The 115,343-nt window shown below is 71.2% G+C and carries 95 protein-coding genes and 3 pseudogenes (2 of these 98 cut by a window edge); 51 read left to right on the plus strand and 47 right to left on the minus strand.

The genetic code is table 11. The features are described 5' to 3' along the window. A protein-coding gene (locus OHS59_RS08915) for a MarR family winged helix-turn-helix transcriptional regulator (RefSeq protein ID WP_328492839.1) crosses the window boundary here: on the minus strand, positions 1–44 show its start. 433 nt of this gene lie to the left of the window's left edge; 44 of the gene's 477 nt are visible here — the first part of the coding sequence; its start codon is at positions 42–44; its stop codon lies off the left edge, out of view. A 63-nt stretch (positions 45–107) separates the two neighbouring features. On the opposite strand from OHS59_RS08915, the gene OHS59_RS08920 reads away from it, so the two are divergent. The 4 genes from OHS59_RS08920 to OHS59_RS08935 all read left to right on the plus strand — a co-directional run bounded on the left by OHS59_RS08920 (position 108) and on the right by OHS59_RS08935 (position 2,858). Then, entirely contained in the window at positions 108–476 is a 369-nt protein-coding gene (locus OHS59_RS08920) for a VOC family protein (RefSeq protein WP_328492840.1), read from the plus strand. A gap of 176 nt (positions 477–652) precedes the next feature. Continuing rightward, on the plus strand, positions 653–1,717 hold the full coding sequence (locus tag OHS59_RS08925; protein ID WP_328492841.1) for an aromatic ring-hydroxylating dioxygenase subunit alpha: 1,065 nt from the start codon (positions 653–655) through the stop codon (positions 1,715–1,717). Then, a complete protein-coding gene (locus OHS59_RS08930; protein ID WP_328492842.1) occupies positions 1,714–1,899 on the plus strand; it encodes a hypothetical protein in 186 nt (61 codons plus the stop codon). Before OHS59_RS08925 ends, OHS59_RS08930 begins: the two co-directional genes overlap by 4 nt. Then, positions 1,896–2,858, plus strand: a complete 963-nt coding sequence (locus tag OHS59_RS08935; RefSeq protein ID WP_328492843.1) for a PDR/VanB family oxidoreductase — start codon at positions 1,896–1,898, stop codon at positions 2,856–2,858. The genes OHS59_RS08930 and OHS59_RS08935 overlap by 4 nt, the downstream gene beginning before the upstream one ends. Here the strand turns inward: OHS59_RS08935 and OHS59_RS08940 are convergent. Then, positions 2,809–3,624 (minus strand): IclR family transcriptional regulator domain-containing protein, encoded by an 816-nt coding sequence (locus OHS59_RS08940; protein WP_328492844.1) that lies wholly within the window; start codon positions 3,622–3,624, stop codon positions 2,809–2,811. The genes OHS59_RS08935 and OHS59_RS08940 overlap by 50 nt on opposite strands. Before the next feature lie 207 nt (positions 3,625–3,831). Here OHS59_RS08940 and OHS59_RS08945 point away from each other — a divergent pair, with 207 nt between their 5' ends. From OHS59_RS08945 to OHS59_RS08960, 4 genes are read left to right on the plus strand one after another with little or no spacing between them, the layout of a single operon-like run. Beyond that, on the plus strand, positions 3,832–4,803 hold the full coding sequence (locus OHS59_RS08945; protein WP_328492845.1) for an ABC transporter substrate-binding protein: 972 nt from the start codon (positions 3,832–3,834) through the stop codon (positions 4,801–4,803). Continuing rightward, positions 4,800–5,573: an ABC transporter permease gene (locus tag OHS59_RS08950; protein ID WP_328492846.1), complete on the plus strand. Its 774-nt coding sequence runs from the start codon at positions 4,800–4,802 to the stop codon at positions 5,571–5,573. Before OHS59_RS08945 ends, OHS59_RS08950 begins: the two co-directional genes overlap by 4 nt. 44 nt (positions 5,574–5,617) lie before the next feature. After that, positions 5,618–6,397 (plus strand): ABC transporter permease, encoded by a 780-nt coding sequence (locus tag OHS59_RS08955; RefSeq protein WP_328499132.1) that lies wholly within the window; start codon positions 5,618–5,620, stop codon positions 6,395–6,397. A 20-nt stretch (positions 6,398–6,417) separates the two neighbouring features. Then, positions 6,418–7,242: an ABC transporter ATP-binding protein gene (locus OHS59_RS08960; protein ID WP_328492847.1), complete on the plus strand. Its 825-nt coding sequence runs from the start codon at positions 6,418–6,420 to the stop codon at positions 7,240–7,242. 75 nt (positions 7,243–7,317) lie between these two features. Here OHS59_RS08960 and OHS59_RS08965 read toward each other — a convergent pair whose 3' ends face one another. After that, entirely contained in the window at positions 7,318–7,995 is a 678-nt protein-coding gene (locus OHS59_RS08965; RefSeq protein ID WP_328492848.1) for an MmyB family transcriptional regulator, read from the minus strand. A 277-nt stretch (positions 7,996–8,272) separates the two neighbouring features. On the opposite strand from OHS59_RS08965, the gene OHS59_RS08970 reads away from it, so the two are divergent. Genes OHS59_RS08970 through OHS59_RS08980 form a run of 3 tightly spaced genes read left to right on the plus strand, consistent with a single transcriptional unit; the run spans position 8,273 to position 10,671 of the window. Then, complete coding sequence (locus OHS59_RS08970) at positions 8,273–8,932, plus strand: helix-turn-helix domain-containing protein (RefSeq protein ID WP_328492849.1); 660 nt, start codon at positions 8,273–8,275, stop codon at positions 8,930–8,932. A 32-nt stretch (positions 8,933–8,964) separates the two neighbouring features. Beyond that, a complete protein-coding gene (locus OHS59_RS08975; protein WP_328499133.1) occupies positions 8,965–9,495 on the plus strand; it encodes a toxin-antitoxin system, toxin component in 531 nt (176 codons plus the stop codon). Positions 9,496–9,510: 15 nt separating this feature from the next. After that, entirely contained in the window at positions 9,511–10,671 is a 1,161-nt protein-coding gene (locus tag OHS59_RS08980) for an MAB_1171c family putative transporter (protein ID WP_328492850.1), read from the plus strand. A 114-nt stretch (positions 10,672–10,785) separates the two neighbouring features. Here the strand turns inward: OHS59_RS08980 and OHS59_RS08985 are convergent, their stop codons facing one another. Next, a complete protein-coding gene (locus OHS59_RS08985; protein ID WP_328492851.1) occupies positions 10,786–11,829 on the minus strand; it encodes an alpha/beta fold hydrolase in 1,044 nt (347 codons plus the stop codon). A gap of 285 nt (positions 11,830–12,114) precedes the next feature. Here OHS59_RS08985 and OHS59_RS08990 point away from each other — a divergent pair, with 285 nt between their 5' ends. Further along, positions 12,115–12,342: a hypothetical protein gene (locus tag OHS59_RS08990; protein ID WP_328492852.1), complete on the plus strand. Its 228-nt coding sequence runs from the start codon at positions 12,115–12,117 to the stop codon at positions 12,340–12,342. Between the two features lie 39 nt (positions 12,343–12,381). Here the strand turns inward: OHS59_RS08990 and OHS59_RS08995 are convergent, their stop codons facing one another. Together OHS59_RS08995 and OHS59_RS09000 are read right to left on the minus strand one after the other, a co-directional pair. Then, positions 12,382–13,110, minus strand: coding sequence for a 4'-phosphopantetheinyl transferase family protein (locus OHS59_RS08995; protein ID WP_328492853.1), 729 nt, complete (start codon positions 13,108–13,110; stop codon positions 12,382–12,384). Continuing rightward, a complete protein-coding gene (locus OHS59_RS09000) occupies positions 13,058–13,963 on the minus strand; it encodes a metallophosphoesterase family protein (RefSeq protein ID WP_328492854.1) in 906 nt (301 codons plus the stop codon). The genes OHS59_RS08995 and OHS59_RS09000 overlap by 53 nt, the downstream gene beginning before the upstream one ends. Before the next feature lie 609 nt (positions 13,964–14,572). On the opposite strand from OHS59_RS09000, the gene OHS59_RS09005 reads away from it, so the two are divergent. Both OHS59_RS09005 and OHS59_RS09010 read left to right on the plus strand, forming a co-directional pair. Continuing rightward, entirely contained in the window at positions 14,573–15,766 is a 1,194-nt protein-coding gene (locus OHS59_RS09005; protein ID WP_328492855.1) for an ATP-grasp domain-containing protein, read from the plus strand. Between the two features lie 64 nt (positions 15,767–15,830). Beyond that, entirely contained in the window at positions 15,831–17,513 is a 1,683-nt protein-coding gene (locus OHS59_RS09010; protein WP_328492856.1) for a carbohydrate binding domain-containing protein, read from the plus strand. Positions 17,514–17,574: 61 nt separating this feature from the next. Here the strand turns inward: OHS59_RS09010 and OHS59_RS09015 are convergent, their stop codons facing one another. The 4 genes from OHS59_RS09015 to OHS59_RS09030 all read right to left on the minus strand — a co-directional run bounded on the left by OHS59_RS09015 (position 17,575) and on the right by OHS59_RS09030 (position 23,918). Further along, positions 17,575–18,459 (minus strand): sulfotransferase family protein, encoded by an 885-nt coding sequence (locus OHS59_RS09015; RefSeq protein ID WP_328492857.1) that lies wholly within the window; start codon positions 18,457–18,459, stop codon positions 17,575–17,577. A 197-nt stretch (positions 18,460–18,656) separates the two neighbouring features. Then, positions 18,657–21,704, minus strand: a complete 3,048-nt coding sequence (locus OHS59_RS09020) for an alpha-mannosidase (protein WP_328492858.1) — start codon at positions 21,702–21,704, stop codon at positions 18,657–18,659. Between the two features lie 32 nt (positions 21,705–21,736). Further along, positions 21,737–23,074, minus strand: a complete 1,338-nt coding sequence (locus OHS59_RS09025; RefSeq protein ID WP_328492859.1) for a 6-phospho-beta-glucosidase — start codon at positions 23,072–23,074, stop codon at positions 21,737–21,739. Positions 23,075–23,168: 94 nt separating this feature from the next. Then, entirely contained in the window at positions 23,169–23,918 is a 750-nt protein-coding gene (locus OHS59_RS09030; protein WP_328492860.1) for a DeoR/GlpR family DNA-binding transcription regulator, read from the minus strand. Positions 23,919–24,085: 167 nt separating this feature from the next. On the opposite strand from OHS59_RS09030, the gene OHS59_RS09035 reads away from it, so the two are divergent. The 7 genes and pseudogenes from OHS59_RS09035 (at position 24,086) to OHS59_RS09065 (ending at position 33,811) form a co-directional block, all read left to right on the plus strand. Then, the gene (locus OHS59_RS09035; protein ID WP_328492861.1) at positions 24,086–25,159 is read left to right on the plus strand and encodes a carbohydrate kinase family protein; all 1,074 of its coding nucleotides are present in this window, start codon (positions 24,086–24,088) and stop codon (positions 25,157–25,159) included. Between the two features lie 37 nt (positions 25,160–25,196). Then, positions 25,197–26,483 (plus strand): extracellular solute-binding protein, encoded by a 1,287-nt coding sequence (locus OHS59_RS09040; protein WP_328492862.1) that lies wholly within the window; start codon positions 25,197–25,199, stop codon positions 26,481–26,483. Then, the gene (locus tag OHS59_RS09045) at positions 26,483–27,445 is read left to right on the plus strand and encodes a carbohydrate ABC transporter permease (protein ID WP_328492863.1); all 963 of its coding nucleotides are present in this window, start codon (positions 26,483–26,485) and stop codon (positions 27,443–27,445) included. The genes OHS59_RS09040 and OHS59_RS09045 overlap by 1 nt, the downstream gene beginning before the upstream one ends. Before the next feature lie 14 nt (positions 27,446–27,459). Continuing rightward, positions 27,460–28,359: a carbohydrate ABC transporter permease gene (locus tag OHS59_RS09050; RefSeq protein ID WP_328492864.1), complete on the plus strand. Its 900-nt coding sequence runs from the start codon at positions 27,460–27,462 to the stop codon at positions 28,357–28,359. After that, positions 28,359–31,283 (plus strand): glycoside hydrolase family 2 TIM barrel-domain containing protein, encoded by a 2,925-nt coding sequence (locus tag OHS59_RS09055; RefSeq protein ID WP_328492865.1) that lies wholly within the window; start codon positions 28,359–28,361, stop codon positions 31,281–31,283. Before OHS59_RS09050 ends, OHS59_RS09055 begins: the two co-directional genes overlap by 1 nt. Before the next feature lie 78 nt (positions 31,284–31,361). Continuing rightward, positions 31,362–32,719, plus strand: a pseudogene (locus OHS59_RS09060) (histidinol-phosphatase). A gap of 264 nt (positions 32,720–32,983) precedes the next feature. After that, positions 32,984–33,811: a PaaX family transcriptional regulator gene (locus OHS59_RS09065; RefSeq protein WP_328492866.1), complete on the plus strand. Its 828-nt coding sequence runs from the start codon at positions 32,984–32,986 to the stop codon at positions 33,809–33,811. 128 nt (positions 33,812–33,939) lie between these two features. Here OHS59_RS09065 and OHS59_RS09070 read toward each other — a convergent pair whose 3' ends face one another. Genes OHS59_RS09070 through OHS59_RS09085 form a run of 4 tightly spaced genes read right to left on the minus strand, consistent with a single transcriptional unit; the run spans position 33,940 to position 37,786 of the window. After that, on the minus strand, positions 33,940–34,395 hold the full coding sequence (locus OHS59_RS09070) for a MaoC family dehydratase (RefSeq protein WP_328492867.1): 456 nt from the start codon (positions 34,393–34,395) through the stop codon (positions 33,940–33,942). Further along, positions 34,392–35,933 carry an o-succinylbenzoate--CoA ligase gene (menE, locus tag OHS59_RS09075; protein ID WP_328492868.1) on the minus strand — a complete coding sequence of 514 codons (1,542 nt, stop codon included), beginning with the start codon at positions 35,931–35,933 and terminating at the stop codon, positions 34,392–34,394. Before menE ends, OHS59_RS09070 begins: the two co-directional genes overlap by 4 nt. A 48-nt stretch (positions 35,934–35,981) precedes the next feature. Beyond that, positions 35,982–36,857, minus strand: coding sequence for an amidohydrolase family protein (locus OHS59_RS09080; RefSeq protein WP_328499134.1), 876 nt, complete (start codon positions 36,855–36,857; stop codon positions 35,982–35,984). A gap of 11 nt (positions 36,858–36,868) precedes the next feature. Next, positions 36,869–37,786 (minus strand): SDR family oxidoreductase, encoded by a 918-nt coding sequence (locus OHS59_RS09085; protein ID WP_328492869.1) that lies wholly within the window; start codon positions 37,784–37,786, stop codon positions 36,869–36,871. Positions 37,787–38,120: 334 nt separating this feature from the next. On the opposite strand from OHS59_RS09085, the gene OHS59_RS09090 reads away from it, so the two are divergent. From OHS59_RS09090 to OHS59_RS09110, 5 genes are all read left to right on the plus strand, one after another. Continuing rightward, positions 38,121–38,591 carry a MarR family winged helix-turn-helix transcriptional regulator gene (locus OHS59_RS09090; RefSeq protein ID WP_328499135.1) on the plus strand — a complete coding sequence of 157 codons (471 nt, stop codon included), beginning with the start codon at positions 38,121–38,123 and terminating at the stop codon, positions 38,589–38,591. A gap of 13 nt (positions 38,592–38,604) precedes the next feature. Then, positions 38,605–39,372, plus strand: a complete 768-nt coding sequence (locus OHS59_RS09095) for an IclR family transcriptional regulator (RefSeq protein ID WP_328492870.1) — start codon at positions 38,605–38,607, stop codon at positions 39,370–39,372. Positions 39,373–39,519: 147 nt separating this feature from the next. Next, the gene (locus OHS59_RS09100; RefSeq protein WP_328492871.1) at positions 39,520–40,734 is read left to right on the plus strand and encodes a sensor histidine kinase; all 1,215 of its coding nucleotides are present in this window, start codon (positions 39,520–39,522) and stop codon (positions 40,732–40,734) included. Next, complete coding sequence (locus OHS59_RS09105) at positions 40,731–41,402, plus strand: response regulator transcription factor (protein ID WP_328492872.1); 672 nt, start codon at positions 40,731–40,733, stop codon at positions 41,400–41,402. Before OHS59_RS09100 ends, OHS59_RS09105 begins: the two co-directional genes overlap by 4 nt. Positions 41,403–42,006: 604 nt before the next feature. Beyond that, complete coding sequence (locus tag OHS59_RS09110) at positions 42,007–44,112, plus strand: MMPL family transporter (RefSeq protein WP_328492873.1); 2,106 nt, start codon at positions 42,007–42,009, stop codon at positions 44,110–44,112. 11 nt (positions 44,113–44,123) lie between these two features. Here the strand turns inward: OHS59_RS09110 and OHS59_RS09115 are convergent, their stop codons facing one another. Then, entirely contained in the window at positions 44,124–45,242 is a 1,119-nt protein-coding gene (locus tag OHS59_RS09115) for a hypothetical protein (protein ID WP_328492874.1), read from the minus strand. Between the two features lie 214 nt (positions 45,243–45,456). Here OHS59_RS09115 and OHS59_RS09120 point away from each other — a divergent pair, with 214 nt between their 5' ends. Then, positions 45,457–46,680: a L,D-transpeptidase gene (locus OHS59_RS09120; protein ID WP_328492875.1), complete on the plus strand. Its 1,224-nt coding sequence runs from the start codon at positions 45,457–45,459 to the stop codon at positions 46,678–46,680. Positions 46,681–46,886: 206 nt separating this feature from the next. Continuing rightward, a complete protein-coding gene (locus OHS59_RS09125; RefSeq protein ID WP_328492876.1) occupies positions 46,887–48,263 on the plus strand; it encodes a glycoside hydrolase family 16 protein in 1,377 nt (458 codons plus the stop codon). Between the two features lie 118 nt (positions 48,264–48,381). On the opposite strand, the gene OHS59_RS09130 is transcribed toward OHS59_RS09125, so the two are convergent. Continuing rightward, entirely contained in the window at positions 48,382–49,299 is a 918-nt protein-coding gene (locus OHS59_RS09130) for a helix-turn-helix domain-containing protein (protein ID WP_328492877.1), read from the minus strand. 146 nt (positions 49,300–49,445) lie between these two features. Here OHS59_RS09130 and tkt point away from each other — a divergent pair, with 146 nt between their 5' ends. Genes tkt through OHS59_RS09165 form a run of 7 tightly spaced genes read left to right on the plus strand, consistent with a single transcriptional unit; the run spans position 49,446 to position 58,708 of the window. Beyond that, the gene (gene tkt, locus OHS59_RS09135; protein ID WP_328492878.1) at positions 49,446–51,551 is read left to right on the plus strand and encodes a transketolase; all 2,106 of its coding nucleotides are present in this window, start codon (positions 49,446–49,448) and stop codon (positions 51,549–51,551) included. Between the two features lie 19 nt (positions 51,552–51,570). Then, positions 51,571–52,716, plus strand: a complete 1,146-nt coding sequence (gene tal, locus OHS59_RS09140; protein WP_328492879.1) for a transaldolase — start codon at positions 51,571–51,573, stop codon at positions 52,714–52,716. Then, entirely contained in the window at positions 52,713–54,632 is a 1,920-nt protein-coding gene (gene zwf / locus OHS59_RS09145) for a glucose-6-phosphate dehydrogenase (RefSeq protein WP_328492880.1), read from the plus strand. The genes tal and zwf overlap by 4 nt, the downstream gene beginning before the upstream one ends. Then, positions 54,629–55,561, plus strand: a complete 933-nt coding sequence (gene opcA / locus OHS59_RS09150; protein WP_328492881.1) for a glucose-6-phosphate dehydrogenase assembly protein OpcA — start codon at positions 54,629–54,631, stop codon at positions 55,559–55,561. The genes zwf and opcA overlap by 4 nt, the downstream gene beginning before the upstream one ends. Next, positions 55,554–57,212, plus strand: a complete 1,659-nt coding sequence (pgi, locus tag OHS59_RS09155; RefSeq protein ID WP_328492882.1) for a glucose-6-phosphate isomerase — start codon at positions 55,554–55,556, stop codon at positions 57,210–57,212. Before opcA ends, pgi begins: the two co-directional genes overlap by 8 nt. A gap of 15 nt (positions 57,213–57,227) precedes the next feature. Continuing rightward, positions 57,228–58,106, plus strand: coding sequence for a phosphogluconate dehydrogenase (NAD(+)-dependent, decarboxylating) (gene gnd, locus OHS59_RS09160; RefSeq protein WP_328499136.1), 879 nt, complete (start codon positions 57,228–57,230; stop codon positions 58,104–58,106). Positions 58,107–58,120: 14 nt separating this feature from the next. After that, positions 58,121–58,708, plus strand: a complete 588-nt coding sequence (locus OHS59_RS09165) for a histidine phosphatase family protein (RefSeq protein ID WP_328492883.1) — start codon at positions 58,121–58,123, stop codon at positions 58,706–58,708. Positions 58,709–58,745: 37 nt separating this feature from the next. Here OHS59_RS09165 and OHS59_RS09170 read toward each other — a convergent pair whose 3' ends face one another. Next, positions 58,746–60,056 carry a lipase family protein gene (locus tag OHS59_RS09170; protein ID WP_328492884.1) on the minus strand — a complete coding sequence of 437 codons (1,311 nt, stop codon included), beginning with the start codon at positions 60,054–60,056 and terminating at the stop codon, positions 58,746–58,748. A gap of 781 nt (positions 60,057–60,837) precedes the next feature. Between OHS59_RS09170 and OHS59_RS09175 the strand changes: the two genes are divergently transcribed. Together OHS59_RS09175 and OHS59_RS09180 are read left to right on the plus strand one after the other, a co-directional pair. Then, entirely contained in the window at positions 60,838–63,726 is a 2,889-nt protein-coding gene (locus OHS59_RS09175) for a peroxidase family protein (RefSeq protein WP_328492885.1), read from the plus strand. Next, a complete protein-coding gene (locus OHS59_RS09180) occupies positions 63,713–65,092 on the plus strand; it encodes a hypothetical protein (protein WP_328492886.1) in 1,380 nt (459 codons plus the stop codon). The genes OHS59_RS09175 and OHS59_RS09180 overlap by 14 nt, the downstream gene beginning before the upstream one ends. Before the next feature lie 76 nt (positions 65,093–65,168). On the opposite strand, the gene OHS59_RS09185 is transcribed toward OHS59_RS09180, so the two are convergent. From OHS59_RS09185 to OHS59_RS09195, 3 genes are all read right to left on the minus strand, one after another. Then, positions 65,169–66,731: an acetolactate synthase large subunit gene (locus tag OHS59_RS09185; protein WP_328492887.1), complete on the minus strand. Its 1,563-nt coding sequence runs from the start codon at positions 66,729–66,731 to the stop codon at positions 65,169–65,171. 150 nt (positions 66,732–66,881) lie between these two features. Beyond that, entirely contained in the window at positions 66,882–68,750 is a 1,869-nt protein-coding gene (locus OHS59_RS09190) for a bifunctional sugar phosphate isomerase/epimerase/4-hydroxyphenylpyruvate dioxygenase family protein (protein ID WP_328492888.1), read from the minus strand. 83 nt (positions 68,751–68,833) lie between these two features. Beyond that, the gene (locus OHS59_RS09195; RefSeq protein ID WP_328499137.1) at positions 68,834–69,712 is read right to left on the minus strand and encodes a shikimate dehydrogenase; all 879 of its coding nucleotides are present in this window, start codon (positions 69,710–69,712) and stop codon (positions 68,834–68,836) included. A 173-nt stretch (positions 69,713–69,885) separates the two neighbouring features. Between OHS59_RS09195 and OHS59_RS09200 the strand changes: the two genes are divergently transcribed. After that, the gene (locus OHS59_RS09200; RefSeq protein ID WP_328492889.1) at positions 69,886–70,551 is read left to right on the plus strand and encodes a TetR/AcrR family transcriptional regulator; all 666 of its coding nucleotides are present in this window, start codon (positions 69,886–69,888) and stop codon (positions 70,549–70,551) included. 232 nt (positions 70,552–70,783) lie between these two features. After that, a complete protein-coding gene (locus OHS59_RS09205) occupies positions 70,784–72,139 on the plus strand; it encodes an MFS transporter (protein ID WP_328492890.1) in 1,356 nt (451 codons plus the stop codon). 171 nt (positions 72,140–72,310) lie between these two features. Here the strand turns inward: OHS59_RS09205 and OHS59_RS09210 are convergent, their stop codons facing one another. The 5 genes from OHS59_RS09210 to OHS59_RS09230 all read right to left on the minus strand — a co-directional run bounded on the left by OHS59_RS09210 (position 72,311) and on the right by OHS59_RS09230 (position 79,110). Then, on the minus strand, positions 72,311–74,164 hold the full coding sequence (locus tag OHS59_RS09210; RefSeq protein ID WP_328492891.1) for a hypothetical protein: 1,854 nt from the start codon (positions 74,162–74,164) through the stop codon (positions 72,311–72,313). 3 nt (positions 74,165–74,167) lie between these two features. After that, positions 74,168–75,055 carry a carbohydrate ABC transporter permease gene (locus OHS59_RS09215; protein WP_328492892.1) on the minus strand — a complete coding sequence of 296 codons (888 nt, stop codon included), beginning with the start codon at positions 75,053–75,055 and terminating at the stop codon, positions 74,168–74,170. A gap of 54 nt (positions 75,056–75,109) precedes the next feature. Then, entirely contained in the window at positions 75,110–76,087 is a 978-nt protein-coding gene (locus tag OHS59_RS09220) for a carbohydrate ABC transporter permease (RefSeq protein ID WP_328492893.1), read from the minus strand. A 307-nt stretch (positions 76,088–76,394) separates the two neighbouring features. Beyond that, positions 76,395–77,945, minus strand: a complete 1,551-nt coding sequence (locus tag OHS59_RS09225; RefSeq protein ID WP_328492894.1) for an ABC transporter substrate-binding protein — start codon at positions 77,943–77,945, stop codon at positions 76,395–76,397. Between the two features lie 43 nt (positions 77,946–77,988). Further along, a complete protein-coding gene (locus OHS59_RS09230; RefSeq protein WP_328492895.1) occupies positions 77,989–79,110 on the minus strand; it encodes an ROK family protein in 1,122 nt (373 codons plus the stop codon). A gap of 274 nt (positions 79,111–79,384) precedes the next feature. On the opposite strand from OHS59_RS09230, the gene OHS59_RS09235 reads away from it, so the two are divergent. Further along, the gene (locus OHS59_RS09235) at positions 79,385–80,446 is read left to right on the plus strand and encodes an N-acetylglucosamine kinase (protein WP_328492896.1); all 1,062 of its coding nucleotides are present in this window, start codon (positions 79,385–79,387) and stop codon (positions 80,444–80,446) included. Positions 80,447–80,650: 204 nt separating this feature from the next. Continuing rightward, a complete protein-coding gene (locus OHS59_RS09240) occupies positions 80,651–82,606 on the plus strand; it encodes a phosphatase PAP2 family protein (RefSeq protein WP_328492897.1) in 1,956 nt (651 codons plus the stop codon). Between the two features lie 264 nt (positions 82,607–82,870). Here the strand turns inward: OHS59_RS09240 and tgmB are convergent, their stop codons facing one another. Together tgmB and tgmA are read right to left on the minus strand one after the other, a co-directional pair. Continuing rightward, positions 82,871–83,869 (minus strand): ATP-grasp ribosomal peptide maturase, encoded by a 999-nt coding sequence (gene tgmB / locus OHS59_RS09245; protein WP_328492898.1) that lies wholly within the window; start codon positions 83,867–83,869, stop codon positions 82,871–82,873. A gap of 16 nt (positions 83,870–83,885) precedes the next feature. Continuing rightward, a complete protein-coding gene (gene tgmA / locus OHS59_RS09250) occupies positions 83,886–84,077 on the minus strand; it encodes a putative ATP-grasp-modified RiPP (RefSeq protein ID WP_055514111.1) in 192 nt (63 codons plus the stop codon). Between the two features lie 499 nt (positions 84,078–84,576). Between tgmA and OHS59_RS09255 the strand changes: the two genes are divergently transcribed. Beyond that, positions 84,577–85,806 carry a serine hydrolase domain-containing protein gene (locus OHS59_RS09255; protein WP_328492899.1) on the plus strand — a complete coding sequence of 410 codons (1,230 nt, stop codon included), beginning with the start codon at positions 84,577–84,579 and terminating at the stop codon, positions 85,804–85,806. A 15-nt stretch (positions 85,807–85,821) separates the two neighbouring features. Here the strand turns inward: OHS59_RS09255 and OHS59_RS09260 are convergent, their stop codons facing one another. The 4 genes from OHS59_RS09260 to ribA all read right to left on the minus strand — a co-directional run bounded on the left by OHS59_RS09260 (position 85,822) and on the right by ribA (position 90,119). Next, positions 85,822–86,988, minus strand: a complete 1,167-nt coding sequence (locus OHS59_RS09260; RefSeq protein WP_328492900.1) for a saccharopine dehydrogenase family protein — start codon at positions 86,986–86,988, stop codon at positions 85,822–85,824. Further along, positions 86,981–88,099 carry a saccharopine dehydrogenase gene (locus OHS59_RS09265; RefSeq protein ID WP_328492901.1) on the minus strand — a complete coding sequence of 373 codons (1,119 nt, stop codon included), beginning with the start codon at positions 88,097–88,099 and terminating at the stop codon, positions 86,981–86,983. The genes OHS59_RS09260 and OHS59_RS09265 overlap by 8 nt, the downstream gene beginning before the upstream one ends. After that, complete coding sequence (locus OHS59_RS09270) at positions 88,096–89,250, minus strand: NAD(P)/FAD-dependent oxidoreductase (RefSeq protein ID WP_328492902.1); 1,155 nt, start codon at positions 89,248–89,250, stop codon at positions 88,096–88,098. Before OHS59_RS09270 ends, OHS59_RS09265 begins: the two co-directional genes overlap by 4 nt. Positions 89,251–89,450: 200 nt before the next feature. Beyond that, entirely contained in the window at positions 89,451–90,119 is a 669-nt protein-coding gene (ribA, locus tag OHS59_RS09275) for a GTP cyclohydrolase II (RefSeq protein ID WP_328492903.1), read from the minus strand. A gap of 39 nt (positions 90,120–90,158) precedes the next feature. Between ribA and OHS59_RS09280 the strand changes: the two genes are divergently transcribed. Continuing rightward, a complete protein-coding gene (locus tag OHS59_RS09280; protein WP_328492904.1) occupies positions 90,159–91,013 on the plus strand; it encodes a creatininase family protein in 855 nt (284 codons plus the stop codon). Between the two features lie 236 nt (positions 91,014–91,249). Here the strand turns inward: OHS59_RS09280 and OHS59_RS09285 are convergent. The 5 genes and pseudogenes from OHS59_RS09285 to OHS59_RS09305 form a co-directional block, all read right to left on the minus strand. Further along, positions 91,250–92,248, minus strand: a pseudogene (locus OHS59_RS09285) (lysylphosphatidylglycerol synthase transmembrane domain-containing protein); the annotation flags it as partial. Then, on the minus strand, positions 92,248–93,237 hold the full coding sequence (locus OHS59_RS09290; RefSeq protein WP_328492905.1) for a class I SAM-dependent methyltransferase: 990 nt from the start codon (positions 93,235–93,237) through the stop codon (positions 92,248–92,250). The gene OHS59_RS09290 and the pseudogene OHS59_RS09285, both read right to left, overlap by 1 nt. Then, positions 93,234–94,334: a glycosyltransferase family 4 protein gene (locus tag OHS59_RS09295; protein WP_328499138.1), complete on the minus strand. Its 1,101-nt coding sequence runs from the start codon at positions 94,332–94,334 to the stop codon at positions 93,234–93,236. The genes OHS59_RS09290 and OHS59_RS09295 overlap by 4 nt, the downstream gene beginning before the upstream one ends. Positions 94,335–94,357: 23 nt before the next feature. After that, entirely contained in the window at positions 94,358–94,756 is a 399-nt protein-coding gene (locus OHS59_RS09300; protein ID WP_055513514.1) for a 6-pyruvoyl trahydropterin synthase family protein, read from the minus strand. A 226-nt stretch (positions 94,757–94,982) separates the two neighbouring features. Beyond that, positions 94,983–95,975 carry a zinc-dependent alcohol dehydrogenase gene (locus tag OHS59_RS09305; protein ID WP_328492906.1) on the minus strand — a complete coding sequence of 331 codons (993 nt, stop codon included), beginning with the start codon at positions 95,973–95,975 and terminating at the stop codon, positions 94,983–94,985. A gap of 144 nt (positions 95,976–96,119) precedes the next feature. Between OHS59_RS09305 and OHS59_RS09310 the strand changes: the two genes are divergently transcribed. Together OHS59_RS09310 and OHS59_RS09315 are read left to right on the plus strand one after the other, a co-directional pair. Then, a complete protein-coding gene (locus OHS59_RS09310; RefSeq protein WP_328492907.1) occupies positions 96,120–96,902 on the plus strand; it encodes a CDP-alcohol phosphatidyltransferase family protein in 783 nt (260 codons plus the stop codon). Between the two features lie 379 nt (positions 96,903–97,281). Next, positions 97,282–97,565: pseudogene (locus OHS59_RS09315) on the plus strand (Ig-like domain-containing protein); the annotation flags it as partial. Positions 97,566–97,750: 185 nt separating this feature from the next. Here OHS59_RS09315 and OHS59_RS09320 read toward each other — a convergent pair. Further along, positions 97,751–98,626 carry an oxidoreductase gene (locus OHS59_RS09320; protein WP_328492908.1) on the minus strand — a complete coding sequence of 292 codons (876 nt, stop codon included), beginning with the start codon at positions 98,624–98,626 and terminating at the stop codon, positions 97,751–97,753. A gap of 230 nt (positions 98,627–98,856) precedes the next feature. Between OHS59_RS09320 and OHS59_RS09325 the strand changes: the two genes are divergently transcribed. Continuing rightward, positions 98,857–99,762, plus strand: a complete 906-nt coding sequence (locus OHS59_RS09325; protein ID WP_328492909.1) for a helix-turn-helix domain-containing protein — start codon at positions 98,857–98,859, stop codon at positions 99,760–99,762. Between the two features lie 143 nt (positions 99,763–99,905). Here the strand turns inward: OHS59_RS09325 and OHS59_RS09330 are convergent, their stop codons facing one another. Further along, positions 99,906–101,381, minus strand: coding sequence for an MFS transporter (locus tag OHS59_RS09330; RefSeq protein WP_328492910.1), 1,476 nt, complete (start codon positions 101,379–101,381; stop codon positions 99,906–99,908). 361 nt (positions 101,382–101,742) lie between these two features. Between OHS59_RS09330 and OHS59_RS09335 the strand changes: the two genes are divergently transcribed. From OHS59_RS09335 to OHS59_RS09345, 3 genes are all read left to right on the plus strand, one after another. Next, the gene (locus tag OHS59_RS09335) at positions 101,743–102,321 is read left to right on the plus strand and encodes a TetR/AcrR family transcriptional regulator (protein WP_328492911.1); all 579 of its coding nucleotides are present in this window, start codon (positions 101,743–101,745) and stop codon (positions 102,319–102,321) included. Between the two features lie 178 nt (positions 102,322–102,499). Then, entirely contained in the window at positions 102,500–103,960 is a 1,461-nt protein-coding gene (locus tag OHS59_RS09340; RefSeq protein ID WP_328492912.1) for a sensor histidine kinase, read from the plus strand. After that, positions 103,929–104,600: a response regulator transcription factor gene (locus OHS59_RS09345; RefSeq protein WP_328492913.1), complete on the plus strand. Its 672-nt coding sequence runs from the start codon at positions 103,929–103,931 to the stop codon at positions 104,598–104,600. Before OHS59_RS09340 ends, OHS59_RS09345 begins: the two co-directional genes overlap by 32 nt. Positions 104,601–104,630: 30 nt before the next feature. Here OHS59_RS09345 and OHS59_RS09350 read toward each other — a convergent pair whose 3' ends face one another. Further along, complete coding sequence (locus OHS59_RS09350) at positions 104,631–105,680, minus strand: fatty acid desaturase family protein (protein ID WP_443061620.1); 1,050 nt, start codon at positions 105,678–105,680, stop codon at positions 104,631–104,633. Positions 105,681–105,897: 217 nt separating this feature from the next. Next, entirely contained in the window at positions 105,898–106,101 is a 204-nt protein-coding gene (locus OHS59_RS09355) for a cold-shock protein (RefSeq protein WP_328492915.1), read from the minus strand. Positions 106,102–106,627: 526 nt separating this feature from the next. Between OHS59_RS09355 and OHS59_RS09360 the strand changes: the two genes are divergently transcribed. Beyond that, positions 106,628–106,900, plus strand: a complete 273-nt coding sequence (locus tag OHS59_RS09360) for a hypothetical protein (protein WP_328492916.1) — start codon at positions 106,628–106,630, stop codon at positions 106,898–106,900. 103 nt (positions 106,901–107,003) lie between these two features. Further along, on the plus strand, positions 107,004–108,215 hold the full coding sequence (locus tag OHS59_RS09365) for a N(5)-(carboxyethyl)ornithine synthase (protein WP_328492917.1): 1,212 nt from the start codon (positions 107,004–107,006) through the stop codon (positions 108,213–108,215). Between the two features lie 49 nt (positions 108,216–108,264). Here OHS59_RS09365 and OHS59_RS09370 read toward each other — a convergent pair whose 3' ends face one another. From OHS59_RS09370 to OHS59_RS09400, 7 genes are all read right to left on the minus strand, one after another. Continuing rightward, on the minus strand, positions 108,265–109,425 hold the full coding sequence (locus tag OHS59_RS09370) for an LCP family protein (RefSeq protein WP_328492918.1): 1,161 nt from the start codon (positions 109,423–109,425) through the stop codon (positions 108,265–108,267). Between the two features lie 45 nt (positions 109,426–109,470). Further along, positions 109,471–111,477 carry a glycosyltransferase gene (locus OHS59_RS09375; RefSeq protein WP_328499139.1) on the minus strand — a complete coding sequence of 669 codons (2,007 nt, stop codon included), beginning with the start codon at positions 111,475–111,477 and terminating at the stop codon, positions 109,471–109,473. 301 nt (positions 111,478–111,778) lie between these two features. Then, positions 111,779–112,579: an ABC transporter ATP-binding protein gene (locus tag OHS59_RS09380; protein WP_328492919.1), complete on the minus strand. Its 801-nt coding sequence runs from the start codon at positions 112,577–112,579 to the stop codon at positions 111,779–111,781. Further along, positions 112,576–113,391, minus strand: coding sequence for an ABC transporter ATP-binding protein (locus OHS59_RS09385; protein WP_328492920.1), 816 nt, complete (start codon positions 113,389–113,391; stop codon positions 112,576–112,578). The genes OHS59_RS09380 and OHS59_RS09385 overlap by 4 nt, the downstream gene beginning before the upstream one ends. Further along, positions 113,388–114,269 (minus strand): ABC transporter permease, encoded by an 882-nt coding sequence (locus OHS59_RS09390; protein ID WP_328492921.1) that lies wholly within the window; start codon positions 114,267–114,269, stop codon positions 113,388–113,390. Before OHS59_RS09390 ends, OHS59_RS09385 begins: the two co-directional genes overlap by 4 nt. Beyond that, positions 114,266–115,231 carry an ABC transporter permease gene (locus OHS59_RS09395; protein ID WP_328492922.1) on the minus strand — a complete coding sequence of 322 codons (966 nt, stop codon included), beginning with the start codon at positions 115,229–115,231 and terminating at the stop codon, positions 114,266–114,268. Before OHS59_RS09395 ends, OHS59_RS09390 begins: the two co-directional genes overlap by 4 nt. Next, positions 115,231–115,343 carry the 3' end of an ABC transporter substrate-binding protein gene (locus OHS59_RS09400; RefSeq protein WP_328492923.1) on the minus strand. The gene runs 1,414 nt beyond the window's last position, so 113 of the gene's 1,527 nt are visible here — the last part of the coding sequence; its start codon lies off the right edge, out of view — the gene reads right to left on this strand; the stop codon is at positions 115,231–115,233. The genes OHS59_RS09395 and OHS59_RS09400 overlap by 1 nt, the downstream gene beginning before the upstream one ends.

The raw sequence follows: 115,343 nt of genomic DNA on the forward strand, positions 1-115,343 counted from the left end.
CCCAGTGACGTCTCCAGGTCGACGCCGACACCGTCTTGATTCATGTCAGAAGTCTGACATAGATTGACCTGTGTCAGAAAACTGACACGAAGAGAAGGAGCATCACCATGCCCGTCACCGGCCCCGACTTCATCTCGCTCCAGGCACGCGACCTCGACGCCTCGCAGGCGTTCTACGAGCGGTACCTCGGCCTCGTCCGCTCGCAGGCCGGTCCTCCGCACGCCGTCGTCTTCGAGACCCAGCCGATCGCGTTCGCCCTGCGCGACCTCGTTCCCGGCACCGATCTCACATCGGTCGCCCAGCCCGGCATCGGTGCCGCGATCTGGCTCCACGCCACCGACGTCCAGGCCATTCACGACGCGCTCGTCACCGACGGTCACACCATCGTCTCCGCACCGGTCGACGGCCCCTTCGGCCGGACCTTCACCTTCGCCGACCCCGACGGCTACCAGGTCACCCTCCACGACCGCGCCTGACCGGCCGGACGCCACGTGGTTGCGCGTTCCACCGGGGCCGAGCACCGGGACGTATCCGGATCAACCCTCTGAACAGGCCTTCCACAGCGGCCCTTCCGTGAGGCGGAAGCCGTATTGCGTCCCCGTGACGCGCTTCCCGAGGATGTCGGCATCGCAGACAGACGGGAGCCGCAAAGATGCCGCACACCACCGCCTTCGCCAGGCACCAGTGGTACGTCGCCGCCTACGCCCACGAGGTCGGGCGGGAGTTGCTCGGGCGGACGATTCTCGGTGAGCCGCTCGTCTTCTACCGGACCGAGGACGACGGCCGGCCCGTCGCCCTGCACGACCGCTGTGTGCACCGCCGCTATCCGCTCTCCGCCAGCGGGCTCGACGGTGACCGGATCGTCTGCGGTTATCACGGCTTCACGTACGACACGACGGGTGTCTGTGTGTACGTACCGGGTCAGAAACGTGTCCCGCGCACCGCGCGGGTCGCCTCCTACCCGGTGGTGGAGCAGGACGCCCTGATCTGGGTCTGGATCGGCGACCCGTCCCTCGCCGACGCGGGGACGATCCCGCGGGCCGCGCACCTCGACTCCCCCGGCTGGGTCACCGTCAGCGGGATGGAGCCGATCGACGCCGACTACGGCCTCCTCGTCGACAACCTCCTCGACCTGTCCCACGAGACGTATCTGCACGGCGGTTACATAGGCACCCCCGAGGTCGCCGAGACTCCGATCACCACCGAGGTGGACGAGGGCGCGGGCATCGTGCGGGTGAGCCGGCACATGGACGACGCCGAGTGCCCGCCGTTCTACGCCAGGTCGACCGGTATCAAGGGGCGGATCACCCGCTGGCAGGACATCGAGTACCACGCGCCCTGTCTGTATCTGCTGCACAGCCGGATCGCGCCGGTCGGTGTGGTGCCCGAGCCGGACGGCAGCGACCCGAACGGCTTCCACACGGAGATCACGTACGCCATCACCCCGTCCGCCGACGGCGCGGTGTACGACTTCTGGATGGTCTCGCGCGACTGGGCGACCGACGACGCCGAGGTGAGCGAGTTCCTGCGGGCCAACAACCACACCGTGGTGATGCAGGACGTCGACGCGCTCAACCTGCTGCAGCGCACGCTCGGCACGGAGCGCACCGGCTACCAGGAACTGAGCATCAACATCGACACCGGCGGTCTGGCCGCCCGCCGTATCCTCGCCCGGCTGGTCGAGGAGGGCGACAAGCCCGTGGAGAAGGTCCAGTGAGCAGCCCCACGGGCGAGATCTACCGCATCGACTGGCTGCCGGGCACGGACGTGCTCCACGGCACCTGTCACTGCGGAGCCGAGCACACCGCCGAGGACCCGGTCGAGATGTGGGAGTGGATGCTCGGCCACCCCGAAGGACACACGCCTAAAGGACACCTGCCCCGGGGGAACGGCTCATGACCTCGCACACGTACGAAGCCGAACTCCTCGTGGAGCGCCGGGAGTCGGCCGCCGACGGCGTGCTCGCCCTCACCCTGCGTCATCCGCTCGGCGAGGAGCTGCCCGGCTGGGAACCCGGCGCCCACATCGACGTGGTCCTGGCTCCGGGCCTGGAGCGGCAGTACTCCCTGTGCGGCGATCCGGCCGACCGGCGCGCATGGCGCGTCGCGGTGCTGAGGGAACCCGACGGGCGCGGCGGATCCGCCCATGTGCACGGGCAGTTGAGGGCGGGCGGCAAGATCCGTGTGCGCGGCCCGCGCAATCACTTCGCCCTTCTGCCCTCGCCGCGCTACCTCTTCGTCGCGGGCGGCATCGGCATCACCCCGATCCTGCCGATGCTGGCCGCGGCCGAGACGGCGGGCGCGGACTGGACGCTGCTGTACGGCGGGCGGACACGCGACTCCATGGCGTTCACGCGGGAGTTGAGGCGGTACGGGGACAAGGTGCGCGTCGTTCCGCAGGACGAGGGCGGACTGCTCGACCTCGGCGCCGTGCTCGGCACCCCGCGGCCGGACACGCTCGTCTACTGCTGCGGCCCCGGTCCACTGCTGGACGCCGTGGAGGAGCGGTGCGCGCGATGGCCGGGCGGCGCGCTGCACGTCGAGCGTTTCCAGCCGAAGGTCCCAGCCCAGGCTCGGCGGGCGGGCGGGGACACGGAGTTCGAGGTGGTCCTGGAGCGGTCGGGCCGCACGCTCACCGTGCCCGCCGACGTCTCCGTGCTCGACACCGTACGGGCCGCGGGCGTCGAGGTGCTCTTCTCCTGCACCGAGGGCACCTGCGGGACCTGCGAGACGGACGTCCTCGACGGCACACCGGACCACCGGGACTCCGTGCTCACGGACGAGGAGCGGGAGGCCGGGGAGACCATGCTCATCTGCGTGTCCCGGTGCCGCGGGAAGCGCCTCGTGCTCGACCTGTGATCCGCAGGTCCGCCTCGATCCGGGCGACCGTGGCCAGCAGATGGGGCAGCAGGTCACGGCGTACGGACTCGACGGAGTTGCGGCTGGCGTGCACGGGGATGTTGACCGCCGCCACCACCTCGCCGTCCCGGTCGCGCACCGGGACGGCGACCGAGCGCAGCCCCTCCTCCAGTTCCTGGTCGACGATCGCGTACCCCTGACGGCGCACCCGGCGCAGTTCGGTGCGCAGCAGGTCGGCCGAGACGATCGTGCGGGCCGTCAGGGGGCTCAGGTCCGCGCGTGCCAGGCGGGCGTCGATCTCCTCGTCGGGCAGCTGTGCGAGCAACACCCTGCCCACCGAGGTCAGATGGGCCGGGAAGCGGGTGCCGACGGTGATGGTCGCGGTCATGATGCGGTGCGTCGGTACGCGGGCGACGTACACGATGTCGTCGCCGTCGAGGGCGCACAGGGACGACGACTCCCGTACCTGCGTGACGAGTTGCTCCAGGTGCGGCTCGGCGATCTCCGGCAGGGTGAAACTGGACAGGTACGAGTATCCGAGTTCGAGGACGCGCGGGGTGAGCCGGAACATCCGGCCGTCCGTCTCCACGTATCCCAGGTCGAAGAGGGTCAGCAGGAAGCGGCGGGCCGCCGCGCGGGTCAGGTCGCTGACCCGCGCCACCTCGCTGAGCGTGAGTTCCGGGTGATCGGCGTCGAAGGCGCGGATGACCGCGAGTCCGCGCTCGAAGGACTGGACGAAATGCGGTTCGCGGGCTGCAGCAGGCATCGTCGCCTCCACGGGACGCACGGGGGTGCGCTCTGCGCACGCTAGGAGCACACTTCGGCAACTGTCAACGACCTTGCGCGTCAAGGGCATTGACCTCTTCCACGGCCAGGTTCTACGTTCCCGCTGAGCACTTCTGTGCGGTCTGCGCACAGCGGCCTACGCACAGCCTGTCGAAGAACTGTCCCAACAGTTTCAATAGGGGGAGTGATGCGTCGTCTGCTCATCGGCCTCGTGACCGGCGCCGTGTTCGTCGCCGCGACGGCCTGCGGTTCGTCCGACTCCCCCGGGTCGGACGACGAGGACAAGGCTTCCGGCGGTACCACCACGGTCAAGGTCGGCGTCATCCCCATCATCGACGTCGCCCCGATGTACCTGGGCCAGAAGAAGGGCTTCTACAGCGAGCGGGGCATCGAGCTGGCGCTGACCAGCGCGCAGGGCGGGGCGGCGATCGTGCCCGGCGTGGTCTCCGGCCAGTTCGACTTCGGCTTCAGCAACATGACGTCCCTGCTGGTCGCCCAGTCCAAGAACGTGCCGGTCGAGGCCGTGGTGAACGGTGTCGCGTCCACCGGCAAGAAGGGTGCCGACTTCGCGGAACTCGCCGTGAAGAAGGGCAGCCCGCTCAAGTCCGCCAAGGACGTGGAGGGCAAGAAGGTCGCCGCCAACACGCTCAACAACATCTGCGACACCTCGACCAGGGAGTCGGTCCGCAAGGACGGCGGCGACCCGTCCAAGGTCAAGTTCGTGGAGATGCCCTTCGACCAGATGCCGGCCGCGCTCGAAGGCGGTCAGGTGGACGCGGCCTGTGTCGTGGAACCGGCGCTCGCGAGCATCAAGGCACAGGGCGGCACCTCCATCGCCTCGCTCTTCGTCGACGTGTCGCCCGACCTCACCGTGGCGATGTTCTTCTCCTCCCAGAAGTACGTCCAGCAGAACCCGGAGATGGTGAAGAAGTTCCAGGCGGCGACCATCGAGTCCCTGGAGTACGCGGACAGCCACCCGGAGGAGGTCCGCGAGATCATCACCACGTACACGAAGATCCCGAAGGCGCTGGTGGAGTCGCTGATCCTGCCCCGGTGGCCCGCGGAGCCGGACCGCCGCTCCATCGAGAGGCTGGCCGAACTGGGGCAGCAGGACGGCCTGTTCGAGAAGGAGCCGGACCTGAACAAGCTGCTTCCGTGAGGGGTACCAACGCCCTGCTGGGCGCCTGCGGGCTCGCGGCCTTCCTCGCTCTCGGCGAGGTGGTGCCGCGGCTCGGGCTGGTCGACGAGGACTACTTCCCGCCGACCAGCCGTATCGCCGACGCGCTCGCCACCGAGCTCGCCGACGAGGCGTTCTGGACCGCGCTCGGGGACACGCTCACCGGCTGGGCGATCGGCCTGGTCATCGCCGTGAGCGCGGGCATCGTCGCGGGCGTCCTGATCTCGGTCACGCCCTACCTCCGTGAGGCGACGGCCTCGACGATCGAGTTCCTGCGCCCGATCCCGTCGGTGGCGCTGATCCCGCTCGCCGTGCTCCTGTACGGCACCGAACTGCGCTCGGTGCTCCTGCTCGTCGTGTACGCGTCGTTCTGGCAGGTCCTCGTGCAGGTCATGTACGGCGTCCAGGACGTCGACCCGGTCGCCGAGGAGACCGCCCGCTCCTACGGCCTGGGCACCTGGGCACGGGTCCGCCATGTGCTGTGGCCGACGGCACTCCCGTACGTCATGACGGGTGTGCGGCTGGCCGCCGCGGTGGCGCTGATCCTCGTCGTGACCGCCGAACTCGTCATCGGGGCGCCGGGGTTGGGCGCGCGGATCGCCGTCGCGCAGACTTCGCAGGCGGTGCCGGAGATGTACGCGCTGGTGGTGGTCACCGGTCTGCTCGGGCTTCTCATCAACGTGGGCGCGCGGACCGTCGAGCGGCGGGCGCTGGCCTGGCACCAGTCCGTACGCGGGGAGGTGGCGGTGTGAACGGCGGCGCGAGGGTCAGGAAGGGCAGCCGGGTGACCGACGGCATCCAGCGTGTCCTGCTGCGGCTGTTCCTCGTCGTGGCGCTGCCCGTCGTGCTCGTCGTGGCGTGGTGGTTCGCGTCGGACGACAGCACGGACATCTACTGGCCGCCGCTGCGCACCATCCTCACCACGTTCCCGGACGTGTGGACCGGCGATCGGCTGCACGACGACGTACTGCCCAGCGTGCTGCGGCTGAGCGCCGGTTACGCGTGCGCGGCCGTCGCCGGGGTGGCGCTGGGCACGGTGATCGGCTCGTACCGCCGGGTGCGGGCGGTGTGCGAACCGGTCCTTGAGTTCCTGCGGGCGGTGCCGCCGCCCGTGCTCGTCCCGGTGATCATGCTGTTCGCGGGCATCGGCGACACCATGAAGGTCGCGGTGATCGCCAGCGGCTGCGTCTGGCCGATCCTGCTCAACACCGTCGAGGGCGTACGGGCGGTCGACTCGGTGATGTCCGAGACGGCCCGCTCCTACGGCATCACGGGCGCCGCCCGGCTGCGGCACCTGGTGCTGCGCTCGGCGAGCCCGCAGATCTTCGCGGGGCTGCGCCAGTCCCTGTCCATCGGCATCATCCTGATGGTCATCAGTGAGATGTTCGCCGCCAGCAACGGGCTCGGCTTCACCATCGTCCAGTTCCAGCGCGGCTTCGCCATCCCCGACATGTGGACCGGGATCCTGCTGCTCGGTCTGCTCGGGTTCGTCCTGTCGGTCGTCTTCCGGCTCGTCGAGCGGCGCGCGCTCGGCTGGTACCACGGTCTGCGCGACGCCTCCCGGCGGTCGTCGTGAACCTCGCGAAAGGGCGGTCCATGCTCGACGTAAACGGCCTCAAGAAGGTCTACGAGGGATCGGGCCGGCGCGTGGAGGCGGTGCGCGACCTCACCTTCACGGTGGACACCGGCGAACTCGTCTGCCTGGTCGGGCCGTCGGGCTGCGGCAAGACGACCCTGCTGAAGTGTGTGGGCGGGCTGCTCACACCCACGGCCGGCGAGGTGCTGGTCGGGGGCCGCCGGGTGACCGGACCGCCGCCCGACATGGCGGTCGTCTTCCAGGAGTACGGGCGCAGTCTGTTCCCCTGGATGCGGGTACGCGAGAACGTCGAACTACCGCTGAAACAGAAGAAGTTCAGTGGCGCCAGGCGGCGTGAGCTGGTCACCGACGCCCTGGAGTCCGTGGGCCTCACGGACGCCGCGGGCGCGTACCCGTGGCAGCTTTCGGGTGGCATGCAGCAGCGGGTGGCCATCGCCCGCGCCCTGGCGTACGAGCCACAGGTGCTGCTCATGGACGAGCCGTTCGCGGCGGTGGACGCCCAGACCCGGGCCGACCTGGAGGACCTGGTCCGCGGGCTGTGGCGGCAGCGGGGCATCACGATCCTCTTCGTGACGCACGACATCGACGAGGCCGTCTACCTCGGCGAGCGGGTGCTGATCCTGTCCTCCTCCCCGACCGTCGTCCAGGAACAGCTGAAGATCGACCTCCCCGCCGACCGGGACCAGTTGCACACCCGGGTGGCGCCGCGCTTCGCCGAACTGCGCACTCATGTGTACGAGCAGATCCAGGCGGCGAAACGCGGTGCGCCGGTCGCCGACCGGCTGGTGAAGGACCTCACGTCGGACACGCCTCCGCCGCGGTGAGAGCCCGTGCCGGACACCGGCTCCGAGACGCGGCGCCGGGACCGCGCACGTGTCACCAGCGGCCGACGGTGACCCTCACGCCTCGGCCGCGGGCACCACGCTGAGATGGGTCGCCGTGCGCCGGCCGCGTCCGGGCCGGTTCGTACGGCGGGTCGCCGGTGTCGGGCGGCGGGCCTCGCGCAGGACCAGCGTCAGGCGCGTGTACCCCATGTCACGAAGGGTCTTGGGGGTCTCGCCGACGATCCGGCACGTACTCCCCCAGCGCGGGTCCGGGTGCAGCAGCGGCCGTACCGCGCCGTCGTGCTCGACGGCGTGCGCGCCGACCGAGCGGATCCAGTGCGGCAGACCCTGCCGGTAGGCGGCGTCCATGATCGGGTCCTGGGCGATGTCCCGCAGGATCGACTGGAGTCCGTGGTCGTGGCCGTGCCGTTCCACGGCGGCGGCGAAGTGCGCCAGCATCGGCAGGCACCAGCTCGACTCGTGCTCGGCGAGGACCGTGCCCGCGTCCGGGTGGAACAGGACGAACCGGAGGAAGTTGTCGCCCGGCATCGCGGTGGGGTGCGGGCCGACCGCGCGGAAAAGTGTCTCGAACGCGTCGTTGGCGAGGACGACGTCCCAGCGGTGGTCGACGACGACGGACGGAAAGGTGACGGCGTCCAGGAGTGCTGCGTAGTCCTGGAGATACGCCTGGGCCTCAAGACTCTCGGGGACGGGTCGCGGCTGCGGCCGGGGCCCTCCTGCCTGGTATGCCATCGGGAGGTCCACCCCTCTTGCCTATGCGGCCTTCACGCGGCGTCGTGATCCTGCTACCCCGGCCGGAGCGGTGTCAACTATCGTGGCATTTGGCGCCCGTTGACGGCTGAATCCCGCCACAGTTGTGGCGAGACCTGGATGCGAGTTCGACCAAAGGGCTACTCTCCGGTCTTCGGGCAGTTCACGCTGCACAACACGGATCCCCACAGGGACTTCACGTCCGAGGGATCCGGTTCCCCCACAGCGGTCGGTCGATTGAGACGTAGGAGAACTGTCGGTGACGGATGGCTTCGAGGTTCCGGGCGCCACGGCGACGGGTCTGCTGCCGGCCGTCGTGGCCCGGGTCGCCGGTCTCGCGGACCGGCTCGGCGCACCGCACAGCGAGGTGTTCGACGTCCGCCGGCTGTCCGCCGCGTCGGGCGTCCCCGAGGTCGTGGTCCGGTCCCTGCTGAACGGGCGGCCCGCGGGCGAGCCCGACCTCCAGGCCCGCTTCCTGCAGCGCCTCGACCTGCTGCGCCGTACCCGGCTGAAGCCCAACGGCCGCCGCTACACCCAGCAGGAGATCGCCGACGGCGCGGGCATGTCGCGCCAGCAGGCGGGCGCGCTCATCAACGGCGACCGGCGCCCGACGATGGAGCACTGCGACGCCATCCAGCGCTTCTTCCGCGTCCACGCCGGCTTCCTGACCGCCGAGGACCCCGAGGCACTCGCCGGCGCCCTGCAGCGCACCGAGCAGGATCTGCTGCAGCGGCTCGCCGACCGGGAGCGCCAGGCGGACCCGGCGATCGCCGACGACCCGCTGGAGCGGCTGCTGCAGGACCACGGCGTCCGTGGCATCGCCTGGCGGGCCGCGCAACTGCCCACCGATCAGCACCGGGACAAGGTCGCCGAGTGGCTGGACATGCTCCTGGAGAGCGTCAAGCGGCCCGAGTCGTGATCCGGGGGACTGCCGTGGGTGTCGGAAGGGAGATGCGCCGTCTGTGCGGCCAGCTGGTCGACGAGCTGTCGCTGCCGGCGCCGGCGGAGCCCGGGGACCTGTACGCGGCCCTGTGCGGGGCAATGAGCAGACGGCGCGGCCGTCCGGTCCGCTTCCGTACGGCCGCCTTCCCGCCGGGCACCGCCAGCGGGCTCTGGCTCGACATGGCGGAGCAGGACCTCGTGGTCGTCGAGGAGCGCACCGCGCCCGACCACCAGCTGGTGATCCTCGGCCACGAGCTGTGGCACATGAACGCGGGCCACCGCGGCCATCACGTGGAGGGCGCGGCCGTCGCCGCCCGGCTGCTGTCGGACGGCGCCGACCTGCGGGAGACCGTCCTCAGGGTGGCGGCGCGCACCCGGTTCGACCTGGCCGACGAGAAGGACGCCGAGAGCTTCGGCCTGCTGCTGGCGAGCAGGTGCCGTGTGTGGCTGGCCGGTTCGGCGCTGCGCGGTCCCGTACGGCGTGAGGGGCTCGCGGGCCGGATCGAGGCGTCCCTGGGCTATCGCGGCCCGCAGGGCTGAGAGCGCCGACGCACCGTGGACGGCTCCAGTTACTACCTGCCCGCTGTCGCCATGGCGGCCGTGCTCGCCGCCAAGGGGCCCTCGCTGCTGCGCTCCTGGCGTGATCCGCTGCTGCGGTCGGTGTGCTGGCTGATGGCGCTGACGGGGCTGGTGTTCTTCTTCGCGGCGCCGCCGACCATCGCCGAGGTGAACGACGTCCTCGGCGTCCCGAACATCTCCGCGCCGCTCGTCTACTGTCTGCTGAGCGCGTTCAGCGCGGCCTGTCTGGTGCTGATCGTCAACTGGCGTGGCGGCCCGCCGGAGGCGACCCGCCGGATGTCGCGGCGCTGGATCACCGGGTACGGCGTCGTGATCGTGGTGCTGCTCGTGCTGTTCGCCCTCGGTGACACCCCGGTCGAGCGGCTGCGGGACTTCGACACGTACTACGCGGGTGAGCCGTTCGTCCGCGAGATGATCGTGCTCTATCTCGGCGCGCTGGCCGTGGCGGGTGTCGCGATGAACGTGATGTGCGGGCGCTGGGCCCTTCAGGTCCAGGGCCGGCTGCGGGCGGGACTGCTGATCATCGTGGCGGGCTATGTGTGCAACATCGCCTATCTGACGGCCAAGTTCACGGCGGTGGTCGCGCGCTGGAACGGCGGGAACCTCGACCACCTCAGCTCCGACGTGGCCCCGGTGCTCGCCTCGGCCGGGGCGCAGATCAGCGCGGTCGGCTTCTGTCTTCCGCTGGCCTGCCAGCGGGCCGGCGACACCTGGTCGACCTGGTCGACGTACCGCCGCCTGGGGCCGTTGTGGCGGGAACTGGCGCCGGTCTCGCCGCACGCGGGCCGGGCGGCACGGATGTCCTGGTGGTCCCCCGCCGAACTCCAGGTCACCCAGCGGGAGTCGGACATCCACGACGGGATGCTCAGTCTGTATCCCTACTTCGACGCGGGGTTGCGGGCGCGTGCCCATGCCGCGGCGCTGGCGGCGGGCTCCGACCCCGCCCGGGCCCGGGCGGAGGCCGACGCGGCGATGGTCGCGGCGGCGGTCCGGGCCCGGACCGCCGACCCGGAGGGCCGCCTCACCCACTCCACGGACCCGGCCGGGGCCCCCGAGGCCCCGCGCGACCTGGTCCGCGTGTCCCTCGCCCTGCTCCGCTCCCCCGTGGTCGAGGCGGCCCGCAGCACACGCCTCTGAAGTGGGCGCAGTCCTTGAAGTGGGCGCAGCCCTGAAAGGGCGTGGGGAACGGCGCGCCCAGCCCCCACACACCCGCGGACGAGCACCCGCCCTCCCACGGGAACCGCGAACGCGTCAGGTCGCACTCCGCTCACTCGCCGCACGCAGATCCCGCTCCAGCTCACGGTTGCGGACCGTGTCCGGCCGCCCCGCCGCGGTACCGGGCCGGCCGGCCCTGAGCAGCTCGCTCCACCGCTCACGGCTCCAGTCGGCGGGGCTCGTGGTGCCGGTGAACTCCTGGACCAGGGAGAGGAACCGCGCCGGGTCCGCGTGGAACAGGAAGTGCCCGGCACCCTCGAAGATCTCCAGCCGGCTGCCGGGCATCGCCTCGTGCGCCCCGTAGGCGTGCCGCACCGGCACCACGCCGTCCCGGTCGCCCCACATCAGCATCGTGGGCATGCCCTCGGTGAGATAGCAGCGGTCGAGCATGGTCACCACCTGGCCGCGCCAGTCGACCACGGCCCGCAGGGTGCGGATGAACGCGCTGCGCGAGGTCGCGTCGGGCAGCGCGTCCACGAGCGTGAGCAACTCCGGTGCGTCCTGGCCCAGATCGGTGTCGAGCAGCCGCATCAGGTGCGCGAACAGCCGGGCCTGGAATCCCATGCCGGGCAGTTGCAGCGCGGACAGCGCGAGATGGGCGCCGGGCAGCGACACGGCCCGCAGTACGGGGTTCACCTCGCGGCCCACACCGCCGGCGCCGACCAGGATCAGCCGCTCGGTGCGCTCGGGGAACTGGTAGGCGAACTGCATGGCGACCCCGCCGCCGAACGAGTGCCCGACGAGCGTGGCCTGTTCGACGCCGAGGGCGGCGAGCAGATCGCGCAGGCCGTTGGCGTAGGCGGCCACCGAGTAGTCGGCCCGGGGTTTGTCCGAGGCGCCGTGGCCCAGCAGGTCGGGGGCGATCACCGTGTGGGTGCGGGCGAGGTCGGGGATGAGCCCGGCCCAGGTCGCCGAGGAGTCGCCGATGCCGTGGATCAGGACGAGGGCCGGGCCTTCACCGGTCATGCGGTAGGCGCGTCGGTAGCCGTGCACCACGCGGTGGTGCAGCCGCAGTTCCCCGTCGCCCACGGGCCGCAGCCGCATGGCCCTGCGCGGGCGCCGTCGTGGGGTGTCGACCACCGGCTCGTCCCTCTCTCCTGGCTGCTCCTCCGTGCTGCTCCTCCGGCTCCGTTCCGGTCGCTCGCCGGGCCGCCGGGAGTGCGGCCCAAGGCCCTGGTTCCAGCGTAAGCCCCTTGTCCGACAAGGGGTTTCCGTGATGTTTCCCCTCCGCTAACCGGGCGAACGAACACGCACGGAAAGGGCATTGTCAGTGGCGGACGGCAAGCTGGACCCAGCGCCACCGCTGTGCGGCGGCGCGTGCACGACCCAAGAGCGGAAGCCGAGCCGAACCGGGAGAGCCGTCCGATGCCGACAGCCGTACTGACCGATCACGAACGCACCGCCGTACAGGCCTATCTGCGTCTGCTGCAGACCGTACGAGCCTCGCTGGACGCTCCGCCCGGTTCGGGCCGACCCGTCGTCGTGCCGCCCTCCGCCCTCGCGGAGGCGGAGCGCGCACTGGCCGCGGCGGGCCTCGAGGGGAACGAGGAAGCGTTCTTCCGTCTGCTGCACACGTGGTGCCCGGAGGTGTGATGAGCCACCGTCAGTCCCTCGACGGGTGGGGAGCCGCGCTCAGTCCCGCCCGTGCGACACCCCGTGCGGCACGGTCACCGAGGTCGCCACAAGTCCCCGGTCCATCGTCCAGCGTCCCTCGAAGCGGCCGATGCGACGGCCGTCCACCACCGGACCGGGTACGAGGAGTCCGGCGCTCAGGCCGCCGGACGTGGTGTGTCCGGGATCCATGAAGACCTCGATGTCGGCCTCCGAGAAGTCGAGCCACTTCCCGGTGAGGGGGAACCACGCCTTGTAGACCGACTCCTTGGCGCTGAACAGGAGCCGGTCCCAGTGGATCCGCGGATGGTGTCCGGCGAGCACGCCGAGCCGCCGGACCTCGTCGGGCAGCGCCACCGACGACAGCACGTCGTCGGGGAGCGGCCGATGGGGCTCCGCGTCGATCCCGAGCGAGGCCAGGTCGGCGGCGCGGGCCAGTGCGGCGGCGGCGTAGCCCTCGCAGTGCGTCATGCTGCCGATCAGCCCGGCGGGCCACCGCGGGGCTCCCCGGTCACCGGTCAGGACGGCCTGTGGGGGCACGCCGAGCTTCTCCATGGCGCGCCTGGCACACCCGCGCACCACGGTGAACTCCCGGCGCCGCTTCTCGACGGCGCGCGCGATCAGCGCTTCCTCGCCGGGATACAGCTCGGGGTACGGCGTCGGGCCCGCGGTGCTCCCGGTGCCCTCGGTGTGGTCGTCAGCGTGTGCCTCCACGGCCACGACCGACTCCGGGAGCAGTTCCTCGATCACCGGATCCGACCTCCATCGGCAGAATGCGGCGCAGCTTGCCCGGCGGTTCCGAGCGCTTGCGCCACTCGCGGGGGTAACCCACGGACACCTCTTCGAAGCGGACGCCGTCGAGCCAGGTGGTGCGGGGAATGTGCAGGTGACCGTAGACCATGGCGGTCACCCGGTGGGTGCGGTGCCAGTCGGCGGTCAGCCGGGTGCCGCACCACATGGCGAACTCCGGGTACCAGAGGACTTCCGTGGGGTGCCGGTCCAGCGGGTAGTGGTTGACGAGCACCGTGGGCAGACCGTCGGGGATCTCCGCGAGCCTGCGTTCGGTCTCCGCCACCCGGGCCCGGCACCAGGCCTCGCGGCTGGGGTACGGATCGGGGTGCAGCAGGTGCTCGTCGGTGCAGACGATGCCGGTCCCGTGGGCGTACGCGAGTCCCTCTTCCTTGGTCGCGCAGCCCGCGGGCAGGAACGAGTAGTCGTAGAGGAGGAAGAGCGGGGCCACGGCGACGGGTCCGCCGGGGCCCTCCCATACGGGGTAGGGGTCCTCCGGGGTGATCACGCCCAGCTCGCGGCACAGCTCCACGAGATGTTCGTAGCGGGCCACTCCGCGCAGGGTGACGGTGTCCTTGGGGTGGGTCCACAGCTCGTGGTTGCCGGGTGCCCAGATCACCTTGCCGAAGCGGCGGCCGAGCGTTTCGAGGGTCCAGCGGATGTCGGCCACCGTCTCCGCGACGTCACCGGCCACCAGGAGCCAGTCGTCGTCGGTCTCGGGGCGCATCTCCTCGACGAGGGCGCGGTTCTCGGCGTATCCGACGTGGAGGTCGCTGATGGCCAGCAGCCGGCCCTGACGGTCAGCCGTCGTCACCCTCGCTCCCTCCCCGTGCCGGGTCGCCTCTCGGCCGCCCGGATGAGAACACAAGAACACACGCGCGGGGCGGCGTACAAGACCGACTCCGTCCGGGCTTCGCACCCGGACGCCGAGTCGCGCCGACGCCGGGCGAACCGGGCTCCGACGCATGCCGCGGCAGGCCCGAGCGATGCCCGTGATCCGCCCGACGGCCGGGTACGGGCCCGCGCCCACCCGGCGCACACCGCCGAACCGCTCCGTCGCCCCGTCCCCCGTCCCCCGTCCGGCCTATGACGTGCCGGCTCGCCGACGTCCCGGTCCGCCGGCCGGTCGGCGGTGACCCGGAGCACCGGAGCCGGTCCGGGCGGGCCGTGTGCCGACCGCCCGGCAGCGTGGGGGTGCAGGGCCTCTGACCTGCCACGGGAGCGTGCGCGACCCCGTCCCGCAGCCCCCGCGGGCGATTCCGTAACACGCCCGTAGCAGCAGCACTGCTCAAGAACCCCTATGATCGGCCATACACAACCGCCACGAACTCCCGTTTTCGAACGGCGGTTTTGTGTACCCACTCACCTTGTTGCCGAGCACGGCCTGCTTCGCCGTGCCCGCGAACCTTGAAAGGCGGCCTGCATGGTCTCTCGCGTACGCGTCTGGCTCAACCGCACGTACGCGGAGAACGTGTTCTTCATGGATCAGCTGCGGCGAAATCCGTGTGGCCGTGCGGTCGAGATCCACGCCACCCACGGTGACCCCGACTCCCCGATCCTGGCCGCCGCCGACTTCGCCGCGATGGAGCCGCAGGGGCTGTCCCCGGCCGCCTACGTCGAGTACGCGCTCGACCAGTGCGCCCGGTACTCGATCGACGTGTTCGTGCCGGTCCTGCACCAGACGGCGCTGGCCGAGCACCGCGAGGACTTCGCCGCGGTCGGCACGGCGCTGCTCGCACCGCCCGCCGAGGCCGTGCACACCTTCCAGGACAAGGTCGTCGCGTACGAGGCCGTCGAGAAGCTCGGCGTGCCGGTGCCCCCGTGGTCGCGGGTGCGCACCGCGGACGAGCTGATCGCGGCGGTCGACAAACTGGAGGCGGCCGGTCACAAGGCGTGCTTCAAGCCCGCCTCCGGAGCCGGTGGTGTCGGCTTCCGCATCATCACGCGCACCCCCTTCTCGCTGATGCACCTGAGCGGCTTCCCCAGCCCGTACATGCCGCTCGACCTGGTCGTCCAGGCGCTGCGGCAGGCCGACGAGCCCGTGGACTGGCTGGTCATGCCCCTGCTGGGCGAGCCGGAGGTGTCCGTGGACTGCCTCACGGGTCCGGACGGACGGGTCCGGATGGCCGTGGGCCGCACGAAGAACGGGCGGCGGCGCGGTTTCACGCTCGACCCGTCGTTCATCGAGCCGGCGCGGGTCCTCGCGGAGGGCTTCGGGCTGCACTACCTGACGAACATCCAGTTCCGGATGTTCGGTGACGAGCCGGTCCTCATGGACGTCAACACGCGCCCGGCCGGTGGACTGCACCAGCTCTCGCAGTGCGGGATCAACGCGCCGTGGGCGGCCGTGCGCCTCGCGCTGGGCGAGGAGCCCGGCGATCTCGTGCCGCCGTTCCTCGGCTCGGACTACGCGGTGGTCTCCGGTCCGCGCGCGGTCCGTCCCGTGTCGGCGCCCGAGCAGCTCGCGGACCTCCCCGCGCACGTGTCGGCGCCGGACGCCTCCGTCACCGCGCCGGACGCCGTCGCCGAAGCCCAGACCACCCACTCGGCCCATTCGGCCCAGGGAACCCATACGGCCCAGGGTTCACAGACTTCGGACAGGCCCTTGACAGTCTGATTGGTCCATACCAACTTGGTGCACGTGCCACCTCCCGTACCCCCCATACGTTCAGGGAGATCACGTGCGCCTCAGACGTTCAGGACGTTCCCGACACCGCTTCCTCGCCCTGCTGGGTTCGGCCGCCCTGGCCTTCGCCGGGGCGGTCGCCCTTCCCGGCACCGCCCAGGCGGCCAATGTGCTGGCCAACCCCGGCTTCGAGTCGGGCGGCCTCTCCCCCTGGTCCTGCACGGGCAACCTCGGCTCCATCGTGTCGAGCCCCGTGCACGGCGGCACGAAAGCCCTTGCGGGCGCGGCGAGTTCGAGTGACATCGCCAAGTGCGGCCAGACCGTGTCGGTCCAGCCGAACACCGCGTACCGCCTGACGGGCTGGGTGCGCGGCAGCTACGTCTACCTCGGGGTGGACGGCGGCGCCTCGACCTGGACCCAGTCCCCCACCACGTACAGCCAGTTGACCGTGTCGTTCACGACCGGCGCCTCCCAGACGAGCGCGACGGTCTACACGCACGGCTGGTACGCGCAGGGCACCTATCAGGCCGACGACATCAGCCTGGACGGGCCGGGCGGTGGCGGCTCGGACACCCAGGCCCCGACCGCTCCGGCGAGCCTGCGCTCCACCGGGAAGACCTCGTCGAGCGTGTCGCTGGCGTGGAACGCGTCGAGCGACAACGTCGGCGTCACCGCGTACGACATCTACAGCGGCTCGAACCAGGTGCTCAGCGTCTCCGGGACGAGTGCCACGGTCAGCGGGCTCTCGCCGAGCACCGCGTACACGTTCACGGTGCGGGCGCGGGACGCCGCGGGGAACCGCTCGGCGGCCTCCAACTCCGTTGCGGTGACGACCGACGCGGGTGGCGGGGGTACCGGCTTCAAGCAGGCCGCGCCCTATCTCTACCTCGGCTGGGGCGACCCGCCGAGCGCCCCCTCGGTGATGGGCTCGACGGGCGTCAAGTGGTTCACGATGGCGTTCATCCTCTCCTCGGGCGGCTGCAACCCGGCCTGGGACGGGACACGTCCGCTGACCGGCGGCAACGACCAGTCCGTCATCAGCTCCATCCGTTCCGCGGGCGGCGACATCGTCCCGTCCATCGGCGGCTGGAGCGGCAACAAGCTCGGGCCGAACTGCTCGACACCGGAGGCGCTCGCGGGCGCGTACCAGAAGGTGATCGACGCGTACGGGCTGAAGGCCGTCGACGTCGACATCGAGAACTCGGACGAATTCGAGAACGAGGTCGTGCAGGACCGCATCCTCAACGCCCTGAAGATCGTCAAGCAGAACAACCCGGGGCTACGGACGGTCATCACCTTCGGCACCTCGACGACCGGCCCGAACTACTGGGGCAACCGGCTGATCGAGCGGGCCCGGGCGCTCAACGCCGACATCGACGTCTTCACGATCATGCCGTTCGACTTCGGGGGCGGCGCCGACATGTACGGCAACACGGTGAACGCCACCGAGGGCCTGAAGACCAAGCTCAAGTCGGTCTTCGGCTGGGACGACGCCACCGCGTACGCGCACATCGGGATCTCCGGCATGAACGGTCTCAGTGACCAGCAGGAGCTGACCTCGCCGGCGACCTGGACGCAGATCCGCGACTGGGCGAACTCGCGTCACATCGCGCGTCTCGCCTTCTGGTCGGTCAACCGCGACCGGCCGTGCCCCGGCGGCGGCGTGGTCAGCAACTGCTCCGGGATCAGCCAGAGCGACTGGCAGTTCACCTCGATCACGGCCGGCTTCACCGGCTGACCGGTACGAAACAGGGCACGGAGCGGGGCACGGAACAGCGCACGGGACAGGGGGTGCCCGGTCAGTCGACCGGGTACCCCCACGCCCTTGCCAACTCGGCCAGCTGCGGCGGTAGTTGGGCCTTCGGGTCGGCCGTGCGGGCCGGCTGGATGCGGCCCGACCTGATGGTGGGGCTCCAGTCGCCGAGCTGGGGACGGAAGGTGCCGTGGTCCTTCGTCCCGTAGTCGAGCATCCCGCTCTCCCAGGGCACCCCGAGGTACTCGCACAGTCCGCGCGTGCTCCGCTCCGGATCAGCGGTGAGGTCCTCGTACGTCATCACGTGGGCGTCGAGAGCGCGGCGGGCCTCGTCGAGCCGCACGCCGTAGTCGAGCACCTCGGCGCGGATCTGTTCATGATCCGGATCGGTGCGGCGGTCGGTGAGGGAGGCGACCACGGCGCCGGGATGGCGCAGCAGCACGATGTAGCGGGCGTTGGGCCAACATCGGTGCAGGCGCGGCCAGATGAGGGTGTTGGGCGGGGTCTTGTCGACGATGATCCGCTTGCCGCTGCGGGCGAGTTCCAGATGCATCACCCGGTCCCACAGCGTGTGCTCCAGCTCCTCCTTGTCCAGGTCAAGGGCCCGCATGGCGTCGGCGGTGAAGTCACGGGAGAGATGGACGTGCAGGGTGCGCAGATGCATCTCGTGCGGGGCGCGGATGCCGCTGTGGCTGTTCAGCAGGACCCTCAGGAGGGTCGAGCCCGAGCGGACGCAGGAGAGGACGAAGACCGGCGAGTCCACCAGTCGCGGGGCACGGGGCGCCACAAAGCCGTCCGCGCGGGAGTCCTCGGCGCCGCGGGGCGCGGGTACGGCGTCGAGACCGCGGCGCGGCGGGCTCACCGCCTGGGCCATCAGTCTGCCGCGGCGCCTCAGCCCTTTGCCGATCGCGGACATGCGCGGGTCTCGCACGGTGACACCTTTCTCTCGCACTGCCCCCCATCGCACTCATCACAGGGGCGCCGGGCGAACCGCAGGTGTCGTCCAGGGAACCAGCGCTGGTCACGGCAGGTGGGGGACCTCCCCCGCACCTACCGTGACCAGGCCGTTCGCCGCTTCCTTAATTGTTCATGGGAAACGGTGTCATCGCTTCCGCATGAGCTGGTCCGTCACTTCCCCACGGCCAGTCGCAGCGTCTGGATCTCGAAGGGCCGCAGCGTGACGGAGACGCTGTTCCCGTCCGTGTCCACCGTCGACAGCGGGCGCTCCAGCAGGTCGGTGAGCTGGGCACCGGCCAGCGGGAAGCTTGTGCGCAGGGTGCCCTGCGCACGGCCGCCGCGCGACTCGTAGACGCGTACGACGACATCGCCCGAGGTGTCGTCGGCGATCTTGACGGCCTCGATGGTCACGCCCCCGCCCTCCACGGAGACGACCGGTTCGGGGGTGCCCGCCGAGTCCGCCACCCGCAGGGGCAGGTTGAGCGCGTAGCCCTCGGCGACCGCGTCCTCGATGCTCGCGCCCGGCAGCAGCGCGTAGGTGAAGCGGTGCCTGCCCTGGTCGGCGTCCGGGTCCGGGATGCGCGGGGCGCGGACCAGGCTGAGCCGGACGGTGGTGGTCGTCCCGCCGTCCTCGCGGACCGTGCGGGAGACGTCGTGGCCGTACGTGGAGTCGTTGATGACCGCCACGCCGTAGCCGGGTTCGCCGAGGTGGACCCAGCGGTGGCCGGAGACCTCGAAACGGGCCGACTCCCAGGTGGTGTTGGTGTGCGTGGGCCGCTGGATATGGCCGAAAGCGATCTCCGCGGACGAGTGCGCGGCCCGGATGTCCACCGGGAAGCCCGCCTTGAGGAACTTCTCGGCCTCGTGCCAGTCGATGTCCGTCTCGAAGTCGATCCGGGGACTGCCGGCGCGCAGGCTGATCGTCTGCGTGATGTGGGAGCCGTTGCCGAAGGAGCGCTCGACGCGGATCGCCCCGAGCAGCGGGTCCTCCTCGACCACCGTCATGGACTCGGCGTCCAGGAGGTCCGTGTAGCGGTTCTTGTAGTGCTTGTCGACGTCCCAGGCGTCCCAGTAGTTCGGGAGGTCCGTGTGCAGCCGGAGCAGGTTGCCCTGACCGGCCAGGACCTCTCGGCCGCCCGCGCGCAGATCGCGTACGGAGGACAGGGTGCCGTCCTCGGCGATCTCGACGCGGACCAGGCCGTTGTCGAGGACGCGGCCCTCGACCGTCACCGGGCTCGGCGCCTCGCCGGTGCCGAGGGGCGCACTGCCGTTCGCGGGGACGACCGTGTGGGCCAGGGCGCCGTCGGCGGTCCGTACGACCTCCCGGCGTTCGACCGGGCTGGTGTTGAAGACGCGGGCGCCGCCCGTGCCGAGTGCCGCGACCGCCTCGGCGGTCAGTGCCTCGACCTCCTCGGCGACGCGCGCGTACTCCGCCTCCGCCTCGCGGTGCACCCAGGCGATCGACGATCCGGGCAGGATGTCGTGGAACTGGTGGAGCAGGACCGTCTTCCAGAGCCGGTCGAGCTTCTCCCGCGGATAGGCGTAGCCGGGTGCGTGCAGCGCGGCCGTCGTGGCCCACAACTCGGCCTCGCGGAGCTTGTGTTCGCTGCGGCGGTTGCCCTGCTTGGTGCGGGCCTGCGAGGTGTAGGTGGCCCTGTGCAGCTCCAGGTACAGCTCACCGACCCAGACCGGGGCGTCGGGGTACTCCTCGCGGGCCTTGGCGAAGAAGTCGTCGGGGTGCTCGACGACGACCTTCGGCGAGCCTTCCAAGTCGGCCAGCCTGCGGGCCCGTTCCATGATCTCGCGGGTGGGTCCGCCGCCGCCGTCGCCCCAGCCGAAGGGGGCCAGCGAGCGGGTGCCGACGCCCTTCTCCTGGTAGTTGCGGGTGGCGCGGGCCATCTCCTCGCCGCTGAAGCGGGCGTTGTAGGTGTCGACGGGCGGGAAGTGCGTGAAGATCCGCGTGCCGTCGATGCCCTCCCACCAGAAGGTGTGGTGCGGGAACTTGTTGGTCTGGTTCCAGGAGATCTTCTGGGTGAGGAACCACTCGTTGCCCGCCAGTTTGGCGAGCTGCGGGTAGGCCGCGGTGTAGCCGAAGGAGTCCGGCAGCCACACGCCCTTGGTCTCGACGCCGAAGTGCTCGATGAAGAACCGCTTGCCGTGGATGAGCTGGCGGGCGACCGCCTCGCCGCCGGGCAGGTTGCCGTCGGCCTCCACCCACATGCCGCCGACCGGCGCCCACTGGCCCTTCTTGACGGACTCCTGGATGCGGGCCCAGACCTTCGGGTAGTTGTCGCGCACCCACTCGTACTGCTGGGCCTGCGAGCAGGCGAAGATGAAGTCGTCGTACTCGTCGGCGAGCGAGGTGACGTTCGAGAAGGTGCGGGACGTCTTGCGCTTGGTCTCGCGGATCGGCCAGAGCCAGGCGGAGTCGATGTGCGCGTGGCCGACGCCGGAGACGATGTGCGCGCTGGCGTTGGCGGGCCTGGACAGCGCGGGCTTCAGCGCGGCCCGTACGTCGCCGGCGGAACCGGCGATGTCGTCGAGGTCCAGCAGGTCCAGGGCCCGGTCCAGGGCGTGGGTGATCTCGTGCCGGCGGGGGTCGTGCTCGCCCAGCTCCAGCATCAGCTCGCGCAGGACCTGGATGTCGAGGTCGAGGTGCCAGACCTCCTCGTCGAGGACGGCGAGGTCCGCGCGCCGGAAGGTGTAGAGGGGCTTGTCTCCCGCGGTGCGGATGTCACCGAGAGGGGTGGGCGCGCTGAAGTCATTGGCGAGGATGTCCGGGTTGGAGGCCGCCTCGACCAGGTAGTCGATCTCCTCGCCGCCGACGGCGGGGTTGGCGATCGCCACGTACTGGTTGAGCGGGTTGACCGCCTTCAGCGGGGTGCCGTCCGTGAGATGGACGAGCGCCTCGGCCTGGTTGCCCGGCCAGTCGCCGACGAACCCGAGGTCGATGACCGCCTCGACACGCCTGCCCGCCCACTCGGCGGGCACCTGCCCGCGCATCCGGAACCAGGTCGTGCCCCAGGGCGGCCCCCACGGGGTGTCCATCGCGAAGGGCTCGTACGGGGCGGACGCGGCCTCCTCGAAGGGGACGGGCTCCCCCGGGGCCTGCCAGGCCTCGACCTCGAAGGGCACGGCAGCGGCGTAGATCGCGGCCTTGATGCGCTGGTCGTGAAGGCGCTGGACGCGCTCCTCGATTCGCCGGCGTTCGTCGTGCATGAAAGTCTCCAGGTAACGAGCGGGGAAAGCGCTTACTTGAGGTACGCCAGGCCAGGATGGACCGCGGTGTACCCGTCCACCAGCCTCCGGGCGACGTTCACCGAGTCGACGAGCGGGTGCAGGGCGAAGGCCTTCACGGCCGTCGCGCGCGAACCCGACCCGGCGGCGGCCAGCACCTCGCGCTCGACCGCCTTCACCGCGCACACCAGACCGGTGGCGTGGTCGGGCAGCGGGGCCACGGCGACCGGGTGCGCGCCGTTGGCGTCGACGAGGCAGGGCACCTCGATGACGGCGTCCGCGTCGAGCGCCGAGAGGGTGCCCTGGTTGCGGACGTTGAGGATGAGTGTGGTCCGCTCGTCGCGGGCGATGGCCCGCATCAGGGCGAGGGCCACCTTCTCGTAGCCGCCGGAGAGGTCGTCGGCGTCGCGCTCGCCCGCGCCGGCCGTCTCCCGGTTCTCGGACATGTACGTGGCCTCGCGCTCGGCCCGCGTACGGTCCCAGGCGGTGAGGGCGGCGCTGTCCGGTCGGCTCATCTCCTCGTAGAAGCTCGCCTGCTGGTCGCGGAGGAACGCCCCGCGGGTCTTCTCGGCCTGACTGTAGGCGCGGACCGCCTCGCGGTTGAAGTAGTAGTAGTGCAGATACTCGTTCGGAATGGCGCCGAGCGACTGGAGCCAGTCGGTGCCGAAGAGCTTGCCCTCCTCGAAGGAGCCGAGGAGGTCCGTGTCGGCGAGCAGCCGCGGGAGTTCGTCGCGGCCGGCGACATGCAGTCCGCGGACCCAGCCCAGGTGGTTGAGGCCGACGTAGTCGATCCAGGCCTCGCGGGGGTTGGCGCCCAGCACGCGGGCGATACGGCGGCCGAGGCCGACCGGCGAGTCGCAGATGCCGATGACGCGGTCGCCGAGGTGGCGGGACATGGCCTCGGTGACCAGGCCCGCCGGGTTGGTGAAGTTGATGAGCCAGGCGTCCGGCGCGAGGCGGGCCACCCGCTGGGCGATGTCGACGGCCACGGGGACCGTGCGCAGGCCGTAGGCGATGCCTCCGGCACCGACGGTCTCCTGGCCGAGGACGCCCTGGTCGAGGGCGACCCGTTCGTCGGCGGCGCGGCCTTCGAGGCCGCCGACTCGGATCGCGGAGAAGATGAAGTCGGCGCCGCGCAGCGCTTCGTCGAGATCCGTGGTGGCGGTCACGACGGGTGCGTCCGGGTGGGCCGCCGCCTGCTCGGCGAGGACCCGGGCGACGGCGGAGAGCCGGCCCCGGTCCAGGTCGTGCAGGACGACTTCGGTGACGCGGCCCTCGCCGCGGTCCCCCAGGAGCGCCCCGTACACGAGCGGCACGCGGAATCCGCCGCCGCCCAGAATCGTCAGCTTCACGCAACTGCCCTTTCGCTGTTCCTCGGGGTCATGGGGGTCGACGGAGCCGTCGGTGTCATCGAGGCCCCGGGCCCCGCCGTCGGGCACGCGCCGGTCACGTGAGCACCACGCGCACACCCGCCTCTTCCAGTGCGGCCCGCGTCCCGGCGTCCGCCGGTCCGTTGGTCACCACGACGTCCAGTTCCTCGGGCCCGCAGACCTTCGCCATCCCCGTGCCCGGGAACTTGGCGCGGTCGGCGAGCAGGACGACCCGGTCGGCCGCCTTGATCATCGCGCGCTTGACCGGGACCTCGACGACGGTCGTGTCCATCACCTGGCCGCCCGGCCGTACTCCGCTTGTTCCCAGGAACAGCCAGTCCGCATGCAGCTGGCGCAGGTTGTCCTCGGTGAGGAAGCCGACCAGTGAGCGGTACTCGCGGCGGACCATGCCCCCGAGCAGGACCAGCTCGATGGCCTCGTCGTCCACCAGCTCCTCGTACACCACGAGGTTGCTGGTGATCACGGTGATCCGGCGGCCGTGCAGCTGCCGGGCCAGCCGGTACGCGGTGGTGCCGATGTCGAGCAGCACGGACTGGCCGTCCTCGACCAGGCCCGCCGCGCACGCCGCTATGGCGTCCTTCTCGGCCACGCGCACCTCGGCGACCTCGGCGAAGGGCTGGTCGCCCTCCTCGGCGACCGCTCCGCCGTGCACGCGGGTGAGCAGGCCCTCCTCCTCCAGCTTGAGCAGGTCACGCCGGACGGTGGCGGGGCTCACCCCGAGCTGCTCCGAGAGGTCGGTCACGGCTGCGGGGCCGCCGGAGCGCAGGGCCCGCAGGATGAGTTGATGTCGTCGCTCTGCCAGCACGCCGCGAACAGTACTCGTCATTGCCAATCATTTCTATGCTCAGTTCTGCTCGACTCTTGCCAAAACGGCCGGAGACGCGCACGATCCTGTCCACCGAACACGATCCCGTGCACTCATGTGCACCGTCGTGCATCGGAAATGAAGAGTTTTGACGAGAGGATGCGCTCGTGGGTGACGAACGGCCCGACGCGCGGCCCGATGTGCTGCTGACCGGGCTGCTCTTCTACGACCTCGTCCTGACCGGTCTGGGGAAACCGCCGACACCCGGCGAGGAGATCTGGACCGAGGGGATGGGCACGAGCCCGGGCGGCATCGCGAACCTGGCCGTGGCCGCGGCCCGCTACGGCCTCAAGACCTCCCTGGCCACGGTGTTCGGCGACGACTACTACGGCGCGTACTGCCGTGAGGTCCTCGCCGGACAGGAGCGCGTCGACCTCTCGCTCTCCCGTACGGCGGACGGCTGGCACACCCCCGTCACCGTCTCGATCGCGTACGGCCACGACCGGGCCCTGGTCACCCACGGCCAGGAGCCCCCGTACTCGCAGGACGCGCTGATGGGCGACCCGCCCGCCGCGCGCACGGCCCTCGTGCACATCGAGGCCGAACCCCGCGAGTGGATCGCCAAGGCCGCCGCGAACGGCACCAAGATCTACGCGGATGTCGGCTGGGACCCCACCCAGCGGTGGTCCTCGGACCTCCTCGACCAGCTCGCCCTGTGCCACGCCTTCGTCCCGAACGACACCGAGGCGATGGCGTACACCCGCACCGACACCGCGGCCGACGCGCTCTCCAGGCTCTCCGAGCTGGTGCCGGTGGCCGTGGTCACGCGCGGCCGGGACGGCGCGATCGCGGTCGACCAGAGCACGGGCGAGTACGCCGACGTACCCGCCCTCGCCACCGGTGTCCTGGACGCGACGGGTGCCGGGGACGTCTTCGGCGCGAGTTTCGTCGCGGCCTCGCTTGAGGGCTGGCCCCTGGAGGAACGGCTGCGCTTCGCGGTACTGGCCGCCGGACTCTCCGTACAGCGGCACGGCGGGGCGCTGGCCGCGCCCGGCTGGTACGGCGTCCACCGGTGGTGGCGCTCGCTCGAAAACCCCGAACTGCGGCGCGCGTACGGCTTCCTGACGGACCGTCTGCCCGCCGATCCCGGCCCCCCGGTTCCCCACGCCCCGGTGACCCCACCCGCCCCCACGGCATTCCCGATCTCCCCCGACGCGTCTCCTCCGACACGTCTCCCCTGATGCGAAGACCGAACACATGCGAAAGGCGGTGGGAGCTGTGCGGCTCTCACGAAGGGGCCTGCTCCGCGCGGGTCTGGCCGGTACGGCCGCGACCGCGCTCGGCGGCCTGGCGTCCGGCTGCGCCGTACCGACCGGCTCGACGGGCCGGAACATGGTCCTGTGGTACTGGAGCGGCGGCCTGAGCGACACCGTCGTCAAGAAGGCCAAGGCCCGTTACGACAGTGCCGTGGACCTGGACGCGATCCAGATCGGCGGCTACTACCGCTCCAAGCTCATCACCACGATGACCGGCCAGGCCCATGTCCCCGACATCGCGGGGCTCAAGGGCGAGGACATGGCCTCGTACCTGCCGAACGCCGACCAGTTCGTGGACCTGCGCACGCTCGGCGCGGAGAAGCTCAAGGACCAGTACCTGGACTGGAAGTGGCAGCAGGGTGTGGCCCCCGACGGCAGCCTCGTCGGCTTCCCCATCGACGTGGGCCCCGTCGTGCAGTACTACCAGCCGGCCGTCTACAAGAAGGCCGGGCTGGCGTACGAACCGGACGACGTGTCCAGGGAGATGGGCACCTGGGACCAGTTCTTCGCGGCGGGTGAGCGGCTCAAGAAGCGGGTGCGCGGGGCGTTCATCCTGACCGACGTCGGCAGCGTCTTCGAGATGTCGATCGGGCAGGGCACCGAGCGGTTCGTCGACAAGGACAAGCACTTCATCGGCGACCAGGAACATGTGCGCGTCTGCTGGGACCGTGCCGTGGAGGCCAAGCGGCGCGGGCTGGTGTCGAGCCTGGTGACGGGCACACCCGACTCGATCTCGGCCACCGAGCGGGGCCAGTTGCCCAGCCAGCTCAACGCCTCGTGGGCCGCGGGCGACCTCAAGCTCCAGTACCCGAAGACCAAGGGCAGATGGCGGGTCGCGAACTGTCCCGGCGGCCCCTCGAACGTCGGCGGTTCGTTCCTGGCGATCACCAAGGCGTGCCGGGAACCCGAGAAGGCCTTCGAGATCATCACCTGGCTGCTCAACGCGGACAACCAGGCCCAGGGCTTCATGGACGCCGGACTCTTCCCGTCCACACCGGCCTCGTACGGGCTGAAGAAGCTCCGTGAGGCCGACCCGTTCTTCGGCGACCAGATCACGATGGACGTCTACGGGCCGGCCGCGGAGAAGATCCCGGTCGCCTTCAACAGCCCGTACGACATCGCGCTCGGGCAGCCGATCAGGGACGAGATCAAGAACGTCGGCGTCCTCGGCAAGAACCCCGAGAAGGCCTGGAAGGACGCCATGAGCAAGTGCCGGCGCATCGCCGACCACCTGGGGGTGAGCTACTGATGGCCACCACCCCCCTGGTCGAGAAGCCCCCGGCGCCCGTCGCCGAACCGCCCTCCCTCAACCCCAAGAAGGGCATCCTGAGCTACTGGCGGCTGTACGCCGCCATCTCGCCCTTCTACCTCCTCTTCCTCGCCTTCGGTCTGATCCCGGTCGGCTTCTCGCTCTACCTGTCGTTCCACCGGTGGGACGGCCTCGGCTCGATGGAGTACGCGGGCCTGTCGCAGTACCGCTATCTGCTGAGCGACACCGACTTCTGGAGCTCGATCGGCAACACGCTGATCATCTGGGCGCTCGCCACCTTCCCCATGATCTTCCTGGCGATGATCACGGCCGTGATGCTCAACTCGGCGGTCCGCTTCAAGAACGTCTACCGCTTCGCGTACTTCCTGCCCAACGTCACCTCGGTCGTCGCCGTCGCGATCATCTTCGGCTCGGTCTTCTCCACCAACTTCGGCCTGGTGAACGCCCTGTTGCAGGCCGTCGGCCTCGACCAGATCGCCTGGCTGAACACCCCGTGGGGCATCAAGGTCGCCATCGCCACCCTGATGACCTGGCAGTGGACCGGCTACAACGCGATCATCTTCCTCGCCGGACTCCAGACGATCCCGGGCGAGCTGTACGAGGCGGCGCGCATGGACGGCGCCGGGCCCGTGCAGACCTTCTTCCGGATCACGCTGCCGCTGATGCGGCCCGTGCTGCTGTTCGTGCTGGTCATCTCGACCGTCACCGGCCTGCAGAGCTTCTCCGAACCGCAGGTGCTGCTGCAGTCCACGGCCAACGAGTCGACGTTCTCGGGCGGTCCCGACCACGCCGGCCGGACGATGGTCCTCTACTTCTTCCAGCAGACCTTCGACAACAACGACTTCGGCTACGGCGCCGCCGTGGCCTGGGGCATCTTCCTCGTCGTCGTCATCTTCTCGATCATCAACTGGCGCCTGGTGCAGCGCCGGGGCGAAGACTAGGGAGGCCCGTCACCATGGCTGTCACCACACAGACCGAGCCCGCCCCCACCGAGCCGCCGCGTACCGAGCCCGCCGAGGGCACGCGTATCCGGGGCACCCAGCGCAGGGGCATCGCGCTGCACGTCTCCCTGATCGTCGGGGTGCTGCTCTCCGCGTTCCCGTTCTACTGGGCCGTGATCATGTCGACGCACACGTCGACGGAGATCTTCTCCTACCCGCCGAAGCTGCTGCCCGGCTCGCACTTCGGCGACAACCTCAGCAAGCTGTTCGACAGCATCGATTTCTTCGGGTCGATGTTCAACTCGCTGCTCGTCGCCGTCTCCGTGACGTTCCTCGTCCTGTTCTTCGACTCGCTGGCCGCCTTCGTCTTCGCGAAGTTCAAGTTCCCCGGCCGCCGGGTGCTGTTCGCGATGATGATGGCGATCTTCATGGTGCCGGCGCAGCTCGCGGCCATCCCACAGTTCGTGATCATGGCGAAGCTGGGCTGGATCGGCTCGATGACCTCGCTGATCGTGCCGGCCGCCGCCAACGCGTTCGGCATCTTCTGGATGCGGCAGTACATGAAGAGCGCGATCCACGACGAGCTGCTGGACGCCTCCAAGATCGACGGGGCGAGCTTCCTGCGCCAGTACTGGCACGTGGCGCTGCCCGTGGTCCGGCCCGGGCTCGCCTTCCTCGGCATCTTCACGTTCATGGGCCAGTGGAACGACTACGCCTGGCCGTTGATCGCCCTCACCAACCCGGACAACGTGACCCTCCAGGTCGCCCTGTCCCAGCTCAACGGAGTCCACGGCACCACGGACTACGGAATGGTCATGACGGGCGCGGTCCTTGCCCTCATCCCGTTGCTGATCGTCTTCGCGATCGGCGCCAAGCAGATCATCGCCGACCTCGGGAAGGGAGCGATCCGCTGATGGGACGCGATCACCTGCTCTCGCTGCGGCCCTGGAAGTCACCGGAGACGACCTCCTGGCAGCGGCTGCCGATGAACGCGGTGGACCGGCGCCCCGGCGCGCTGTCCCTCGACGGCTCCTGGCACTTCCAGCTGCTGCCCTCGCCGACCGGCGCGTCGGGCGAGTGGACCCTCGCCGACGTGCCGGGCGTGTGGACCATGCAGAGCGCCGACGACCTGCCCCAGTACACCAACGCGCAGATGCCGTTCGGCGACTTCCCGCCCCACTCCCCCGCCGCGAACCCGACAGGGGTCTACGAGCGTTCCGTGGACATCCCCGCCGAGTGGGCGGGCCGGCGGATCGTCCTCCAGGTCGGCGCGGCCGAGAGCGTGCTCCTCGTCCATGTGAACGGCCGCCCGGTCGGCGTCTCCAAGGACTCCCACCTCGCCGCCGAGTTCGACCTCTCCGACGTCGTACGCCCCGGGGACCCGGCCACCGTACGGTTCACCGTCGTCAAGTGGTCCGACGCCTCGCACATCGAGGACCAGGACCAGTGGTGGCACGCGGGCATCACCCGCTCGGTGCTGCTGTACGCGACCGACCCGCTGCACCTCGCGGACGTGACCGTGCGGGCGCCGCTGGACGGACACCTGCTGGTCGACTGCAAGGTGCGCGACACGGCGGGACCGCTCCCGGAGGGCTGGTACGTCACCGCGGCCCTGGACGGCCACCTCCTGTCCCAGGACACCGAGTTCGACCGGCTCAACGCCGAGGACATGCGGGTGTCCGACTTCTACGGCGAGGCCCGGCTGCGGACCGTCGTCAGGGACGTACGCCCGTGGACGGCCGAGACACCCGAGCTGTACGGCCTGGCCGTGCGGCTGCACCGGGCCGACGGTTCGATCGCCGACACCTCGCACCACCGGGTCGGCTTCCGGGACGTCGAGATCGTCGGCCGGGACCTGCTGGTCAACGGCGAGCGCGTCTGGATCCGGGGCGCGAACCGGCACGACTTCCATCCGCTGACCGGGCGCACGGTCACGGCGGAGGACATGCGCGCGGACCTGGTCGTCCTCAAGCGGTTCGGTTTCAACGCGGTCCGCACCTCCCACTATCCGAACGACCCGACGCTGTACGACCTCGCCGACGAGCTGGGCCTGTACGTGGTGGACGAGGCGAACATCGAGTCGCACGACCACGCCCACGAGATCGCCGACGACCCCCGCTATCTGCCCGCGTTCGTGGACCGGGTCTCCCGCATGGTCCTGCGGGACAAGAACCACCCCTCGATCATCGTCTGGTCGCTCGGCAACGAGTCCGACTACGGCGCCAACCACGACGCGGCGGCGGGCTGGGTGCGCCGCCACGACCCGACCCGGCCGATCCAGTACGAGGGAGCCGCCAAGCTCGACTGGGCGGACGAGAAGCTCGCCTCCGACATCGCCTGCCCGATGTACGCGCCCATCGAGGACTGTGTCGCGCACGCCCTGTCGGGGCGACAGACCAAGCCGCTCATCCAGTGCGAGTACTCGCACGCCATGGGCAACAGCAACGGCACGCTCGCCGACACCTGGGCCGCCATCGAGTCCACCCCGGGCCTTCAGGGCGGCTTCATCTGGGAGTTCTGGGACCACGGCATCCTCCAGCGTGTGAACGACGGACGACCGGCCGGCCGAGGTGGCGTGGGCCTGTACGACAACGGTGTCACCGCGCCCGGCCACCGCTGGGCGTACGGCGGCGACTTCGACGAGGCGATCCACGACGGGGCGTTCGTCGCCGACGGCGTGGTGTTCCCCGACCGGACCCCCAAGCCCGTGATGTACGAGCACCGGGAGATCGCGGGCCCGGTCCGGCTGACGTACGACGAAGGGGTGCTCCGGATCCACAACCGGCAGCACTTCCGGGGACTGGAGTGGCTGGCGGCCGAGTGGCTGCTCGTGCGCGCGGACGGGACGACGCTCCGGGCGTCGGCCTCATTGCCGGAGACACTGCCGGGCGGGTCGGCGGAGGTACCGCTGCCGTTCGCGCCGCCGGAACCCTCCGCCGGTGAGGTCTGGCTGACGCTGCGGGTCACGACCGCGGACGACGAGGAGTGGGCGCCGCTGGGTACGGAGGTGTGTCTGCCGCAGGTCCGGCTGGTCGCCCCGGCCACCGACGCGCCGCCGGAGCCCGCCGCGGGCCCGGCCGTCGCCCTGGACGGGGACGCGCTGCTGGTCCACCCGCTGCTGACGTCCGCGCCGCAGCTCTCGCTGTGGCGGGCCCCCACCGACAACGACGAGCTGGGCGGCATGGCGGCCCGCTGGCACGACCGGGGACTCGACGCGCTCGTACGCAAGGTCGTGGACGTACGCGAGGAGGGCAGCCGGGTCGTCGTGCTCAGCGAGTACGCGACCGGTGCCGGGCCCGTCCGGCACGAGCAGGTCTTCACTCCGGTCACCGGCGGCATCCGGGTCGAGGAGTCGGCCGAACTGCCGGCGGGGCTGGACGACGTGGCCCGGGTGGGCACGGTCTTCGAGACGGTTGCCGGACTCGACGTCCTGGACTGGTACGGGCAGGGCCCCTGGGAGTCCTACCCGGACCGCGCCGCGGGCGCGCCCGTGGGACACCACTCGCTGCCGGTGGACGAGCTGTTCACTCCCTACCTGCGGCCCCAGGAGAGCGGCGGGCGGCACGGGGTGCGGCGGTTCACGCTGTCGGCGCCGGACGCCACGGGCCTCTCCGTGGAGCTCGGGGCGCCGGGGCAGGTCTCCGTCAACCGGTACCGGGCCGAGGACCTGGCGGTTGCCACGCACCACGACGAACTGGTCCCCCGGCCGGGCTGTGTCGTGCACCTCGACGCGGCGCACCGGGGTCTCGGCACGGCGTCGTGCGGGCCCGACACCTCGGCCGGGTACCTCGTCGAGTCAGGCACCCACCGGTGGGAGTGGACGCTGCGGGTTCTCTGACCCGCGCCGAACCCGCCCTGACTGTCACGTTCGTTCATGAACCGCCGGCACACCGGGCCCAGAGGGACTCTTCAGACCATGACCGAGCAGCAGCTGCCCGTCTGGGCCGACCCTGCCCTCTCCCCCGCCTGGCTCGACGCGCAGGGCGTCTCCCGTCGCGGGCTCCTGCGCCGGGCGGGCCTGTTCGGTACCGCGTTCGGTGTCGGCCTCGCGGCCGGTTGCTCGGCTGCACGGCGGGCGGACCGACCCACCCGGACACCCCGCGCAACGAGGCGCACGCGGTCGCGGCCGTCAAGTGGCCGGCCGAGCAACGCCGTTCGGGCTACGTGGACGACGTACTGGTCCTCGCCAACCACCCCTCGCGCGTGGGCATCGACTCCCCGCACGAGATACGGGCCTGGCGGGACGCGGCCCCCGAGATCATGATCGGCATGGAGGGCGCGCGCCCGGTGCGCAGGGCGGGGCCATCCCCGGCTGGCGGTCCGACGTCGATCCGCGGCGAGTACGAGAACAAGCCGTCGGCGGACTCCTGGCCGGGCTGTCCGGCGGACGCGTACGTCACCTACGGCGGGACGACTGGATGACGGCCACCGTCGGCGGCATGTGGGACTCCCTGCTCGCCGAGGGCAAGCTGTTCACGATCACCACGAACTCGGATGTGCGCCGGGTGGTGTTCGACACCTGGAGGAACGGGGACTGGCCGGCCGGGCGGAACTTCGACGACACGGCTGGCTGCCCGACCCGGTGAACACGAGCGAACCGCAGCCCGGCGGTGACTTCTGGCCCGGCCAGTTCGGCCGCACGCATGTCGGTGTCACCCTCCCCCACTACCTGAACGGTGTGGAAGGTGCCCCCATCGGCTACCGCGCGGTGATGGCGGGCCTGCGGGCGGGCCGGGTCTGGCTCGACCACGGTCACCTGCTCGACGGGCTCGACGTACGGCTGAAGCGGGACCGGGACCGGGGCCAGGACCGGAACCGGGAGCAGGAGCACGGCCGGGGCGTCACGCTGGGCGGGCGGCTGCGGGTGCGTGCGGGGGATCGGCTCACCCTTGAGGTCGCCGTGACGACGGCCTCGCGGGCCAACCCGCACGGCGTCGTGCCCGAGCTCGCGCATGTCGATGTGATCCGCGGGGCGGTGCGGGGTGCTGCGGCCGACCGGGACGGGTGGCGGGCGCCCGATACGAGGGTCGTCCATACGGCGGATGTGTCGGGGCGTCGGGGTACGTACACCCTGCGTATTCCGGTGGTCGCCGGGGACGAGTCCTTCCATGTGCGGCTGCGGGGCAGTGACGGTCGTCGGCACGGGGCTGGGTATTGGGGGCCTCCGTGGATCCGCACGGGCTTGTGGCGCATGTGCCGGGTGACGGTGATCCTTGGGTTGATACGTGGTTCTATTCGAACCCGGTGTTCGTGGAGGTCGTCGGCGGTCGGTGACGGGCCCGTTCCCCGGGGGGGGCGGGGCGGGGTGGGGTGGGTGCGTTTTCGGGTGCGGGTGCGCTGTGGCTGGTCGCGCCGTTCCCCGCGCCCCTGAAGGCAAAGGATTGCGCCGTTCCCCGCGCCCCCAAAAAGCCAAAGACTGCGCCGTTCCCCGCGCCCCTGGAAGGCAGAGGCTGTGCTGTTGCCCGTGCCCCTGGGGACGTGGGCCGGTGGGTTGTAGTCCCTGGTCGTGGGCTGATCGGCGGGCGTACCGTGGGGTGGGTGACCACTGACGAGGCCCTGCGGCCCCAGTCCCTCATGCTGTCGTTCCTGGGCGATCAGGTACTCGGCCGAGACGTCTGCGTGTACTCGGGAAGCGTCATCGACGTCTTCGGGCGCGCGGGCGTCGGCGAGCACGCGACCCGCTCCACCCTGACTCGCATGGTCGGCCGCGACCTGCTGCGGCGGCAGCGCGAGGGACGCCGTATGTACTTCGGGCTGACCGAGCGTTCCGAGGCCGTGCTGCGGGACGGCGAGCAGCGGATCTGGGAGGAGGGGGCGGTCAACCGTCACTGGGACGGCACCTGGACCCTGCTCGGCTTCTCACTGCCCGAGTCCTGGCAGCGCCAACGGCACGATCTGCGGGCGCAGTTGACGTGGAGCGGCTTCGGTCCGCTGTTCGGCGGGCTGTGGATCGCGCCCGGCGAGGCCGATGTCTCCGGGCTTGTCGCCGAACTCGGCCTGTCCGCCCACGTGAAGATCTTCCGCGCCCACGCGGACACCGGCATGGACATCGGAGCGATGATCGAGGAGACCTGGGAACTGGACGAACTCGCTACGCGCTACGGGGCGTTCGTCCACCGCTGGCAGCACTGGGAGACGGCGGAGCCCGAGGCCGACGAGGCCCTCGCGCTGCGGCTGCGCCTGTCGACGGAGTGGCTGCAGGTCGTCCGCCGGGACCCACGCCTGCCGGTCAAGCACCTGCCGGACAACTGGCCCGCCGAACAGGCCGAGAAGACCTTCCGAACGGTGTACGCCGGCCTCACCCCCCTGGCCCAGCAGTCCGCGGACCACCTCCTGGACCTGGTCCCGGTACGCGCGACCCTTTAGGAGCGCAGAGCGCCCTTTGCCTTGACGGGCGCGGGGAACGGCGCAATCTCTTAGGGGCGCGGGAAACGGCGCGCCCAGCCACAGCGCACCCGCACCCGCACCCGACAACAGCCGCGCCGACACGGCTCTCACACATAGAAGCGGGACAGACTCTGCAGCACCGCCGCGGGCTTGCCCACCCCGTCGATCTCGATCGTGCCGTCGACAACGACCTGCACCCCACCGGGCACGTCCGCGACCTCCGCGAGCCTCGCGACGAGCCGAATACGCGACCCCACCTTCACCGGCGAGGGAAACCGCACCTTGTTCAGTCCGTAGTTGACCTTCGTGGCCACACCCCGGACGTCCAGCAACTCGGTGAAGAGCGGAATGAAGAGGGAGAGGGTGAGACAACCGTGCGCGATGGGCGCCCCGAACGGCCCCGCCGCGGCCCTCTCCACATCGACATGGATCCACTGATGATCACCCGTCGCGTCGGCGAACGTGTTGACGCGTTCCTGCGTCACCTCGATCCACTCGCTCGCTCCGAGGTCACCGCCGGCAAGCTTCCTCAGCTCGTCGACACCGTTCACGATAATGCTCATGTGGCCGTCCTTGACTGGGAGTTCCGGGGATCGGTCCCGTACCGCCGGCGGACACGGGACTTGAGGAGCTTGCCGGAGGCAGTCCGCGGCAGTTCGTCCGCGAGCACCACCGACTTCGGGATCTTGTACTTGGCGAGGTGTCCGGCGAGGGACGCGAGCACCTCGCCGGGGTCGAGCTCGACGCCCTCGCGCGGGACGACGACCGCGCACGGCACCTCGCCCCACTTCTCGTCGGGGACGCCGATGACCGCGCACTCGACGATGCCGGGGTGGGCGAGGAGCCGGTCCTCGATCTCGGCGGGGTAGATGTTCTCGCCGCCCGAGATGATCATGTCCTTGATGCGGTCGACGACGGTCACATAGCCGTCCTCGTCGATCCGGGCGGCGTCCCCGCTGCGGAACCAGCCGTCGCTGAACACGGCCGCGGTCTCGTCGGGCAACCCCCAGTAGCCGGGCATGACATGCGGCCCCCGTACGACGATCTCGCCGGTCTCACCGACGTCGGCGACGTCGTCCGGGGTGAGGCCTGCCCGTACGACGCGCACGTCGCTGAAGAAGTGCGGCACGCCCGCCGAGCCCGCCTTGGCCACCGCGTGCCCGGCGTCCAGGAAGAGGACGCCGGGTGAGGCCTCGGTCATGCCGTAGCCCTGGAGGAAGGTGAGGCCCCGCTGCTGGTAGGCGGTGATGAGCGGGGTCGGCACGGGTGCGCCGCCGCAGCTGAGCATCCGCAGCGAGGACAGGTCGGCGTCGGCCCAGCGCGGATGACGGGCCACCCGCTCGAACATGGTGGGCACGCCGAACATGAAGGTGATCCGGTGCCGTTCGATCAGGTCGAGGGTGTCCGCCGGGTCGAAGGCCTCGACCAGGACACAGGTACCGCCCTTGAGGAGGACCGGCAGGGTGAGCATGTTGAGCCCGGCCGTGTGGAACAACGGGGCACAGACCAGGGCGCGTTCGTCCGCGATCAGGTCCTGGTCGACGAGGACGTTGACGGCGTTCCACGTCAGGTTGCCGTGGGTGAGCATCGCGCCCTTGGGCCGGCCCGTCGTCCCCGAGGTGTACATGATGACGCAGGTGTCGTCGGCGGAGACGGGCTCGTCGATCGCCTCCCCGGAGGCAGAGGCGAGCAACTCCTCGTAAGCGGCGCCCACTTCGACGTACGTAGGCACATCGCAGGTGTCCCGCAGCGCGGCGACCAGCCCCTCGGGTGCCGCCCTGTGGACGAGGGTCCGCGCGCCGGAGTCGTTGAGCTGGTAGGCGATCTCGGGCCCGGCGAGGCGGGTGTTGAGCGGGACGAAGACCGCGCCGAGCAGGCCCGCCGCGAACAGCGTCTCCAGGTAGGAGGGGTGGTTCGGGCCGAGGTAGGCGATCCGGTCGCCGCGGCGCACCCCGCGCGCACGCAGGGCATGCGCGAGGCGGGTGGTGCGCTCGTGCAGTCCGCCGTACGTGAGTGTCGTGCCGTGGTGGATCAGGGCGGTGCGGTGCGGGGTCTTGCGGGCCCGGCGGGCGGGCCACGACCCCAGTCCCTCGTTGCGCATGCCATACCCCTTACGGATCGGTGGGACCGAACGGCTCGGTGGGTCCGGTCACGGCTCGGTGAGGCCGAGCAGCCGGGCCGCGTTCTCCTTGAGGATCTTCGGCCGGACCTCGTCCTTGACGGGCAGCTTCGCGAAGTCGGCGAGCCAGCGGTCCGGGGTGAGGACCGGATAGTCGGAGCCGAACAGCACCTTGTCCTTGAGCAGGGTGTTCGCGTACTGCACGAGCTGCGGCGGGAAGTACTTCGGCGACCAGCCGGACAGGTCGATGTGGACACCCGGCTTGTGGGTGGCGACCGCGAGGGCCTCGTCCTGCCAGGGGAAGGACGGATGCGCCAGGATGATCTTCAGGTGCGGGAAGTCCGCTGCGACGTCGTCGACGTGCAGCGGGTTGGAGTACTTGAGCCGGATCCCGCCGCCCCCCGGGACCCCGGCCCCGATGCCCGTCTGCCCCGTATGGAAGAGGGCGATGGCGCCGGTCTCCTCGATCACCTCGTACAACTCGTACGCCACGGAACGGTCGTTGGGGAAGAATCCCTGGATGCTGGGGTGGAACTTGAAGCCCCTCACCCCGTACTCCTCGACCAGGCGGCGGGCCTGCCTGACTCCCGCCTTCCCGCGGAACGGGTCGATGGAGGCGAACGGGATGAGCACGTCCGGGTTGGCGGCGGCGGCCTCGGCGACCTCCTCGTTCGGGACGGGCTCGGTGCCGGTGGCGGACTCCGCGTCGACCGTGAAGACCACGGCGGCCATCCTGCGCTCCCGGTAGTAGGCGGCCGTCTCCTCCAGGGTAGGTTTCCGCTTGCCCTCGACCTTGAAGTAGGCGCTGGAGGCCGCGTGCAGGTCGTCGTCGAGCGAGGAGGTGCCCCTGGAGGACACCTCGGCATGGGTGTGGACGTCGATCGCGACGAGTTCGTCCACGTCGATGTTCGCCATGGTCAGGCCTCCGGGATCGCCGGCGCGGGGATGCCGACGCTCTGCGGCTCGGCGCCCAGCGAGGTCGGCCAGACGGCGGCGAGCGAGTCGGGGGTCCAGCCGCCGTCGGCGTAGGCCGTCCTGATCTCCTGGGGATGGGACCACAGGGCCACCTTGTCGCCGCCGATACCGATGGCCTGGCCGGTCACTCCGCGAGCCGCCTCGGAGGCCAGGAACGGGACGAGGGCGGCGCAGTCCTCGGGGGTGCCGAAGCCCTCGCCCTTGCGCAGGAGGTCCGGGAGGGGTTCGCCGCCCCGCAGGGCCTCGATGTAGGGCGCGAAGGCCGGGATGGTCTCGGTCATCGCGGTCGCCGCCACCGGCACGATCGCGTTGACGGTGATACCCGCGCGGCCCAGCTCCATCGACCAGGTACGGGCCATGGCGGCGATGCCGGCCTTGGCGGCGGAGTAGTTGGTCTGGCCGAAGTTGCCGCGCTGCCCGGCCGGCGAGCCGACCAGGATCAGCGTGCCGCCCTCGCCCTGCTCGCGCATCCGTACGGCGGCGGCGCGGGCGCAGGTGAAGGTGCCCTTCAGATGTGTGGTGATCACCGCGTCGAAGTCGTCGTCGGTCATCTTCCACAGGACCTTGTCGCGCAGGATGCCCGCGTTGGTGACCAGGACGTCGAGGCGGCCGAACTCCTCGACCGCGCGGCCCACCAGGCGGTCCGCGGCCTCGGTGGTGCCGACCGCGACCACCTCGGCCACGGCGGTGCCGCCCGCGCCGGTGATCGCCTCGACGGCCTGCGCGGCGACGGCCCCGTCCACGTCGTTGACGACCACGGAGGCGCCCGCGGCGGCGAGGGCGTGCGCGTAGGCCAGGCCGAGGCCACGGCCGGAGCCCGTGACGACGGCGACCTTGCCGGTGAGATCGATGCTGGGCACGAAGGGTCCCTTCGGGAAGCGGGAGGAACGGCCGTGGAGGGTGACCCGCCGGAGGGGACGGAGCGGACGGGGCAGCCGGGGTGGCCGGCACGGTCACGGGGTCGAAGCTAAGGACAATAATTGTCGACGTCAATAGTTGTTGCGGTTCGGTCCGTGCGCCATGCTGGTCCCGTACGGACGCGGTACCGCGCCCGGCCGCAGCGCCGCGCCCCTCGCGGGGGCCACGACCAGGGAGCCCGCCATCGCCCGCCAGCCGCATGCCACCGACCCCACCTCGGGTCCCGTCGTCGGGGGGCGCGTCGCCGCGGGTTCCGCCCACGCGGGTCCGGCCGCCGTGGGGCCCGCGCCCATCGACGCCCGGGAACCGTGGATGCGCGGACTGCACTCCGACACCGGCTATCTGCTGTACCGACTGGGCCTGCGCTCGGGGCAGTTGTTCAACACGTTCCTCCAGGAGTCGGGGCTGCGGCTGCGGCACTACGCGCTGCTGCGCTTCCTGGCCACCTCCGAGGGCGCGCTCCAGCGGGAGTTGAGCTCACGGCTCGGATACGACCCGAGCGCGATCGTCGGCTTGGTCGACGACCTGGAGAAACTCGGGTTCGCCGAACGCCGCCCCTCCCCCGACGACCGACGCAGCCGCACCGTGGTGCTGACCGAGGCGGGGCGTACCTTCCTGCGCGACACCGACGAGGCGGGACTGCGCGTGACGAACGACCTGCTCGGTCCCCTCGACCCCGCCGAACGGGGCATCCTGCACACGCTGTTGCGGCGGATCGCCGAGACCGAACTCGACTCCGGTTCGTAGCGCGGCCCGGCCCATGACCTCCCAGTCCGCGCCCGACCGTCTGCTGGCCGTGCTCGCCGCCTTCGACCACGGCCACCCGGCGCTCTCCCTCACGGACATCAGCCGCCGGGCCGGGCTCTCCCTCACCACCGCGCACCGGCTGGTGGGCGCGCTCAGCGACTGGGGTGCCCTGGAACGCGACGCGGCCGGGATCTACCACGTGGGCCTGCGGCTGTGGGAGATCGCGGCGCTCTCGCCGCGCGGGCTCGCGCTGCGGCAGATCGCGCTGCCGTATCTGGAGGACCTCTACGAAGCCACCCACGAGAACGTGCAGTTGGCCGTCCGCGACGGCTCCGAGGTCGTCTACATCGAGTGGCTCTCCGGCCGTTCGGCCGTCGGTGTGAAGATCCAGGTGGGCGCGCGCTGGCCGCTGCACGCGACCGGCGTGGGGCTCGCGCTGCTCGCCCACTGCGAGCCCGCCTTCCAGGAGGCGTACTGCGGCGGACCGCTCGCTGGCTTCACCCCGCACACCATCACCGACCCGGCCACACTGCGCCGCGTGCTCGCCGAGGTCCGGCGCTCAGGAGTGGCGGTGAGTGTCCGTCAGATCACGGACGACGCACTGTCGGTGGCCGCGCCGGTGCGTGGCGCGGGCGGTCCGGTGGCCGCGGCCGTCTCGGTCGTGGTGCCCGAACGGGACGCGCAGACACCGGCGTTGATCCCGGCGGTACGGCTCGCGGCGCGCGGGATCTCCCGGGCGCTGGGCTGGCAGCCGGATCCGCATCCTCGTCCGCCCGGATAGTGAAGGCCGACGCATGTCCCTCTCACCGGTGAGAACCGATCGGCATCCCCCGCACCGGTGAGAACCGATCAATATCCCTCGCACCGGTGAGGACACGGCCCCGGCCCCGCCGGATACTGGCACGGCCCCTTCCCCGAGGAGCCGCACATGTCCGCCTCGCCCTGGATCACACCCGCCGTCGCCCGCCTGCGCACGGCGAACCCGTACGTCGTCGACACCGCGCTCGCCCTGCTGGTGCTGTTCGCCGCCTCACTGCAGTGGATCTTCCCCGACGACGGCGACGACCGCCTGACCTGGCAGGGGTTCCTGCTGGGCGCCGGTACGGCGTTGCCGCTGGTGTGGCGGCGCCGGGCGCCGTTCCTCGCGGCCTGCGGGGTCTCGGTGTTCACCCCCGCCATGGCGGTCTACCACGCGCCACCGCCGGACATCATGTACGGCGGTCTGGTCGTCCTCTACACGATGGCCGCGGTCGGTCTGCCCTGGCAGCGACGGTTCATGCTGGTGGGGTGGCTGGCCGGGGTGTCTCTGACCATGATGCACAAGGAGGGCGAGCAGCCCTTCGAGTACGCCTTCCAGTTGCTGAGCTGTGTCAGCGCGTACGGCTTCGGGGTGCTGGCCCGGCTCCAGCGGGCCTACACGGCGGCGCTGGAGGACCGGGCCCGCCGTCTGGAGCGCGAACGGGCCGCCGACACCGCGCGGGCCGCCGCCCAGGAACGGGCCGTCATCGCCCGGGACATGCACGACATCCTGGCCCACGCGGTGAGCCTGATGGTGGTGCAGGCCGAGGCCGGGCCCGTGGTCGTGCGCAGCGATCCCGAGCGCGCGGAGGGGGCGTTCGACGCCATCGCCGCAGCCGGGCGTGACGCGATGATCCAGCTGCGACGGATCCTCGGCGTCCTCAAGGACGAGCCGGCGGACGGCGGTTCGGACCGGCTCCCGCAGCCGGGTGTCGCGGCTCTCGCCGGCCTGGTCCGCCAGGTCGGCGACACGAGCGGGCTGCGGGTCGAGCTCCGGAGCGCCGGGGAGCCGCGCCCGCTGCACCGGGACACCGAGGTCGCCGCGTACCGCGTGGTCCAGGAGGCCCTGACCAACACCGTGAAGCACGCGTACGCTTCTTGCGCGCAGGTCGAACTCGACTGGACGGAGGCCGAGTTGACGCTCACGGTGACGGACGACGGACGGGGCCCCGCGAACGGTGTCCGGGGCGAGGGCCGGGGCGGGAGCGGCCACGGGCTGATCGGCATCCGTGAGCGGGCCGCCGCCTGCGGGGGCACCGCTCGTACGGGGCCCGGCCGTGACGGCGGTTTCCGGGTCGTCGTACGCCTGCCCGTGGCGGTCGGCCGGCAGGCGGCGCTGGGGTGAGCATCCGGGTGGTGGTCGCCGACGACCAGGAGCTGGTCCGCAGCGGCTTCAGCATGATCCTGGAGGCGCAGCCCGACATCGAGGTCGTGGCGGAGGCGGGGGACGGCGTCGAGGCGGTGGCCGCCGTGCAGCGGCACACGCCGGACGTGCTGCTGCTCGACATCCGGATGCCCCGGATGGACGGTCTTGAGGCCGCCAGGCTGGTGTGCGCGCAGTCAGGGTGCCGGGTCGTCATGCTGACGACGTTCGACCTGGACGAGTACGTGTACGAGGCGCTGTACGCCGGGGCGAGCGGGTTCCTGCTCAAGGACGTGCGGCGGGACGATCTGGTGCACGCCGTGCGGGTGGTCGCGGCCGGGGACTCGTTGCTCGCGCCCTCGGTGACGCGGCGGCTGGTCGCCGACATCATCCAGCGGCGCCGGACCGAGGCGGCGCAGCCGCCGGTCTCGACGACACGGCTGGATGTCCTCACCACGCGTGAGGAGGAGACGCTTCGGTTGCTGGCCCGCGGGCTGTCCAACGCGGAGATCGCGAGGGCGCTGTTCGTCAGCGAGCACACGGTGAAGACGCACGTCAGCAACGTCCTCAGCAAGTTGGGTCTGCGGGACCGGGTGCAGGCGGTCATCTGCGCATACGAGTCGGGCCTGGTGACCCCGGGCTCCCCCTGACCGACCGCGCCCCCTGCGGGGCTTGAGCCGATACGTCACCTCCCGGCCGGTGAGGGCGGTCCGCGCAGTTCCCCGCGCCCCTCGAATGCCCCTGCGGGGCTTGGGTCGGATGCATCGTGCGGGTCCATGGGGGCTGAGCGCGCAGTTCCCCGCGCCCCCCCAAAAACACCGGAGGCTCGGCTCGAATGCATCGTGCGGGCCCGCGAGGGCTGAGCGCGCAGTTCCCCGCGCCCCCAAAAACACCGGACGCTCCGCTCGAATGCATCGTGCGAGTCCGCGAGGGCTGAGCGCGCAGTTCCCCGCGCCCCTGGGAGGCGGGGCTGCGTCCCGGCCTTTCGTCTTCGGGGCGGTGGCCCCTGCTTTTGAGGGGCGCGGGGAACTGCGCGGCCAGCCCCCGCCGGCCCGCACCGCACTCTCTGCCCGAGCCCCGCAGGGACCCGCAGGGAACCGCCCCCGCCGGACATCCCCCGCACGGCGGAGCCGCACCGCCCCCTCCCCCGCGCGGGGGAGCCCCCGAACCCCTCCCCCCGGCGATCCGCCGACCACCCCCACGACGCAAACCTGGGACATCCAGAAGACCCGCCAACCCGCCGGGAGGCACCCCGTGCTCACCAGGATCGCCAGGGCGTCAACACGCCGACCACTGACCGTGATCGCCCTCTGGCTGCTCTTCCTGCTGCTCGGTTTCGGCCTCGGAACAGGCGTCTTCGGCCGGCTCAGCGACTCCGTCCCGGACGTGCCGGGCACCGAGTCGGACCACGCGGCGGAGTACCTCGACGGCATCGACCCGGCCGGCGAGTCGATCACCGCGGTGATCGCGGGAACGGCCGTCTCGGACACCGCACTCCGCGCCCAGGTGGAAGCCGCCGTCACCGACCTGCGCGACATCGCCGACGTCGCGGCCGTGCCGGACCCCTACACCACCGAAGGTCTCCTCGCGAAGGACGGTCAGGCCCTGGTCGTCCCGGTGACCCTGAAGGGCGGCCTCGACGACGACGCCGAGGAGAAGGTCCTGGACGCCGCCAGTGACCGTATCCACGAGATCAGGGCACCCGACGTCCACGTGAGCGGCGGCCCGCTGCTCGGGCAGCAGCTCGGCGAGCGCGCCCAGGAGGACGTGGCACGCGCGGAGATCATCTCGCTGCCGGTGGTCCTGGTCCTGCTGCTCGTGATCTTCGGCGGATTCCGCGCCGCCGGACTGCCGCTGGTGGTCGCGGTCAGCGGAGTCGCGGGCGCGTTCCTGGCCCTGTTCGGCTTCAGCCAGTTCACCGACATCTCCGTGTACGCGATCCAGGTGACCACGATGCTCGGCCTCGGACTCGCCGTGGACTACGCCCTGTTGATGGTGGTCCGCTTCCGCGAGGAACGCCGGAACACCGACGACGTCGTCGAAGCAGTGCACCGCACGGTGGCCGGTGCCGGACGCACGGTCCTGTTCTCCGGTCTGACCGTGGCCGTCAGCCTCACAGGCCTGCTGGTGTTCCCCAGCGTCTTCCTGCGCAGCATGGGCTTCGCCGTGGCCGCCGTGGTGGTCATCGACATGCTGGCCGCGCTCACCCTGCTGCCCGCGCTGCTGGCCCGCTTCGGCGGAAAGATCGCCCCCGCGCGCACCGAGCCGGCCGGCGAGGAGGGCCGGGTCTTCGCCCGGCTGGCCCGGTTCGCCATCGGCCGGCCGGTGATCGTGACAGCCACGTCCGTGCTCGCGCTGCTCGTGCTGGCACTGCCCATCACCGGCATGAAGATCAACATCGGGGACGCCCAGCAGCTGCCGTCGAACACGGAGGCACGCCGGCTCGACGACACCGTGGGAGCCCATTTCCCGCCGGGCACCGGGGTCTCGGAGATCACCGTGGTCCTGAAGCCGGGCACCGACACCACGACGGCCGGCCGGATCAAGGCGCTGGCACCGGGCACCGAGTCACGTGACCTGCCGGGCGGCACGACCGTGCTGAGCATGCGGCCGAGCGGCAGCGCGGACGGCAGGGCGGCCACCGACCTGGTCCAGCGGGTACGGGAGGTACGCGGCGACGAGCCCGTACAGGTGACCGGCGTCGCGGCCCGCCTCGTCGACTTCCGGGCGATGCTCGGCGACCGGGCGCCGTGGGCCGCCGTCACCGTCCTCGCCGGGATCTTCCTCCTGCTCTTCGCCTTCACCGGCTCGGTTCTGATCCCGCTGCGCACGATTCTCACCACCCTGCTCAGTCTGGGCGCCGCGCTCGGTGTGGTGGTCTGGGTCTTCCAGGACGGGCACGGGGCCTCGGTGCTGGGGTCCCAGGAACTCGGCGGGCTGAGCCTGACGGCACCTCCGCTGATCATCGCGATCGCCTTCGGACTCGCCATGGACTACGAGTTGTTCATCCTCGCCCGGATGCGCGAGGCCTGGCTGCAGAGCGGCGACGCGCAGGACGCCGTCGTCACCGGTCTGCGCCGCTCCGGCCGCGTCGTGACCTGCGCGGCGCTGCTGCTCGCGGTCGTCTTCGGCGCCTTCATGACGGGCGGCTTCGCCCCCATCCTGCAGATCGGCCTCGGACTGACGCTCGCGGTACTGATCGACGCGACGCTGGTACGGATGCTGCTGGTCCCGGCGACCATGGCCCTGCTGGGACGGCGCGCGTGGTGGGCCCCCGACCGACTGCGCCGGGCGCACGACCGCTTCGGCCTGCACGAGGAGGCGCTGCCCGCGACACCCGAACTCACCGAGCAGCACTGAACCCGGCGAGATCAGCCGCCTGTCGGTCCCGGTCGCCCACGACCGGGACCTTCACCGTGCCCGTGCCGTGTCAGGCGCTGGGTCGGACAGCCTTCCTCAAGGAGGCGACCGGTGACGGACCCTGCCGTGAGACGTGCGCGGAACCTGTAGCACCCCAGGGCCCCGGCGGTCTGCACCCGGGCGAACACGACCACCTCGGCGGTCGAGCGCTCCACGCTCTCCGGCTGAACGGGCGGGCCCGCGGTCGCCTCACCCGTCGTCACGTCGGTGGTCGGGAGGGCGAGGGCCGGCGGCAGTTCCTCGTCCGTCAGCGCGCCGTCGGCCGCCGCCTTCCGGAGCTGCCGTGCGATCTTCCGGGCGCCCGCGGCGAGTTCGGCCCGGTCGGCCTTCTCCTCCCGTTCGTACTGCTCCCGCTGGATGCGATAACAGCCGTCGGGCTTCAGCTTCCTGGTGGTCACATGCGTGGGCCTCTCCTTCACCCGGAACTCGTAGCAGTCGTCTCCCCGCGGGCCGGTGCCGCCGGACAGCCATACGAGAAGGACGAGTTGGCCGTCCTTGACTTCGTGGTCCTCGATCTCGACTCCCCCGGTCCGCCAGACCTCGGCGACTCGTGCGCCCTCCTGCCCGTGCCCGGTCACCGCCGTACGCAGTTCGGCGGCGATGTCCCGGGCGACCGCCGCGGGCTCCTCGGGATGCCTGTCCCGCCTGCCCAGGCATGCCTGGTACGGGAGTTCGCGTACGTCGACGGGCGATGAGGCCTTGGTCATGACGATCTCGAAGCGGTAGCAGCCCTGGGTGTACGCGCCCCCGACGAGGTTGCCGACCACCTGGCCCACGAACGGAGCCGTGACGGTGACTCGGCCCTCGCTCCGCCGGACCCCCTTGCCGGTGTAGGCCGCCTTGTCCAGTAGGGCGCGCTGGATCTCCGTGTCCAGCAGCACACCGTCGGCCGCCGCCCTCGCCAGCCGGGCCCGCGCGGCCCCGACAGCTTCCGTGACCTGGTCCCGGGCCTCGGCCTCGGCCCGTCTGCCGGTGTTCCAGAACGACACCATCACGATCACGACCAGCACGAGCGCCAGTACCGGCACCGCCAGACAGCCCTTGAAAAGACATCCCCCGCGCATCGCCATGCCCGCACACTCCCCGGGCCGGCTTCTGACGGCGCCCCCCTTCTCCGATACGTGATCGAACAGGACCCTGGCCGTGGCCTGCCGGAACTCCCGCCGCCCGCGCCCACCCGCTCCTCACAGGAATCTCAGCCGGAACCCCACCCCCTCACAGAGCAGACCCATACAAGAGGAGCAGGCTGCACGCACACCAGTGGTCACAGCAGGAAGGCATCTCGTGGGCGTCTCGCAGATATCCGACGGGCCGGAGAAGTGGTCCCGGCGGGGCGTGCTCGCCGCGCTCGGGGCCGTACCGGCCGCCGTACTGACGGGGTGCGGCTCCCGGGCGAGCGCCTCGGACGGCGCCGCCCCCACGGCCTCCGCGACCTCCCCGGCGGCGCAGGCCTCCACGCTCGCCCTCACCCCCGCCGACGGCAGTCGGGACGCCGACTTCACCAGCCCAGTCCGTGTCACCGCCTCCTCGGGCACGCTCTCCCGTGTGCAGGTCACGGCCGACGACGGCGCCACCCTCGCCGGGTCCTTCGACGACTCCCGTACGACGTGGACCTCCGCCCGGAACCCGTACTCCGGCACCGCGTACACGGTCACGGCCAAGGCGCGGGGAGCCGCCGAGGAGACCCTGTCCTTCACCACCGGGACGGCCGCGGACACCTTCGTCGGGCGGTTCACGCCAGAGGCGGGGTCGACCTCCGGCGTCGGCATGCCGGTGTCCGTGAACTTCACCCACGCGGTGACGGACCGCGCCGCCGTCGAGAAGGCGATCACGGTGACCGCGGACCCGCGGGTCGAGGTGGTGGGCCACTGGTTCAGCGACACCCGGCTCGACTTCCGGCCCGAGGAGTACTGGGCGGCGGGCACGACGGTCACCCTCGGGCTGCGGCTGAAGGACGTCGAGGGCGCGACCGGCGTCTACGGCACCCAGTCCAAGGACGTCACCTTCCACATCGGCCGCGAGCAGATCAGTACGGTCGACCTGGCGAAGAAGACGATGACGGTACGGCGGGACGGGCGGACCCTCGCCACGTATCCCGTGTCGGGCGGCGACGCCGAGCACACCACCTGGTCCGGGATCATGGTGATCAGCGAGCGGTTCGAGGAGACCCGGATGGAGTCGTCCACGGTCGGGCTCGGCGACGAGTACGACATCGACGACGTGCCGCACGCGCAGCGGCTGACCACGTCGGGCACGTTCATCCACGGCAACTACTGGGCGTCGACGTCGATCTTCGGCAGCGGCAACACCACCCACGGCTGCATCGGACTGCGTGACGCACAGGGCGCGGACGACACCTCCGAACCCGGCTACGCCTTCTACAAGAGCTCCATGCTCGGAGACGTGGTCGTGGTGAAGAACTCGGGCGAGGACACGGTCGATCCGGCGAACGGCCTCAACGGATGGAACATGTCCTGGAGCGACTGGCGGGCAGGAAGCGCTTTCTGACGTGACGTCCGATCCGTCCCCTTCCCCGCCCCACCCCGCTCCCCTCCTTCACCGTGTGAACTCCCCGGCCCCTTGAAGGCTTTCTCTGTTTTATCTCTTGACGACCGGAGTGCCGAAGAGCACATTGGCCGCGCAGCTGCTCTGAGAGCGCTCTCAGCGCCCTCGAAAACATCCGCGCACCCCACTCCGTACCCGAAGAGGCACCCATGAGGGAAACTTCCGGCACACCTGTGAGACCTGGCCGACTTCGGCGCACCGTCATCGCGCTGGTCGGCGTGCTGAGCCTGGCGGCGGCCGGATCCGCGGCCGCCGACGCGCCCACGCCGCCCAGCGGCTGGACCCAGGTCTTCGTCGACGACTTCAACGGCACCGCGGGCACCGGCGTCAACACCTCGAACTGGCAGTACGCGACCGGCCACGGCTACCCGGGCGGGCCCGGCAACTGGGGCACCGGCGAGATCGAGAACATGACGTCCAGCACGAACAACGTGGCGCTGGACGGCTCCGGGAACCTCCGGATCACCCCGCGGCGCGACGCCTCGGGCAACTGGACCTCGGGCCGCATCGAGACCAACCGCACCGACTTCCAGCCGCCCGCCGGGGGCAAGCTGCGCGTCCAGTCCCGTATCCAGATGCCCAACGTGACGGGCGCCGCCGCCCGCGGGTACTGGCCGGCGTTCTGGATGCTCGGCGCGCCCTATCGCGGCAACTACCAGAACTGGCCGAGCGTCGGCGAGCTGGACATCATGGAGAACGTCCAGGGCCTCAACACCGTGTGGTCCACGATGCACTGCGGCACCAACCCGGGCGGCCCGTGCAACGAGACGACCGGCATCGGCGGCTCCATCGCCTGTCCCGGCACGACCTGCCAGGCGGGCTTCCACACGTACGGCATGGAGTGGGACCGCTCGACGAGCGTGGAGGAGATCCGCTTCTACGTCGACGGCGTCAACTACCACACCGTACGGGCCAATCAGGTCGACGCGACGACCTGGGCCAACGCCACGAACCACGGGTACTTCATCATCCTGAACGTGGCGATCGGCGGCGGTTTCGTGGACGCCTTCGGCGGCGGCCCGGACGGTGCCACGGTGCCGGGCAACCCGATGGTCGTGGACTACGTCCAGGTGCTCACGTCGGGCGGCGGCACCACCCCTCCGCCGACCGGCAACCGTGACGCGTACAGCGCGATCCAGGCCGAGTCGTTCGACGGCCAGAGCGGCACGATCACCGAGACCACGACCGACTCGGGCGGCGGCCAGAACATCGGGGCTCTCGCCAACGGCGACTGGGTGCAGTACAAGGGCGTCAACTTCGGCTCCTCGGCGGCCAGGCAGTTCGTCGCCCGGGTCGCGAGCGGGGCGGGCAACTCCGTCAGCGGTCTGGTCGAGGTCCGCCTCGACAGCCGTACGAACACGCCCATCGGCAGCTTCGCCCTGGCCAACACCGGCGGGTGGCAGAGCTGGCGGACCGTACCCGCGAACATCAGCAACGTCACCGGCACGCACGACGTCTATCTGACCTTCTCGAGCGGTCAGCCGGCGGACTTCGTGAACGTGAACTGGTTCAACTTCGGTCACTGAGGCCGTGATCACGACCGACAGGTGACGGCAGACAGGTGACTGTGGAGGGGCTGCCCGGTCGGGCCGTCCCTCCACAGGCGTCCCGGCGGTCGTCCCGGCGCGCGCGGGGCCTGGCGGCTCAGCGCAGTTCCGCCCGGAACGCCACCGGTGTCGTGCCCGTGTGCTGGGTGAAGAACTTGGAGAAGTTGGCCGCGTCCGGGAAGCCCACGACGGCGCCGATGCGGCCGATCGGCATGTCCGTGTGGGCGAGCAGGCGCTTGGCCTCCAGGACGACCCGCTTGTCGATGAAGCCCTTCGGGGTCTCGCCGGTCGCTGCGCGGACCGCGCGGACGAGGGTGCGCCGGGAGTAGCCGAGGGCGTCGGCGTACGCGCTGACGCTGTGATTGGTGACGAAGCCCTTCTCGACGGCCTCCCGGAAGCGGGTGAAGGTGCTGTCGGCCTGCTCGTGCGCCGCGTCGGCCGCGCCGGCCGCCAGATGGGCCAGGCGCAGCAGGAACGCGGTCAGGGTGTGCCGCAGCACGGCGGTGTGCAGGCTGAGCGGCAGGGTGCCCGTGTCGACATACTCGCGCTCCAGCTGGGCGAGGGAGTTCTCAAGCGCGGTGAGCTGGTCCCGGTCTGGGCGCAGCAGCGGAGGCAGGTCGTAGCGGTAGAGGCCGGTCGCCTCGACGGTGGCGCGGGGCAGGAAGCCCGGCTGCATGATCAGGGCGGTGCCGCGGTAGTCCGCCGCCGAGGAGAAGCGGTGCACCTGGCCGGGCCGGATCCACAGGATCTCGCCGTCCCCGGCCTCGTACTCGTCGAAGTCGATCATGTGCCGGACGGGGCCGCCCCGGAAGAGCAGGACCACGTGGAAGTCGATGCGGTGGACGCGCTCGATCTGCTCGCCCGAATGCCAGCGGCGGCCTGCTTCCATCGGGCCCACCTGCATGCCCACGCCGAGGACGCTGAGGTCGACGGGGAAGGGAAAGGTTTTGATCCCGGTCCGGCTGTCTCCCTGTCCGCCTTCTTCGTCTTCGTATTGGGTACTCGTGTCCTTCATGTCCTTCTCTTACCGGTTCGGCCCCGCGGTCGTTGTCCCACTTTCACCAAAGGCTGACACAGGGACACCTTCCCCCGTAAAAGTCTGACTTTTAAGGTTGAAGGCATCAGAGCAGTTATCGGGCTTCCGGTGAGGATTTGTTGAAGATGAGCGCGCACACACCTGACGGCTTGGAGTGGACCGACCTGGACCGCCGAGCCGTCGACACGGCCCGTCTGCTGGCGGCGGACGCTGTGCAGAAGGTCGGCAACGGCCACCCCGGCACCGCGATGAGTCTGGCCCCGGCCGCGTACACCCTCTTTCAGAAGGTGATGCGTCACGACCCCGCGGATCCGGAGTGGACCGGTCGCGACCGCTTCGTCCTCTCCCCCGGCCACACCTCGCTGACGCTCTACACCCAGCTCTTCCTCTCCGGCTACGAGCTGGAGCTGGACGACCTGAAGGCGTTCCGCACCCATGGCTCGAAGACGCCGGGACACCCCGAGTACGGCCACACGGCCGGGGTCGAGACCACCACCGGGCCGCTGGGCCAGGGCCTCGCCAACGCGGTGGGCATGGCGATGGCCGCCCGCTACGAGCGCGGCCTGTTCGACCCGGACGCCCCCGAGGGCGAGTCCCCCTTCGACCACACCATCTGGGGCGTCGTCTCCGACGGCGACCTGGAGGAGGGCATCTCCGCCGAGGCGTCCTCGCTGGCCGGCCACCAGAAGCTCGGCAACCTCGTCTTCCTCTACGACGACAACCACATCTCGATCGAGGGCGACACCGCCACGGCCTTCTCCGAGGACGTGCTGAAGCGGTACGAGGCGTACGGCTGGCACGTACAGCGCATCGAGCCCTCGACGGACGGCGACACGGCCGGTGACATCGACGTGCACGCGCTGCACGCGGCCCTGACCGCCGCCAGGAACGAGACCGGGCGCCCCTCGATCATCGCGATGCGCACGGTCATCGCCTGGCCCGCCCCGAACGCCCGGAACACCGAGGCCTCCCACGGCTCGGCGCTCGGCGCGGAGGAGATCGCGGCCACCAAGCGCCTGCTGGGCTTCGACCCGGAGAAGTCCTTCGAGGTCTCGGACGAGGTCCTGAAGCACGCCCGGGGCGCCCTCGACCGCGGCGCCGAGGCACACGCCTCCTGGAACAAGCGGCTCGCCGAGTGGCGCACCGCGCAGCCCGAGCGGGCGAAGCTCTTCGACCGCATCGTGGCCGGGCAGCTGCCCGAGGGCTGGGAGAGCGCGCTGCCGGTGTTCGAGGCCGGCACGTCCGTGGCGACCCGCGCGGCCTCCGGCAAGGTGCTCCAGGCCCTCGGCGGCGTACTCCCCGAGCTGTGGGGCGGTTCCGCCGACCTCGCGGGCTCGAACAACACGACGATCGACAAGACCTCGTCGTTCCTCCCCAAGGGCAACCCGCTGCCGGAGGCCGACCCGTACGGCCGCACGATCCACTTCGGTATCCGCGAGCACTCCATGGCCGCGGAGATGAACGGCATCGCGCTGCACGGCAACACCCGCGTCTACGGCGGCACCTTCCTGGTGTTCTCCGACTACATGCGCAACGCCGTCCGCCTGTCCGCCCTCATGCAGCTCCCCGTGACCTACGTGTGGACGCACGACTCCATCGGCCTCGGCGAGGACGGCCCCACCCACCAGCCGGTGGAGCACCTGGCCTCACTGCGCGCCATCCCGGGCCTGAACATCGTGCGCCCGGCCGACGCCAACGAGACCGCGATCGCCTGGGCCGAGATCACCCGGCGGCACGCGGTGAACCCCGCCCCGCACGGCCTGGCCCTCACCCGTCAGGGCGTACCGACGTACGAGGCCGACGCCGACGCGGCCAAGGGCGGTTACGTCCTGCGCGACTCCTCCACCGAGGCGCCCGACGTGATCCTGATCGCGACCGGTTCCGAGGTGCAGCTCGCCGTCGCGGCCCGCGAGCAGTTGGAAGCCGAGGGAGTGGGCACCCGTGTGGTGTCGATGCCGTCCGTGGAGTGGTTCGAGGAGCAGTCCGCCGAGTACCGGGAGAGTGTCCTGCCGACAGCCGTGAAGGCCCGTGTGGCGGTCGAGGCGGGCATCGGGCTCACCTGGTACCGGTACGTCGGCGACGCCGGACGCATCGTCTCCCTGGAGCACTTCGGCGCCTCCGCCGACGCCAAGATCCTGTTCGCCGAGTACGGCTTCACCGCCGAGAACGTCGCCGCGTCCGCGCGGGCCGCTCTCCGTTCAACTGACGGCCCGACCGCGTTCCGCGGTTGATTCCACCGCATCAAGGAAGATGATCACTGTGACCCAGACAATCACCACCGCGGAACCGTTGAAGACCCTCTCCGGCGAAGGCGTCTCCATCTGGCTGGACGACCTGTCCCGCAAGCGCATCACGTCCGGCAACCTCGCCGAACTCATCGAGACCCGGCACGTCGTCGGCGTCACCACCAACCCCTCGATCTTCCAGGCCGCGATCGGCTCGGGCGAGGGGTACGAGGAGCAGCTCGCCGACCTCGCGGCCCGCCGTGTCACGGTCGACGAGGCCGTACGGATGATGACCACCGCCGACGTCCGCGACGCCGCCGACATACTGCGGCCCGTGTACGACGAGACCGGCGGCCGGGACGGCCGGGTCTCCATCGAGGTCGACCCGCGCCTGGCCCACGACACGAAGGCGACGGTCGCCGAGGCCAAGCAGCTGTCCTGGCTGGTCGACCGCCCGAACGTCATGATCAAGATCCCGGCGACCAAGGCCGGGCTGCCCGCGATCACCGAGGTCATCGGCCTCGGCATCAGCGTCAACGTCACGCTGATCTTCTCGCTGGAGCGCTACCGCGAGGTCATGGACGCCTACCTGGCCGGTCTGGAGAAGGCCCGGGCCAAGGGCCTGGACCTCGCCACCATCCACTCCGTCGCCTCCTTCTTCGTCTCCCGCGTCGACAGCGAGATCGACAAGCGGCTGACGAAGCTCGGCACGGACGAGGCCCTCGCACTCAAGGGCAAGGCGGCGCTCGCCAACGCGCGGCTCGCCTACGAGGCGTACGAGCAGGTCTTCGACGGTGAGCGCTGGAACGCCCTGGGCGGCGCCCGCGCCAACAAGCAGCGTCCGCTGTGGGCCTCGACCGGCGTCAAGGACCCGTCCTACAAGGACACGCTGTACGTCGACGAGCTGGTCGCGCCCGGCACGGTCAACACGATGCCCGAGGGCACGCTGGACGCCACCGCCGACCACGGCGAGATCCACGGCGACACGGTGAGCGGCGGCTACGCCCAGGCCCGCGCGGACCTGGACGCCGTCGAGAAGCAGGGCATCTCGTACGACGAGGTCGTCGGGCAGCTGGAGAACGAGGGCGTCGCGAAGTTCGCGGTCGCCTGGGGCGAGCTGCTGGACGCGGTCACGGTCTCGCTGAACAGCAAGGGAGTTGACGGCGAATGAGCAAGAACCCTCCCGGGGGAACCCCGACGGAGGCGGCGGTGTCCGGTACGACACCGGCCGCCTCGGCCCCGGCGGCGGCGAAGGCCAAGAAGGCGGTGCCCGCCAAGAAGGCGGCCGGTGCCTCGAAGGCCACGCCTGCCAAGAAGTCTGCGGGTGCCAAGAGGGCAGCGGGTGCCGCGAAGACCACGGGTGCCAAGAAGGCGACCGCTGCCGCCGGTGCCAAGAAGGCCGCTCCGAGTCGGGCGAAGGCCGGCGCTGCCGCCGCCGCGGGCGGCTCGGTGGCGGCCACGGTGTCGGACGCCACCGCGGACCCGGCTGTGGACTCGGCCACCGCGGACGCGGACTCCGCCGGTCTCGCGCCGCAGTCCCTCGCCGAGGTCCTGGATCACGCCGATGACTGGGACAACCCCCTGCGTGACCCCCAGGACCGGCGGCTGCCCAAGATCGCCGGGCCCTCCGGTCTGGTCATCTTCGGTGTGACGGGCGACCTGTCGCGCAAGAAGCTCATGCCGGCCGTGTACGACCTGGCCAACCGAGGCCTGCTGCCTCCCGGTTTCTCCCTCGTCGGCTTCGCCCGGCGCGACTGGGAGGACGAGGACTTCGCCCAGATCGTGCACGACTCGGTCCGCGACCACGCGCGCACCGAGTTCCGCGAGGAGGTCTGGCAGCAGCTCGCCGAGGGCATGCGGTTCATCCCGGGTGACTTCGACGACGACCAGGCGTTCGAGCAACTGCGCGCCGCGGTCGACGAGTTGGACAAGTCCCGGGGCACCAGCGGCAACTACGCCTTCTACCTCTCCGTACCGCCGAAGTTCTTCCCCAAGGTCGTCAAGCAGCTCAAGAAGCACGGCCTCGCCGAGGCTCCCGCGGGTTCCTGGCGGCGCGGGGTCATCGAGAAGCCGTTCGGCCGCGACCTGAAGAGCGCGCGCGAGCTGAACCGCGTGGTGCACGAGGTGTTCGACCCGGAGCAGGTGTTCCGGATCGACCACTACCTCGGCAAGGAGACCGTCCAGAACATTCTGGCGCTCCGCTTCGCCAATCAGATGTACGAGCCCATCTGGAACCGGTCGTACGTCGACCACGTACAGATCACGATGGCCGAGGACATCGGCATCGGAGGCCGGGCGGGCTACTACGACGGCATCGGGTCGGCCCGTGACGTCATCCAGAACCACCTCCTGCAGCTGATGGCGCTGACCGCGATGGAGGAGCCCATCGCCTTCGACGCCGACTCGCTGCTCACCGAGAAGCTCAAGGTCCTCAAATCCGTGAAGCTGCCGGAGAACCTGGGCGAGCACACGGTCCGCGGCCAGTACGCGACGGGCTGGCAGGGCGGCGAGAAGGTACAGGGATACCTCGACGAGGACGGCATCGACCCCAAGTCGACGACCGACACGTACGCGGCCGTCAAGCTGGAGGTCGACAACCGCCGCTGGGCGGGCGTCCCCTTCTACCTGCGCACCGGCAAGCGTCTGGGCCGGCGGGTCACCGAAATCGCCGTCGTCTTCCAGCGCGCCCCGCACTCCCCCTTCGACTCCACCGCCACCGAGGAACTCGGCGCGAACGCCATCGTGATCCGCGTTCAGCCGGACGAGGGCATGACGGTGCGCTTCGGATCGAAGGTGCCGGGTACGTCGATGGAGATCCGGGACGTGTCGATGGACTTCGCGTACGGCGAGTCGTTCACGGAGTCCAGCCCGGAGGCGTACGAACGCCTGATCCTGGATGTACTGCTCGGAGACGCCAACCTCTTCCCCCGCCACCAGGAGGTGGAAGAGTCCTGGAAGATCCTCGACCCGATCGAGGGCTACTGGGACACGCACGGCAAACCCGCGCAGTACGCCTCGGGCACCTGGGGTCCCGGGGAAGCCGACGAGATGCTCGCACGAGACGGACGGAGCTGGCGCAGGCCATGAAGATCGACCTGACCGACACCACGGCAAGCAAGATCAACAAGGCGCTCGTGCAGGGTCGCCGCGCCATCGGCACGCCTGCCGTGGGCATGGTCCTGACGATGGTCATCGTCACGGACGAGGAGAACGCGTACGACTCGATCAAGGCGGCCGAGGAGGCCTCGCACGAGCACCCCTCGCGCACCCTGGTCGTCATCAAGCGGCACGCCCGCACCCCGCGCGACCGCACGAACTCCCACCTCGACGCCGAGGTACGGGTCGGCGCGGACGCCGGCACCGGCGAGACGGTGATCCTGCGGCTGTACGGCGAAGTGTCCGACCACGCCGACTCGGTGGTCCTGCCGCTGCTGCTCCCCGACGCGCCGGTCGTCGTCTGGTGGCCGGTGGACGCGCCGGAGGTCCCGGTCAAGGACCCGCTGGGCGCCCTCGCGCAGCGCCGGATCACCGACATGTACGCCGTGGAGACCCCGTTGCAGGCACTGGAGTCGCGTGCCGTCGCGTACGCGCCCGGCGACACCGATCTGGCCTGGACCCGGCTCACCCCGTGGCGTTCCATGCTCGCCGCCGCCCTCGACCAGGCCCGCACGAAGATCATCTCGGCTGCCGTCGAGAGCGAGGCGGACAACCCGAGCGCCGAATTGCTGGCCCGCTGGCTGGAGGCCCGTCTGAAGGTCTCGGTCGAGCGGGTCGTCACCGCGGGGCCGGTGGTCACCGCCGTCAAGCTCGGCACCGAGAACGGCGAGATCGTCATCGACCGCCCCGAGGGCCCCCTCGCGACGCTGTCCCTGCCGGGCCAGCCCCCGCGCACCCTCGCGCTGAAGGTCCGCAGCACCTCCGAGCTGATCGCCGAGGAGCTGCGGCGGCTCGACGCCGACGAGATGTACGCCGTCGCCCTGCACGGGGACGACACCCAGAGGGAGAGCCGTGTCTGACACACCGAGGCTCACCCGCCGTCCCGAGTGGACCGCTCTGGAGGACCACCGGGCCGGGCCCTTCCTCCACGCGCAGTTGCGCGAGCTGTTCGCCACGGACCCGGAGCGCGCCGAGCATTACAGCGTGCGCGTGGGCGATCTGCTCGTCGACTACTCGAAGCACCTGATCACCGACGAGACGCTCGCGCTGCTCCAGGAACTCGCCACCGCCACCGATGTGTTCGGTCTGCGCGACGCGATGTTCCGCGGCGAGCGGATCAACGTCACCGAGGACCGGGCGGTCCTGCACACCGCGCTGCGCGCTCCGCGTGACGCGGTGATCGAGGTCGACGGCGAGAACGTCGTGCCGAAGGTGCACGCCGTGCTCGACCGGATGTCCGGCTTCGCCGAACAGGTCCGCTCCGGCAAGTGGACCGGGCACACCGGCAGGCGCATCAAGAACGTGGTCAACATCGGTATCGGCGGCTCCGACCTGGGCCCGGCGATGGCGTACGACGCGCTGCGCGCCTTCACCGACCGGGATCTGACGGTCCGTTTCGTGTCGAACGTCGACGGGGCCGACCTGCACGAGGCCGTGCGGGACCTGGACCCGGCCGAGACGCTGTTCATCATCGCCTCGAAGACCTTCACCACCATCGAGACGATCACCAACGCGACCTCGGCGCGGTCCTGGCTGCTCGCCGGACTCGGCGGGCTCGACGTCGGCTCCGACGCCGTGGCGAAGCACTTCGTGGCGCTGTCGACGAACGCGGAGAAGGTCGCGGACTTCGGTATCGACACGGCCAACATGTTCGAGTTCTGGGACTGGGTCGGCGGGCGTTACTCGTTCGACTCCGCGATCGGTCTGTCCCTGATGCTCGCGATCGGCCCGGACCGCTTCCGGGAGATGCTCGACGGCTTCCACCTCGTCGACGAGCACTTCCGCACCGCGCCCGCCGAGTCCAACGTGCCTTTGCTGCTCGGCCTGTTGGGCGTCTGGTACGGCAACTTCTTCGACGCCCAGTCGCACGCGGTCCTGCCGTACTCGCACTACCTGTCCAAGTTCACCGCCTACCTCCAGCAGCTCGACATGGAGTCCAACGGCAAGTCCGTGGACCGTGACGGGAATCCGGTGGACTGGCAGACCGGCCCGGTCGTGTGGGGCACCCCCGGCACCAACGGGCAGCACGCCTACTACCAGTTGATCCACCAGGGCACGAAGACGATCCCGGCCGACCTGATCGGATTCGTCAACCCGGTCGCCGAACTGAGCGGCGAACTGGCCGCCCAGCACGACCTGTTGATGGCGAACCTCTTCGCCCAGGGCCAGGCTCTGGCCTTCGGCAGGACGCCGGACGAGGTGCGGGCGGAGGGAGTGCCCGAGGAACTGGTGCCGCACAAGACGTTCCAGGGCAACCACCCGACGACCACGATCCTCGCCCGCGAGCTGACCCCCTCGGTCCTCGGCCAGCTGATCGCCCTCTACGAGCACAAGGTGTTCGTGCAGGGAGCGATCTGGCACATCGACTCCTTCGACCAGTGGGGCGTCGAACTCGGCAAGGTCCTCGCCAAGCGCGTCGAACCCGCCCTCACCGAGGGCGCCGACGTCCCCGGCCTCGACTCCTCCACCAGCGCCCTCGTGGCCACGTACCGCACTCTCCGGAAGAAGTGAACTGACATGACTGCGATGCAGCTTGGTCTCATCGGCCTCGGCAAGATGGGCGGCAACATGCGCGAGCGCATCCGCCGCGCGGGCCACACCGTCATCGGATACGACCGCAATCCCGAGCTGGCCGACGTGAGCAGCCTGGCCGAGCTCGTGGGCAAGCTCGAAGCGCCGCGGGTGGTGTGGGTGATGGTTCCGGCCGGTGCCGCGACGCAGTCCACCGTCGACGAGCTGGCCGACTTGCTGGAGCCCGGTGACGTGGTCGTGGACGGCGGCAACTCGCGCTGGACGGACGACGAGAAGCACTCCGAGGAGCTGGCGGCCAAGGGCATCGGCTTCGTCGACGCCGGCGTCTCCGGCGGCGTGTGGGGCCTCAAGAACGGCTACGCGCTGATGGTCGGCGGCGACGCCGAGCACATCGCCAAGGTCCAGCCCGTCTTCGACGCCCTCAAGCCCGAGGGCGACGCCGGGTTCGTGCACGCCGGCAAGGTCGGCGCCGGGCACTTCTCCAAGATGGTCCACAACGGCATCGAGTACGCCATGATGCAGGCCTACGCCGAGGGCTGGGAGCTCCTGGAGGCGGTCGACTCCGTCACCGACGTGCGCGAGGTCTTCCGCTCCTGGCAGGAGGGCACCGTCATCCGCTCCTGGCTCCTCGACCTGGCGGTCAACGCCCTCGACGAGGACGAGCACCTCGCTCAGCTGCGCGGCTTCGCGCAGGACTCCGGCGAGGGCCGCTGGACCGTCGAGGCGGCCATCGACAACGCGGTCCCGCTGCCCGCGATCACCGCCTCCCTCTTCGCCCGCTTCGCGTCCCGCCAGGACGACTCGCCGCAGATGAAGATGATCGCGGCACTGCGCAACCAGTTCGGCGGCCACGCCGTAGAGTCCGCGAAGTAGGAGAAGCAGAAATCATGGGCGATCTCCTCCTCGTCCGGCACGGCGAGACCGAGTGGAGCAAGTCGGGACAGCACACCAGCTGGACCGACCTGCCCCTCACCCCGCACGGCGAGGACCAGGCCAAGTCCCTCGTCCCGCTCTTCGCCGAGCGGTCCTGCGCCCTCGTGCTCACGAGTCCGCTCCAGCGCGCGATACGGACCGCGGAACTGGCGGGTCTGACCGGGGCCGTCGTCGACCCCGACCTGCATGAGTGGGACTACGGGGCGTACGAGGGTGTCAAAACCGTCGACATCCACCTCACCCGTCCCGACTGGTACCTGTGGAACGACGGGGTGCCGCCCGGCGCGGACGGGCACCCGGGCGAGTCGCCCGTCGAGGTGGGCGAGCGCGCCGACCGGGTGCTCGCCCACGCGGCGAAGGCGCTCGACGAGGGTGACGTGGTCCTCGTGGCCCACTCGCACTTCCTGCGCGTCCTGACCGCCCGCCGGCTCGGGCTGCCCGCCTCGGACGGACGCCTGTTCCGGCTGGACACGGCCACGGTGAGCCGGCTGTCGCTGGAGCACGGCCGGCCCGTCCTCGCGGAGTGGAACGCCAAGCCGTAGGAGCCGCGCGGATTGCGGGGCAGTATCCCGGCCCGGGCTACAGAACGTCGCCGAACTCGCTCAACACCCCTGGTGGAGCGAGGGCGTTGACGTAGTGGCCCGGGCCGTGGTCGTCGAAGGAGTACTTGAACGGGATCGTCCGGGTCAGCGCCAGCCGGGTGGCCAGGAACGCCAGCGGCGCCACCACGGCAAGACCCGCGAGCGAGTCCATCTGCGGGTAGTGCAGGCCCGGTTCGTCGTTCTCCCGCCAGCCCTCCTGCCGTACGCGCAGCAGCGGCCGCACGGAACGCCGGAGCGACTCCGCTGAACGGACCGTCAACTCTCCCAGGCGTGCCGCCGGTTGACGGAGCGGGTTGCTCATCAGGGTCCGCAGCAGTTCTCCGGGCAGGGTCACCGCTTCCAGGGCCGAGTCGGCGGCGAAGGTCAGGACCGTGTCCATCGGCCCGCGCGACCTGCGGTAGTGGAACTCCCGGCCGAACGGCGCGTACGGTCCGACCGGCCGGGGCGGCAGGGCCGGCACCACGTCACGGTCGAAGATGTAGCGGATCATCCGCTCGCGCAGCGGCTGGGTGCCGTGCGGACCTGCGGCCTCCTCGCAGGCCCGCGCGAAGTCCGGCCCGCCGACCATGGGCTGTCCGAAGGTGTAGACGGCCCGGAGCTTCTCGGCGATGCGGCGGTAGCGGGGCTCCAGGGTGATCATCACGCCCATCAGCGCGGCCATCGCGCCGCCGAGGCTGTGGCCGGTGATGTAGAGCGCCTCCAGGCCGCGGCCCCGGGTGCCCGGCTCGCCGGGGACCACCGACTCGCCGCGCAGCGCCCGGTCCAGGGCCTCGATGATCAGGTGGCGGGTGGCGCGGACGTTGCGGTAGAAGCCCGCGTGGACCTCGTGGCGTCGCCCGTCCAGCTCGACGGCGAGCATCTCGGGGCGTACGTCCGCGTCGGTGAGGATGCTGATGATGTCCTCGGGCTGGGTGCCGCGGTAGCAGAGGACGGCGATCCTGCGGTCCCGGTCCTGGATCAGGTACGCGGCCGAGGCGATGTACATGGCGTCCACCCGCTGCTCGAACACCTGGCAGGTGTTCTCCTCCAGGCCGAGGCGCGTCATGATCATGGCGACGGTCTCCGGGTCGCCGCGCTGGGCGAATCCGGCGTACGCGTAGGCGGCGCAGGTCGCCAGGGTGTGCGGGACGACTCCGTCGGGGTCTGGCTGGTCCTTGTCCTCCGCGAGCCGTTCCACGAGGTCGGGGTGGACCGGGAAGCCGGCCGGGTCGGGGCCGGCGTCGGTCGCGGGCTTCAGCGGGCGCAGTTCGGCGAAACTCGGGCCTTTGGCGTGCCGGTCGTCCCCCATGATCGACCTCCCCCGGTCGCGGCGGTGGCGCTGCGCTTGCGAGCACACCACCGGGGGTGCGGGTCGTCAACCTGTCCCTTGCGACAGCCCTCCGGGCGGCTGGGGGGGTGGGTCGGTGGGGCCCCGCGCCCCCTGCGGGGCTTGCCGGTTCACATCTGCGGGCCGGTTTGGGCTGAGCGCGCCGTTCCTCGCGCCCCTGGGAGGGAGGGCTCGAGGCCGATGTCTTGTACGGGCCGATGAGGGCTGGCCGCGCAGTTCCCCGCGCCCCTGAAAGGCAGGGGCTACCGCCCCCGAAGACGAAAGGCCGGGGCGCAGCCCGCCTTTCAGGGGCGCGGGGAACTGCGCGAACGGCCCCCACCGACCCGCGGTCGACCCACAACCCCCGGGCGCGGCCCGCTTGTCAGGGGCGCGAGGAACTGCGCGAACAGCCCCACCGACCCACGGACCACCCACAACCCCCGCGCCCAGCCCGCCTTTCAGGGGCGCGAGGAACTGCGCGAACGGCCCCCACCGGCCGGTGGGTGGCACTCCCCGGCCACCCCCGTCGCGTCCGGCTGTGGCTGCTGTGGGCCCGGGGCCTCGCGGGGCGCCGACAGGGCGCCGCAGTCGGCCGGGCAGCCGCCCGACGTGCGCGGATCCGTCGCGTGACCGGCGACCGACGAACCGGGCCCGCCCCCCGCACATCGGCAAAAACCGTCGCTGCGGCCACCCCGCCCCGCCGGTAGCGTGCTGGCCCCTGTCCCGTACGCATCCGTACTCATCCGTACGAAGGAAACGACCGATGGCCGAGACCGGGCAGCACGATCAGCGGTATGAACAATACGAAGGCGGAAGCCCCGAGGCGGAACGGCTGGTTTTCGATCGGCTGGCCCGGGAGCTGATGGAAGTACAGGTGAAGAACCGCCGGGCCGGGGGCGGCGGAACCGCCCGCGCCATCCATGCCAAGGCCCCGCTGGGAGTGGAGAACGCACGGCTGCGCTTCCACGACGATCTCCCCGCCGCCCTGCGCGTCGGCTTCGCGCGGCCGGGCGCCGACTATCCGGTGACGCTGCGGCTGTCGAACGCGAGCGGCATCCGGCAGGGCGACGGCGCCCCCGACCTGCGGGGCGCGGCCCTGCGCGTGCGGGTTACGGACGAGGAGAGCCACGACCTGCTCGCCACGAGCTATCCCGTGTCGCACGCCCGCAACGCACGGGAGTTCGTGGCCTTCGCCAAGGCGATGGCGGGCGCCCGCAACCCGATCCAGAAGGCGTTCGGGCTGTTGGTGAAGCTCCCGCTCGCGGTCGGGTTCGAGACCGCCACCCGTATGCGGCGCAACGTCCAGGCGGCCACCCGACAGACCGTCACCTCCCTTGCCACCACCACGTATTGGAGCCGCGGGGCGATGCTCTGGGGCGAGGCAGGACCGGTGCGGTTCCTGCTGCGCCCGGCCGCCGGATCCCCTCCCGCGCCCCCGCCCGACCGGCGCGACCCCGACTTCCTGCACCGTGAGATGGCCCGGCGGCTCGCCTCGGGCGACGTCGCCTTCGAGCTGTGTGTGCAGCGGTACGTGGACGAGTTGCGCACCCCTGTCGAGGACACCTCGGTGGAGTGGAAGGACGCCGTCTCGCCGCCGATCGCGGTGGCCCGGCTCACCGTACCCGGCCAGGACATCGACGAGGCCGAGGCACGGGCCGCCGCCCGGCGGGTCGAGGACCTGATGTTCAACCCCTGGTACACCACGGACGACTTCCGCCCCCTGGGCAATCTCAACCGGGCCCGCAAGGCCGCGTACCAGGCGAGCGGCGCGCACCGGCTCGGGCTGCGCTTCGTCACCGAGGAACCGCTGCGCAACCGGATCCTGGGCCGGCCCGTCGGGGCCGCCTTCTCGCTGCTCAACCGGTATGTGCCGTGGCACCGGCTGCCGTTGCAGCTGAGCCTGCTGAACCTGGTGTTCCTGCGGAAGGTGCTGCGCCGGTTCAACCTGATCGACACCGAGGTGCGCGAGGCCCCGCCCAAGGCGCAGCCCGTACCGGAGCCGATCGAGGAGCGGCTGCGCACCGAGCGATCGTACGACGGGTCGTACAACGATCTGTCCGCGCCGAGGATGGGTGCCGTGGGCGCGTCCTTCGGCCGGAACCTCCAACCGGACTACCGGCCCGACCAGTTCGACACGCCCAACCCGGTCACGGTCAGCCGTCAGCTGCTACGGCGTGACCGCTTCGTGCCCGCGACGTCGCTCAATGTGCTGGCGGCGGCCTGGATCCAGTTCCAGGTGCACGACTGGGTCAACCACCGGCGGTACCCGGCCGGCGGCCCGTCCGTCGAGGTGCCGCTGCCGCCCGGCAGCGACCCGTGGCACAACACGCCGGGCGGTTCGGCGGAGAACGTGATGCGGTTCGCCGAGAACGAGGGGCTGGAACAGCCCGGCAACCGCCCCCCGATCCTGTTCGGGAACATGGCCTCGCACTGGTGGGACGGTTCCGAGGTGTACGGCGGCGACGAGGAGACCGCCCGCTTCCTGCGGGAGCCCGACGGCGGCGCGAAACTCCGCCTGGAGGACGGCCACTTGCCGGGCGGGCAGACCGGGATCCCGCTCACCGGGTTCAACGAGAGCTGGTGGATGGGCCTCAGCGCGATGCACACCCTGTTCGCGCGGGAGCACAACGCGGTCTGTGACGCGCTGCGCGCCGAATATCCGTCGATGAGCGAGGAGCGGATCTATCACACGGCCCGGCTGGTGGTCTCGGCGCTCATCGCGAAGATACACACGGTGGAGTGGACCCCGGCGATCCTCGCCACGAAGGCGATCGACATCGGCCTGAAGACCAACTGGCAAGGTCCGCCGAAGAACTGGCTGAACCAGCTGGGCCTGTGGCTGCTGGAGGCGCACTCGCTGAAGGGCATCCCGCAGACCCTGCCGGACCACCACGCGGCGCCGTACTCGCTGACCGAGGACTTCGTCACGGTGTACCGCATGCATCCGCTGGTCCCGGACGACTTCGAGCTGCGCGAGCACCACTTCGGGCACCGCCTGGAGACGGTCGGCTTCATGGACATCCAGGGCGGTGCGGCCGAGTCGCAGATCCGCAAGACGGGGCTCGCGAACGCGCTGTACTCGTTCGGGATCGCCCACCCCGGCGCGATCACCCTCCACAACTACCCGCAGGCGCTGCAGCGGTTCGAGCGCGACGGCGAGATCATCGACCTGTCGGTGGTGGACCTCGTACGGACCCGGCGGCGGGGCGTGCCGCGCTACAACGACTTCCGCGAGGGCCTGCACAAGCAGCGCATCCGTTCCTTCGAGGAGCTGACGCAGAACGCCGAGTCGCTGGCGCGGCTCAAGGAGGTGTACCGCTCGGTCGACGAGATCGACACGGTGGTGGGCCTGTTCGCCGAGAACCCGCCGACGGGCTTCGGCTTCAGCGACACGGCCTTCCGCATCTTCATCCTGATGGCGACGCGGCGTCTGCAGAGCGACCGTTTCCTGACCGTCGACTACCGGCCCGAGATCTACACGCCGCTGGGCATCGACTGGGTCGAGAAGGGCGGCATGGACTCGGTCGTCCTGCGGCACTGCCCGGAGCTGGCCGCGCTGCTGCCGCGCGACGCGAGTGCCTTCGCGCCCTGGCGGACGGTGAGGCCGACGGACAACGGCGACGGCAACGGAGGCAACGGTGACGCGGACTGAGCCCCGCTCCGGGCACCCGGGGCTCGACGACCTCCTGGCGCGTCCTCTCCTGGAGACGCTCTGGCGCCGCCGCACCCACCGGGTCAGCCGGGGTGCGTCGGTGCCCGCCGGCTCCATGAGCCATCATTCCGAACACGCCCCGCAGCCCCTGTCGGAGCTGGAGGAGGCGGTGCTGATCGCACTGACCGGTGCCACCGGGCTGACCATGCCCGACCGGCCCTTCGACGATCCGCGCGACGGCAAGCCCATCATGGCCAAGCCCAACCTCACGATGGCGGGCCGGACCGCGGGCAGCCCCGACAACGCGCAGGGCACCCACTTCTTCATGATCAACGACTCGGGTACGTACTACCTGCGCAAGCTGAAGCCCGCTCCGCACGAGCCCTTCGACGCCGCCACACTGGTCGCCAGGGCCCACGAGTCGAAGGTGCGGATCCTGGACCACCGGCTCGACGTCGCCGAGGGGATGCGCGACTTCCCGGCGTACCTCGACTCGAACCGGTTCCTGTCCAACCTGCCCGGCACGACGCTGTTCCTGCCGGTGGTGGACCTGTCCCACCAGTACGTCAACGCGCTGATGTACCTGCTCACCCAGCCGGACGGGGCCCGCCCGACCTTCGTCGACGACCGCAACTTCTACCGTCCCGCCGGGGTGCGGAAGTGGGTGCGCAACGGGTTCCTGAACGGCGACCTGAAGCTGCCGCTGGGCGCGCTCGGCCCCATGCGCACCCAGGTCGAGGCGGACCTGCTCCTGCAGAACCTGATGCTCACGGCCGAGGCGATGGGCCTGGGCGCCTGGATCCACGCCTCGATCAACCCGCAGATCGCCCTGGGCGACCCGAAGTTCTCGCGGGCGTACGGCAGGATGCTCGGTTTCACCTTCGTCACCCCGCGCTGGCGGCTCGCCGACGTGTGGCGCTGGCACGTGCCGCTTCCCCGGTACGCGAACCTGCGCTCGCAGCCGGTGGGGCTCACCTCCCCGCAGGGCGAGCCGCTGATCGAGGCCGCGTGCCCGCCGGCGTACGCGTCGATGTCGGCGGCCGTGGACGCGATCATCGACGCCAAGTTCGGGCCCGGCGGCACGTACACGGACAAGGACGTCTTCACCCGGATCTACAAGGAGGACTACGGGCAGCGCTACCTCGCCGAGGCCAGTGAGTACGAGACCCGGGTCATCGACTGCGCCCGGGACGTGTGCGAGTACGTCATCGAGACGCACCGGCGGTTCCCGGCGCACACGGACGCGATCCATGTCCCGGGGATCTGGCTGCAGGCCCACCATGTCGAGGAGGAGTACTACGACCGCTTCTTCGTGAACGGTCTGACACCGGCGCACCGCGAGCACACCGAAGTCTGGGGCGACTGAGCCGGGTTCGGTGAACCGGGCCGCCGGATCGGGCTTCCGGACCGGGCTTCCGGACCGGGCTTCCGGACCGGGCTCTTCAGAACAGCGGCGGTACGAGGCAGTCGATGAGGCAGGGGCCGGGCTCTTCCAGGGCCCGGTCCAGCAGCACGGTGAACTGCTCGGCGGTGACGGCCCGTTCGGCCGGTACGCCCATGCCGCGGGCCAGCGCCACGAAGTCGAGGTCGGGCCGCGACAGGTCGAGGAGACCGGTGGCCCGGGGGCCCGGGGCGGCCGCGCCGACGGACCGCAGCTCCAGGTTGAGGACCGAGTAGGAGCGGTTGTCGAAGAGCACGGTGGTGACGTCGAGTTGCTCACGCGCCATGGTCCACAGCGCCTGGAGGGTGTACATGGCGCTGCCGTCCGCCTCCAGGGCTAGCACGGGCCTGTCGGGCGCCGCGAGCGCGGCGCCGACGGCCGCGGGCAGCCCCTGTCCGATGGCGCCGCCGGTGAGGGTGAGCCAGTCGTGGGGCGGGGCGCCCGCCGTCGCGGCGGGCAGCCAGATACCGGAGGTGTTCGCCTCGTCGACGACGATCGCGTGTTCCGGGAGCAGCGCGCCGATCGCCGCTGCGGCGCTCTCGGCGGTCAGGGCCCCGATGGGCCGATCGGGCCGAAGGGGCGCCTGCGGTATCGGAGTCACGGCACTCTTCAGGAGATCCGCGAGTGCTTCCAGGGCGACCGTCACGTCCTCGGATCCCGTGGCCGCCGACAACACCTGGCAGCCGTCCGGGACGATCCGGCCGCTCGCCCCCGGGTACGCGAAGAACGTCACCGGCTCGGTCCCCCCGGCCAGCAACAGCAGTCGTATGCCCGCCAGTTGGGCCGCGGCATCCGCCTCCCGGTAGGCGAGCCGCTCGACCGTGGGCAGTCCGGCGCCGCGTTCGAGACGGGCCGGGAAGGTCTCGCACAGCAGCCGGGCGCCGGTCGCGGCGGCGATCCGGGCGGCGGCGCGCAGACCGCGGCCGTGCGCGGCCACGCCACCGAGCAGCAGTGCGGCGGGCTCGCCGGAGCGCAGCGCGCCGGCCGCCTCCTCGACGGCGACCGGTGACACGGCTCCGGGACGCGGACCGGCTCGGACCGGTGACTGGCCGCCCTTGCCGGCGTCCGACCAGGACACGTCGGCGGGCACCAGCAGAGTGGCCACCGAGCCGGGCGGGCCGTACGCGGCCGCGACGGCCTCGGCGACGTCGCCCGCGAGGTCGGTGGCGCGATACGTACGCCGGGTCCATGCGGAGACGGTGCGCGCGAGGGACCCGATGTCGGACTCCAGGGGCGCGTCGAGCCGTTTGTGCTGCAGGGCGTGGTCACCGACGACGTTCACGAGGGGGGTGCCGGCGCGGCGGGCGTTGTGCAGGTTGGCCAGGCCGTTGGCGAGTCCGGGGCCCAGGTGCAGCAGCGTGGAGGCGGGTTTGCCCGCCATGCGCCCGTATCCGTCGGCCGCGCCCGTGGCCACGCCTTCGAAGAGACAGAGCACTCCCCGCATGTCCGGCACGTCGTCCAGGGCGGCCACGAAGTGCATCTCGGAGGTGCCGGGATTGGCGAAACACACGTCGACGCCCGCGTCCACGAGGCCTTCCACCAGGGTCTGCGCTCCGTTCGGCATGGCGGCCCGCCTCCGCTGCTCGGTTGCTCACGTGATCGTGCCGATCACGTGCTCTCGTGCCCCGTCACGGGGGCGCGGGTGCCAGTCTCACGAGGTTCGGAACGGGGCGTCAGCCAGGATTTCGGACATCCGGAAGGCACGGCCCCCGGTTCAGCGCACCGGCCTCCGCACATGCTGCGCCGCCAGCCGCACCGGGGCGTTCTGCGCTCCGTAACCGCGGTGGCCCGCGTCGCGCTGGACCAGTTCGAAGAAGACCCGGCCGATCGTCTCCGTGTAGCAGTGGCGGAAGGCGCCGTCCGCGTCCCGGTCGTAGAGGATGCCGAGTTCGCGGTAGGTCTCCAACTCCCCTTCGTCGAGCTCGTACTTGGCCGCGAGGTCGTCGTAGTAGTTGGCGGGGATCGTCAGCAGCCGGCCGCCCGCGGAACGGAAGCGGCGGGCCGCGGTCACCAGGTCGTCGGTGGCGAGCGCGATGTGCTGGGCACGGCCGCTGTCGTCGGCGCTCGGGGCCGGTCCGACACCGAGGGCGATACGGACACTGCCGTCGCCGTTGGTGACGGCACGGCTGCGCAGGAGCCCGTACGGATCGGCGACGTCCACGCTCTCCAGGGCGCCGAGTCCCAGGACGCTGCGGTGGAAGAGCGCGGCCTCGTCGAACTGGTGCCAGGGCTGGGTCAGGGCCAGGTGGTCGATGCGCCGGATGCCACCGACGGAGGGCGCCGCCCGCTCGACGGGCTCGTCCGACCCGACCGGCTCGACGAGCCCGACGGGTTCGACGAGCTCGACGGGCTCGACGGGCTCGAAGTCGCTCGTCCAGCTGGGCAGTCCGGGCCGGCCGGTGGCACAGAAGAAGAGTTCGGTGCCGTCGGGTGCGGCGACGGCGTCCAGGGGTACGTCCTGCGGGGTACGGCGGCGCGGCAGCACGGGGGCGAGGAGTGCTTCGGCACGTTTGGCCGCGCCCGCCGGATCCGGTGACTCCAGCCCGACGGCGGCGAGTTGCGTACCGTCGCGGCGGGCGCCAGGACCCGTGTTGAGCAGTACCCGGGCCTCGCCCTGCTGCCACAGGTCGACCGGCTTGCCGCGGTGCCGGGCGGTCCGGGTGAAACCGAGCGCTTCGAGGATCTCCGTGACCGGTTCGACGTCGGGGCTGACCAGTTCGGCGAAGGCGATGCCGGTCGGCACGACGGGCGCGGGCGGTTCGGTGAGGCCGACGCTCTCCTGGAGGACGAGGAGCGAGCGCAGCGCGTCGACGGCGGTCGGCCCGGCCTCGGCCTGCCGGAAGACGTCGTTGAAGACTTCGAGGGAGAGCGGCCCCCGGTAGCCGGCCCGGATCACCTGCTTGAGGAGCCCGGCGATGTCGAAGCCGCCCTGCCCGGGGAAGCAGCGGTAGTGACGGCTCCACTGCAGTACGTCCATCGCCATCAGCGGCGCGTCGGCGAGCTGAAGGAAGAAGATCTTCTCGCCGGGGATGTCCGCGATCCCTTCCAGATCCTTCGGATCGGAACTGCGCGCGAGGATATGAAAGCTGTCCAGACAGGTGCCGAGCGCCGGATGATCGGCGGCCTCGACGATCCGCCAGGCATGGTCGTACGTGCTGACGTGCCGCCCCCACGCGAGCGCCTCGTAGGCGACGCGGATCCCGAAGCCGTCGGCCAGCTCGGCGAGCCGGCGCAGATGGAAGGCGGCGAGCGCGTCGTCGTCGACGGCGAGGAGCGAGACGCTGGAGCACACGAGAACGGTGTCCGCGCCGAGCCGCTCCATGAGGCGGAACTTGTGCTCGGCCCGGCGCAGATTGCGCGCGAACTCGTCCTGCGGCACGGCCTCGATGTCCCGCATCGGCTGATAGAGGTCGATGCTCAGCCCGAGATCGGCACACCGGGCACGGATCTCCTCGGGCGCGAGCGGACTGGCCAACAGGTCATTCTCAAAGACCTCGACCCCGTCGAACCCGGCCCGCGCGGCAGCGGTGAGCTTCTCGGTGAGGGCCCCACTGAGACACACGGTTGCGATGGACGTACGCACGTCGATCCCTTTCCACTCTCACTTCACAACACGGCTGAGGGCCCTCCACCAAGGGGCGCGGGGAACGGCGCAATCTTTTGTCTTCAAGGGGCGCGGAGGGCCCCGGCCCCGGCCAGCTCGGAAATATCCAGCAACATCCGCGAAGCGTCGGCCTCCCGCCCCGTGAACAGCCGAAACGCGTCAGCCGCCTGGAACACAGCCATCCCCCCACCATCGAGCACCGCACACCCCACCCCCCGCGCGACCCGCAACAACTCGGTCTCCAACGGCCGGTAGACCACCTCGGCCACCCACAGCCCGGGATGCAGCAACTCGGCAGCGAACGGCAGCCCGGGATGCGCGGCCATCCCCATGGGCGTGGCATGCACGACGCCGTCCGCCCCAGGAAGCAGCGCACCCAACCGCTCCGGCCCGCAGGCGGCGGCCCGCCCCGCGCCGAACTGCCGGTTCAGCTCGGCGGCAAGCGAACCCGCCCGGTCCGGCAGCGCGTCCACCACGGTGACGGACCCCGCCCCGAGCGTGAGCATGGCGTGCGCGACGGCCGCCCCCGCTCCCCCCGCGCCCAACTGCACCACCCGCTCCAGCGGAGCATCGGGCAGCCCGCGCGCGAACGACGCCGCGAACCCGGTGACATCCGTGTTGTGCCCCACCGCACGCCCACCGTCGAAGACGACGGTGTTCACCGCGCCGAGCGCCTCGGCCTGCGGGGCGAGCCCGTCGAGATGCTCGATGACGAGCTGCTTGCAGGGGTGGGTGATGTTCAGCCCGTCGAAGCCCAGGTCACGGGCGGCGCGCAGCAGGTCCCCCACCGCGTCCGGCGCGACTCCGAGCTGGTCGATGTCGATGAGCCGGTACAGATAGCGCAGGCCCTGCCGGTCGGCCTCCCGCTCGTGCAGGGCCGGGCTGAGCGAGGGGCCGATGCCCGCACCGATCAGTCCGACGAGATACGAGTCCTTGACCACGGCGACCACGGCGGACCTCCTGAACGACTCACTAATGTACGAACTAGTACGTTAGCTATATCAGGATCCCGCGGCCTCGGGAAGGCCTGCCGGACACGCGGAGCCGCGCGCCGCCGCCTGCTTCTACAATCGCGGTCACCGGCCCCTCGCCCGAAAGAACCCGAAGGAACCCGATGACCAGCGTCGAAGAACCGGCAAGGCCGAACGGGCGCATCCGTGACGCCGCCCGCACGAAGGCCGAGATCCTCGACGTGGCGACCCAGGAGTTCGCCCGGGCCGGCTACGACGGGGCCCGGGTCGACGAGATCGCCGCCCGCACCCGGACCACGAAGCGGATGCTCTATTACTACTTCGGCGGCAAGGAGCAGTTGTTCACCGCCGTGCTGGAGCGGTCGTACGAGGTCATCCGCGAGGCCGAGCGAGGGCTGGACGTCGAGCACCTGGACCCGGTCGCGGCCATCCGGCGGCTGGCGGAACTGACCTTCGACCACCACGAGGCGCACCCGGACTTCATCCGCCTGGTCAGCATCGAGAACATCCACGGGGCCGAGCACATCGCCGCTTCCGAGAAGCTCGGCAGGATCGGCTCGCCCGCCCTGGACGTGATCCGCCGCATCCTGGAGTCGGGGCGCGAGTCGGGCCTGTTCACGGCCGAGGTCGACGCCGTGGACCTGCACGCGATGATCAGCTCGTTCTGCTTCTTCCGGGTGGCCAACCGGCACACCTTCGGCGCCCTGTTCGGCCGCGACCTGGTCGACCCCGCGCAGCGCGAGCACTACCGGACCATGCTCGGCGACATGGTGATCGCCTACCTGACCGCCGACCGCGCGGCCGACTGAGCGCACGCAAGATCCTTCGGCACGACCTCTTGACACCCGGGAAACGTGAGCGCAACATCCGTAGCCAGCCACTACTAACTATCCAGTGGGTTAATTAACCGGGTAGCGCCCGGTGCGGCCGTCCCACCACCCCAGGGAGCCGGCACTCCCCCCCCCGCCTGCTGAGTCCGCTCACAGTCCCCTCCGTCCGCTCACTCCGCCTACGTTGGAGTTCCCCCGAAGGAGCACCGCCGTGTCCGTCCCCGCAGCACCCCTCGACGCGCCACCCGGCCAGCCGCGGAAGGCCGCGACCGCCGCCTGGATCGGCAGCGCGCTGGAGTACTACGACTTCTTCATCTACGGCAGCGCGGCCGCGCTGATCTTCCCGGAGGTCTTCTTCGACGAGTCCGACCCGGCCACCGCGACCCTGCTGTCGCTGGCCACGTTCGGTGTCGCGTACGCGGCCCGCCCGATCGGGGCGCTGTTCCTCGGGCACTTCGGTGACAAGGTCGGCCGCAAGAAGATCATGGTCTTCACGCTGATCCTGATGGGCCTCTCCACGTTCCTCATCGGCTGCCTCCCGACACGCGACCAGGTCGGCACACTGGCGCCCGTCCTCCTGGTCCTGTGCCGCGTCCTGCAGGGCATCTCGGCGGCCGGCGAACAGGCGAGCGCCAACTCCATGTCGCTGGAACACGCGCCGCCGGACAAACGCGGCTTCTTCACCAGCTTCACCCTCAGCGGCACCCAGGGCGGCCAGCTGCTCGCCACCCTGGTGTTCATCCCGGTCGCCGCGATGCCCGAGGACCAGCTGCTCGCCTGGGGCTGGCGCATCCCGTTCTGGATGAGCATCGCGGTCGCCGTCGTCGGTTACGTCATCCGCCGCACCCTGGAGGAGACACCGACCTTCACCCAGCAGGCCGCCACCGAGGGCGTCGCGAAGATGCCCCTCGCCGTGCTGATGCGCGAGCACTGGGCGGACGTCCTGCGGGTGGTCGCGGCCGCCCTGGTCGCCTCGGTCAGCACGATCTTCACGGTGTGGGCGCTGGCCTACGCGACCAGTGACGCGGTCGGTATGGACCGCACGTCCATGCTGTGGGTGGGCGCGCTCGCCAACCTCGTCGCGCTCGGCGCGATCCCGCTGTGGGCCACCCTGTCCGACCGCATCGGCCGCCGCCCGGTCTTCCTGATCGGCGCCGCGGGCAGCGGCGTACTGATGTTCCTCTACCTGTGGGCGATCTCCACGGGCTCGTACCCGCTGATCCTGGTCCTCGGCATCGTCACCTTCGGTGTCGTCTACAGCGCCGCGAACGGTGTCTGGCCGTCGTTCTACGGCGAGATGTTCTCCACCCGGGTCCGTCTGTCGGGCATGGCCATCGGCACGCAGATCGGCTTCGCGGTGGCCGGTTTCGCGGTGACCTTCGCCGCGCAGATCGCGGGCCCCGACGGTGACGACTGGCTGTCCGTGGCCCTGTTCACGGCCGCGCTGTGTGTCCCGCCGGTGATCGCGGCGCTCACTGCCCGCGAGACGCACAAGGTCCCGACGGAACAGCTGGGCGAGCGGACACGCCAGGAGTCACCGGACGTACTCAGCCCCTCCGGCGTCTGACCCAGCCGTCCGGCATCCGACTCAGCCCGTCCGGCGTCCGACTCAGCCCCTCCTGCGTCCCACCCAGCCCCTCCGGCGTTTGAGGAGCGGGGGTCCGGGGGCAGCGCCCCCGAGTCGGCGACGGGACGGATGGGGGCGGCGGGGGCGAAACCCCCCTCCGCCCCTGTCGGCTCACCCAACAGCCAACGTGAGCCCCGGCTCCCCGTACTTGTCGGGCCCACCGAGCACCGCGGTGAAGACACCGCCCCGCACGACGAGCCCCTCCCCCGCCTCCCCCCGCTCGCAGACCACGTCGAGCGGCTCGGCGGCCACAGCCCCGTACCGCACGGCGAACACGTCGAGCCCCTCCGGCGAGTCCGCCGAGGGCCCGACCTCCAGCGCACTCGTCGTCCGCACATGACGCCACCCGGCATCGGGATCGCCGTACCCCCGCGGATCGGCGGCCAGCGCGAACGCGGCCTCCTGCTGGCTGAGTTCGCTCCGGGCGTCGAAGGAGTCCGGACTCCCCTCCGCGGGGTGCGTCAGCCGCAGCTCACCCGCCGCGACGACGAGCGGCAGGTCGCTCACCCGCCGGAACCGGTCACCGTCGGCGGTGACATACGGCATCCCGGCGAGCAAGTACCGCTCTCCGCCCAGCCGTTCGACGATCACGGTCATCCACAGCCGCGTGCCGTCCGTGACGTACAACGACCGCACCCGGCGCAGCACATGGTCGCGGCCGACGACGGGCTTGGTCACGAGCTTGGCGGCCAGCCCTCCGACGCGATGGTCGGCGACCCGCACCGCGCCCATCGGGCGGCACAGCAGGAAGCCGTCCGCGGCGGGGCCGATGACGGGCCCGAAGCCGTGCTGCCGGTTCACGGCGGCCGCGATGAGCGCCGTACCGCCCGCCTCGATCACCGAGGGAGTCATCCGGTCGTCGAACGACACCGTGACCGTGCCGGACCGCAGTTGGTGGCAGACGGGCGCCGTGCTCGGGGTGCGGTGCCAGCCCGGGGCGTCCTGGATCTGCCAGACGAGCATGAACGCGAAGTGTCCGTCCACGCCTCCGTCGGCCCCGACCGCGTGCCGGGCCCAGCGCGAGTCCCCGGCGTAGCGGCCGATGTCCGCGCCGATACGGCGGCCGAAGTACCGCAGTCCGAGGACGGATTCGAAGGCGGAGTGCTGCTCGCTGTAGCGCGGGCCGCCGAGGTCGAAGCCGCTCCCGCAGACCCGTGCGTCGATGTAGCGGGCGAGCGTGTCGCCGTCCTGCGCGAAGACCTCCTCGCCGCTGACCCGGTGGGCCTGCGCGAGGAAGGACAGGGAGATCGGCCCGTAGTTGTTGTCGTAGGCGCCGCCGTGCTCCGGAGGCAGGGGCGCGCCCCGGTCCCGTACGCGCCGGGCCCGGATCTCTTCGACGTACAGCCGCAGGGCCCGTTGCCGGACCGACTCGCCCTCCTCGGGCGGGAGATGGCGGGCGAGCATCAGGCCGCCGACCACACAGCCGATGGCCTGGTTCGCGGCGTCCTGCGGGTTGAAGACCGTGGCCTCGGTCAGCCAGCGCCAGTATCCGCCCGCCACGCCCAGGAGTTCGCGGTACTGCTCGTCGTCGACGAGGCCGTCCGCCGCGTCGAGGACGTTGACCGCCTGGAGCAGCGCCCACACGGTGCTCGGCCAGTCACCGATGGGATGCGCGCCCGGCTCCAGCACGTAACGGGCGTACGGGAGACCGGAGTCGCGTGCCGTCAGGTTCGGGTAGCCGGGGTTGTCCTCGGTGAAGACGCGCTCGCGCAGATGGAAGCGGAGACTGCGGCGCACGGCCTCGGGCAGACGCGGATCCTTGCCGCGGTGCCAGGCGAGCACGAGCAGGGACGTGACGCCGAGCGAGGTGTCGCCGATGTCGTCGCCGGCGGCCGGGTTCTCAAGGTTGCCCTCGGGAGTGAGACGGGCCAGGGCCGTCTCGGTGACGCCGGTCAGTACGGCGTCGTACGCGGCCGGGTCGTCCGCGAGGTCGTGGAGTCGGCCGCGTTGATGGAGGAGGTGCACGTACTAGCCCTTCATACCGGAGGTGGCCAAGCCTTCCACGAGCCGCTTCTGGAAGATGAGGAAGCAGATGAGAGTGGGCAGGAGGGCGAGCGTCGACATGGCGAACATGGCGCCGTACGAGGAGCCGCTCGTCTGGTCCAGGAACAGGGTCAGGCCGAGAGGGACGGTGAACTTGTCGTTCTGCTGGAGGTAGACGAGCTGGTGCAGGAAGTCGTCGTACGTCCAGATGAACGTGAAGATCGTAGTGGTGATCAGCGCCGGCTTCATCAGCGGCAGGATGATCTTCCAGTAGATCTGGAAGGGGTTGGCACCGTCCATCATGGCCGCCTGGTCCAGCTCACGCGGGATGGAGCGGATGAACTGGACCATGAGGAAGATGAAGAAGGCGTCCACCGCGAGGAACTTGGGCACGATCAGCGGCAGGAACGTGTTGATCCAGGTCAGGTTGTAGAAGATCGTGTACTGCGGGATCAGGACGGCCTGGGTGGGCAGCATGAGCGTGCCGAGCATCAGGCCGAACCAGATCTTCTTGCCGCGGAACTCGAAGCGCGCGAAGGCGTAGGCGGCCAGCGAGCAGGAGATCACGTTCCCGATCACCGCGCCGATCGTGACGATCAGCGAGTTGGTGATGTAGAGGGAGAAGGAGTTGCCCGAGCCGCTCCAGCCCTCGGAGTAGTTCTCCGGCCGCAGCGACCCGGGGATGAGCCCGGGCTGGGTGAAGATCTCGGTGTCGGGCTTGAGCGAGCTGCTCAGCATCCACAGCAGCGGATAGAGCATGACGATCGCGACGCCGACGAGCACGGTGTGGATGAAGATACGGCGCGACCCGGTGGCCGAACGCAGCTTGTGCAGCGGCGACTTCGAGGCGTGGGCCGGGGTGACGGCGGACATGGGATGAAGGACTCCTCGCTCGGACGTCGGTCGGCGTCGGTTCGCCGGCCGTCGTCAGTCGTCGTAGTGGACCCAGTAGCGGCTGGCGATGAAGTTGACCGCCGTGAAGCCCGCGATGACCAGGAACAGCACCCAGGCGAGCGCCGAGGCGTATCCCATCTGGAGGTCGGTGAAGCCCTTCTTGTACAGGTAGAGGGAGTACAGCATGGTCGAGTTGAGGGGTCCGCCGGAGCCGTTGCTGATGACGAAGGCGGGGGTGAACGTCTTGAACGCGTCGATGATCTGCAGGACGACGTTGAAGAAGACGATCGGTGTCAGCAGCGGCAGCGTGATCTTGAAGAAGCGGGTGACGGGGGTGACTCCGTCGATCGCGGCCGCCTCGTACACGTCCTTCGGCAGTTGCTTCAGGCCGGCGAGGAAGATGACCATCGGGGTGCCGAACTGCCAGACGGCCAGCAGGATCAGGGTGTAGATCGCGGTGTCGGGGCTGGAGATCCAGTCCTGGCCCTCGATGCCGAACCAGGCGAGGAAGTCGTTGAAGAGGCCGTCGCCGCCGAAGACCTGCCGCCACACGATGGCGATGGCCACCGCCCCGCCGAGCAGGGACGGCAGATAGAAGGCGGCCCGGTACAGGCCGATGCCCCGCAGGTCGCGGTTGAGCAGCATCGCCACACCGAGGGCGAGTGCCAGCTTCAGCGGTACCGACACGACGACGTACAGCAGCGTGGCGTGCACCGAGTCCCAGAAGACCGGGTCCTCGGTGAACATCTTGTCGTAGTTGTCCACTCCGACCCACCGCGCGGGCGTCAGCAGGTCGAAGTCGGTGAAGGACAGGTAGAGCGAGGCCAGCATCGGGTAGACCGTCAGCCCGAACAGGCCGAGGAACCAGGGGGCCAGGAAGGCGTACGGCCACCAGCCCCCGCCCCGCCGTCTGGCGAGGCGGCGGCGCATACGGTCACGCTCCCGCTGGTCGGACGGGGTCGCGGGAGCAGCCTGCTCCTTGACGACCTCGTCGGTCTTCGCGGTGGTCATACTCATCTCTCCCTGGCCCTCTCGCGTCGTGCTGTTGTGCGGCGGAGGCTGAGCGCGTCCTCCGAAGTCCGGCGCGGCGCTCGCGCCCTTCAGCGGCGCGGGCACCACCGCCCTCTAGGGGCGCGGGGAACTGCGCGACCGGCCACAGCGGACCCGCAGCCCCGAACGCCCCCACCCGAAGCGGCGCGTCAGCGCACCGCCGCCCTTCAGAGGCGCGGGGCTGTGTCCGCATACGGCTCCGCCGGGTGGGCGCGACCAGCCCCCACCGGCCCGCGGCTCCCATCGACACCCCACTCGATGGGGGCCCTCAGCCCTCAAGAATCCCGGCCGACTGGTCGAAGAACGCCCCGAGCTGCGCCTTGATCGACTTCTTCCCGAAGGCCACCGCCAGGTTCGACTGGAACAGCAGGTCCCAGACCTGGTCGGCCCCCTGCGGCGGAGGCGCCGGCGCCGCGAGCGCGTCGGTCGCCTTGCCGACCCGCTGCGAGATGTAGTCCGCGTTGGCCATGTTCAGCTTGTCCGTCTCGGTCAGCCCCGAGGCGATCAGCTCGCGTGCCTTCTGCGTCGGCGGGATGCCGCGCAGCAACTGCATGTCCTTGATCGCCGTGGCGTCCTGGGCGAAGTACGACATGATCTTCACCGAGTCGGCGATCTTCTTGCTGGCCTTCGTGGCGCTCAGCAGCACCCCGCCGTTGACGAAGTTGCCTTCGCGGGCCGCGGAGAAGTCGCCCTGCGGGGTGGGCAGGAAGTCGAGCTGCGCGTCGGTGATGGAGCCGCCCGCGCCGTAGACACCGGAGTCGAAGGTGAACAGGGCCTTGCCGATGACGACCGCGTTCTTGGTGAGGTCGTTGTGCGCGGCGGAGGTGATCGCCGGCGGCGGGGAGGCGTTGGCCTTGCGCATGCCGGCCCAGTACTCCCACCACTCCTGGAGGGTGTCGGCGGTGAAGCCGAGCTTCTTGCCGTCCTCGGTGAAGAAGGTCTGGCCCTTCTCCCGGGCGAAGACCTCGAAGCACTGGAGGGTCGAGCCGCCGCCGTCGTCGACGCCGTAGATCTTGCCGCCGCTCTTCTTGTGGACGTCCGTCGAGATCTTCTTCAGGTCGGCCCAGGTCCACTCGCGGTCGGGCAGCTCCAGGCCCAGCTTCTCCAGACCGCTGCGGTTGACCGTGAGCTGGTTGACGCCGATGCCGGACGGGACGCCGTAGAGCTTGCCGTCGACGGTGCCGGCGGCGAGGAGCGTCTTGGAGAAGCCGGTGAGGTCCAGGCTCTTGCCGACGTAGGAGTCGATCGGGGCGAGGACACCCTTGCGGGCGTACTGGGCGACCAGGGCGGTGTCCATCTGCAGCAGGTCGGGTGCGCTGCCGCCGGCGATGTTGGTGTTGAACTTGTCGAAGTACCCGTCGTAGCCGGAGTAGGTCGGCCGGATCTTGATCTTCGGGTTCTTCTTCTGGAAGGCGGCCAGGACCTTCTTGTAGGCCGCGTGCCGGTCGTCGCTGCCCCACCAAATCATGGTCAGGTCGCTGCTGGTGCTGCCGGCTCCGGTGCCTCCGCTGCAGGCGCTCAGCGAGGTGCCGAGCGCGCCGGCGACTGCGATGCCGCTCGCGGAGCGGAACAGGGTTCTGCGCGAGATCTGGTGACCCACCGGGTCCTCCTGGATGTGCGTGACGGATCCCCTGGCCGTCGAGCGGCTCGGGTCTTTTCCCTGGGGTGATGCCTTCCGGCGTGCGGCCTCGCCCGGCCGCACCGCTCTGCGGGTGGGGATCCCCGGCGTGGAGCCCAGTCGCACGAGCGCGCCCTCGCACGACTGCCGTACGTCGCGTACGGCGGGACGCCTCACCCAGGGCCGGGTCCCGCCGGCCATGGAAAGCGCTTGTCCGGACATTGGCAGACCTGCGGCTGACCCGTCAATGCCTCACTCGCACACCACCGGTCACGGTTTCGATTCCGTGGGCCACGGCGAGGCGGCTCGCACCCGCCACGGTGCCGCTGTCGCCGACCATGCTGCTGACCACCTCGGTGGGCCAGCTCAGCCGCGCCAGTTCCTCCCGCACACCGGGCAGGAGCTGCGGAAACGCGCCGATCGCGCCACCCAGCACGATCAGCCCCGGGTCCAGCACCGCGACCACCGCGGCGGCCAGCCGGCCGACGTCGGCCGCGTGCTGGCCGACCACGGAACGGGCTGTGGAGTGCCCCTCCTCGGCGAGGGCGAAGAGCCGCTCGGGAGTACGCGGGCAGGTGCCGTCGGCGCCCCGCCAGGCGTCCGCGGCCCGGCGCAGGAGGGAACGGGAACCCATGCGCTCCTCCAGGGCCTCCCGGCGCGGTTCGCGGCCGTCGTCCCACGGGTAGGGCAGCCGGGCCAGCTCGCCCGCGGCGCCGTTCGCCCCGCGCAGCACCCGGCCGCCGATGACGATGCCGAGGCCGATGCCCACCCCGATCCGCAGATAGCCGAACGAGTCACGGTCGCGGGCGGCGCCCTCGTGCAGCTCGGCGAGCGCGGCGCAGTTGACGTTGTTCTCCAGGTGGACGGGGACGTCCGTCGGCAGCGCGACGGCCATGGCGTCGAAGGCGGGGCCGGCCTTCTGGGTCGCGGGACGCATTCCGGTGCCCTCGCGGTCCCGCGCGGTGACGTCCCCGACGGCGACGACCACGGCGCGCAGCGGGGCTCCGGCGGGCAGGGCGCCGAGGACCTCCCGGACCGTGCCGGCGGAGTCCGCCCGGGGGCCCGTACCCCTGGCGAGCAGGGTGCCGTCCAGGGCGCAGCCGCGCACCTGGGTGTGGGTGGGGCCGAGATCGACGGCGAGGACGGCACCCGCGGCGGGCCCGAGCCCGTAGACGGCGGCCGAACGGCCGGTGCCGCCGGTGGCGGTGCCGGAGCAGGCGGCGAGCTCGGCGCCCTCCAGCTCGGCCACGGCGGTGGAGACGGTCGGTTTGGACAGGCCCGCGCCGGCCGCCAGCTGGGGGCGGGTGGCGGTGCCCGTCGCGGCCAGTACGGCGAACACCGCGCGGGCGCTCTCGCTCAGGTTCATGCTCTCCCTCAGGTCATGCCGCGGCCTGCCGCTCGGGCTTGTCCGGCCCCGGTTGCAACCGTTGTACGGCATGGGTTCCACAACCCTTGACGCACCCTACTTCGTTAGTTAACTTCCTAACGAACTCATGCGGTACTCGCCTGCCGCACTCCCCCGAAGCCCGTCCCGGGGCTTCCCTACTCGACCTGCTGTCCGTAGGCACGGTTCGCCCGCCGTCCGCTTCGCCTGCGCGCACCGCGTACCCGCGGCGCCGCGCATCGACGAAAGAGGCTCCGTGGCGGACTCCACGCCCGTCGCCGTCGGTATCGACGTGGGCGGCACGAAGACGCATCTGCGCGCCGTGGCCGGGGGCGACCCCGGCTCCGGGCGCGGCCCCGCTTTCGGGGGCGACCTCGACGCCGGGAGCGGCCCCGCTTTCGGGCGTGACCTCGATTCCGGGCACGACTATGACTCCGGGCGCGGCCACGGTTCCGGGCACGACTTCGACTCCGGGCGCGGCCCCGGCTCCGGGCCGAGGGCGGTCGCCGATCACGTGCGGAGGAGCAGTGGATGGAGGCCGCACGATCCGGCGTCCGCCGCCGCCTGGCTGGCCGCGCTGATCGACGACGTACTGCCCCGGGGCACCCGCCCGGCCGCGGTGGCCGTAGGCGGGCATGCTTGTGAGACGCCTCGCCAGTGCGAGGAGATCCGCTCCGCTCTCCACGCGCTCCTGCACGTGCCCTGCCGTGTCGTCGGCGACGCCGAACTCCTCGTGCCCGCGGCCGGACTGGCCAAGGGCGTCGGCCTCGTCGCCGGCACCGGCTCGGTCGCGGTGGGCCTGCTGCCCGACGGCACCGGGATCCAGGTGGGTGGCTGGGGCGCGGTGCTCGGCGACGAGGGCGGGTCGGCCGGTCTCGTACGCGAGGCGGTGCGGGCCCTGTGGGCGGCACACGACCGCGGTGAACCGCCGGACGCGCTCGCGGAGCGGCTGACCGCCGCGTTCGGGGTGTCCGAAGTACCCGCGCTGGGCGCGGCGTTGGAGAGCGCGACCGATGTCTCCGCGGAGTGGGGGCGCCATGCCCCCAGCGTGTTCGCGGCGGCCGAGGACGGCTCTTCGCTCGCCCGTACGGTGATCGCCGAGGGCGCCCGGGAACTGGCGCGGCTCGTCGTGCTGCTCGCCGGACGCGGAGTTCCCGTGGACGACGTGGTGGTGGCGGGCGGCGCGGTGCTCGGCCGGCCGGTGCTGTACGAGGCGTTCAAGGCCGCGCTCGCCGAGGCGTTGCCGTCGGCGCGGCCGAGGCCGTTGCGGGTGCCGCCCGTCGAGGGGGCCGTGGCACTGGCCCGCGCTCTGCTGTGAGGAACCGCGGCCGGTCGGCCGCACCATGACCGGCGCAACCGCCGTGACCGGTCCGACCGGCGTTCAACTCGCGTTCACCGCTCCGGGATCAGCTCACATGACCGGTACGGCCGAGTTCGTCCCGTCCGTTCGTCCCACCCGTTCGTCCCGCCCGTTGATCCGTTCCGTCACGACTCCAGCAGGACCAGAAGGAGAGGCACCTCCATGCCCGGTGCGCACCCCCGTCCCCCTATCGACCGGCGCGTGTTCCTGCGGAACTCCGTGGGTCTTTCGGCCGGACTGATCGCGGCTCCCGCGGGCATGGCCTGGCCCGCCACCGCGTCGGCGTCGGCGTCGGCGTCGGCCTCGGCGTCGGCGTCGGCCTCGGCATCCACGGCGTCGGCCGGCACGAACACGGCCGCCGCCTTCGTGGACGCGTACGCCACCAACGTCCTCGGCAACCTCACCTCCGAGACCAACGCGGCCGTGCACATCCTCGACGGCTTCGCGCGCGTCTGGAAGACGGGCGCGAGCTGGGACACCGGCACCCCGCTGATGCCCGAGGTCCTGCGCGCCAACATGCGGTACTGCGCCCGCGTCACCCGGCGCCGCACCGACGCCGAGGCCCGGACCGCCTTCGTCCAGGACCGCCAGCACCAGAGTTACGCGGTGATCGCGGGCCTGGGCCCGCTCGCCGACCTGTACCGGAGCGGGGCCAAGGCCGTCACCGGCATCACCTCGGCGCCGGACGGCGTACCGGCGGGCCGGATCAACGACACAATCCCGGCCGACGCTCCCGCGGGCTCCGCGCTGGGCGCCGGTTCGCACACCTCGGACCTCGGCAAGGTCGCCGAGCTGGTGGACACCGTGCGCGGCCCGTTCGCGTCGAGCAACCCGTCCAAACTCGCCTACCAGTACCCGCGCCCGTGGCGCATGAACGAGGACAGCGAGATCGTCGGCACGGGGCGGACCGACGAACTGGGCTTCCCCGTCTACGAGTCCGACGTCGTGGTGGTCCCGCAACTGCTGCGGCAGCGCGGCACCGACCCGGCCGACGACGGGGGCTTCACCAGCGGCCACACGAACGCCTTCTACCTCGCGGCGCTGTCCCTGGCGTACGCGGTCCCCGAGCGGTTCCAGGAGTTGGTGGCCCGCGCCTCCGAACTCGCCCACACCCGCATCGTGTCGGGCATGCACTCCACCGTCGACGTGGTGGGCGGCCGTGTCCTGTCGACGGCCCTCGCGGCGGCGGCGCTCGCCGATCCGGCGAACGCCGGTCTGAAGGCGGCGGCCCGGGCCCAGGCCGCCGCGTACTTCCAGGAGCGGACCGGCACCACCGCCGACACCCTCTACGACTACGCGCATGCGGCGGGCCCGGACACGGACCCGTACGCGGACCGCGCCGCCAACAGGGCAGCGGTCGGGCCCCGGTTGACATACGTGCTGCCCAAGCGGCACGCGCACGACCGCATGAGTGTGCCGAAGGGCGCCGAGGTCCTGCTGGAGACGCGACTGCCCTACCTCTCCGCGGCCCAGCGGCGCGAGGTGCTGCGGACGACCGCGCTGCCCGCCGGGTACGTCCTGCTGGACGGCTTCGAGAAGTGGGGGCGGCTGGACCTCTTCGCCGCCGCCGACGGGTACGGGGCCTTCGACGCCGACGTGCACGTCACGCTGGACGCCGCAGCCGGGGGCTTCGGCGCCGCCGACACCTGGCGCAACGACATCGGCGGCCGGGGCGCGCTCGTCAAGCGCGGCAGCGGCACGTTGGGCCTGGCCGGCGGCAACTCGTACGCCGGTGGCACCACGGTGGAGCGGGGCGTCCTCGCGACCGCCTCGGCCGACGCGCTCGGCCGTGGTGACGTACGCGTCAAGGGCGGTTCCCTGCGCGTGACTTCGCCTCTTCGGGTGCGGGGCTCGTACACCCAGGAGGCCGGTACGACGCTGGAGGTGACGCTCGCGGGCGACGGGGAGCCTGCGCTCACGGTGGATCGCCGCGTGCTGCTCGACCGGGCCGGGCGGCTCGTCGTACACCTCGACGGGTCGTACCGTCCGCGGAGGGGCACGGTCCTTCCGGTGATCGGGGCGCGGTCCTTGCGGGGGCGGTTCGCCGGGATCGCGGTGGACGGGTTCCGCGCCGAGGCCGTCTTCACCGCACGGGGGTTGTCCGTCCGCCTCACCTGACAGCTCCGCGAAACGCTCCGCGGGGTGGGTGTGTTTCGGCTGCGGGCCCGGTGGGGGCTGGCCGCGCAGTTCCCCGCGCCCCTGAAGGGCGGGGCTGCGCCCCGGCCCTCCGCGCCGCTGAAAGGCGGGCTGTGCCCCGGCCTTTCGTCTTCGGGGGCGGTAGCCCCTGCTTTTGAGGGGCGCGGGAAACTGCGCGAACGGCCCCCACCGGCCCGCAGCCGAAAAACTCCCCGCGAAGCAATGTCATGGCTCCCAGAGGCCGCCTCAGTGACCCTCCATGGCCCACGTCCGGCCCCCGTTGGGCAGCACCCCGGGCGCACTGGGAGCGATGGGCGCGGCCAGCCAGCCGGCGACCGCGGCGGCGATGGGCTGATCCGATTCGATCTGTATGAACCCGAACTGCCCCGACTGGTTGCACTCCAGGAACCACCACATCCCCTCGGCGTCCTCGGCGAAGTCGAAGGCCCCGAAGGCCAGTCCGGCCTCCCGGAGGTAGCTGCGCACCCCGGCGGCGACGGACGACGGCGTGTCCACCGCCTGCCACAGGGCGTCGGAGGCGGCGAACCGGACGTCCACCTCGTCGGGGTCGGCGTCCGGCGCGACCGTCTTGCGCGCGGCGAACATCCGGTCGCCGACACAGGTCAGCCTGATGTCGGCCCGCTTGACCACCCGCCGCTGGAGCAGGGTCGGGCCGAAGGCGACGGCCGCGAAGTCGGTGTCGGGTGCGACCCGGCTGGTGGGCACCGCCCTGGGCGGTTCCTGCGGGTGCGCGCCCGACACGGGCTTGACCACCAGATCCGGGAAGCGGTCCGCGAAGTCGCGGGCGGCCTGCGGGAACGTGGTGATCAGAGTGGCGGGTACGGGCAGACCGCAGCGCTGGGCCAGGGACAGCTGCCAGGGCTTGTGGCGGGCCCGGCGGGCCGCGTCGGGGTGGTTCATCCAGCGCGCGTCGGTGGAGCGCAGCATGCCGTAGAGCGCCTGCGCGGACTCCTCGGTCAGCCAGTCGGAGGGCTCGGCGGCGTTGCTCGCGGGCGCGCCGGGCCTGCGGACCCAGACGGACCGCAGGCCGCCCATGCTCACCAGCCGGCCGCCGGCGGACAGATGCCCGCGAAAGGCGCCGCGCACGTACTCGCCCGACAGGGCCACCGGGCCGGGAAGGTCCGCGGGATCGAGGCGGACGACCGGGACCGCGTCCCTGTCGAGCTCCGCCACCACCATGTCCGCGGTCACATCCTGTTCGCACGTCAGGATCAGAACCGTCATCGTCGGGGGTCCGAAATCAGTCGTCGAAGTGGGTCTTCGAGCCGGCGGTGGAGGTCGTGGACCCCAACTCCCGCAACACGGCGTAGTCATGTGCGGCAAGCCGCCCGTCCGGAAGCACGTTCAATTGCAGTCTGGAGTCATAGGCGTACGGAACGCTGACCTCCAACTGCTGGGCCGGACGGGCATAGTTGAGCGCGAACGGTCGCATCAGTTCTCCTTGCTCGGTGCGGACCCGGCCAAGCGGATCGTGACGCTCCGGCGTCACGTTACCCGGCGGGCCCACAGGGCTTCCACGGAGATATACGAATCGAACTGGAGAATGGTTGCCTCACGCTGCGTAGTCATCGGACGGGTACGGACCGTGACGTGAGCCGGCCGCGTCGTTCCTCCGTGCACAGGGCAGCCATTCACCTCTGGAGACGCGGGCCCGAGAGTTACGGATCCGACATGGAGCCGCAGTTCAGCGCACTGGCGCACACGTTCGCCGGTCGCGCGCCCCGCGCGCCGGTGAGGTCCTCAGGGACCCGTGGTGCTTGGGTGCGACAGCCCACGGGGCTTCGTACAGGTCCGGCCACGGCCGAGAAATTCATTCGGAGGAGACCTCCCTCACAGCTACTCTCGTAGCGCTTCCCGATCTCCACGCGCCATCGCCGCCCACTGCCGAAGTCCCTTTTCCGCCCCTTTCAGACCGTCAACCGGAGGCAGACATGGACCAGTTGCAGCAAGAAGTGGTTCCGGCGGAGGTCGGTCTGGACCCGGTGGCCCTGGACCGGCTCGACCGGTTCTTCGCCCGCCGCGTGGACGACGGCCTACTTCCCGGATACCTCGTTTCGGTGGCTCGTCACGGCCGTGTCGCGCATCTCACGTCGTACGGTCTGCGCGACCCGGAGGCCGGCACCGCGGTCACCTCGGACACGGTGTGGCGGCTCTACTCGATGACCAAGCCGGTGGTGTCCGTCGCCGCGCTGATGCTCCACGAGGAGGGCCTGCTCGGCCTGGACGATCCCGTCTCCCGCCATCTGCCGGACTTCGCCGACCCGCAGGTCTACGAGAGCGGCACGGGCGACGACATCAGGACCCGCCCGGCCGACGGGCCCGTCCTGGTCCGGCACCTGCTGACCCACACCGCGGGCCTGACCATCGGCGCGTACCGCACCCATCCCGTGGACGCCCTCTACCGGGCCGCCGGGGCCGACATCCAGGCGCCGGAGGGCGCGGATCTCGCCGAGGCCTGCGCGGTGTACGCGCGTCTGCCCCTGCAGTTCGAACCGGGGACCGAGTGGAACTACTCGATTGCGACCAACGTGGTCGGCCGGCTCATCGAGGTGGTGACGGGACGCCCGCTGGACGCGTTCCTCGCCGAGCGGGTCTTCGCGCCGCTGGGCATGACGGACACCGGCTTCCGGGTCTCCGGAGAGCGGGCGGACCTGCTGGCCGTCCTCTACCAGGAGGACCCGGAGGACAAGGACGGCAGGATCATCCCGGCCCCGGGCCCGCCGCTGCACGAGCGCCCGCGGCTGCTCTCCGGCACCGGCGGCCTGGTGGGGACGGCGGGCGACTACCACCGCTTCATGGAGTTCCTGCGCCGGCGCGGTGAACTCGACGGCGTCCGGCTGCTGTCCTCGGGGGCCGTGGACACCATGGCCACCAACCATCTCCCCGCCGACCTCCACACCTTCGGCACCAGGCCCATCCACGGGCAGCCCGGCAACGCGGGCCTCGGCTTCGGCCTCGGCGTCTCGGTCGTGGTGGACGCGACCCGCACGCCGTCCCCGGAGAGCGAGGGGTCCTACGGCTGGAGCGGCGCGGGCGGCACGACCTTCTGGGTCGACCCCCGCAACGACCTGACCGTGCAGTTCATGACCCAGGTGCGCCCCGCGGGAATGATGTCCTTCGACGAACTGAAGGGCTTCGTGCACGAGGCGCTCGGGGGCTGAGCCGGACGCGGTCGTCTACTCCCTCCGGAAGTCGACCCCCTCCCGGGCCAGTTCCGCCAGCCACTCCTCCGAGCGCTCCGCTGTCTCGGCCGCTCGGCTGAGGCCGGGCGGGAGGTCTCCGGCGAGGATCCGTCGTACACCGACCGCGAGCGTCCTGGAGACGCACCGCGCCATCGCGCTCTCCTCCGCGTCCCCCTCCATGTCCAGGAGGTAGCGTCCCGACCAGGTGCGTCCCCCGTCGGCCCGTACGTCGAGAGTCACCGCAAGGACCACCCGGTCCCGGTCGGTGTCCGTGGTGGGGTAGCGGGCCGCCAACTCCCGGGCCAGTTCGGCGATCCGGCGGTCGTCGCCCCGGCGGAGTTCCTCGAAGACCGGCTGCCAGGCGTCGAGCCAGCCGTCGAGGCGCAGGGTGCCGCGGACGAACGTCCGGGGCTTCCAGGCGGGCGGCACCCCGTACTGCCCGACGAACGGGACGCTGTCGCGGTTCGGGTAGACCTCGAAGGACTCACCGTCCACCACCTGGGGCCGGGTGACCTCCCAGGGGCGCGGGGCCGTCGTCTCCGCTCCGGCCTCGATGTAACGGGCGGGCGAGCGAAGGGCGCCGAGAACCCCCGCCGGAGCCCAGCTGAAGCGGTACCTGAAGTCGTTCGGGACGGCGGGGACGCCTCCGCAGTACGAGGTGAGGCTCACCTCGGCCTCGGTGTCCGCGCCGATCTCCGCACGGGCGCGGGCCAGCAGGCTGTGCGCGAAGAGGTGGTCGATGCCCGGGTCCAGGCCCGACTCCGTGAGGACCACGACCCCGGCCGCCACGGCCACCGGAACCTGGTCGAGCACGGCCTCGGAGACATAGCTGGAGCAGGCGAAATGGGCGCGGCCGTCCACACAGGCGGCGAGCAGTCCCGCGTGCTCGGGCGCCGGCAGCATGGAGACCACCACGTCTCCGGGGGCCAGCTCGGCGGTGAGGGCCGGAAAAGTGTACGCGCGCGGTTCGGCTCGGCCGGTGAGCCCCAGCGCCGCCAGGCTCCCTCCGGCCCGCTCCTCGGTGCGGTGCCACAGGCGTACGCGGTCGGCCGCTTCGCAGAGCGCGGCGAGTCCGCTGCCGGTGGACAGGCCCGCGCCGATCCAGTGGACGGTCCCGGAGGGCGGTACGAGGGCAGTCGCGGGCGCGGTCCTCTCAGGCATCGTCCGACTCCCCGTCCGTGGGACCACCCGCCGGGGCATCCGTCGGGGCGTCCGTCGAGGCATCCGTCGGGTTCAGAGCACGGCACGCCTCGGTGAAACGGTCCAGGCAGCGGACCCACGCCCCGCCCACCCCGAACTCCAGGAGCTGTGGTGTCAGCGCCGCCGAGAAGTCCGTACTCGCCTCCTCGGGCAGCAGGGACGGCAGGTTGTCGATGGCGATGAGATCGAGGGCGGGCCGTTCATGGAGGCGCCGTACGGGGTCGGCCCAGTCGGTGACCGTGTCGTAGACCGGCAGGACGTTGTACGGGGAGCCGACGTCGCAGGTCACGTCGCACACCGTGCGCAGCCGGCGGTCCGGCTCGTCCAGGTCCTTGTCGGTGAGGAAGGGGGTGGACGGTCCGGTGGTCAGGACCGTGTTGACCATCAACTCGTGCGCCAGCAGGGCCGGCCGGTCCAGGGCGCGGGTCTCGGCCAGGTCCCAGCCGGCGGGTTCGAGTCCGGCTTCGGCGAGCGCTGCCCGGGCGCCGCGTCCGGAGCGGCCCAGCGCTCCGATCACCAGCGAGGTGAACCGCTCGTCGCCGGGGGCCGGGTGGAGGCCGCCGTCCAGTTCCTCCTTCGACGTCGGCCGCAGGGGCGCCGTCAGCCTGCCCCGGTGGTGCAGGACGGCGAGGGCGGCGCCCACGTAGCCCGCCCAGTAGCCGAAGGCGGCGAGCCTGCGCCCGTCGGCGTCCACCAGGTACTCCAGGTCGAACAGTGTCCCGCCGCCCGCGACGAATCGGCGCAGCAGCGCCCCGGCGCCCGGCTGTGCCTTGTACGCGTGGCCGAAGAAGATGTGCCGGTGCCGCAACTCCCCCGGTCCGTCCGGCCCGTCGGGCAGTTCCTTGAGGCCCACGATCACCGCGTCCGTCGGAGCGTCCGTCCAGGAGCCCGCCTCGACGACTCGGCAGCCCACCGCCTCGTACGCCTCGGAGGGGAAGATCCGCTGCGGGGACTCCTCGACGGTGAGGGTCACGCCGGCCTCGACGAGCCGCCGGGCGTCGGACGGCACGACCGGGGTGCGCCGCTCGGTCGTACGGGTCTCGTGGCGCAGCCACAGGTGCGGCTCGGTCATACGAGGTTGACCTCCGGTCTCGGGGCGTCGGCGGCGAACCGTTCGGCACGCAGCGGGGTGATGTCGACGAAAGGATCTTGCCCCAGATACAGGTCACGGACGACCTCTCCGACGGCAGGACCCTGGAGGAAGCCGTGTCCGGAGAACCCGGTCGCGTACAGGAAGCGGGAGATCCGAGGGGCCTCGCCGATCAGGGCGTTGTGATCCGGGGTGATCTCGTACAGGCCCGCCCAGCCGCCCGTTCTGCGCAGGTCCAGCAGTGAGGGGGCGCGGTGCTCCATGGCCTCGTAGAGGCGGGGGATCCAGCGGTCGTGCGTCTCGGTGGCGAAGCCGGGCGTCTCCTCGGGGTCCGACATACCGACGAGGAGGCCGGGGCCCTCGGTGTGGAAGTACAGGCTGCTGCTGAAGTCGATGGTCATGGGGAGCCCCGGCGGGAGGTCCGGGACCGCTTCGGTGACGGCGATCTGGCGGCGCAGCGGCTCCACCGGCAGGTCCACGCCGGCCATCGCGCCGACGGCCCGCGACCAGGCACCGGCCGCGCAGACGACGGTGGAGGTGGCGATCCGGCCCAGGCGGGTGACGACGGCCGTGATGTCGTCGCCGCGTGTCTCGATGCCGGTGACCTCGCAGTGCCGGACGATCGTCGCGCCGTGGCGGCGGGCGGCGGCCGCGTATCCGTGCACCACGGCTTCGGGGGTGCAGTGGCCGTCGTCCGGGGAGAAGGCGGCGGCCAGCAGTCCGTCGGTGGTGATCAGCGGCGAAAGGCGGCGCGCCTCGGCCGGGTCGGTCATACGGCTGGGTACGCCGAGGCCGTTCTGCAGCCGGACCCCGGCCTCGAACGCCTCGACGTCCTCGGGCGTCGACAGCAGGAAGAGGTAGCCGACACGGTGCAGTCCGATGTCGTGGCCCGTCTCCTCCTCGAAGCGGGCGAACGCCTCCAGGCTCCGCGCGCCGAGCTGGATGTTGAGCTCGTCGGAGAACTGGGCGCGTACGCCTCCCGCGGCGCGTGAGGTGGACCCGGAGGCCAGCTCGTCCCGCTCGACCAGCACCACGTCGGGCACTCCCGCCCGCGCCAGGTGGTGGGCGACGCTCGTGCCCATCACCCCGCCGCCGATGACGACGACTTCCGCGTGCCCGGGCACGGCGGTCATGGGCGGGAGGTCCTGAGGTCTTCGGTCATCCCTCTTCCCTTCCCCCTTTCCGCACCGCTGTCACCACGTGCGGCGCGTCCGGGCGACCGCGTCCGGGCGACCGTGTCCGCGTGATCTCCCGGCCGCCGCGCGCCGCGCGGGAGGTCGGCGGCGCGCGGGGCGGCTACGGGCGGGGCAGGCCGGACGCGGGAGCGGACCGCTCAGACGCGGTGTCCCACCACGGCATCCAGGTGCGGCAGGTCGTGGTCCAGGCGCTCGCGCTTGGTGCGCAGATAGGTGATGTTGTCGTCGCAGGGCGGGATCAGCAGCGGCACCTGCGCGTCGACCCTGATGCCGTTGCGGACCAACGCCTCCCGCTTGCGCGGGTTGTTGGACATCAGCCGCACCGAACGGACCCCGAGGTCGTGCAGGATGTCCGCGCCCACGCCGTAGTCACGGGCGTCCACGGGCAGTCCGAGCGCGAGGTTCGCCTCGACCGTGTCGAGGCCCTCCGCCTGAAGCTTCATCGCCTTCAGCTTGGCCAGCAGACCGATGCCACGGCCCTCGTGCCCCCGGAGGTAGATCAGGACACCACGGCCCTCCGCCGCTATCTCCCGCAACGCGGTGGTGAGTTGGGGACCGCACTCGCAGTGCCGGGACCCGAACGCGTCACCGGTCAGGCACTCGGAGTGCAGCCGGGTGAGTATTCCCTCACCGCGGGCACTCCGGATGTCACCGTGGACCAGGGCCACTTGTTCGTCTCCGCGAGTACGGTCCAGGTAGCCGACGGCCTGGAAATCGCCGTACACAGTGGGCAGCGGGGAACTTACGACCCGCTCGACACCTGAGGACTGGGATTCCCCGGCGAGTACGCCATCTATTTCTGTCATGATTCTGGTTCCTAAGCAGAGACGAAAGGTCGCGAGAACATGGTCAATTCGGGCGGTTCGGAGATACGGCTCACGGCGTCAGGGCCATTGCCCACGGACACCACGGAGGACGTACGGACACGGGGCGCCGGTGTCGCCCGGCAGGTCGCCGTGCTCCCCGTGGGCAGCTTCGAGCAGCACGGTCGGTTTCTTCCGCTGTCGACCGACACGCTCGTCGCGTGTGCGATCGCCCGGGAGGTCGCTGCCGCATTCCCCGTTCATCTCCTTCCTCCGGTGACGATTTCCTGCTCCCACGAACACGCGGCCTGGCCGGGAACGGTGAGCATTTCCTCCGTGACACTCCATGCGGTGGTGCGGGACATAGCCGATTCGCTGCGCCGGTCGGGCGTGGACACACTCGTGGTGATCAATGGGCACGGCGGCAATTACGTGTTGGGCAACGTCGTTCAGGAATCCTCCGCGGCCGGTGCGAATATGGCTCTGTTCCCGGCGGTCGAGGACTGGGAAGCGGCACGGGAGGCGGCCGGGGTGGAGACCTCGCTGCTCACTGATATGCATGCGGGGGAAATCGAGACCTCCATTCTGCTGCACACCGATCCGGAATACCTCAAGCCCGGTTACGAGACCTCCGACTTCGTCGCCGACGACCGCCGGCATCTGCTCTCCCTCGGCATGTCGGCCTATACCAAGTCCGGTGTCATCGGGCGCCCTTCGAGGGCGTCCGCGGAGAAGGGGAAGGAACTGCTGGCCTCGCTCGCCGACTCCTTCGGAGCGTACTTCTCCCTGCTGACATCCGACCCCGACGGCCCCGACAACCCCAACGACTCCAGCGGCTCCAGCGGCTCCAGCAACGTCGACGCATCGCGCGTACCGCCGGTCGTTGATCCGCACTGAGCGTCCCCGTTCCCCTCGGCGCGGGCCGGGAGCCGCTCTCCCGGTGACCGCTCCCCCGCCGTCCGCTTCCCCGGTGACCGCGGCTGCGCGTCCGGGCCCGTCCCGGCCGCCGCGCCGCTCTCCCGCGGGCCGCGCAGTCCCACGTACCAGCGCGCCAGCAGTACGGCGACACCTGGCAGGCTCGCTGCGAAGCTGAGCACGCCGTAGACGACGGCCACGGTCAGGCCCTGGGACGCGCCCAGGCCCGCGGCGCCGAACGCCCAGGCGGTGACGCCCTCCCGGGGCCCCCAGCCGCCGACGTTCAGCGGCAGCCCCATGGCGATCAGGGCCAGCAGCGCGAGGGGCACCAACTCGGCGGCGGACGCCGTCGATCCGGCCACCCGGGCCGCGAGCAGGAACATCAGGACGTGCCCGGCGAGGACCAGTACGGACGAGATCACCACGCCCGGCCAGCTCCCGCGCGCCAGCAGTGCCCCGCGAGCCTCGGTGAGCGCGGACCGCACGGCACGGTAGCGACGGGAGGTGCGCGGCGCCCGGCCCCTGCCGCGGACGGCGCCCACCGTGACGGCTCCGCACACCGAGACGACGGCCAGCAGCGCCACGAGATGCCGGGTCTCCGACAGGACGGGCGAGGGCTGGGTGAGCAGCACGGCCGCACCGACCGCGGCCAGGACGGCCTGGCCCGCGACCCGTTCGAGGACGACCGCGCGCACTCCGCGGCCGACGTCGCCGGCGCTCTGACCGTGCCGCACCGCCCGGTGCACGTCGCCGAGGACGCCGCCCGGCAGTGCCGCGTTGAGGAACAGCGCGCGGTAGTAGTCCGCGACGGCCGCGCCGAGCGGCAGTTCGAGGCGCATGCCCCGGGCGACGACGCACCAGCGCCAGGCGCTGAACACCGTGGTGAGCAGGCCGATGCCGAGCGCCGCGAGGAGCGTGAGCGCGTCGATGCGGTGCAGGCCGTCCAGGAAGACGCCGGTGCCCAGGCGCCAGGTCAGCACCGTGAGGATGACGACACCGGCGATCGTGCCGAAGTGGGTGCGCAGGAGCCGGGCGCCGGAACGGGCGCGGACACGGCTCGCCCCGCCGCCGCTCGGGCGCTCGGGCTCACCGGGGCCCGCTTGGGTGTGGGACCGCTCCGTCGTCCCGTCCGCGTCGCCGGCGCGGACCGCCGCCGACAACTCCTCGTCCAGGACGGCCAGTGACCGCTCCTCCTGCGCCACGGCTCCCGCGCCCATCAGACTCCCCCGGCCGGACGGGCCAGCGCGAGCAGGTCGCTGTGGTGGACCACCGCGGTCAGCTCTCCCGCCGCGCAGGCCGCGAGACGCTCACGAAGATACGTCTCTGCCCGCTCGGCCAGTTCGGGGCGCTGCTCGACGGCCGCGCCGACCCAGCCGCGCAGCCACTCCGCCGTCAGCGCGGACTCGTCCGGGCCGAGGTGCCAGGCGCTGGGGTGCACCCGTACCGTCGCGCCGTGCCGGGAGAAGGCGTCGCAGGCCGTGCTGATCGCCTCCGGGCCGAGCAGGTCGCCGCGCCGCTGGTGGTCGTTGAACGCGTCGGCGATCTCGGCGTCCAGCGGGTGGGCCGGGGTCAGCTCGACCCGTCCCACCACCGAGAGGGTGAGGAGGGCTGGGCAGCCGGCTCCGGCACAGGCGGCGGCCAGTGCCTCGATCTCGTCGGCGTTGAGGACGTCGAGGAGTGCGGAGGCCGTCACCAGTGAGGCCCCGGCCAGGGCGTCGGCGGTCAGCCGGCCGACGTCGCCGCGCTGTGTCTCCACCGTCACCCGGCTGCCGTCGGCGGCCGAACGGGGCGAGCCGACGGCGGCGAAGTGCAGCAGATACGGGTCGCGGTCGTGCAGCACCCAGTGCTGGGGCCCGTCGAGCCGGGGCGCGAGCCAGCGCCCCATGGAGCCGGTGCCGCAGCCGAGGTCGTGGATGACGAACCCGTTGGCCCGCCGCGGCAGGTTGGCGAGCCGGATCCGCAGCGGATCGAGCAGCTCGGACGACCTGGCCGAGGCATCGACGCTCTCCCGCAGCTGCAGCCACTCGGGGGCGTAGCGGGTGGTGTCGTCGGTGGCCTCACCGCGGGTGCGGTCACCGAGCCGAATCGTTCCTGTGTCCCGTCCGGGCTCCCCCGCCCCGAAACCGGCAGCCGCCCCCTCGTCCGCCGCGCCCGCGCCCTCCGTCGGCGCCGCGCCCACGCTGGTGCTCGTACTGATGCCGCTCATGCCGCCCCCCTCCTTGCCTCGCTCTTCAGTCGCCCCATGACACCCGACAGACTCCGGGCCGTGGTGGCCCAGCCGCCGAGGGATGCCCGGCGGGCGCGCGCGGCGGCCTTGAGGCGCCGGCGTACGTCGGCCTCGCCGAACCAGCCGCGCAGTTCCGCGGCGAGGGCCGCGGGGTTCTCCGGCGGGACGAGCAGACCGGGGACCCCGCCGTCGGGCGCGCGCCCGACCGCCTCGGGGAGACCGCCGACGTCCGTGGCCAGCACGGGAATTCCGCGGGCCAGCGCCTCGGTGACGGCCATGCCGTACGTCTCGGCGTACGAGGTGAGGACCATCAGGTCGGCCGAGGCGTAGCTCGCGTCGAGTGCGGCACCGGACCGGGGCCCGGCGAGCTCCAGCCGGTCGCCGAGGCCGTGCCGGCCGATCAGGGCCCGCAGCTGCTCCACGTACTCGGGGTCGTGGTCGAGGCCGCCGACGAGGACGCAGGTCCAGGGCAGGTCGGTGACGGTGGCGAGGGCCTCGATGAGCCGGTGCTGCCCCTTGCGCGGGGTGACCGAGGCGACGCACAGCAGTCTGGAGACGCCGTCGGTGCCGGGGGCCAGGGGCGCGATGTCGGCGCCGGGGGTGGCCACATGGACGCGGTCGGGCGCGAGTCCGTGGTGGGCGACGAGCCTGCGGGCCGCCCACTCGCTGGTGGCCACGACGGCCGGCACGGCACGCAGGGTGTGGCGTTCCCGGGCGTCCAGGTCCGCGGCCACCTCGGGCGTGAGCCCGGTCTCGTCGCCGAGCGGGAGGTGCACGAGGACGACCAGCCGCAGCCGTTCGGCCTCCGGGATGATGATCTCGGGGACCGCGCAGGCGACTATCCCGTCGAGCAGTACGACGGTGCCGTCGGCCAGCTCCGCGAGGGTGCGGGCCAGTTCGTCACGGGCCTCGGCCGCGGGCCGGGGCCAGCTTCCGTCGATCGCGTGCTTGTGCACCTGCCAGCCGAAGCCGGGCAGATCGAGGCTGACGCGGGCGTCGTAGACGTTGCCGCCGCTCGGCATGGTGGAGTCGTTCACTCCGCCGGGCATCACGAAGTGCATGGCGCGCAGGGACATGGGGATGATGTCGGCGTACGGGTTCACAGGGCACGCTCGTAACTCGCCCAGGCGATGTGCGACTCGTGCAGGGTGACCGTGATGCCGGCCAGACCGCGGGCTCCTTCGCCCAGCGCCCCCTTCTCCACTCGCTCGGCGAGGCGGTCGGCGACGACCTTCGCCAGGAACTCCGTCGAGGTGTTGGTGTCGGCGAACACCGGCTCGTTGTCGAGGTTCCGGTAGTTCATCTCGGCCACCACCTCCCCGAGTTCCCTGGTGGCCAGTCCGATGTCGACGACGATGTTGTCGTCGTCCAGCTCGGCGCGGCGGAACGTGGCGTCCACGAGGAACGTCGCTCCGTGCAGTCGCTGCGCGGGTCCGAAGACCTCTCCGCGGAAGCTGTGGGCGATCATCAGGTGATCGCGGACGGTGATGCTGAACAACGGACGACCCTCCAGGTGCGGTGCGTCTGACCCCTCTGCCGGGGCGTGCCGTGTAGTACGGCCGGTCCGTTCTCCGTGTTCAGAGGGTTCGGGTCGGAGTTTCGGACACGTTCGCCCAGACAGGGTTGTCACAGGGACGCGTGGTGCGAACTTGATTACCGGCGTTGGATTTTGACTACTCGGTGTGCGGACGGGACCACTTGCGACGTGCAGGCGGAGCTTTCTGTCAGTCCCGGACCGAGTCGACGTCGTACCGCACGAGGTGGCACATCGCCGTCGTCTCGCCCGTGCTGAGCCCGGCCATCGCCTCGGGCAGGTCCTCGAAGGCGCATTCACCCGTGATGAGGGCGTCGAAGGCGGGATCCGCGAGGAGTTCGAGGGAGAGCGCGAGCCGGTCGGCGTACGTGCGGCGCGAACTCCTGGCCGGTGAGACGGACCCGACCTGGCTGCTGCGGATGGTGAGGCGGCGCGAGTGGAACGCCTCGCCGAGCGGCAGGGTGACCTTCCGGTCGCCGTACCAGCTCAGTTCGAGGACGGTGCCCTCCGGGGCGAGGAGTTCGAGCGCGCGGGAGAGCCCGGCCTCGGTGGCGCTCGCGTGGACCACGAGGTCGCGGTCGCCCGCCGCGTCCTCGGGAAGCGCGAACCCGATGCCCAGCGCGCGGGCGAGTTCGGCGCGCGCCGGGTTGGCGTCGACCAGTTGGACGCGGGCGGCGGGATACCGGGCCAGGAGCGCGGCGACGCTCGCGCCGACCATGCCCGCGCCGACCACGGAGATCCGGTCGCCGATCAGGGGGGCCGCGTCCCAGAGGGCGTTGACGGCGGTCTCCACGGTGCCGGCGAGCACGGCGCGCGAGGCGGGCACGTTCTCGGGCACGGGGGTGACGGCGCTCGCGGGGACGACGTACCGGCTCTGGTGCGGGTAGAGGCAGAAGACGGTCCGGCCGACGAGTTCGGCGGGCCCCTCCTCGACGGTTCCGACGTTCAGGTAGCCGTACTTGACGGGCCCGGGGAAGTCGCCCTCCTGGAACGGGGCCCGCATGGCGGCGTACTGGCTCTCCGGGACCCCGCCGCGGAAGACGAGCGTCTCCGTTCCACGGCTCACCCCTGAGAAGAGTGTGCGCACCAGAACCTCGCCCTCGGCGGGTTCGGGCAGGTGGGTGTCCCGGAGTTCGCCACGGCCGGGCGAGCGGAGCCAGAAGGCGCGGGCGGAGCGGTCCATTCGGCATCCTCCTGAGTAATTCATGTGAATCGGCTGAGGGAACGGGCTGAACGATCGGGCGACGAGCCACGTACCGACCTTTGCGAAGCCGCGCACAAGGTACGCGGCAATGATCGACTCTGTCACCTGGCCGGAGGATGTGCGGTGGCCCTGAACAACACGTATGACGCGAGGCTCTTGCAGCAGGAGACGGCCGTGGGAGCGGGCGTACAGCTACTGCTGTTGACCGTGCTCGGCACGGCGATCGGCCTGGGCCCCGCGGGCTGGCTCACCGGGCTGGCGTTCGGACTCGCGACCTGGGCGGTGCTCTCACGCGCCCTGCACCGGTCGCGGCCCCGCTCCTTCGGGGCCGCCAACCGCGTGACGCTGGGCCGGGCGACCCTCGTCGGCGGGGTGACCGCCCTGGTCGCCGACTCCTTCCAGAGCCCGCCGCCGGTCACGGTCCTGGTCGCGCTCACCGCGGTCGCCCTGATCCTCGACGCGGTCGACGGGAAGGTCGCCCGCCGCACCGGTTCCTCCACGGCACTGGGGGCGCGCTTCGACATGGAGGTCGACGCGTTCCTCATCCTGGTGCTCAGCGTGTACGTCGCCGCGTCGGTGGGCCCGTGGGCCCTCCTCATCGGCGGTATGCGCTACGCCTTCGTGGCGGCCGCCAAGTTCCTGCCCTGGCTGAACAACGCGCTCCCGCCGAGCACCGCCCGCAAGACGGTGGCGGCCCTCCAGGGAGTCCTGCTGCTCCTCGCGGGCTCGGGAATCCTCCCGTACGCCCTGACGTTCGGGGTGGTCGCCCTGGCGCTGGCCCTGCTGACCTGGTCGTTCGGCCGGGACATCGGCTGGCTGTGGCGCACGCGCGGCTCCGCCGGGCGCGAGATCGTACTGGCCGGGCCGGACCGCCTCCGCGAGACGGCGACCGTGGGCGCGCCGTAGGGCCGGACGGTCCCGCGGTGGGCCTGGCCGGGGTGTGCTGAGGCGTCGTCGGCCCGGTGCTCGGGCCTCGTGCGGTTCTTTCCACACCCTCACGACTTCCTGACATCCGTTCTCCGCGCCGGCCCCGTGCACAGCGGAGAATCCATACATCACACGGGCCCGGCCCGGTCCGCCCTGGCGCTGCTCTCCGCCTCGGTCTGCCTGCCGGCCGGCTGCGGCAGCGGGGCGTCGGACGCGAACGACCCCGCCGGTGAGCCGGCGAAGACCCCGGTGCGGGGCGGCGGGGCCCCGGCTGGATCTGCACGCCGCCGACGGGCAGGAGCACGTCCCGGTCACCGTCGGTGGCCGCGTCTCGGTCGAAGGGGGCACGATCGCCGAAGTGTCCCTGTCCACCGCGAACGGCAGGGCGGTGGCGGGCGAACGGTCCCCGGACAGGAGGAGCCGGGCTCCCTCGGGTGACCTGAAGCACGGGACGGCCTACCGGCTGACCGCCGTGGCCACCGATGGCGGCGGCCACCGCACGACCGGGCGCGTGACGTTCAGGACCCTCGCCGAGGCCGACCGGTTCACCGTCACCACACTCCGCGGAACGGCTCCACCGCAGGGGTGGGGATGCCGCTCTCGATCACCTTCGACAAGTCGATCACCGACAGGAAGGCCGTCGAGTCGGCCGTCGAGGTCGGTACCGACAGCGGACAGACCGTCGTGGGCCACTGGTTCGACGGGCCCGGATCCGGGCCGAACACGGCCCGTGGGACCGGAGGAACCGGTCCCTCGAACGGTGACGGCCGGTACCGCCGCAGGCCACAGCCCGTGAGGGCGTCGAGCAGCGGCGGGTGCGGTGGGAATCAGGCGGCGATCTTGTCCAGCCGGGCGATCTCCTCGTCCGGCAGGACGAGATCCGCCGCCGCGATGTTCTCGCGCAGGTGCGCCCGCGAGGACGTGCCGGGGATGAGGACGATCGTCGCCGAGCGCTGCAGCAGCCAGGCCAGAGCCACCTGCTGGGGCGAGGCACCCAGCCGGGCGGCGACGTCGGTCAGGATCTCCGACTGCAGCGGAGTGAAGCCGCCGAGCGGGAAGAACGGCGCGAAGGCGATCCCCTCCGCCGCGCACCGCTCGACGAGGGCGTCGTCCTGGCGGTTGGCGAGGTTGTAGAGGTTCTGCACGGTGACGACGGGCGCGATGGCCTGCGCCTCGGTCAGCTGGGCGGCCGAGACGGAGCTGACTCCGAGATGGCGGATCAGGCCCTGCTCCCGCAGCTCCGCCAGCGCGCCGAACTGCTCGCTCAGCGGCTCCTCGTCCGTGCCCTCGGCGGAACCGACCCGCAGGTTCACCACGTCGAGCGCCTCCACGCCGAGGTGCTGGAGGTTCTCCCGGACCTGGGCCTTGAGGTCCTCGGGCTCCCGGGCGAAGATCCAGGCGCCGTCGTCGCCCCGGCGGGCGCCGACCTTGGTGACGATGCGCAGGTCGTCGGGGTAGGGGTGCAGGGCCTCCTTGATGATCTCGTTGACGACGAACGGTCCGTAGAAGTCGCTGGTGTCGATGTGCGTGATGCCCCGCTCGACGGCCTCCCGCAGCACCGCGACCGCCTCGTCCCGGTCCTTGGGCGGCCCGAACGCGTTGGGGCCCGCCAGCTGCATGGCTCCGTACCCCATGCGTGTGAGGGTCAGATCGTCGGCCGGGGTGAGGGTGTCGCCGGAGACAGTGCCGGTCACGTCCGTCATGGTGTGCCTCTCGCTGTGTTTCTGATGCGTGTTTCCGATGCGTGTTTCCGATGCGTGTTTCTGATGCGTGTTTCTGATGCTTCTTCCGGAAGGACCGGAAAGCCTGACAAGCCCGGAAGGCTTCGTTCTTCTTCGACTCTGCGCCGGGCCGGGCGCGCAAGGCAGTACCCCGTTGTTCCTGGTAGTGACAGGGACAGTCACCGGAGCCGGGACGGAACTACGGTGGAGGGATGAACGGCACGAACGTCCTCGGAGAGTTCCTGCGCGCCCGCCGGGCACTGGTGCGGCCCCAGGACGCCGGAATCCGCGGCGGCGGCCTGCGGCGCGTCCCCGGTCTGCGCCGCGAGGAGGTCGCGATGCTCTCCGGCATCAGCGCCGACTACTACCTGCGCCTGGAGCAGGGCCGCGACCGCAACCCCTCGCTCCAGGTCCTCGAAGCCCTGGCCGACGTCCTGAATCTGGACGCCGACGCCACGGCCCATCTGATCGGCCTGGCCCAGCCCCGGCTCTCCCAGGCCCGTAAGGCGGGCTCCGGCACGGGTCGCGGACGGGCCGCGCAAAAGCCCCAGCCCGTACCGCCCGACATCCTTCAGCTGTTGGACGGATGGTCGAACAACCCCGCCTACGTCGAGAACAAGTTCACCGACGTGCTGGCCGCCAACGCGCTGGCCATGGCCCTGTCCCCGAACCACGCCCCCGGCAGCAACATCATGCGGGCCGTCCTCCTCGACGAGACCGAGCAGAAGCTGCGGCGGGACTGGGACGAGCTGACGGAGGCGGGGGTCGCCGCCCTGCGCGCCAACGTCGGGCCCGACGTCGACGATCCCCGTCTGGTGGAGCTCGTGGGCGAGCTGTCCGTACGCAGTGAACGGTTCCGGCAGCTGTGGGGCCGGCACGACGTACAGCCCAAGCAGTCACGTCTCCTGCGGCTGCGGCACCCCAAGGTCGGCGACTTCGAGCTGCACGCCAGCAAGCTGGGCATCGTCGGATCGGACGGCCTGGTCCTCAAGGTCTTCCAGGCCGCACCGGGCAGCCGGGACGCCGAACTGCTCGCCATCCTGGGGTCCTTGACGGCGTCCGGCGAGGACCGGGACCCGACCGGCTCGGAGCACCGCCAGACCGTCGAGGACCAGTGACGCCCGGCGCCCCGGCATCGGAGACGTGGTCGGCCGCCATCCGAACCCGAACGTGGTCGGCCACCACCCCGGAACCGGAAACAGGGCACCGGCCGCCGCCCGGCCCCCGTGAGGGCCCGGGCGGCTGCCGGTCCGCGATCACGTCAGCCGCGTACACCGGGAGTGACGGGGGCGACGGGGGCGACGGTCTCCTGGTCCGCGCCCACCGGGTCCTGGTCGCCCGAGGCGCGGGGAACGCCGGACATACGGCGCACGTGCTGGACCGGGACGAGCAGCGCGGCCAGCGCCGCGGCCAGGCAGAGCAGGGCGAGCAGGGTGAATCCGTGGGTGTAGCCGGAGGCCTCGGGCAGACCCGAGGACTGCAGGTGGCCGGTCACCAGGACGCTGGTCACCGCGGCCCCGATGGACCCGCCGATGGTGCGGATGTTGGCGTTCATACCGGTCGCGGCCCCGGTCTGCTCGGCCGGGACGCTGCCCACGATCAGGTTGGCCATCGAGGCGAACGCGAGGCCGATACCCAGGCCGAACACGCCTGACACGAAGGCCACCTGCCACTGCTCGTCGTGCCACAGGGCGAGGAATCCACAGGCGACCGCGCCGAGCGCGGCACCCGTCGTGAGCAGCTTCTTGGCGCCCACCACCGGTTCCAGCCGGCCGCTCAGGATGCCCGAGAAGAACATGGCGACCAGCATCGGCAGCATGAGCAGCCCGGACGCGGTGACGCTCGCGCCGAACCCGTACCCGGCGGAGCTGGGCGTCTGGACGAAGGCGGGCAGGAAGGACCAGATCGAGTACATGCCCGCGCCGAACAGCAGCGCGGCGGTGTTGGTGGTCCACACGGCAGGCAGCCGCATGACCTTCAGGTCGATCAGCGGCGAGCGGGAGCGCGCCTCGGAGAGCAGCCACAGGACGAAGAGGACGACCGCGGCGGCGAACAGGGCGATCACCCGGGCCGAGCCCCAGCCCCACCGGGTCGCCTGGCTGAGCGGCAGCAGCAGGGCGACCAGCCATGCCGACAGCAGGACCGCGCCGAGCCAGTTCACCCGGCCCTCGGCACGCCTGGGCGACTCGGGGACGTACCGGAGGGCGATGAGGGCGGTCACCGCCACGACTGCGACAGGCAGCCAGAACAGCCACCGGTAGTCGAGCGCGGTCACGATGGGACCGGCCGCGACCATGCCGACACCGCCGCCCGCGGCGATCACGGCGGACAGGTTGCTGATGCTGGGGCTCACCCGGGCCGGGGCGAACTCGTCCCGGATGATGCCGAAGGACAGCGGGAACAGGGCCCCGCCTATGCCCTGGACGACCCGGGCGACGATCAGTACGCCGATGGTCGGGGCGAGCGCGGCGATCAGACAGCCGATCATCACGGTCACGAGAACCGCGACGAGGGTGCGCTTCTTGCCGATCAGGTCGCCGACCCGGCCGAGGATCGGCGTGAAGACCGAGGCGGACAGCAGATACGCCGTCATCACCCAGGTCGCGGTCGACTGCGAGGTGTGCAGTTCGTGCTGGACGGTCGGCAGGGCCGGCGCGATCAGCGACTGGAGCATGGAGAAGACGCCCGCACCGGTCGCGAGGACCGCGAAGGTGAGGCGGGTGGACTTGCGGGGCATGGAAAGCCTCTCCGAACTGGTGCGGCCGAGGCCCGGACCGCGGTCGTACGGGTTCTGCGCATGCCGGGGCAGCACAGGACACGGCGGTGATCGTGGGACGGGGCCCTGTTCGAGCGCGGCCGAGCGGCGGCGGGGAGCAGGGGAAGGTCGCGGAAGGTATCAGGGAGTGACAGGAGGTGACGGGGGGCCGGGCGGTGCGCTCGGCGCCGGGCCCGGACGGAGACGGGGTGGCGTCCGCCTTCGGCGCGTGCGGCCGCACGTGTCCCCGGTGGACGCACCCCGCACTGCTAAAGTGGAGGTACCCCTCCACTGTAGCGGAGGCATACCTCCGCTTCAACCCGCTCCGCCCCGGGAGGCAGCAGTGACCGCCCAGTCATTCCCCGTCAGCGAGATCGTCGCGTCCCGGCGGCCGCACCGGAAGGACGCGGCGCGCAACTACGACGCCCTGCTCACCGCGGCCCGCGACGCCTTCGCGGAGCAGGGCGCCGAGGCCTCCCTGGAGGACATCGCCCGTCGCGCGGGCGTCGGCATCGGCACGCTGTACCGGAACTTCCCCACCCGCAGACACCTCTTCGAGAGCCTCTACGCGGACGAGGTCGACGCCCTGTGCCAGGTCGCCGAGGAGGTCTCCGGGCTCGAACCGTGGGAGGCGCTGACGACGTGGCTGGACCGGTTCGCCGGCTACATGGTCACCAAGCGGGCCGTGCGCGAGGCCCTGAACGACGAGTCGCAGATCTTCGCCGCCTGCCGCGACTCGATGTACGCGGCCGGCACTCCGCTGTTCGAGCGGGCCCAGCGGGCCGGTGAGGCACGTACGGACATGACCTTCGTCGACCTGCTGCGCATGGTCGCGGGCATCACCGCGACGACCTTCGACGACGACACCCAGCGCGACCGGGTCATGTCCATCGCCCTGGACGGCGTACGCGTCAACCGCTGACCGGTCCCGCCACCCACTGACCCGTCCGCGGTCCGCCCCACCTGTCCGCAGCCTGCTCACGGAGGAACCCCGGCCGGCCCTCCTCCCTGCGGAGGATGCCTTCACGGAGGAGGTGGCCGGGAACCGTTCCTCCCCAGGCCAGAGGGGCGGCCCCGGCCGCCCGTCTACCGTTGGGGTCATGGACTTGATGGACTCGTTCGCGGGACGGCGCGTGCCCCCGGCCGTCACGGACGCGGGTCTGGCCCTGCTCTTCACCGCCGGGGCGTTCGCCGTCCTCGCCCCGATGCCGCCCGACGGGCCCCGGCTGCGTGCCGCGGACGCCCTGTTCGTCGTACTCGCCCTGCTGTCCGCCCTGCCGCTGGCCGTCCACCGGCGGTTCCCCCTGCCGGTTCTGCTGGTGATGGTGGCGGCGGTGGCCGCGCTCCAGGGGCGGCACTACGTCCCGCAGCTGTCGGGCCCCGAGGGCACCTCCATCGGGCCGTCCTACATCGGGGTGGCCACGGCCGTGCTCCTCACCGCCCTGCGGGGCGCGCCCAGGACGGCCACCGTGGTGGTGGCCGTGATCATCCCGGCCGCGGCCGTCACCGAGGCCGTCCTCGCCCCCGCCGGGCACCGCCTGGCCACCCTGCTGGCGGAGGCCGTGCTGCTGGTCGCGGCGTGGGCGCTCGGCAGGCTGACCCGGGCGCGCGCCGCCATCCGCGACCAGGCACTGGAAAGGGCCGCGGCGCTCGAACGCGCGCAGGAGGCCAACGCGCGCGCCGCCGTCATGGAGGAGCGGGCCAGGATCGCCCGCGAGCTGCACGACATCGTCGCGCACAACGTCAGCCTCATGGTCGTCCAGACGATCGCCGCCGACCGGATCCAGGACCGCGACGGCGCCAAGGCCCACGAGCTGCACGGCGCCATCGAGGAGACCGGCCGGGCGACCGTCACCGAACTGCGCAGACTCCTCGACGTGCTGCGCACGGACGACGAGGCCGACGCCGATCCGAGCAAGGAGCCGCCGCAGCCCACCATCGAGGCCCTGCCCGCACTGGTGGACGCGGTGCGCGCGGCGGGCCTCACCGTCGACTTCACGACGACCGGGACACCCGCCGAGCTGCCGGCCGGCTCGCACCTGACCGTCTACCGCGTCGTGCAGGAGGCGCTCACCAACACGCTCAAGCACGCCGGCCGCACCCGTGCCGGGCTGACCGTCTCCTGGGAACCGAGACACCGGCGGCTCACCGTGCGGCTCTGCGACGACGGGCCACGGCCCGGCGAGGGGGCGGTGCCGCGCCCGGCCGACCTGCCCGACGGCCCCGGTCACGGACTGCTCGGCATGCGCGAACGCATCGGCGCCGTGGGCGGTTCGCTGCACACCGGCACACGTGCGGGCGGCGGCTACTGCGTGCACGCGGTCGTCCCGCTGCCGGTGCCGGAATCTGTGCCGGTGTCGACACCGGCACAGTCACCACGGCAGACGCAGGCACCGGCACCGGCACCGGCACCGGACGATTCCTCCTACGACATCTCGGGGCACGACGACCCTCAGCACACAGACCCCCGGCACGACGACTCACGGCACGAAGACCCCCGGCATTCCAGGTACGAAGGGCACTCCCCGTATGCAAGCCATCCGCGTCCTGCTGGTCGATGACCAGCCCATGATCCGGACGGGATTCCGGCTCATCCTCGAAGCCGAGCCGGACATCACGGTCGTCGGCGAGGCGGCGGACGGTGTCGCCGCCGTCGAGAGCGCCCTGTCCCTGCGCCCGGACATCGTGCTGATGGACATCCGCATGCCGAACATGGACGGGGTCGAGGCCACCCGCCGTATCGCGGAGACGGGGTCGCCGAGCCGTGTCGTCATCCTGACCACCTTCGACCTGGACGCGCACGTGGTGGACGCCCTGCGCGCGGGGGCCAGCGCCTTCCTCGTCAAGGACGGTCCGGCCGACTCGCTCGTCGGCGCCATCCGTACCGTGGCCGCCGGGGACGCCGTGCTCTCCCCCCGGGTCACGCACCGGCTGCTCGACCGCTTCGCCCATCTCGGCGCGCCCGCGACCCCGGACGTGCCGTCCCGCCTCGACGCGCTCACCGGCCGCGAACTCGATGTCCTGCGCGCCCTGACCCGCGGGCTGTCCAACGCGGAGATCGCCCTGGAACTGGGCGTGGGAGAGACGACGGTCAAGACGCACATCGCGCACATCCTGGAGAAGTACGGACTCCGGGACCGGGTCCAGGCCGTCATCCTGGCCTACGACTGCGGGCTGGTGGTGCCTCGCAGCCCCCGGTGACGGACAGCCGGGGTGCGGACGCCGGGGGGCTCAGTACTCCAGTTCCGGGCGCAGGCGGAGGGGGCCGCCGACGTTGTGGAGATGCCGCAGCACCTGGGCGTACGAGTCGAGGAGGGTCGTCTCGTGGTACGCGATGCCGTGCCGCGCGCAGAACGTGCGGACGAGCTCCTGGGCGTGCCGAAGGCTGGGCCTCGGCATGGACGGGAACAGGTGGTGCTCGATCTGGTAGTTCAGTCCGCCGAGCGCCAGGTCGGTGAGCCGGTGGCCGCGAATGTTGCGCGAGGTCAGTACCTGCCGGCGCAGGAAGTCGACCTTGTCGTCCTTGCCGAACAGGGCCATGCCCTTGTGGTTGGGGGCGAACGAGCACCCCATGTAGAGCCCGAACAGTCCCTGGTGCACCAGGAGGAAGACCACGGCCTGGAGGGGGCTCAGGACCAGGAACAGGGCGGCGAGATAGCCCACGATGTGCGTCGCCAGCATGGCCGCCTCGGTCAGCCTGGTCGCACGCCCGGTACGCGCACCAGTGGTGCGGTCGAAGGTCGCCTGTACCCCGGCGACCTTCAGGGCGAGCCCTTCGAGCAGCAGCATGGGGAAGAACAGCCAGGCCTGGTGGCGGCCCAGCCAGGCGTAGGCGCCGGTGCGGACGCGGGCCTGGTCCTCGGTGAAGGCGATCGCGCCGTCGGCGATGTCGGGGTCGCGGTCGACGTGGTTGGGGTGGGCGTGGTGCCGGGTGTGCTTGTTGATCCACCAGCCGAAGCTGAGGCCGACCAGCAGGTCGGCGTGCACGCGGCCGAGCACGTTGTTGACGCGCTTCGAGGCGGCGATCTGGTGGTGGCCGGCGTCGTGTCCGATGAACGCGGTCTGGGTGAACATCACCGCGAGGAACGCGGCGGTCACCAGCTGCCACCACGACTGGCCTATCAGTGCGAAGGCGGTCCAGCCGGCGGCCAGCAGGAGCAGGTTCGCCCCGACCTTGACCGAGTAGTAGACCGGGCGCCGCCTGAGCAGCCCGCTCTGCTTCACCTCGCGGGAGAGCGCCGCGTAGTCGCTGCCCCGGCGGGCGGGCGGCGGCTTCGTCATCCGGGCGGGATCCGCCGGATCGGCGCCCCGGTCGATGGTGCCGGTGGTGGTCACGTGATTCCTCTCGGGGTGCGGACGGGCCGACCGTGCGGGGCAGGCGTCCAGGCCTCGTAGGCCTGGTCCTGGCGGCCTGGCGCCGGAGACACCCCGAGGCAGGCCCGCGTACGGGCCTGCCTCGGAAAGGGCCTGCCTTGGGGAGAAGCTCAGGAAGGGCTTCTCAGAGCGCGCGGACCTGGTCCGCCTGCATTCCCTTGGGACCCTGGCTGGCCGTGAACTCCACCTTCTGGTTCTCCTCAAGGGAGCGGAAACCTTCGGTGTCGATGGCCGAGTGGTGCACGAAGATGTCGGCGCCGCCCTCGTCAGGGGCGATGAAGCCGAAGCCCTTCTCCGCGTTGAACCACTTCACAGTTCCAAGAGCCATGTGATGTCTCCTTCGAGTCGAGATGACGAGCTGAGCGGAGAGCGCGCGTTCGCGCGACTCCGGGTTGCTGGTCGCCGGCCGTCGAAGAAAACCCCCGAAAACGACATGGCGCCCGCTGTCAGAACTCCGCGGGCGCTTCCACGTTCGCAAACTTCAACTACAACCGTTCTCTACAACGTCCGGTGTGCCGGATACGTTCCCGATGCGCCGGAAAAGGCCCTGAGCACGGCTTCGGCCCCTTCCCTCCAGGTCGGCGCCGAATGGGGGAGGGAGTACGGTTGCACCACCGGGCGCACCTCGCACGCCGTCATCCGTGTCGGCGTCGCACTCGGAGAACGGCAATGGCCGACACAGATCGATTCCGGCCGGAAATGAGCCGCACGATGCCTTCTGGCTCGTACCGTCCCGCCGTCTCCCGCAGCCCCCTCCGCGTCCGGCGATAGCGGACCTCCCGGCTCCCCGGGCGTCCCCCTGCCTTCGGGAGCCTCGCGTACCGCCCGACCCGACCACAGAGGATGCGGGACACATGTACTCACAGGACGCGATCTCCGGCCACCGCCGCGGCCGCCCCGAACCGACCGCCGAGATGCTCTCCGGAGTGGCCTGCCTCATGTGCGGCACCGACTACCGGAACTCACCCGACCCCGAGGCCGTGGTGGTCTCCCACCACGACGGCGGGCAGATCCTCGCCTGCCACGGCACCTGCGCGCGCATGGCGTGCGGCTCCGTCAACGGTCTCGGCGAGACGCCCCTCCCGCTGGACGAACGCGTCCGCAGGCACCGGGGCGCCCCGTCCTGACCGGGTCGGCGCCGCAGACCGCACCACGCGTGCGGGTACGCACACGCACGCGGCGCACCACGACAACGAAATAGCACGACCACAACGAAATAGAAGGACACGCATGAGTCTGTTGAGTCTCGGAGTACTCGCCTCCTCCCTCAAGGAGAACGAGTTCCGGCTGCCGTTGCACCCCGCTCACCTCGACCGGATCGCTCCCGACATCCGCGCGAAGATCTTCCTGGAGGAGGGCTACGGCGGACGGTTCGGCGTCGGCGACGACGCGCTCCGGCCGCTGGTGGGCGGACTGCGCTCCCGCGAGCAGCTCCTCGACGAGTGCGATGTGCTCCTGCTGCCCAAGCCGATGCACGAGGACGTCGTCCAACTGCGCCAGGGCCAGGTGCTGTGGGGCTGGCCGCACTGTGTGCAGGACGAGCGGATGACGCAGCTCGCCATCGACCGGCAGCTCAGCCTCATCGCCTGGGAGGCCATGAACCACTGGACCTCCACGGGTGCCTTCAGCGTCCATGTGTTCCACAAGAACAACGAACTGGCCGGCTACTGCTCGGTGCTGCACGCCCTGCAGCTCGGCGGGCTGACCGGCAGTTACGGCCGCCGGATGCGCGCGGTGGTCATCAGTTTCGGGGCCACGGCGCGCGGGGCGGTCACGGGTCTGGGCGCCATGGGGATCTCCGACGTCACGGTGCTGACGCAGCGTGCCGCCGCCGCGGTCGCCTCACCGATGCCGTCGGTCGTGATGGGCCACTTCGCCGAGCGTGAGGACGATCCGTCCAAGCTGGAGGCGCTCACCGGGCTCGGTCCGGTGCCGCTCGCGGAGTACCTGGCCGGGTTCGACGTCATCGTCAACTGCATAAGGCAGGACACCGACGCGCCGCTGACGTTCGTCACCGAGGAGGAGCTCGCGCTGTTCAAGCCGGGGACCTTCTTCGTCGACGTCTCCTGCGACGAGGGCATGGGCTTCGAATGGGCCCGCCCGACCACCTTCGAGGACCCGATGCCCGCGGTGGGTCCCGGCTGCCACTACTACGGCGTGGACCACAGCCCGTCGCACCTGTGGAACTCGGCGACCTGGGAGATCAGCGAGGCGCTCCTGCCCTATCTGCGCAAGGTGCTGAGCGGCCCCACGGCCTGGGACCGGGACGCCACGATCAAGAACGCCATCGAGATCCGCGACGGTGTCGTCCTGAACCCGAAGATCCTCTCGTTCCAGCACCGGTCGGCCGCCTACCCGCACGCCGTCGAGGTCCCGGCTGCCGCGCTGCCGCCGGTTCCCGTCCTCGCCCCGGCGCTGGACACCTCCGCGCAGCCGGCCTGACACCGCCCCACTCGCCACGCTCCGGTGCGCCCCGCGCGCCGGGGCGTGGTCACTTCTCCTGCGGGAGTGTCACCGGGCGGTCGTCCCGCAGCTCCGCGAAGAGTGTCCGTGCCCGGCGGTCGTCCCACTTCACGGCGCTGCCCTTGGAGGTGGCGAAGGCGGGGTCGGACACGGGCACGTTGATCTGCCGGCCGCCGCCCGCCGTGACGCCCCGCATCGCCCGGAACAGCGTCATGAGGTCCCGCAGGCCGGTGTCCTTGTCGACCACGAGCGTGTCGAGGCCCGCGTCGAGGGTCGGGAAGGACCTGGCGGGGTTGAGGAGCGTTCCGGGCGTGACGGCCTTCTTCGCGAGGGCGGTCAGGAACCTCTGCTGGTTGCGGGTACGGCCCAGGTCGCCCCGGGCCTCCTGCTTGCGCTGCCGGACGAACGCCAGTGCCTCGCCGCCGTCGAGGGTCTGGCAGCCCTTGCGCAGGTCGGCGCCCGAGTTGTCGTCCTGGACGTCCCTCTCCAGGCACATGTCGACGCCGCCGACCGCGTCCACCACCCCGACGAAGCCCGCGAAGCCGATCTCCGCGTAGTGGTCGACGTGCAGCCCGGTGTTGCTCTCCACGGCCCGTACGAGCAGGCCGGGGCCGCCGAGGGAGAACGCGGCGTTGAGCTTGTCCGGCTCGGCGCGGTAGCTCCTGCCGGTCTCGGGGCGGACGTACGGCGGGATGGTCACCCAGGAGTCGCGCGGCAGGCTCAGCATGGTGGTGCCGTTCGCGCCGGTGTGCAGCAGGATCATCGAGTCGGTGCGGCGGCCCTCGGCCGAGCCGGTCCGCAGGTCCTTCCTGGCCTGCTCGGACAGGCCGGCCCGGCTGTCGGAGCCCACGATCAGGTAGTTGGTGCCCTTTCCGTCCGGCGCGCGGTCCGGGAGCGCGCCGAGGTCGACCTCCTGGTCCAGTTCGGTGTCGGCCCACACGTAGGTGCCGGCGGAGGCCGTGACCAGCACGGCGAGCAGCAGGACAGTCCCCCGCACGACCCTGCGGCGCCGGGTGGGGCGGGGTTTCGGGGACCGGCCGCTGTTCGCGTCCCGGTGCGGCCGGCTCCCGTCGTCCGTGCGGCCCGGTGTGGCGGGCGAGGGCATGCCGGGCAGTGGTGCCGTGCGCGTCGAGGGCGGGGCTCCGGTCCCGCGCCCCGACCACGACCCGTGGTCGGTCCCGTCGTTCATCCGCCTGTCCAGTCCTTCGGCACCTGGGGTCACCCCGTCACGGGGTCATCTCGTGGGCAGACTCTTATACGGTGCGGGGTCGCCGATCTGTTCAGCGGCGGTGCCGGAACGCTTCATGATCTGCCACTTCAGCCGGCTGCCGAGCAGGAAGGCGACCACGGACTGGATGACGACGAGGTACATCAGCTGCCGGTAGACGACGAGCTGGAACGGCATCCACCACAGGGTCCGTACGCGTTCCCCGTCGAGCTTCAACGCGTAACCGGCGCAGGCCAGTTGGACGCCCATGAAGCCGAACCAGACCGCGGCCGAGCTGAACGGGTCGAGGAACAGCATGCCGTACAGGGCGAAGACGTCGATGACCGGGGCGAGCAGCGGGAGCACGACCTGGAAGACCGCGAGGTAGGTGAGTCCGCGGCGGCCGAAGCGCCCTGCGACTCCCGTCTCCAGGACGGCGCCGCGGTGCTTCCACATGGCCTGGATCGTGCCGAAGCACCAGCGGTAGCGCTGGCGCCACAACTGCCGCAGTGAGGTGGGCACTTCGGTCCAGGCGACGGCGGACTCCTCGTAGAGAACGCGCCAGCCGGCCCGCCACAGGGCCATCGTGAGGTCGGTGTCCTCGGCCAGGGTGTCGTCGCTGACCCCGCCGACGCCGGTCAGCGCGTCCCGGCGGAAGGCCCCGATCGCGCCGGGCACGGTGGTCATGCACTCCAGCACCTCGAACATGCGGCGGTCGAGGTTGAAGCCGAAGCAGTACTCCAGGTGCTGCCACTTGGCGAGCAGGCCCCGCCGGTTGCCGACCTTGGTGTTGCCGCTGACGGCGCCGACGGCCGGGTGCGCGAGTGGCTGGACGAGGTGGTGGACGGCGTCCGGTTCGAAGACGGTGTCGGCGTCCACCATGACGAGGATGTCGTGACCGGCGTACTCCAGGCCGTTGTTGAGGGCGGCGGCCTTGCCCGCGTTGGCCTTGCGGATCACCAGCACCCGTGCGTCACCGACGCCTTCGGCGAGTTCGGCCGTACGGTCCGTGGAGCCGTCGTCGATCACGATGATCTGCAGCCGGGGGTAGTCGGAGGCGAGCAGCGAGCGGACGGTGGCCTCGATCCCGGCCTCCTCGTTGTAGGCGGGCACGAGCACGGTGACCGGTTCCGTCACCTCCCGCAGCCAGGGCGCGCCGGGCCGGGAGCGTTCGAGCCGGCGGACATGGGCGCGGGCGAAGTGGACGAGCAGCAGCAGTCGCAGCACTCCGAGGGCGCCGGCGATGCCGAGCGTCCAGGTCATCGCGTTCGAGAACGCGCGCCCCAGCCAGGCGGCCCGGATCAGCGCGGTACCGCTCCAGCGCTCGACGGCCGACACCCCTGCGTACGGGGCGAGTCGAGTCCCCTCCGAGACGGTGGTGAAGCGGTCGGCACCCGGGTCGCGGAGCAGCTTCTCCGTCTCCCGGTACGCGGTCGCGGTCTGGCTGAACTGGCGGACCAGGCCCTGGGCGGGTTTGCGGGACGCCTTGTCGGCGGCGACCAGGACATAGCCCTGGGCGGTGGCGCGCCGGGCCGCCGCCCACTCGCGGCCGCAAAGGGTGTCGGGCGAGGTGGTCCGCGGCATCCTCAGCAGGTTGGTGCGCAGGTCCGCGGTGCCCGCCAACACGCTCTGTGTCAGCTCAAGTTCGGCGGAGAAGCGGAGCGGGGAGGTCTCGCCCAGGACGGCTCCGGTGTAGGTGTTGGAGCCGATCTCGTGGCCCTCGGCGCGGATCCGGCGTACGAGGTCCGGGTGACGGGCGGCCTGGGAGCCCAGGAGGAAGAAGGTCGCGCGGGCCCGGTGCTTCTTCAACAGGTCGAGAAGACGCGGGGTCCGGACGGGGTCGGGGCCGCCGTCGAAGGTCAGCGCGACGGTGCGGGCGGGCATCGAGGCGGTCTGTACGCCGTTGCGGTTGATGCCGATGACGGGACCGCCGCGGGCGACTGCGTCGGGCGCGGGCGAGGTGCAGGCGGACCGCTCGTCGGCGGCGTCGACCTCGTGGTTGGTCCAGCCCTCGAAGAGAAGGGCCGCGAACATCGCGGGCAGGACGAGTATCAGTAACAGCCAGTGCCCTCGCGGGTCGCGGGACTGCTTGTGGCGGGCCCTCACCGAGCGCCGCCCCTCCCCCCGGCCGCTCTTCTCCCCTCCCCGGCGTCGGTGGCCGATGCGCGGGAAGGAGTCTGCTGCCACTGGCTGGCGGGGCCGGAGTTACGCATGGGGCGCGAGTCTAGCCACAGCTCCGCGGTCGCACGGGGCCGACGCCGAGCCTCACAGGAAGGCTTCACAAGAAGGGGCGCGTCCCGCTCAAGGTCCCGGGTGAGGCCGGTCGTTGAGGCGTTCAGGCCGGCAGCCGCGGCACGCTGTCGATCAGCCGCCGGGTGTACGGGTGGGCCGGAGCCCCCAGTACCTGTGCGGTGTCGCCCTGCTCGACCAGTCGGCCGCGCTCCAGTACCGCCGTGCGCTCGCACAGGGAGGCGACGACCGACAGGTCGTGGGAGACCATGACGAGGGTCAGCTGCCGCTCCTCCTTCAGCTCGGCCAGCAGGTCGACGACCTTCACGCGGGTGGTGACGTCGAGCGCGCTCACGGGTTCGTCGGCGAGCAGGACGCGCGGGTCGCACACGATGGCGCGGGCGATCGCGATGCGCTGCCGCTGGCCGCCGGAGAACTCGTGCGGGTAGCGGGAGGCCGCGTCGGCCGGAAGTCCGACCCGTTCGAGGGCGGCGGCCACCTTCGGCACGGCGGTCGTACGGGAGTCGAGGCCCAGGGAGCGCAGCGGTTCCGCGACGATCGCGGCGACGCGCCGGCTCGGGTCGAGGGAGGAGTACGGGTCCTGGAACACGCACTGGACTCCGCGCCGGAAGCGGCGCATCTGCCGGCGGTCGCGCGGGTCGAGCGGCTCACCGTCGAAGCGGACCGTACCGGCTGTCGGACGGGCCAGTCCCAGCAGGATCCGCAGCAGGGTCGTCTTGCCCGCGCCGGACTCCCCCACCAGGGCGAGCGACTGCCCCGGCTCGACGGCCAGGGACACATCCCGTACGACGTCGGCGGCGGCGCCCCGGTAGCGTGCGGCCACGTCCGTGAGCTCCAGTACGGGTGTCACCCGTGCCCCCTCCGTCGGCTTCCGCACCGGGGTCATCGCGGGCTCCTCAGGTCAAGGGCGGACTCCAGCTTCCGGGCGCCCGCGACGAGTGCCCGGGTGTAGTCGGCCTTCGGCGCGGTGACGACGTCCAGGACGGGGCCCTCCTCGACGGCCCGGCCGTCCTTCATCACCAGGACCCGGTCGGTGACCTTGGCCACCACGGCGAGGTCGTGGCTGACGAACAGCACGGCCATCTCCCGTTCGCGCACGAGACTGTCGAGCAGTTCCAGCATCTCGGCCTGGACGGACACGTCGAGCGCGGTGGTGGGTTCGTCGGCGATGAGCAGGCCCGGTTCGCAGGCCAGCGCCATGGCGAGGGCGACGCGCTGGCGCTGCCCGCCGGAGATCTCGTGCGGGAAGGCGCGGGCGATGCGGTCCGGTTCGGTCAGCCTGACCCGGACGAGCGCTTCGGTGACGGCGGTGTTCAGTTCCCGGCCCTTGAGACCGGTCCTGCGGGCGAGCGGTTCGGCGATCTGGCGGCCCATCCGCATCAGCGGGTCGAGGGCGGTCAGGGGCTCCTGGAAGACCACGGCCGCGTCCCGGCCGCGTACGGCGTTCAGGCGCTTCTCGGGGGCGCCGACGATCTGGGTGCCGGCCAGTTCGACGCTGCCGGTGGCGGTCATGCCGTCGGGCAGCAGGCCCAGCAGGGCGAGCGTGGTCAGGGACTTGCCGGAACCGGACTCGCCGATGAGGCCGAGCCGTTCGCCGCTGCCGACGGTGAAGGAGAGGTCGTCGACGAGGGTGTGCCCGTCGTCGGTACGCACGGTCAGGCCGCGTACGTCGAGAAGGGTGGTGCCCGGGGTGGTCATGTGCGCCTCCGGCGGGTCGCCGGGTCGAGGGTGTCGCGCAGCCCGTCGGCGATGAGGTTGACGCCGACGACGAGCACGACCAGCAGGAAGCCGGGGGCCAGCGCGCCCGCGGGAGCGGTGGTGAAGGTGGCCTGTGCTTCCTGGAGCATGCGGCCCCAGGAGGCGTTGGGCGGCGGGGCCCCGAGGCCGAGGTAGGACAGTCCGGCCTCGGCGAGCACGGCGAGGCCGAACTGGAGCGCCAGGTTGACCACGAGGGTGGGCCAGATGTTCGGCAGGACGTGTCCGGCGACCGTACGCGGCCAGGAGGTGCCCGAGGTCCGTGCGGCGGTGACGTAGTCCCGCGCCAGGACCCGCTTGACGAGGATCCGGACGAGCCGGGCGACCACCGCGCTCTGCGCCAGGCCGATGGCGAGGATCGCGGAGCCGAGGGTGGCCGAGCGGGCGGCGACGACGAGCATCGCGAGCAGCAGTGTCGGGAAGGCGATGAGGATGTCGAGGAACGCGGCGAGGGTGTCGTCGAGCCAGCCCTGCGCGAACGCGGCGAGCACCCCGAGGGTGACCCCGACGAGCGCGGCGATCGCGACCGAGCCCAGACCCGCCTGCACGGCGATACGGGCGCCGGTCATCAGCTGGGTGAGCAGGTCCCGGCCCAGCTTGTCCGTACCGAGCAGGTGTCCGTCGCCCGGTCCGGCGAGCCGGCCGCCGGAGGTGTCGTCGGCGTCGAAGGGCAGCCAGACGAGCGAGAGGAGAGCGAGCAGCGCGATCAGGGCGGTCAGCGCGCAGCCCGCGAACAGCGTGGCGGAACGGCGGCGGCGCGAGACCGGCGTCGTCGTCCCAGTGGGCTCCGTCTCCTTGAGCGGGGCGGCCGGCAGGGTCATCGGGCACCTCCGGAGAGCCGTCCGCGCAGGCGCGGGTCGATGATCCGCTGGACCAGGTCGGCGGTGAAGCCGATCAGGAGCACGGCGAGGGTCGAGACGAACAGGACGCCCTGGACGACCGGGTAGTCGTGCTGGGCGATACCGGTGGCGAGCAGTGAGCCGAGTCCGGGCAGCGCGTACACCGACTCGACGACGACCGCGCCGAGCAGGGTCGAGGCGAGTTCGATCCCGAGGATGGAGATCACGGGTACGGAGGCGTTGCGCAGCCCGTGCCGCCACATGGCACGCGGGAAGGACGCCCCGAGGGCCCGGGCGGTGCGCAGATAGTCGCTGCCGAGGACGTCGAGGGTGGCGGAGCGGACGTACCGGATCAGGGAGGCGCCCATCACGAGGGCGATGGTGACCACCGGCAGGACGAGCGAGCGGACGGCCTCGGCGGGCTCGGCCCAGCCGTCCTGAGGGAAGCCGCCGGAGGGCAGCCAGCCCGCGTTCAGGGCGAACACCGCGATGAGGATCATGCCGAGCCAGAACACCGGGACGGCGATGCCCAGTTGGGAGATCCCGCTGAGGACCGCCCCGTACCAGGTGTGGCGCTTGTACGCGGCCAGGAAGCCGACGGGTACGGCGATGACGACGGCCAGGACGAACGCGGCCAGTGTCAGCGGGACGGTGACGTTCAGGCGGGCGCTGACCTCGGGGCCGACCGGCAGCGAGCTGACGAACGACGTGCCGAGGTCGCCGCCCGCCAGTTGCCCGAGCCAGTGGGTGAACTGCTCGGGCAGCGGCCGGTCGGAGCCGATGGAGTGGCGGGCCGCGGCGATCTGTTCCGGGCTCGCGCCCACCGAGGTGAGCGCGTTGGCCGGGTCGCCGGGAAGCAGGCGCAGCAGTACGAAGAGCACCACGCTCGCCAGGGCCAGCGACACCAGGAGGAACGCCAGGCGGCGCAGGAGATAGCGCCCCATCAGCCCTTCTTCTTGATGTCGTAGGCGTAGAACTGGGAGTTGAGGCCGTTGAGCGGGTAGCCGGAGAGCTTGCTGCTCGCGACGACGATCTGCGGGTAGAGGTAGAGCCAGT

Origin of the sequence: Streptomyces sp. NBC_00414 (assembly GCF_036038375.1) — a bacterium.
In the GTDB taxonomy this organism is placed as follows: Bacteria; Actinomycetota; Actinomycetes; order Streptomycetales; family Streptomycetaceae; genus Streptomyces.

Bases quoted from the DNA above. Each gene is read 5' to 3' on its own strand.
- OHS59_RS08920 (WP_328492840.1), top strand. From the start codon at position 108: ATGCCCGTCACCGGCCCCGACTTCATCTCGCTCCAGGCACGCGACCTC.
- OHS59_RS08925 (WP_328492841.1), top strand. From the start codon at position 653: ATGCCGCACACCACCGCCTTCGCCAGGCACCAGTGGTACGTCGCCGCC.
- OHS59_RS08935 (WP_328492843.1), top strand. From the start codon at position 1,896: ATGACCTCGCACACGTACGAAGCCGAACTCCTCGTGGAGCGCCGGGAG.
- OHS59_RS08940 (WP_328492844.1), bottom strand. From the start codon at position 3,624: ATGCCTGCTGCAGCCCGCGAACCGCATTTCGTCCAGTCCTTCGAGCGC.
- OHS59_RS08945 (WP_328492845.1), top strand. From the start codon at position 3,832: ATGCGTCGTCTGCTCATCGGCCTCGTGACCGGCGCCGTGTTCGTCGCC.
- OHS59_RS08960 (WP_328492847.1), top strand. From the start codon at position 6,418: ATGCTCGACGTAAACGGCCTCAAGAAGGTCTACGAGGGATCGGGCCGG.
- OHS59_RS08965 (WP_328492848.1), bottom strand. From the start codon at position 7,995: ATGGCATACCAGGCAGGAGGGCCCCGGCCGCAGCCGCGACCCGTCCCC.
- OHS59_RS08975 (WP_328499133.1), top strand. From the start codon at position 8,965: ATGCGCCGTCTGTGCGGCCAGCTGGTCGACGAGCTGTCGCTGCCGGCG.
- OHS59_RS08990 (WP_328492852.1), top strand. From the start codon at position 12,115: ATGCCGACAGCCGTACTGACCGATCACGAACGCACCGCCGTACAGGCC.
- OHS59_RS09005 (WP_328492855.1), top strand. From the start codon at position 14,573: ATGGTCTCTCGCGTACGCGTCTGGCTCAACCGCACGTACGCGGAGAAC.
- OHS59_RS09020 (WP_328492858.1), bottom strand. From the start codon at position 21,704: ATGCACGACGAACGCCGGCGAATCGAGGAGCGCGTCCAGCGCCTTCAC.
- OHS59_RS09045 (WP_328492863.1), top strand. From the start codon at position 26,483: ATGGCCACCACCCCCCTGGTCGAGAAGCCCCCGGCGCCCGTCGCCGAA.
- OHS59_RS09050 (WP_328492864.1), top strand. From the start codon at position 27,460: ATGGCTGTCACCACACAGACCGAGCCCGCCCCCACCGAGCCGCCGCGT.
- OHS59_RS09055 (WP_328492865.1), top strand. From the start codon at position 28,359: ATGGGACGCGATCACCTGCTCTCGCTGCGGCCCTGGAAGTCACCGGAG.
- OHS59_RS09070 (WP_328492867.1), bottom strand. From the start codon at position 34,395: ATGAGCATTATCGTGAACGGTGTCGACGAGCTGAGGAAGCTTGCCGGC.
- menE (WP_328492868.1), bottom strand. From the start codon at position 35,933: ATGCGCAACGAGGGACTGGGGTCGTGGCCCGCCCGCCGGGCCCGCAAG.
- OHS59_RS09095 (WP_328492870.1), top strand. From the start codon at position 38,605: ATGACCTCCCAGTCCGCGCCCGACCGTCTGCTGGCCGTGCTCGCCGCC.
- OHS59_RS09100 (WP_328492871.1), top strand. From the start codon at position 39,520: ATGTCCGCCTCGCCCTGGATCACACCCGCCGTCGCCCGCCTGCGCACG.
- OHS59_RS09115 (WP_328492874.1), bottom strand. From the start codon at position 45,242: ATGGCGATGCGCGGGGGATGTCTTTTCAAGGGCTGTCTGGCGGTGCCG.
- OHS59_RS09125 (WP_328492876.1), top strand. From the start codon at position 46,887: ATGAGGGAAACTTCCGGCACACCTGTGAGACCTGGCCGACTTCGGCGC.
- OHS59_RS09130 (WP_328492877.1), bottom strand. From the start codon at position 49,299: ATGAAGGACACGAGTACCCAATACGAAGACGAAGAAGGCGGACAGGGA.
- tkt (WP_328492878.1), top strand. From the start codon at position 49,446: ATGAGCGCGCACACACCTGACGGCTTGGAGTGGACCGACCTGGACCGC.
- tal (WP_328492879.1), top strand. From the start codon at position 51,571: ATGATCACTGTGACCCAGACAATCACCACCGCGGAACCGTTGAAGACC.
- zwf (WP_328492880.1), top strand. From the start codon at position 52,713: ATGAGCAAGAACCCTCCCGGGGGAACCCCGACGGAGGCGGCGGTGTCC.
- opcA (WP_328492881.1), top strand. From the start codon at position 54,629: ATGAAGATCGACCTGACCGACACCACGGCAAGCAAGATCAACAAGGCG.
- gnd (WP_328499136.1), top strand. From the start codon at position 57,228: ATGCAGCTTGGTCTCATCGGCCTCGGCAAGATGGGCGGCAACATGCGC.
- OHS59_RS09165 (WP_328492883.1), top strand. From the start codon at position 58,121: ATGGGCGATCTCCTCCTCGTCCGGCACGGCGAGACCGAGTGGAGCAAG.
- OHS59_RS09170 (WP_328492884.1), bottom strand. From the start codon at position 60,056: ATGGGGGACGACCGGCACGCCAAAGGCCCGAGTTTCGCCGAACTGCGC.
- OHS59_RS09175 (WP_328492885.1), top strand. From the start codon at position 60,838: ATGGCCGAGACCGGGCAGCACGATCAGCGGTATGAACAATACGAAGGC.
- OHS59_RS09185 (WP_328492887.1), bottom strand. From the start codon at position 66,731: ATGCCGAACGGAGCGCAGACCCTGGTGGAAGGCCTCGTGGACGCGGGC.
- OHS59_RS09200 (WP_328492889.1), top strand. From the start codon at position 69,886: ATGACCAGCGTCGAAGAACCGGCAAGGCCGAACGGGCGCATCCGTGAC.
- OHS59_RS09215 (WP_328492892.1), bottom strand. From the start codon at position 75,055: ATGTCCGCCGTCACCCCGGCCCACGCCTCGAAGTCGCCGCTGCACAAG.
- OHS59_RS09220 (WP_328492893.1), bottom strand. From the start codon at position 76,087: ATGACCACCGCGAAGACCGACGAGGTCGTCAAGGAGCAGGCTGCTCCC.
- OHS59_RS09225 (WP_328492894.1), bottom strand. From the start codon at position 77,945: ATGGCCGGCGGGACCCGGCCCTGGGTGAGGCGTCCCGCCGTACGCGAC.
- OHS59_RS09230 (WP_328492895.1), bottom strand. From the start codon at position 79,110: ATGAACCTGAGCGAGAGCGCCCGCGCGGTGTTCGCCGTACTGGCCGCG.
- OHS59_RS09240 (WP_328492897.1), top strand. From the start codon at position 80,651: ATGCCCGGTGCGCACCCCCGTCCCCCTATCGACCGGCGCGTGTTCCTG.
- tgmB (WP_328492898.1), bottom strand. From the start codon at position 83,869: ATGACGGTTCTGATCCTGACGTGCGAACAGGATGTGACCGCGGACATG.
- tgmA (WP_055514111.1), bottom strand. From the start codon at position 84,077: ATGCGACCGTTCGCGCTCAACTATGCCCGTCCGGCCCAGCAGTTGGAG.
- OHS59_RS09255 (WP_328492899.1), top strand. From the start codon at position 84,577: ATGGACCAGTTGCAGCAAGAAGTGGTTCCGGCGGAGGTCGGTCTGGAC.
- OHS59_RS09260 (WP_328492900.1), bottom strand. From the start codon at position 86,988: ATGCCTGAGAGGACCGCGCCCGCGACTGCCCTCGTACCGCCCTCCGGG.
- OHS59_RS09265 (WP_328492901.1), bottom strand. From the start codon at position 88,099: ATGACCGAGCCGCACCTGTGGCTGCGCCACGAGACCCGTACGACCGAG.
- OHS59_RS09270 (WP_328492902.1), bottom strand. From the start codon at position 89,250: ATGACCGCCGTGCCCGGGCACGCGGAAGTCGTCGTCATCGGCGGCGGG.
- ribA (WP_328492903.1), bottom strand. From the start codon at position 90,119: ATGACAGAAATAGATGGCGTACTCGCCGGGGAATCCCAGTCCTCAGGT.
- OHS59_RS09280 (WP_328492904.1), top strand. From the start codon at position 90,159: ATGGTCAATTCGGGCGGTTCGGAGATACGGCTCACGGCGTCAGGGCCA.
- OHS59_RS09290 (WP_328492905.1), bottom strand. From the start codon at position 93,237: ATGAGCGGCATCAGTACGAGCACCAGCGTGGGCGCGGCGCCGACGGAG.
- OHS59_RS09295 (WP_328499138.1), bottom strand. From the start codon at position 94,334: ATGTCCCTGCGCGCCATGCACTTCGTGATGCCCGGCGGAGTGAACGAC.
- OHS59_RS09305 (WP_328492906.1), bottom strand. From the start codon at position 95,975: ATGGACCGCTCCGCCCGCGCCTTCTGGCTCCGCTCGCCCGGCCGTGGC.
- OHS59_RS09320 (WP_328492908.1), bottom strand. From the start codon at position 98,626: ATGACGGACGTGACCGGCACTGTCTCCGGCGACACCCTCACCCCGGCC.
- OHS59_RS09325 (WP_328492909.1), top strand. From the start codon at position 98,857: ATGAACGGCACGAACGTCCTCGGAGAGTTCCTGCGCGCCCGCCGGGCA.
- OHS59_RS09330 (WP_328492910.1), bottom strand. From the start codon at position 101,381: ATGCCCCGCAAGTCCACCCGCCTCACCTTCGCGGTCCTCGCGACCGGT.
- OHS59_RS09340 (WP_328492912.1), top strand. From the start codon at position 102,500: ATGGACTTGATGGACTCGTTCGCGGGACGGCGCGTGCCCCCGGCCGTC.
- OHS59_RS09345 (WP_328492913.1), top strand. From the start codon at position 103,929: ATGCAAGCCATCCGCGTCCTGCTGGTCGATGACCAGCCCATGATCCGG.
- OHS59_RS09350 (WP_443061620.1), bottom strand. From the start codon at position 105,680: ATGACGAAGCCGCCGCCCGCCCGCCGGGGCAGCGACTACGCGGCGCTC.
- OHS59_RS09355 (WP_328492915.1), bottom strand. From the start codon at position 106,101: ATGGCTCTTGGAACTGTGAAGTGGTTCAACGCGGAGAAGGGCTTCGGC.
- OHS59_RS09360 (WP_328492916.1), top strand. From the start codon at position 106,628: ATGTACTCACAGGACGCGATCTCCGGCCACCGCCGCGGCCGCCCCGAA.
- OHS59_RS09365 (WP_328492917.1), top strand. From the start codon at position 107,004: ATGAGTCTGTTGAGTCTCGGAGTACTCGCCTCCTCCCTCAAGGAGAAC.
- OHS59_RS09370 (WP_328492918.1), bottom strand. From the start codon at position 109,425: ATGAACGACGGGACCGACCACGGGTCGTGGTCGGGGCGCGGGACCGGA.
- OHS59_RS09375 (WP_328499139.1), bottom strand. From the start codon at position 111,477: ATGTTCGCGGCCCTTCTCTTCGAGGGCTGGACCAACCACGAGGTCGAC.
- OHS59_RS09380 (WP_328492919.1), bottom strand. From the start codon at position 112,579: ATGACCCCGGTGCGGAAGCCGACGGAGGGGGCACGGGTGACACCCGTA.
- OHS59_RS09385 (WP_328492920.1), bottom strand. From the start codon at position 113,391: ATGACCACCCCGGGCACCACCCTTCTCGACGTACGCGGCCTGACCGTG.
- OHS59_RS09390 (WP_328492921.1), bottom strand. From the start codon at position 114,269: ATGACCCTGCCGGCCGCCCCGCTCAAGGAGACGGAGCCCACTGGGACG.
- OHS59_RS09395 (WP_328492922.1), bottom strand. From the start codon at position 115,231: ATGGGGCGCTATCTCCTGCGCCGCCTGGCGTTCCTCCTGGTGTCGCTG.